The 107,991-nt window shown below is 67.1% G+C and carries 125 protein-coding genes, 1 tRNA gene and 2 pseudogenes (2 of these 128 running past the window's edge); 76 read left to right on the top strand and 52 right to left on the bottom strand.

From position 1 onward, the window contains the following. On the bottom strand, positions 1-485 hold the 5' portion of the coding sequence (gene dapA / locus MXB53_RS06610; protein ID WP_248896594.1) for a 4-hydroxy-tetrahydrodipicolinate synthase. It extends 418 nt beyond the left edge of the window; 485 of the gene's 903 nt are visible here — the first part of the coding sequence; its start codon is at positions 483-485; the stop codon falls past the left edge of the window. A 232-nt stretch (positions 486-717) separates the two neighbouring features. Continuing rightward, on the bottom strand, positions 718-1,227 hold the full coding sequence (locus tag MXB53_RS06605; RefSeq protein WP_248896593.1) for a DUF7549 family protein: 510 nt from the start codon (positions 1,225-1,227) through the stop codon (positions 718-720). 122 nt (positions 1,228-1,349) lie between these two features. Between MXB53_RS06605 and MXB53_RS06600 the strand changes: the two genes are divergently transcribed. The 3 genes from MXB53_RS06600 (at position 1,350) to MXB53_RS06590 (ending at position 3,210) form a co-directional block, all read left to right on the top strand. Continuing rightward, a complete protein-coding gene (locus tag MXB53_RS06600; RefSeq protein ID WP_248896592.1) occupies positions 1,350-1,823 on the top strand; it encodes a DUF5793 family protein in 474 nt (157 codons plus the stop codon). A gap of 30 nt (positions 1,824-1,853) precedes the next feature. Next, positions 1,854-2,480, top strand: a complete 627-nt coding sequence (locus tag MXB53_RS06595) for a uracil-DNA glycosylase family protein (protein ID WP_248896591.1) — start codon at positions 1,854-1,856, stop codon at positions 2,478-2,480. A gap of 442 nt (positions 2,481-2,922) precedes the next feature. Continuing rightward, a complete protein-coding gene (locus tag MXB53_RS06590; protein WP_248896590.1) occupies positions 2,923-3,210 on the top strand; it encodes a DNA-directed RNA polymerase subunit L in 288 nt (95 codons plus the stop codon). A 6-nt stretch (positions 3,211-3,216) separates the two neighbouring features. Here MXB53_RS06590 and hisF read toward each other — a convergent pair whose 3' ends face one another. After that, the gene (gene hisF, locus MXB53_RS06585; RefSeq protein ID WP_248896589.1) at positions 3,217-4,032 is read right to left on the bottom strand and encodes an imidazole glycerol phosphate synthase subunit HisF; all 816 of its coding nucleotides are present in this window, start codon (positions 4,030-4,032) and stop codon (positions 3,217-3,219) included. A gap of 104 nt (positions 4,033-4,136) precedes the next feature. Here hisF and MXB53_RS06580 point away from each other — a divergent pair, with 104 nt between their 5' ends. Next, a complete protein-coding gene (locus MXB53_RS06580; protein ID WP_248896588.1) occupies positions 4,137-4,289 on the top strand; it encodes a DUF7550 family protein in 153 nt (50 codons plus the stop codon). 4 nt (positions 4,290-4,293) lie between these two features. Here MXB53_RS06580 and purL read toward each other — a convergent pair whose 3' ends face one another. Then, entirely contained in the window at positions 4,294-6,447 is a 2,154-nt protein-coding gene (gene purL / locus MXB53_RS06575) for a phosphoribosylformylglycinamidine synthase subunit PurL (RefSeq protein WP_248896587.1), read from the bottom strand. A 108-nt stretch (positions 6,448-6,555) separates the two neighbouring features. Here purL and MXB53_RS06570 point away from each other — a divergent pair, with 108 nt between their 5' ends. Together MXB53_RS06570 and MXB53_RS06565 are read left to right on the top strand one after the other, a co-directional pair. Then, positions 6,556-7,239, top strand: coding sequence for a PHP domain-containing protein (locus tag MXB53_RS06570; RefSeq protein WP_248896586.1), 684 nt, complete (start codon positions 6,556-6,558; stop codon positions 7,237-7,239). Further along, positions 7,239-8,324, top strand: a complete 1,086-nt coding sequence (locus MXB53_RS06565) for an asparagine synthase C-terminal domain-containing protein (protein ID WP_248898081.1) — start codon at positions 7,239-7,241, stop codon at positions 8,322-8,324. The genes MXB53_RS06570 and MXB53_RS06565 overlap by 1 nt, the downstream gene beginning before the upstream one ends. Position 8,325: 1 nt before the next feature. Here the strand turns inward: MXB53_RS06565 and MXB53_RS06560 are convergent, their stop codons facing one another. After that, positions 8,326-8,796 carry an NUDIX hydrolase gene (locus MXB53_RS06560; protein WP_248896585.1) on the bottom strand — a complete coding sequence of 157 codons (471 nt, stop codon included), beginning with the start codon at positions 8,794-8,796 and terminating at the stop codon, positions 8,326-8,328. Between the two features lie 220 nt (positions 8,797-9,016). Continuing rightward, positions 9,017-10,006, bottom strand: coding sequence for a transcription initiation factor IIB (locus MXB53_RS06555; protein WP_248896584.1), 990 nt, complete (start codon positions 10,004-10,006; stop codon positions 9,017-9,019). 160 nt (positions 10,007-10,166) lie between these two features. Here MXB53_RS06555 and MXB53_RS06550 point away from each other — a divergent pair, with 160 nt between their 5' ends. Further along, the gene (locus tag MXB53_RS06550) at positions 10,167-11,279 is read left to right on the top strand and encodes a CobW family GTP-binding protein (protein ID WP_248896583.1); all 1,113 of its coding nucleotides are present in this window, start codon (positions 10,167-10,169) and stop codon (positions 11,277-11,279) included. Here the strand turns inward: MXB53_RS06550 and MXB53_RS06545 are convergent. The 3 genes from MXB53_RS06545 to MXB53_RS06535 all read right to left on the bottom strand — a co-directional run bounded on the left by MXB53_RS06545 (position 11,276) and on the right by MXB53_RS06535 (position 13,110). Then, positions 11,276-11,434 (bottom strand): hypothetical protein, encoded by a 159-nt coding sequence (locus MXB53_RS06545; protein ID WP_248896582.1) that lies wholly within the window; start codon positions 11,432-11,434, stop codon positions 11,276-11,278. The genes MXB53_RS06550 and MXB53_RS06545 overlap by 4 nt on opposite strands. 63 nt (positions 11,435-11,497) lie before the next feature. After that, entirely contained in the window at positions 11,498-12,655 is a 1,158-nt protein-coding gene (locus MXB53_RS06540; protein ID WP_248898080.1) for a glutathione-independent formaldehyde dehydrogenase, read from the bottom strand. Between the two features lie 5 nt (positions 12,656-12,660). Then, positions 12,661-13,110, bottom strand: a complete 450-nt coding sequence (locus tag MXB53_RS06535) for a GlcG/HbpS family heme-binding protein (RefSeq protein WP_248896581.1) — start codon at positions 13,108-13,110, stop codon at positions 12,661-12,663. 415 nt (positions 13,111-13,525) lie between these two features. Between MXB53_RS06535 and gatC the strand changes: the two genes are divergently transcribed. Together gatC and gatA are read left to right on the top strand one after the other, a co-directional pair. Then, a complete protein-coding gene (gatC, locus tag MXB53_RS06530; RefSeq protein ID WP_248896580.1) occupies positions 13,526-13,804 on the top strand; it encodes an Asp-tRNA(Asn)/Glu-tRNA(Gln) amidotransferase subunit GatC in 279 nt (92 codons plus the stop codon). Beyond that, positions 13,801-15,084, top strand: coding sequence for an Asp-tRNA(Asn)/Glu-tRNA(Gln) amidotransferase subunit GatA (gene gatA, locus MXB53_RS06525; protein WP_248896579.1), 1,284 nt, complete (start codon positions 13,801-13,803; stop codon positions 15,082-15,084). Before gatC ends, gatA begins: the two co-directional genes overlap by 4 nt. A 337-nt stretch (positions 15,085-15,421) precedes the next feature. Here the strand turns inward: gatA and MXB53_RS06520 are convergent, their stop codons facing one another. The 3 genes from MXB53_RS06520 to MXB53_RS06510 all read right to left on the bottom strand — a co-directional run bounded on the left by MXB53_RS06520 (position 15,422) and on the right by MXB53_RS06510 (position 19,044). Then, the gene (locus MXB53_RS06520) at positions 15,422-17,026 is read right to left on the bottom strand and encodes a TrkH family potassium uptake protein (protein ID WP_248896578.1); all 1,605 of its coding nucleotides are present in this window, start codon (positions 17,024-17,026) and stop codon (positions 15,422-15,424) included. Between the two features lie 68 nt (positions 17,027-17,094). Then, entirely contained in the window at positions 17,095-18,432 is a 1,338-nt protein-coding gene (gene trkA / locus MXB53_RS06515) for a Trk system potassium transporter TrkA (protein WP_248896577.1), read from the bottom strand. A 75-nt stretch (positions 18,433-18,507) separates the two neighbouring features. Continuing rightward, positions 18,508-19,044, bottom strand: coding sequence for an SRPBCC family protein (locus MXB53_RS06510; RefSeq protein WP_248898079.1), 537 nt, complete (start codon positions 19,042-19,044; stop codon positions 18,508-18,510). A gap of 84 nt (positions 19,045-19,128) precedes the next feature. Here MXB53_RS06510 and coaBC point away from each other — a divergent pair, with 84 nt between their 5' ends. The 16 genes and pseudogenes from coaBC to MXB53_RS06430 all read left to right on the top strand — a co-directional run. Then, positions 19,129-20,298, top strand: coding sequence for a bifunctional phosphopantothenoylcysteine decarboxylase/phosphopantothenate--cysteine ligase CoaBC (coaBC, locus tag MXB53_RS06505; protein WP_248896576.1), 1,170 nt, complete (start codon positions 19,129-19,131; stop codon positions 20,296-20,298). A gap of 228 nt (positions 20,299-20,526) precedes the next feature. After that, positions 20,527-21,600 carry a monovalent cation/H+ antiporter subunit E gene (locus MXB53_RS06500; protein WP_248896575.1) on the top strand — a complete coding sequence of 358 codons (1,074 nt, stop codon included), beginning with the start codon at positions 20,527-20,529 and terminating at the stop codon, positions 21,598-21,600. Positions 21,601-21,656: 56 nt separating this feature from the next. Further along, complete coding sequence (locus tag MXB53_RS06495) at positions 21,657-21,887, top strand: cation:proton antiporter (protein WP_248898078.1); 231 nt, start codon at positions 21,657-21,659, stop codon at positions 21,885-21,887. Then, positions 21,884-22,228, top strand: a complete 345-nt coding sequence (gene mnhG / locus MXB53_RS06490; RefSeq protein WP_248896574.1) for a monovalent cation/H(+) antiporter subunit G — start codon at positions 21,884-21,886, stop codon at positions 22,226-22,228. The genes MXB53_RS06495 and mnhG overlap by 4 nt, the downstream gene beginning before the upstream one ends. Further along, positions 22,225-22,761, top strand: coding sequence for a DUF4040 domain-containing protein (locus MXB53_RS06485; RefSeq protein WP_248896573.1), 537 nt, complete (start codon positions 22,225-22,227; stop codon positions 22,759-22,761). Before mnhG ends, MXB53_RS06485 begins: the two co-directional genes overlap by 4 nt. Continuing rightward, positions 22,758-23,291, top strand: a complete 534-nt coding sequence (locus tag MXB53_RS06480; protein WP_248896572.1) for an MnhB domain-containing protein — start codon at positions 22,758-22,760, stop codon at positions 23,289-23,291. The genes MXB53_RS06485 and MXB53_RS06480 overlap by 4 nt, the downstream gene beginning before the upstream one ends. Beyond that, complete coding sequence (locus MXB53_RS06475; RefSeq protein WP_248896571.1) at positions 23,292-23,657, top strand: sodium:proton antiporter; 366 nt, start codon at positions 23,292-23,294, stop codon at positions 23,655-23,657. Further along, positions 23,650-25,137: a proton-conducting transporter transmembrane domain-containing protein gene (locus MXB53_RS06470; protein ID WP_248896570.1), complete on the top strand. Its 1,488-nt coding sequence runs from the start codon at positions 23,650-23,652 to the stop codon at positions 25,135-25,137. The genes MXB53_RS06475 and MXB53_RS06470 overlap by 8 nt, the downstream gene beginning before the upstream one ends. Continuing rightward, a complete protein-coding gene (locus MXB53_RS06465) occupies positions 25,134-26,810 on the top strand; it encodes a proton-conducting transporter transmembrane domain-containing protein (protein WP_248896569.1) in 1,677 nt (558 codons plus the stop codon). The genes MXB53_RS06470 and MXB53_RS06465 overlap by 4 nt, the downstream gene beginning before the upstream one ends. Beyond that, positions 26,810-28,552, top strand: a complete 1,743-nt coding sequence (locus tag MXB53_RS06460) for a Na(+)/H(+) antiporter subunit D (RefSeq protein ID WP_248896568.1) — start codon at positions 26,810-26,812, stop codon at positions 28,550-28,552. Before MXB53_RS06465 ends, MXB53_RS06460 begins: the two co-directional genes overlap by 1 nt. Before the next feature lie 48 nt (positions 28,553-28,600). After that, positions 28,601-29,167 (top strand): hypoxanthine/guanine phosphoribosyltransferase, encoded by a 567-nt coding sequence (hpt, locus tag MXB53_RS06455; protein ID WP_248896567.1) that lies wholly within the window; start codon positions 28,601-28,603, stop codon positions 29,165-29,167. Between the two features lie 80 nt (positions 29,168-29,247). Further along, positions 29,248-31,077, top strand: a complete 1,830-nt coding sequence (locus tag MXB53_RS06450) for an ABC transporter substrate-binding protein (RefSeq protein WP_248896566.1) — start codon at positions 29,248-29,250, stop codon at positions 31,075-31,077. A gap of 31 nt (positions 31,078-31,108) precedes the next feature. Beyond that, positions 31,109-32,077: an ABC transporter permease gene (locus MXB53_RS06445; RefSeq protein ID WP_248898077.1), complete on the top strand. Its 969-nt coding sequence runs from the start codon at positions 31,109-31,111 to the stop codon at positions 32,075-32,077. Beyond that, complete coding sequence (locus tag MXB53_RS06440) at positions 32,077-33,261, top strand: ABC transporter permease (RefSeq protein WP_248896565.1); 1,185 nt, start codon at positions 32,077-32,079, stop codon at positions 33,259-33,261. Before MXB53_RS06445 ends, MXB53_RS06440 begins: the two co-directional genes overlap by 1 nt. Further along, entirely contained in the window at positions 33,261-34,322 is a 1,062-nt protein-coding gene (locus tag MXB53_RS06435) for an ABC transporter ATP-binding protein (protein ID WP_248896564.1), read from the top strand. The genes MXB53_RS06440 and MXB53_RS06435 overlap by 1 nt, the downstream gene beginning before the upstream one ends. Next, a pseudogene (locus MXB53_RS06430) lies at positions 34,319-35,527 on the top strand (ABC transporter ATP-binding protein); the annotation flags it as partial. The gene MXB53_RS06435 and the pseudogene MXB53_RS06430, both read left to right, overlap by 4 nt. Positions 35,528-35,856: 329 nt before the next feature. On the opposite strand, the gene MXB53_RS06425 reads toward MXB53_RS06430, so the two are convergent. Next, the gene (locus tag MXB53_RS06425; protein ID WP_248896563.1) at positions 35,857-36,138 is read right to left on the bottom strand and encodes a transcriptional regulator; all 282 of its coding nucleotides are present in this window, start codon (positions 36,136-36,138) and stop codon (positions 35,857-35,859) included. A gap of 100 nt (positions 36,139-36,238) precedes the next feature. Here MXB53_RS06425 and MXB53_RS06420 point away from each other — a divergent pair, with 100 nt between their 5' ends. Next, entirely contained in the window at positions 36,239-37,219 is a 981-nt protein-coding gene (locus MXB53_RS06420; protein WP_248896562.1) for a nucleotidyltransferase family protein, read from the top strand. Positions 37,220-37,270: 51 nt separating this feature from the next. Then, the gene (locus tag MXB53_RS06415) at positions 37,271-37,525 is read left to right on the top strand and encodes a hypothetical protein (RefSeq protein ID WP_248896561.1); all 255 of its coding nucleotides are present in this window, start codon (positions 37,271-37,273) and stop codon (positions 37,523-37,525) included. A gap of 15 nt (positions 37,526-37,540) precedes the next feature. On the opposite strand, the gene MXB53_RS06410 is transcribed toward MXB53_RS06415, so the two are convergent. From MXB53_RS06410 to MXB53_RS06400, 3 genes are all read right to left on the bottom strand, one after another. Next, complete coding sequence (locus MXB53_RS06410) at positions 37,541-38,215, bottom strand: ribonuclease H-like domain-containing protein (RefSeq protein WP_248896560.1); 675 nt, start codon at positions 38,213-38,215, stop codon at positions 37,541-37,543. A gap of 51 nt (positions 38,216-38,266) precedes the next feature. Beyond that, positions 38,267-38,983, bottom strand: coding sequence for a diphthine--ammonia ligase (locus MXB53_RS06405; protein ID WP_248896559.1), 717 nt, complete (start codon positions 38,981-38,983; stop codon positions 38,267-38,269). A gap of 69 nt (positions 38,984-39,052) precedes the next feature. Then, on the bottom strand, positions 39,053-40,021 hold the full coding sequence (locus tag MXB53_RS06400) for a phosphoadenosine phosphosulfate reductase family protein (RefSeq protein WP_248896558.1): 969 nt from the start codon (positions 40,019-40,021) through the stop codon (positions 39,053-39,055). A 154-nt stretch (positions 40,022-40,175) separates the two neighbouring features. Between MXB53_RS06400 and MXB53_RS06395 the strand changes: the two genes are divergently transcribed. Further along, entirely contained in the window at positions 40,176-40,808 is a 633-nt protein-coding gene (locus MXB53_RS06395; RefSeq protein WP_248896557.1) for a helix-turn-helix domain-containing protein, read from the top strand. On the opposite strand, the gene MXB53_RS06390 is transcribed toward MXB53_RS06395, so the two are convergent. Continuing rightward, positions 40,805-41,536, bottom strand: a complete 732-nt coding sequence (locus MXB53_RS06390; RefSeq protein WP_248896556.1) for a halocyanin domain-containing protein — start codon at positions 41,534-41,536, stop codon at positions 40,805-40,807. The genes MXB53_RS06395 and MXB53_RS06390 overlap by 4 nt on opposite strands. Before the next feature lie 133 nt (positions 41,537-41,669). After that, positions 41,670-41,741, bottom strand: a tRNA-Ala gene (locus tag MXB53_RS06385). Positions 41,742-41,971: 230 nt separating this feature from the next. Between MXB53_RS06385 and MXB53_RS06380 the strand changes: the two genes are divergently transcribed. From MXB53_RS06380 to MXB53_RS06365, 4 genes are read left to right on the top strand one after another with little or no spacing between them, the layout of a single operon-like run. After that, positions 41,972-42,439: a 30S ribosomal protein S15 gene (locus MXB53_RS06380; RefSeq protein WP_248896555.1), complete on the top strand. Its 468-nt coding sequence runs from the start codon at positions 41,972-41,974 to the stop codon at positions 42,437-42,439. Beyond that, complete coding sequence (locus tag MXB53_RS06375; RefSeq protein ID WP_248896554.1) at positions 42,440-43,603, top strand: exonuclease RecJ; 1,164 nt, start codon at positions 42,440-42,442, stop codon at positions 43,601-43,603. Then, on the top strand, positions 43,600-43,839 hold the full coding sequence (locus MXB53_RS06370) for a KEOPS complex subunit Pcc1 (protein WP_248896553.1): 240 nt from the start codon (positions 43,600-43,602) through the stop codon (positions 43,837-43,839). Before MXB53_RS06375 ends, MXB53_RS06370 begins: the two co-directional genes overlap by 4 nt. Continuing rightward, a complete protein-coding gene (locus MXB53_RS06365; protein ID WP_248896552.1) occupies positions 43,836-44,477 on the top strand; it encodes a 30S ribosomal protein S3ae in 642 nt (213 codons plus the stop codon). Before MXB53_RS06370 ends, MXB53_RS06365 begins: the two co-directional genes overlap by 4 nt. 94 nt (positions 44,478-44,571) lie before the next feature. Here the strand turns inward: MXB53_RS06365 and MXB53_RS06360 are convergent, their stop codons facing one another. Beyond that, positions 44,572-44,988 (bottom strand): cupredoxin domain-containing protein, encoded by a 417-nt coding sequence (locus MXB53_RS06360; RefSeq protein ID WP_248896551.1) that lies wholly within the window; start codon positions 44,986-44,988, stop codon positions 44,572-44,574. A gap of 91 nt (positions 44,989-45,079) precedes the next feature. On the opposite strand from MXB53_RS06360, the gene MXB53_RS06355 reads away from it, so the two are divergent. Beyond that, positions 45,080-45,760, top strand: coding sequence for a protein sorting system archaetidylserine synthase (locus tag MXB53_RS06355; protein WP_248896550.1), 681 nt, complete (start codon positions 45,080-45,082; stop codon positions 45,758-45,760). An 82-nt stretch (positions 45,761-45,842) separates the two neighbouring features. On the opposite strand, the gene MXB53_RS06350 is transcribed toward MXB53_RS06355, so the two are convergent. Next, positions 45,843-46,139, bottom strand: a complete 297-nt coding sequence (locus tag MXB53_RS06350; RefSeq protein WP_248896549.1) for a DUF7111 family protein — start codon at positions 46,137-46,139, stop codon at positions 45,843-45,845. A 98-nt stretch (positions 46,140-46,237) separates the two neighbouring features. On the opposite strand from MXB53_RS06350, the gene MXB53_RS06345 reads away from it, so the two are divergent. From MXB53_RS06345 to MXB53_RS06325, 5 genes are all read left to right on the top strand, one after another. Beyond that, the gene (locus MXB53_RS06345) at positions 46,238-46,417 is read left to right on the top strand and encodes a DUF7525 family protein (protein ID WP_248896548.1); all 180 of its coding nucleotides are present in this window, start codon (positions 46,238-46,240) and stop codon (positions 46,415-46,417) included. Between the two features lie 89 nt (positions 46,418-46,506). Beyond that, on the top strand, positions 46,507-46,731 hold the full coding sequence (locus tag MXB53_RS06340; protein WP_114586681.1) for a DUF7123 family protein: 225 nt from the start codon (positions 46,507-46,509) through the stop codon (positions 46,729-46,731). A gap of 37 nt (positions 46,732-46,768) precedes the next feature. Then, positions 46,769-47,194 (top strand): SRPBCC family protein, encoded by a 426-nt coding sequence (locus MXB53_RS06335; protein ID WP_248896547.1) that lies wholly within the window; start codon positions 46,769-46,771, stop codon positions 47,192-47,194. A 1-nt stretch (position 47,195) separates the two neighbouring features. Then, positions 47,196-48,008 carry a carbon-nitrogen family hydrolase gene (locus MXB53_RS06330; RefSeq protein ID WP_248896546.1) on the top strand — a complete coding sequence of 271 codons (813 nt, stop codon included), beginning with the start codon at positions 47,196-47,198 and terminating at the stop codon, positions 48,006-48,008. Between the two features lie 33 nt (positions 48,009-48,041). Further along, positions 48,042-48,203, top strand: coding sequence for a hypothetical protein (locus MXB53_RS06325; RefSeq protein ID WP_248896545.1), 162 nt, complete (start codon positions 48,042-48,044; stop codon positions 48,201-48,203). A gap of 8 nt (positions 48,204-48,211) precedes the next feature. Here MXB53_RS06325 and MXB53_RS06320 read toward each other — a convergent pair whose 3' ends face one another. Then, entirely contained in the window at positions 48,212-49,009 is a 798-nt protein-coding gene (locus tag MXB53_RS06320) for an RIO1 family regulatory kinase/ATPase domain-containing protein (protein WP_248896544.1), read from the bottom strand. A 146-nt stretch (positions 49,010-49,155) separates the two neighbouring features. On the opposite strand from MXB53_RS06320, the gene MXB53_RS06315 reads away from it, so the two are divergent. The 7 genes from MXB53_RS06315 (at position 49,156) to MXB53_RS06290 (ending at position 53,792) form a co-directional block, all read left to right on the top strand. Beyond that, positions 49,156-50,658, top strand: a complete 1,503-nt coding sequence (locus MXB53_RS06315; protein ID WP_248896543.1) for a uracil-xanthine permease family protein — start codon at positions 49,156-49,158, stop codon at positions 50,656-50,658. A 70-nt stretch (positions 50,659-50,728) separates the two neighbouring features. Further along, entirely contained in the window at positions 50,729-50,854 is a 126-nt protein-coding gene (locus MXB53_RS15620) for a hypothetical protein (RefSeq protein WP_283102238.1), read from the top strand. 137 nt (positions 50,855-50,991) lie between these two features. Next, positions 50,992-51,480 carry a metal-dependent hydrolase gene (locus MXB53_RS06310; RefSeq protein ID WP_248896542.1) on the top strand — a complete coding sequence of 163 codons (489 nt, stop codon included), beginning with the start codon at positions 50,992-50,994 and terminating at the stop codon, positions 51,478-51,480. A 137-nt stretch (positions 51,481-51,617) separates the two neighbouring features. Next, positions 51,618-51,812 (top strand): cold-shock protein, encoded by a 195-nt coding sequence (locus tag MXB53_RS06305; protein WP_248896541.1) that lies wholly within the window; start codon positions 51,618-51,620, stop codon positions 51,810-51,812. Between the two features lie 205 nt (positions 51,813-52,017). Continuing rightward, complete coding sequence (locus MXB53_RS06300; RefSeq protein WP_248896540.1) at positions 52,018-52,992, top strand: aldo/keto reductase; 975 nt, start codon at positions 52,018-52,020, stop codon at positions 52,990-52,992. Positions 52,993-53,144: 152 nt separating this feature from the next. Further along, positions 53,145-53,342, top strand: a complete 198-nt coding sequence (locus tag MXB53_RS06295; protein ID WP_248896539.1) for a DUF1918 domain-containing protein — start codon at positions 53,145-53,147, stop codon at positions 53,340-53,342. 18 nt (positions 53,343-53,360) lie between these two features. Next, the gene (locus tag MXB53_RS06290) at positions 53,361-53,792 is read left to right on the top strand and encodes an RNA-binding protein (RefSeq protein WP_248896538.1); all 432 of its coding nucleotides are present in this window, start codon (positions 53,361-53,363) and stop codon (positions 53,790-53,792) included. Here the strand turns inward: MXB53_RS06290 and MXB53_RS06285 are convergent. The 11 genes and pseudogenes from MXB53_RS06285 to MXB53_RS06235 all read right to left on the bottom strand — a co-directional run bounded on the left by MXB53_RS06285 (position 53,789) and on the right by MXB53_RS06235 (position 65,395). Beyond that, complete coding sequence (locus MXB53_RS06285) at positions 53,789-54,109, bottom strand: thioredoxin family protein (RefSeq protein ID WP_248896537.1); 321 nt, start codon at positions 54,107-54,109, stop codon at positions 53,789-53,791. The two genes, MXB53_RS06290 and MXB53_RS06285, sit on opposite strands and share 4 nt — an antisense overlap. A gap of 16 nt (positions 54,110-54,125) precedes the next feature. Continuing rightward, positions 54,126-54,677 (bottom strand): thioredoxin family protein, encoded by a 552-nt coding sequence (locus tag MXB53_RS06280; RefSeq protein ID WP_248896536.1) that lies wholly within the window; start codon positions 54,675-54,677, stop codon positions 54,126-54,128. Positions 54,678-54,800: 123 nt separating this feature from the next. After that, positions 54,801-56,056, bottom strand: a pseudogene (locus MXB53_RS06275) (RNA-guided endonuclease InsQ/TnpB family protein). A gap of 212 nt (positions 56,057-56,268) precedes the next feature. Further along, positions 56,269-56,694 (bottom strand): EamA family transporter, encoded by a 426-nt coding sequence (locus MXB53_RS06270; RefSeq protein WP_248896535.1) that lies wholly within the window; start codon positions 56,692-56,694, stop codon positions 56,269-56,271. 47 nt (positions 56,695-56,741) lie between these two features. Continuing rightward, positions 56,742-57,767, bottom strand: a complete 1,026-nt coding sequence (locus tag MXB53_RS06265; protein ID WP_248896534.1) for a PfkB family carbohydrate kinase — start codon at positions 57,765-57,767, stop codon at positions 56,742-56,744. Between the two features lie 125 nt (positions 57,768-57,892). Continuing rightward, positions 57,893-58,750 carry a DUF58 domain-containing protein gene (locus tag MXB53_RS06260; protein ID WP_248896533.1) on the bottom strand — a complete coding sequence of 286 codons (858 nt, stop codon included), beginning with the start codon at positions 58,748-58,750 and terminating at the stop codon, positions 57,893-57,895. Then, positions 58,747-59,688 (bottom strand): AAA family ATPase, encoded by a 942-nt coding sequence (locus tag MXB53_RS06255; RefSeq protein ID WP_248896532.1) that lies wholly within the window; start codon positions 59,686-59,688, stop codon positions 58,747-58,749. Before MXB53_RS06255 ends, MXB53_RS06260 begins: the two co-directional genes overlap by 4 nt. Then, positions 59,681-60,589: a DUF7502 family protein gene (locus MXB53_RS06250; RefSeq protein ID WP_248896531.1), complete on the bottom strand. Its 909-nt coding sequence runs from the start codon at positions 60,587-60,589 to the stop codon at positions 59,681-59,683. The genes MXB53_RS06255 and MXB53_RS06250 overlap by 8 nt, the downstream gene beginning before the upstream one ends. 2 nt (positions 60,590-60,591) lie before the next feature. Beyond that, on the bottom strand, positions 60,592-61,221 hold the full coding sequence (locus MXB53_RS06245; protein ID WP_248896530.1) for a coiled-coil domain-containing protein: 630 nt from the start codon (positions 61,219-61,221) through the stop codon (positions 60,592-60,594). Continuing rightward, positions 61,218-63,593 carry a VWA domain-containing protein gene (locus MXB53_RS06240; protein WP_248896529.1) on the bottom strand — a complete coding sequence of 792 codons (2,376 nt, stop codon included), beginning with the start codon at positions 63,591-63,593 and terminating at the stop codon, positions 61,218-61,220. The genes MXB53_RS06245 and MXB53_RS06240 overlap by 4 nt, the downstream gene beginning before the upstream one ends. Next, positions 63,593-65,395 (bottom strand): DUF7408 domain-containing protein, encoded by a 1,803-nt coding sequence (locus MXB53_RS06235; RefSeq protein WP_248896528.1) that lies wholly within the window; start codon positions 65,393-65,395, stop codon positions 63,593-63,595. The genes MXB53_RS06240 and MXB53_RS06235 overlap by 1 nt, the downstream gene beginning before the upstream one ends. 110 nt (positions 65,396-65,505) lie before the next feature. Here MXB53_RS06235 and MXB53_RS06230 point away from each other — a divergent pair, with 110 nt between their 5' ends. Genes MXB53_RS06230 through MXB53_RS06215 form a run of 4 tightly spaced genes read left to right on the top strand, consistent with a single transcriptional unit; the run spans position 65,506 to position 70,075 of the window. Continuing rightward, positions 65,506-65,994 carry an Lrp/AsnC family transcriptional regulator gene (locus MXB53_RS06230; protein ID WP_248896527.1) on the top strand — a complete coding sequence of 163 codons (489 nt, stop codon included), beginning with the start codon at positions 65,506-65,508 and terminating at the stop codon, positions 65,992-65,994. Beyond that, entirely contained in the window at positions 65,991-67,130 is a 1,140-nt protein-coding gene (locus tag MXB53_RS06225) for a pyridoxal phosphate-dependent aminotransferase (RefSeq protein ID WP_248896526.1), read from the top strand. Before MXB53_RS06230 ends, MXB53_RS06225 begins: the two co-directional genes overlap by 4 nt. A gap of 54 nt (positions 67,131-67,184) precedes the next feature. Then, entirely contained in the window at positions 67,185-67,904 is a 720-nt protein-coding gene (locus MXB53_RS06220) for a DUF7504 family protein (RefSeq protein WP_248896525.1), read from the top strand. A 50-nt stretch (positions 67,905-67,954) separates the two neighbouring features. Continuing rightward, positions 67,955-70,075 carry a CHAT domain-containing protein gene (locus MXB53_RS06215; RefSeq protein WP_248896524.1) on the top strand — a complete coding sequence of 707 codons (2,121 nt, stop codon included), beginning with the start codon at positions 67,955-67,957 and terminating at the stop codon, positions 70,073-70,075. Here the strand turns inward: MXB53_RS06215 and MXB53_RS06210 are convergent. From MXB53_RS06210 to guaB, 3 genes are all read right to left on the bottom strand, one after another. Next, positions 70,072-70,215, bottom strand: a complete 144-nt coding sequence (locus tag MXB53_RS06210) for a DUF7503 family protein (RefSeq protein ID WP_248896523.1) — start codon at positions 70,213-70,215, stop codon at positions 70,072-70,074. The two genes, MXB53_RS06215 and MXB53_RS06210, sit on opposite strands and share 4 nt — an antisense overlap. Positions 70,216-70,384: 169 nt before the next feature. Then, entirely contained in the window at positions 70,385-70,969 is a 585-nt protein-coding gene (locus MXB53_RS06205; RefSeq protein WP_248896522.1) for a HalX domain-containing protein, read from the bottom strand. A gap of 104 nt (positions 70,970-71,073) precedes the next feature. After that, positions 71,074-72,570, bottom strand: a complete 1,497-nt coding sequence (gene guaB / locus MXB53_RS06200) for an IMP dehydrogenase (RefSeq protein WP_248896521.1) — start codon at positions 72,568-72,570, stop codon at positions 71,074-71,076. A gap of 148 nt (positions 72,571-72,718) precedes the next feature. On the opposite strand from guaB, the gene MXB53_RS06195 reads away from it, so the two are divergent. The 9 genes from MXB53_RS06195 (at position 72,719) to MXB53_RS06155 (ending at position 77,784) form a co-directional block, all read left to right on the top strand. Further along, positions 72,719-72,901, top strand: coding sequence for a hypothetical protein (locus tag MXB53_RS06195; RefSeq protein ID WP_248896520.1), 183 nt, complete (start codon positions 72,719-72,721; stop codon positions 72,899-72,901). A gap of 6 nt (positions 72,902-72,907) precedes the next feature. Further along, on the top strand, positions 72,908-73,756 hold the full coding sequence (locus tag MXB53_RS06190) for a DUF5794 domain-containing protein (protein ID WP_248896519.1): 849 nt from the start codon (positions 72,908-72,910) through the stop codon (positions 73,754-73,756). Between the two features lie 59 nt (positions 73,757-73,815). Further along, entirely contained in the window at positions 73,816-74,094 is a 279-nt protein-coding gene (locus tag MXB53_RS06185; RefSeq protein WP_248896518.1) for an acylphosphatase, read from the top strand. A gap of 48 nt (positions 74,095-74,142) precedes the next feature. Next, a complete protein-coding gene (locus MXB53_RS06180) occupies positions 74,143-74,430 on the top strand; it encodes a DUF4242 domain-containing protein (RefSeq protein WP_248896517.1) in 288 nt (95 codons plus the stop codon). Positions 74,431-74,549: 119 nt separating this feature from the next. Continuing rightward, positions 74,550-74,714, top strand: coding sequence for a lysine biosynthesis protein LysW (gene lysW, locus MXB53_RS06175; RefSeq protein ID WP_248896516.1), 165 nt, complete (start codon positions 74,550-74,552; stop codon positions 74,712-74,714). Between the two features lie 57 nt (positions 74,715-74,771). Continuing rightward, positions 74,772-76,124, top strand: coding sequence for an MFS transporter (locus MXB53_RS06170; protein ID WP_248896515.1), 1,353 nt, complete (start codon positions 74,772-74,774; stop codon positions 76,122-76,124). 298 nt (positions 76,125-76,422) lie between these two features. Beyond that, entirely contained in the window at positions 76,423-76,746 is a 324-nt protein-coding gene (locus tag MXB53_RS06165) for a 2Fe-2S iron-sulfur cluster-binding protein (protein WP_248896514.1), read from the top strand. 7 nt (positions 76,747-76,753) lie between these two features. Beyond that, on the top strand, positions 76,754-77,362 hold the full coding sequence (locus MXB53_RS06160) for a rubrerythrin family protein (RefSeq protein ID WP_248896513.1): 609 nt from the start codon (positions 76,754-76,756) through the stop codon (positions 77,360-77,362). Positions 77,363-77,421: 59 nt separating this feature from the next. Next, positions 77,422-77,784, top strand: a complete 363-nt coding sequence (locus tag MXB53_RS06155) for a DUF555 domain-containing protein (RefSeq protein ID WP_248896512.1) — start codon at positions 77,422-77,424, stop codon at positions 77,782-77,784. 88 nt (positions 77,785-77,872) lie between these two features. Here the strand turns inward: MXB53_RS06155 and MXB53_RS06150 are convergent, their stop codons facing one another. Continuing rightward, entirely contained in the window at positions 77,873-78,034 is a 162-nt protein-coding gene (locus tag MXB53_RS06150) for a ribbon-helix-helix domain-containing protein (protein ID WP_248896511.1), read from the bottom strand. Positions 78,035-78,153: 119 nt separating this feature from the next. On the opposite strand from MXB53_RS06150, the gene MXB53_RS06145 reads away from it, so the two are divergent. The 3 genes from MXB53_RS06145 (at position 78,154) to MXB53_RS06135 (ending at position 82,395) form a co-directional block, all read left to right on the top strand. Then, a complete protein-coding gene (locus MXB53_RS06145) occupies positions 78,154-78,573 on the top strand; it encodes a VOC family protein (RefSeq protein WP_248896510.1) in 420 nt (139 codons plus the stop codon). Between the two features lie 219 nt (positions 78,574-78,792). After that, positions 78,793-80,091 carry a hypothetical protein gene (locus tag MXB53_RS06140; protein ID WP_248896509.1) on the top strand — a complete coding sequence of 433 codons (1,299 nt, stop codon included), beginning with the start codon at positions 78,793-78,795 and terminating at the stop codon, positions 80,089-80,091. Between the two features lie 42 nt (positions 80,092-80,133). After that, positions 80,134-82,395: an NADP-dependent malic enzyme gene (locus MXB53_RS06135; protein ID WP_248896508.1), complete on the top strand. Its 2,262-nt coding sequence runs from the start codon at positions 80,134-80,136 to the stop codon at positions 82,393-82,395. On the opposite strand, the gene MXB53_RS06130 is transcribed toward MXB53_RS06135, so the two are convergent. After that, entirely contained in the window at positions 82,392-83,048 is a 657-nt protein-coding gene (locus MXB53_RS06130; RefSeq protein WP_248896507.1) for a ribonuclease H family protein, read from the bottom strand. The genes MXB53_RS06135 and MXB53_RS06130 overlap by 4 nt on opposite strands. Before the next feature lie 88 nt (positions 83,049-83,136). Here MXB53_RS06130 and MXB53_RS06125 point away from each other — a divergent pair, with 88 nt between their 5' ends. Together MXB53_RS06125 and MXB53_RS06120 are read left to right on the top strand one after the other, a co-directional pair. Continuing rightward, positions 83,137-83,634, top strand: coding sequence for a CBS domain-containing protein (locus MXB53_RS06125; RefSeq protein ID WP_248896506.1), 498 nt, complete (start codon positions 83,137-83,139; stop codon positions 83,632-83,634). Between the two features lie 235 nt (positions 83,635-83,869). Then, on the top strand, positions 83,870-85,147 hold the full coding sequence (locus tag MXB53_RS06120) for an RNA-guided endonuclease InsQ/TnpB family protein (RefSeq protein ID WP_248896505.1): 1,278 nt from the start codon (positions 83,870-83,872) through the stop codon (positions 85,145-85,147). Between the two features lie 104 nt (positions 85,148-85,251). Here the strand turns inward: MXB53_RS06120 and cmk are convergent, their stop codons facing one another. Then, positions 85,252-85,866: a (d)CMP kinase gene (gene cmk, locus MXB53_RS06115; protein ID WP_248898076.1), complete on the bottom strand. Its 615-nt coding sequence runs from the start codon at positions 85,864-85,866 to the stop codon at positions 85,252-85,254. 268 nt (positions 85,867-86,134) lie between these two features. On the opposite strand from cmk, the gene MXB53_RS06110 reads away from it, so the two are divergent. Together MXB53_RS06110 and MXB53_RS06105 are read left to right on the top strand one after the other, a co-directional pair. Beyond that, positions 86,135-86,392, top strand: a complete 258-nt coding sequence (locus MXB53_RS06110) for a DUF8028 family protein (protein WP_248896504.1) — start codon at positions 86,135-86,137, stop codon at positions 86,390-86,392. A gap of 49 nt (positions 86,393-86,441) precedes the next feature. Then, entirely contained in the window at positions 86,442-86,627 is a 186-nt protein-coding gene (locus MXB53_RS06105; protein ID WP_248896503.1) for a DUF8178 family membrane protein, read from the top strand. 175 nt (positions 86,628-86,802) lie between these two features. On the opposite strand, the gene MXB53_RS06100 is transcribed toward MXB53_RS06105, so the two are convergent. Beyond that, positions 86,803-87,426 (bottom strand): metal-dependent hydrolase, encoded by a 624-nt coding sequence (locus tag MXB53_RS06100; RefSeq protein WP_248896502.1) that lies wholly within the window; start codon positions 87,424-87,426, stop codon positions 86,803-86,805. Between the two features lie 16 nt (positions 87,427-87,442). Continuing rightward, entirely contained in the window at positions 87,443-88,240 is a 798-nt protein-coding gene (locus MXB53_RS06095; RefSeq protein WP_248896501.1) for a 2-keto-4-pentenoate hydratase, read from the bottom strand. A 147-nt stretch (positions 88,241-88,387) separates the two neighbouring features. Here MXB53_RS06095 and MXB53_RS06090 point away from each other — a divergent pair, with 147 nt between their 5' ends. After that, complete coding sequence (locus tag MXB53_RS06090) at positions 88,388-89,095, top strand: helix-turn-helix domain-containing protein (protein ID WP_248896500.1); 708 nt, start codon at positions 88,388-88,390, stop codon at positions 89,093-89,095. 16 nt (positions 89,096-89,111) lie between these two features. On the opposite strand, the gene hmgB is transcribed toward MXB53_RS06090, so the two are convergent. Both hmgB and MXB53_RS06080 read right to left on the bottom strand, forming a co-directional pair. Continuing rightward, positions 89,112-90,449 (bottom strand): hydroxymethylglutaryl-CoA synthase, encoded by a 1,338-nt coding sequence (hmgB, locus tag MXB53_RS06085; RefSeq protein WP_248896499.1) that lies wholly within the window; start codon positions 90,447-90,449, stop codon positions 89,112-89,114. A gap of 91 nt (positions 90,450-90,540) precedes the next feature. Beyond that, positions 90,541-91,008 carry a type IV pilin N-terminal domain-containing protein gene (locus tag MXB53_RS06080; protein ID WP_248896498.1) on the bottom strand — a complete coding sequence of 156 codons (468 nt, stop codon included), beginning with the start codon at positions 91,006-91,008 and terminating at the stop codon, positions 90,541-90,543. Between the two features lie 78 nt (positions 91,009-91,086). Between MXB53_RS06080 and MXB53_RS06075 the strand changes: the two genes are divergently transcribed. Beyond that, positions 91,087-92,676, top strand: a complete 1,590-nt coding sequence (locus MXB53_RS06075; protein ID WP_248896497.1) for an Ig-like domain-containing protein — start codon at positions 91,087-91,089, stop codon at positions 92,674-92,676. Here the strand turns inward: MXB53_RS06075 and MXB53_RS06070 are convergent, their stop codons facing one another. The 3 genes from MXB53_RS06070 to MXB53_RS06060 form a co-directional block, all read right to left on the bottom strand. Then, a complete protein-coding gene (locus tag MXB53_RS06070; RefSeq protein WP_248896496.1) occupies positions 92,677-93,255 on the bottom strand; it encodes a DUF2150 family protein in 579 nt (192 codons plus the stop codon). 67 nt (positions 93,256-93,322) lie between these two features. After that, positions 93,323-94,183, bottom strand: a complete 861-nt coding sequence (locus tag MXB53_RS06065) for a TatD family hydrolase (protein ID WP_248896495.1) — start codon at positions 94,181-94,183, stop codon at positions 93,323-93,325. Between the two features lie 139 nt (positions 94,184-94,322). Beyond that, positions 94,323-94,778 carry an NYN domain-containing protein gene (locus tag MXB53_RS06060; RefSeq protein ID WP_248896494.1) on the bottom strand — a complete coding sequence of 152 codons (456 nt, stop codon included), beginning with the start codon at positions 94,776-94,778 and terminating at the stop codon, positions 94,323-94,325. On the opposite strand from MXB53_RS06060, the gene MXB53_RS06055 reads away from it, so the two are divergent. The 4 genes from MXB53_RS06055 (at position 94,777) to MXB53_RS06040 (ending at position 97,915) form a co-directional block, all read left to right on the top strand. Beyond that, entirely contained in the window at positions 94,777-95,847 is a 1,071-nt protein-coding gene (locus MXB53_RS06055; protein ID WP_248896493.1) for a hypothetical protein, read from the top strand. The genes MXB53_RS06060 and MXB53_RS06055 overlap by 2 nt on opposite strands. Beyond that, positions 95,841-96,650: a mechanosensitive ion channel family protein gene (locus MXB53_RS06050; protein ID WP_248896492.1), complete on the top strand. Its 810-nt coding sequence runs from the start codon at positions 95,841-95,843 to the stop codon at positions 96,648-96,650. Before MXB53_RS06055 ends, MXB53_RS06050 begins: the two co-directional genes overlap by 7 nt. Positions 96,651-96,857: 207 nt before the next feature. Beyond that, complete coding sequence (locus tag MXB53_RS06045; RefSeq protein WP_248896491.1) at positions 96,858-97,598, top strand: helix-turn-helix domain-containing protein; 741 nt, start codon at positions 96,858-96,860, stop codon at positions 97,596-97,598. Positions 97,599-97,708: 110 nt separating this feature from the next. Next, positions 97,709-97,915, top strand: coding sequence for a hypothetical protein (locus MXB53_RS06040; protein WP_248896490.1), 207 nt, complete (start codon positions 97,709-97,711; stop codon positions 97,913-97,915). 11 nt (positions 97,916-97,926) lie between these two features. Here MXB53_RS06040 and MXB53_RS06035 read toward each other — a convergent pair whose 3' ends face one another. Next, positions 97,927-99,609: a universal stress protein gene (locus MXB53_RS06035; protein ID WP_248896489.1), complete on the bottom strand. Its 1,683-nt coding sequence runs from the start codon at positions 99,607-99,609 to the stop codon at positions 97,927-97,929. 473 nt (positions 99,610-100,082) lie between these two features. Between MXB53_RS06035 and gcvT the strand changes: the two genes are divergently transcribed. Together gcvT and gcvH are read left to right on the top strand one after the other, a co-directional pair. Next, positions 100,083-101,177 carry a glycine cleavage system aminomethyltransferase GcvT gene (gcvT, locus tag MXB53_RS06030; protein ID WP_248896488.1) on the top strand — a complete coding sequence of 365 codons (1,095 nt, stop codon included), beginning with the start codon at positions 100,083-100,085 and terminating at the stop codon, positions 101,175-101,177. Then, positions 101,174-101,557 carry a glycine cleavage system protein GcvH gene (gene gcvH / locus MXB53_RS06025; protein WP_248896487.1) on the top strand — a complete coding sequence of 128 codons (384 nt, stop codon included), beginning with the start codon at positions 101,174-101,176 and terminating at the stop codon, positions 101,555-101,557. The genes gcvT and gcvH overlap by 4 nt, the downstream gene beginning before the upstream one ends. A gap of 88 nt (positions 101,558-101,645) precedes the next feature. Here gcvH and MXB53_RS06020 read toward each other — a convergent pair whose 3' ends face one another. Continuing rightward, on the bottom strand, positions 101,646-101,819 hold the full coding sequence (locus tag MXB53_RS06020; protein WP_248896486.1) for a DUF7838 family putative zinc beta-ribbon protein: 174 nt from the start codon (positions 101,817-101,819) through the stop codon (positions 101,646-101,648). A gap of 209 nt (positions 101,820-102,028) precedes the next feature. Here MXB53_RS06020 and MXB53_RS06015 point away from each other — a divergent pair, with 209 nt between their 5' ends. After that, entirely contained in the window at positions 102,029-102,568 is a 540-nt protein-coding gene (locus MXB53_RS06015) for a CBS domain-containing protein (protein ID WP_248896485.1), read from the top strand. A 135-nt stretch (positions 102,569-102,703) separates the two neighbouring features. Here the strand turns inward: MXB53_RS06015 and purM are convergent, their stop codons facing one another. Then, on the bottom strand, positions 102,704-103,681 hold the full coding sequence (gene purM / locus MXB53_RS06010) for a phosphoribosylformylglycinamidine cyclo-ligase (protein ID WP_248896484.1): 978 nt from the start codon (positions 103,679-103,681) through the stop codon (positions 102,704-102,706). 91 nt (positions 103,682-103,772) lie between these two features. Here purM and MXB53_RS06005 point away from each other — a divergent pair, with 91 nt between their 5' ends. Next, complete coding sequence (locus tag MXB53_RS06005; protein ID WP_248896483.1) at positions 103,773-103,937, top strand: hypothetical protein; 165 nt, start codon at positions 103,773-103,775, stop codon at positions 103,935-103,937. Further along, positions 103,934-104,926 carry a magnesium/cobalt transporter CorA gene (gene corA, locus MXB53_RS06000; RefSeq protein ID WP_248896481.1) on the top strand — a complete coding sequence of 331 codons (993 nt, stop codon included), beginning with the start codon at positions 103,934-103,936 and terminating at the stop codon, positions 104,924-104,926. The genes MXB53_RS06005 and corA overlap by 4 nt, the downstream gene beginning before the upstream one ends. Here the strand turns inward: corA and MXB53_RS05995 are convergent, their stop codons facing one another. From MXB53_RS05995 to MXB53_RS05980, 4 genes are all read right to left on the bottom strand, one after another. Then, a complete protein-coding gene (locus MXB53_RS05995; protein ID WP_248896479.1) occupies positions 104,927-105,670 on the bottom strand; it encodes a proteasome assembly chaperone family protein in 744 nt (247 codons plus the stop codon). It lies immediately after the preceding gene. An 83-nt stretch (positions 105,671-105,753) separates the two neighbouring features. After that, the gene (locus MXB53_RS05990) at positions 105,754-107,166 is read right to left on the bottom strand and encodes an MATE family efflux transporter (RefSeq protein WP_248896477.1); all 1,413 of its coding nucleotides are present in this window, start codon (positions 107,164-107,166) and stop codon (positions 105,754-105,756) included. Beyond that, positions 107,163-107,765, bottom strand: coding sequence for a TetR/AcrR family transcriptional regulator (locus MXB53_RS05985; RefSeq protein ID WP_248896476.1), 603 nt, complete (start codon positions 107,763-107,765; stop codon positions 107,163-107,165). Before MXB53_RS05985 ends, MXB53_RS05990 begins: the two co-directional genes overlap by 4 nt. An 85-nt stretch (positions 107,766-107,850) precedes the next feature. Next, positions 107,851-107,991 carry the final stretch of a metalloprotease gene (locus tag MXB53_RS05980; protein ID WP_248896474.1) on the bottom strand. Its footprint extends 489 nt past the window's final position, so 141 of the gene's 630 nt are visible here — the last part of the coding sequence; its start codon lies beyond the right edge, outside the window; it ends in the stop codon at positions 107,851-107,853.

Here is a 107,991-nt window from a genome sequence, read left to right as displayed (position 1 = left end):
AGGATGTTCGGATGGGACGCGAGGTCGACCGCCGTGTCGACGGAGATGTTCTGGCCCGTGCGCCCGGGGACGTTGTAGACGATCTGGGGGATGTCGATTTCGTCGGCGATGGTGCGGTAATGCTCGTACATCCCCTGGGGTTCGGGCTTGTTGTAGTAGGGCGAGATGAGGAGGAGCGCGTCGGCGCCAGCGTCGGCGGAGCGCCGGGAGAGCGAGAGCGCCTCGCGGGTGTTGTTCGACCCGGATCCGGCGATGACGGGCACGTCGTCGTCGACGGCGTCGATGACCGCCTCGACGACCTCGATGTGTTCGTCGTGGCTCAGCGTCGCGCTCTCGCCGGTGGAGCCGACGGGGACGAGGCCGTCGACGCCGGCGTCGGCGAGGCGTTGGGCGTCGGCCCGGAGCGTTTCGAAGTCGATACCGCCGTTCTCGTGGAACGGCGTCGTCATGGCGGGGTAGACCCCGCGGAACTCGGTGAGTGTCATTTCGTGTGGATGGGGTGGCTGCGCTGTTAGTCGTGTCGAAACGTCACAGTCCGGCGGCCGCCCGCGACGGGGGTGCTACGCCCGCCCCGAGCGCGATCACCGGCCGCGTTTCTTCAGAAGAGTCGTGAACGCACGCGTCGCTCCGGGGGAGCGAACGCCGAGGGCGACGCGTGCAACGGTCACGGCTGAAATGGGGTGTGGATCGTGTTTATAGCTTGTGCCTTCGACGGCGTCACGCCACGTCGGTCCGCTCGATGACGAGCAGGAGGCCGCCGAACAGGAGCAGGAAACCGACGCCGATCGGGATGGGGAGCGACGAGAAACCTCGCGTCGCGAGGTAATACGTCGCCGCGGCGAAGACGAGGCCCGTCACGAGCAGGAGCGCGCCGAGGAGACGCACGGGGTCGACGGGCCACGATTCGGCCCACGCCTCGCGCCGATAGTAGACGATGGAGACGAGCAACGCGGCGGCGTAGACGCCGGCGCCGACGGCCCAGACCTGATAGACGAGTTCGATGGGTTGGCCCTGCTGGAAGGCGATGGCCGAGAGCGGATCGGCGAGGGACACCCCCCGAGCGATGGGCACGCCGAACACGTATCGCACCTGGACGAGAGGGAACCGGACGAACAGGACCGCGCTCCCGCTCGTGCCCGCGGCGTAGGAGACGTTCCAGGGGATCAGCGCTGCCAGCCACGTCATCAAGACGGCCAGTTCACCGGCGTACTCCGACCGGACCCACATACTCGTGAAGAGACTCACATGGGATAAAATCCCATCGGCGCGAACGACGCGAAGTCCGCCGCCGGCCGGGAGACGGCGGGCGTTACGTTCATACCCTCTGAACTCAAAGGGTCGCGTACGGAATGAGGCGCGAGCACTTCGAGTTGGAAGCAGACAACATCGACTGGGTGGAGACTGGCGATCAGCCGGCCGAACCCCGTGTCGTCATCGACTTTCAGGGACCGAAAGAGGCGTTGACTGATCGCCTGACCGACGCCGAGGGGGAGCTGCTGGAGGACGCCGAAACGGACGTCACCTTCCGCCTGCAGGATCCCCTCGACGACCCGGACGCGACGGGCGTCGTCAGCGTCACCGACCGCATCACGGGGGATTTCCTCCTCGAACTCAACGAGGACGCCGACGATGTCCTCCGGTTCGTCCGAGCGGCCCGGAAATACGGTCAGTCGACCGACGACGACGGTGGCCGATACAGCGTCACCATCCAGATCGATGGCGAACCCGTCACCACCTACTCGAAGAGCACGTTCCTCGTCTACGACGCCAACGGGAGCCTTCTGCGGTCGAAGAGCCTCATCCCGTCGGGCGTCGAACTCTAGGTTTACCTTTCTCGACGCGTATGCGGTACCGTGCGAAACGTCACCGACCGCGTTAGCAATCCGTTTGGCATGCGACCGCCCTGCGATCGGTTCGTTCCGGGGTACGGCGACGCCAATGCGCATTTTCACGTCATCGGCGACCATCCCGGCGTCCACGGCGGCAGCGAGACGGGCGTCCCCTTCACGGGACATCCGGCCGGCCGGCGCCTCCAGCGCGCGCTTCGTGACGCCGGCCTCCTGCGGACGACCGGCGACGAACCCGAGGTAGCGAACACGTATCTCTCCTATCTCCACACCTGTGTCACCGCGGGCGAACCGACCGAGGACGACTACGGAGCGATGGAACCCTTCTTCGACGCGGAACTCCGCGCCATCGCGGCGCACGTCCTCCTCCCCGTCGGCGAGCGACCGATCCGACACGTCCTCGAAACCTGCACAGCCCACGAGACGACCGACCTCGACGTCGAGGCGCTCCACGCGACCGAACTCCTGGGAAGCGGGTGGCTCGTCCTCCCGATTCGCGACCCGAGCGCGTGGGCCGACGACGACGCCGACCGTCTGGTCGACGCCATCGAGACGCTCCGAGAGACCGACTACCGCCGCGAGAGCGACCTCGGGCGGTTCATCGCGGGCAACGACCCGTATCTGGTCCGATGAGCCTGCTGAAATGAGATACGGATTCTATCCGATCATCGAACAATAGAGAAACATACGACTAGATATAGGTGCGTTCGTACCCGATATTGATCTATTCGACAGGTTTTTCAACACAAGCGTCAAAATTGAAACTGGCGCGAGCGGCTTTCGGCCGGGCGCGCCACAGCATCGCACGGCACATTGCGAGTCAGGTGCTCCTCGCAGTGGCTTGGTCAGTCGAACGACCACATCGCGTGGTCCGTACGTTCTCCGTTCGGGGGACGCCACTCTCGGCGTCGCCCGTTCGTTGAGATCGAGTATAGTAGCCTTTGTAAGTCATCACACACCAGATCGCACGCAATCCGGCGAGCAGGTGTGCAAACAGTTCCAAACGCTACTATATCTCTCCACCCGACGGGGCGTATACGAAACCTTGAAACGCCAACCGCCGGTAGTTAGCGACATGGAACTGCGGGTCATCGAAATCACCGACGAGGAACTTCGCATGGAGATCGCGGGCGAGGATCACACGTTCATGAACGTCCTCAAGGGGGCGCTTCTGGAGACGGCGGGCGTCGAAGCGGCGACGTACGACATGAACCCCGAACAGTCGGGTGGCCAGACGGAGCCGATCCTCTCGGTCAAGACCGAATCCGGCACCGATCCGCTGGAGGCCGTCGCGGACGCCTCGCGCCAGGTGCAGGACGTCGCCGACGACTTCGTGGCCGCGTTCGACGACGCCGCCGCGTAATCCCTCTCAGAGCCGAACCGGAACGCCGCGCTCGTCGAGATACTCCTTGACCTCGCGGATCGAGTATTCGTCGTAGTGGAAGATCGACGCCGCGAGCGCGGCGTCGGCCCCCGCCTCGCTGAACACTTCGTACATGTCGTCGGGGCCGCCACAGCCCGACGAGGCGATGACGGGCGTCGAGACGTTCTCACAGACCGCGCGGGTCAGCGGGATGTCGTACCCCTCCTTGGTGCCGTCGGCGTCGATGGAGTTGACGAACAGTTCGCCGGCGCCGCGTGACTCCACCTCGCGCGCCCACTCCACGACATCGATGCCAGTTCCCTCGCGGCCGCCCTTGATCGTGCATTCGAACCAGCAGGACTCGCCGTCGACGCGTTCGTAATGCTCTCCTTTCTCGTCGTAGCGGCGGCGCGCGTCGACGCTGATGACGATACACTGACTGCCGAAGGCCGCCGCGCCCTCGTCGACGATCTCGGGGGTCTGGATGGCCGCGGTGTTGATCGACACTTTGTCCGCCCCCGCCCGGAGCGTCTCCTTGATGTCGTCTTTGGTGCGGATGCCACCGCCGACGGTCAGGGGGATGAACACCTCGTCGGCGATGGATTCGACGACGTGGAGCATCGTCTCCCGCCCCTCGGCGCTGGCCGTGATGTCGAGAAAGACGAACTCGTCGGCGCCCGCCTGGTTGTACTCGCGGGCCATCTCGACGGGGTCGCCGGTGTACTCCAGGTTCTCGAAGTTGACACCCGTATACACCGCCGCGTTGCCCTCGTCGTCGATGTCGACGTCGATACAGGGAATGATGCGCTTGGTTACGGCCATCCGTATGCGCTGCTACGCCACCGTCCGTCAAAAGCCGCCCGGTCGGGGTGGCGTCCGACCGCCTATCGGGAGTCTTTTTGTATCGCCACGCCGCACGCAGAGGCATGGACGATCACGCTCACGAGGACCAGGACGAGGATACCGACGGTCGCACCACGTCGCCGATGCAGGACTTCTCGACCGGCGAGGCCGGCGTCGGCTTCGTCGTCCTCCTCGTCGGTCTCGCGGTGACGTTCGGTCTGCCGCTACTGCTGTAACCGCTTACTCCAGTTCTCGCTCAATCACGGCCCGCAGGTCGCGGATCGCCGACGCCGTGCGGACGAGTCGTTCGTCGTCGACCGTCAGGTCGAGGTCGCCCTCGGTCGTCGCCTCGCCGAGTCGTCGGACGGGCACGTCGCCCGCCGCGTCTCGCACCGCCTGTGGGTCCGTCGTCTCGACGACGACCCGGCCCGGCGTCTCGTCGAACAGTTCCGCGACGCTCCCGAGGGCTGCGTCGACGCCGACGTCCGCCGACACCATCTCCGCGAGCGTCACCGCGAGGCCGCCGTGGCTCACGTCGTGGACCGCACGCGTCGACGCCAGATTCGCCACCTGGGCGACGCGCTCGACGGCCGTCGCGGGATCGGCGGGCAGGTCCGGGAAGGCGTCGCTACCGCCCAGCTGTGCCAGATACTCCGACCCGCCGAGCGCGTTCCCGAGCGTCCCGACCTCCAGCAAGACGCCGTCGCCCGTGACGCCCATCGGGGGCGCGTCGTAGCCCTCGCGGGTGCCGATCATCGCCACCGTCGGCGTCGGTGGAATGGGACCGGCGACGGAGTCGTTGTACAGGGAGACGTTGCCGCCGACGACGGGCACCGAGAGGTCGCGGCACATCTCGGCGAGGCCGTCGACGATAGCGGAAAAGCCGCCGTAAACGTCGGGGTTCTCCGGGTTGCCGCCGTTGAGACAGTCCACGGCGGCGTGGGGCGTCGCGCCCTTCGCGGCGAGGTTGGTCGCGTTCTCCAGCGCGACGGCCCGCGCGCCCTCGTAGGGAGCGGCGTCGGTCCAGGCGGGGACCGCGCCCGACGAGAGCGCGAGGCCCGTGCCCGCCTCGCGGATGGCCATGACTGCCGCGTCGTCGCCGGGGCGACGCGCCGTCCGCGTGCCCACCTCGTGATCGTACTGGCGGTAGACCCACTCCTTGCTCGCCGTGTTGGGACTGGCGACGACGGCCTCGAAGGCCTCGGTCAAATCGGCGTCGGGCAGATCACGGCTCGCTCCCGTCGGCGGTTCCATCGGCAGGTCGTTCATCGGCGCACCCTCCGCGAGGAAGTGTGCGGGCACGTCAACGACCGTCTCTCGGCCTCGTGACTCGTCGTCCTCGCCGCTCGGCTCGAACGTACAGACGTAGTTCCCCTCGGTTACCTCCCCGATGACCGAACAGCCGAGGTCGTAACGGTCGGCGATTTCCTGGACGCGCTCTACGTCCTCCGGCCGCACCTCGTAACACATCCGCTCCTGGGACTCCGCGAGCAGAATCTCCAGGGCGGACATGTTGGGTTCGCGCTGATGCACGTCTTCGAGACGGATTTCGGCGCCGAGACCGCCCTTGGCGACGAGTTCGCTGGAAGCACCGCCGAGGCCTGCGGCGCCCAGGTCGCGCGCGGCGCGAATCAGATCCTCGTCGACGAGCGCTTCGTTGGCCTCGATGAGGAGTTTCTCGGTGTATGGGTCGCCCACCTGGACGGCGGGGCGGTCCTCGGTCTCGGCGTCCTCGCTCAGGTCCTCGCTGGCGAAGGAGGCGCCGCCGAGGCCGTCGCGGCCGGTGGCGTTGCCCACGAGGACGAGTTTGTTCCCCGGCGTCTTCGCCTCGGCCGTGACGAGGCGGTCATCAGTCACCAGGCCGACGCAGGCGACGTTCACGAGCGGGTTGCCCTCGTAGCCGTCGTTGAAGTCGACGCTGCCGGCGACCGTCGGGACGCCGATGGCGTTGCCGTAGTCCGCGATGCCCTCCACCACTCCTTCGAAGAGATATCGGGAGTGTTCGCGGTCGAACCCGCCGAAGTAGAGGGAGTCGGTCAGCGCGATGGGGTAGGCCCCCATCGAGAGGATGTCGCGGACGATGCCGCCGACGCCGGTCGCCGCGCCGTCGTACGGATCGACGTAGGAGGGGTGGTTGTGGCTCTCGATGCCCATCGCGACGTACATCTCGTCGCCGTCGTCGTCGTGGACCGGGAGGGCGACGACCGCGGCGTCGTCGCCGGGGCCGACGACCACCTGCTCGGCGTCGGAGTCAAAGGCCGACAGCAGGGGTCGCGACGACCGGTAGGCGCAGTGCTCGCTCCAGAGGTTCTCGAACAGCGCGGCCTCGGCGGGCGTCGGGTCCCGCCCGAGTTCGGCGGTGACGAGGTCGTGGTCCGGATCGGACAGGCTCATTCACCTCCGTCTTTCACGCTCCCGAGGTAATGTCTTTCCATTGGGGGCAGAGGCGCGGACACCCGCCGAACCGGCGTGTTTTTCACCGCGCGTATCTAGAGGCTCACCGTGTTATCGGTCGAGTTGCACACGCACTCGTCGCTGTCACATGACGGCCGCGACCCGGTCGACCACCTGCTCGAACAGGCGTCGTCGGTCGGCCTCGACGCCCTCGCCGTCACCGACCACGACGAAATCGACGCCAGCCTCGACGCCGTCGAGCAGGCGCCCGACTACGGCCTCGTCGGCATCCCGGGCATGGAAATCACGACCGCCGCCGGACACGTCCTCGCGCTTGGCGTCCGCGAGGCCGTGCCCGCCGACCTGCCGTTCGACGAGACGCTCGACCGCATCCACGACCAGAACGGCATCGCCGTGATCCCGCACCCCTTCCAGTCGTCGCGCCACGGCGTCGCCGCCCACATCAGCACTGAAGCGCTCGCGAGCGCCGACGCCATCGAAGTGTACAACTCCCGCCTCCTGACCGGGCGCGCCAACCGCAAGGCCGAGCGGTTCGCCGTCGAACACGGCCTGCCGATGACCGCCGGCAGCGACGCCCACATCGCGGAGATGGTCGGCCAGGCGGTCACGCAAGTCGACGCCGACGGCCGCTCGGCCCGAAGCATCCTCGACGCCGTCGCCGCCGGCCGAACGAGCGTCGTCGGACGGCGCACCCCCTGGCACATCAGCTTCCGGCAGGCCGCGGGCGGCGCGAAACGGCGAATCCGCCGTGCCATCGGCGATCTACTGTGATCCGCGGGACCGATCCGGCGACCGTTCGCCGTGCCCTCGACGCGACCGACCCCCTCCCCGGCACGGCAGGCTTCGCCGGCCACCTCGACGGCCGCCTCGTTCGGGACGTTCTCGGCCGCCAACCGCTGTTCGGCACGCCAGAGGACTGGGACTTTCGACCCGGTGCCGTCGACGCGGCCGCCTCGCCGGTGCCCGCGGGTCACGTCCGCGAACGAGTGGATGGGCAGGTCCGTGACCGCCGCGTCTGGTCACTTCCTGCCCCAGCCGTCGCGGCCGACGACGGGACTGCCTGTGCCGCCGTTCGGCGCGCCGTCCGCGAGTCCGTGACGGCAGTCGATCCCGACGGCGTCGCGGTCGCGTTCTCCGGTGGCCTCGACTCCGCGCTCGTCGCCGCGGGCGTCCCCGACGCCCCCTGTTACGTCGCAGGCTTTCCCGACGCAGCCGATGTCGAGCGGGCGCGCGCGGCCGCCGATGAGATGGGCCGTGATCTGCGGGTGGTCGAACTCACCCACGACGACCTGGAGCGGGCGGTTCCCGAGGTGGTCGCCGCGACGGGACGCGCCGATCCCATGAGCGTGACCATCGCGCTGCCGCTGTATCTCGTCGCCGAGCGCGCCGCCACCGACGGCGTCGACCGCCTCGCGCTCGGGCAGGGCGCGGACGAACTGTTCGGCGGCTACGCGAAGGTCGTCGATCCGGCGAGCGACGGCCGCGTGGCGGCAACCACCGTCCGGGGCGCGACCCGCGAGGTGATCGAAACGCTACCGGACCAGCTCGAACGCGACACGCTCGCGCTCCGGACGGCGGGCGTCGAACCGGTAACCCCGCTGTTGACCGACGCCGTCGTCGACGCGGCGCTCCCGCTTCCCGACTACCTGCTCGCGACGAGCGACGAACGCAAGGTGGCGCTCCGACGGGCAGCGAGCGACTGGCTGCCGCCGTCGGTCGTCACCGCGGACAAGAAGGCAGTGCAGTACGGGAGCCTCGTCTCCCGCGAACTCGATCGACTGGCCCGACAGGCCGGCTTCAAGCGTCGCATGGACGATCACGTCGGGCAGTATATCGACTCGCTGGTCGAGTCATAGGTCACGACTCCGCCGCCGCGGCCTCGATGGCTTCCAGTCCCAACGCCTGCACGTCCGGATCGACATCGACCTCACGAAGCGCTGCGGCGTCGTACCAGGACCACGCCGCCGCCCCCGGTTCGCCCGGATCGGGATCGATCGTACGGCTCTCGGCGGTCGCGTAGAAGACGTGATCGACGTGCTGGTGGCCCACTTCGCCGTCGCAGACGTTCACGTCGGCGAGCATCAGGTGTCGGGGACGGGGAATCGCCCGCGCCGTCGTCGAGCGCACGTCGCGATGGTCGGTCAGCAGCGTCGGGTCGAGTCCCGTCTCCTCCCGGGCCTCGCGGAGCGCCGTTTCGTGGGGGAGTTCGCCGCGGTCGACGTGGCCGCCAGGCGGGAGGCGGAGATCAAGTCGAGGGTGGTCGTGGAGTGCGGTCGCACCGTCCGCGACGAGATACACCGTCGCGGTGAAATGTCGGGTCGTCTCCATGGGCGGCAGTGGCCCGCCGGACGTATCGACGTTGCGCTCGACCGTGGGCGGATTTTTTATCGGATGCCGGGAGCAGACGGCCCGTGAGCCATCTCCGTCTCAAAAACGACCGAATGAATCGCACGATACCCATTGACGCGGCGGTGGGGACGATAGAAATCGACCTTTCCGGCGAAACGCAGCGGATCGTCGTCCCGGCGGACGTGTCGGTCGAACGGCGTTAGGGAACCTGGATCTGCTCTTCGGCTTCGAGCAGTTCGTGATATCGGTTTCGGATGGTGACCTCGCTGATGTTGGCGACTTCGGACACCTCGCTCTGGGTCACCTTCTCGTTGGTGAGGAGCGCGGCGGCGTAGATGGCAGCGGCGGCGAGCCCGACCGGACTCTTGCCGCTGTGGACGCCCTGGTCCTTGGCGGTTTTCAACAGGTCGCGGGCGCGGCGTTCGGACTCGTCGGAGAGGTCGAGTTCGGAGGCGAATCGGGGGACGTACTGCTCGGGGTCGGCCGGCTGGATCTCGAGGCCGAGTTCGCGGACGACATAGCGGTACGTTCGAGCGATCTCGTCTTTCTCGACGCGGGAGACGGTGGCGATCTCGTCGAGCGAGCGGGGGGTGCCGGCCTGGCGGGCGGCGGCGTAGAGGGCACTGGTGGCGACGCCCTCGATGGAGCGCCCGGGGAGGAGGTCGTCGGCCAGGGCGCGGCGGTAGATGACGCTCGCGGTTTCACGGACGTTCTCGGGGAGGCCGAGCGCGGAGGCCATGCGGTCGATCTCGCCGAGGGCCTGCTTCAGGTTGCGCTCCTTGGAGTCGCGGGTGCGGAACCGCTCGTTCCACGTGCGCAGCCGCTGCATCTTCTCCCGCTGGCGGGCGCTCAGCGTCTTGCCGTAGGCGTCTTTGTCCTGCCACCCGATGTTGGTCGAGAGCCCCTTGTCGTGCATCATCTGGGTCGTCGGCGCGCCGACCCGGGACTTCTGGTCTTTCTCTTTGGAGTCGAAGGCGCGCCACTCGGGGCCGTGGTCGATCTCGTCTTCCTCGACCACGAGGCCGCAGTCGGCACACACCGTCTCGCCGTGTTCGGTGTCCGTGGCGAGCTGGCCTCCGCACTCCGGACAGCTCAGTTGCTCGCTGTCCGTCTCGGTACTTTCGCTCTCGTCCTCGCGCTCGCGCGCGCGAGAGCGTTCGGTCGTGTAACCGCGTGCGCTATCGGTCATTGGTTTGTATCGTGAGCAAAACGGCTCTGTACAGAAAGTAGTTCGACGAGAAGGTTTAAATCTGTCGGAGTCGTCTGGCGATCGTTCACGGGCGACGCACGACACGCCGACGCGGCTGTGAACACACATTCATACGGCTCGCTGCCATGATACGGGTATCATGGTTTCCTCCAACGACACGCCGATTCCGATCACACTCATCAGCGGTCCGCTCGGCGCCGGAAAAACGACGCTCGTGAATCGGCTCCTGAACGATCCGGGGGACCGACGCATCGCCGTGATCGTCAACGACATGGGGGAGGTGAACGTCGACGCCGAACTCCTGGACCGAGAGACCGACGACGGCGTCATCGACCTCTCGAACGGCTGTATCTGCTGTCGTCTGCAGGACGACCTGGTGAGCGAGGTGACCCGGCTGGCCGAGGAGCGCTCGTTCGACTATCTCGTCGTCGAAGCGTCGGGCATCAGCGAACCCATTCCCATCGCCCGAACGCTGACCGTCGGGACGGACGAGGGTCACCTCCCCGACCGATTCCGCCTCGATACGACCGTCTCGGTCGTCGACGCCTACGGCTTCTGGAAGGCGTTCGACCCGTCGGAATCGCTCCCCGACGAGGCGCCAGCCCCCGAGCGACCCCTGACCGAAGTGTTGGTCGACCAGATCGAGTTCTGTGACGTGCTCCTGTTGAACAAATGTGATATGGTGCCGGACGACGAACTCGACGCCGTCGAGGGCGCGATCCGGGAACTCCAGCCACGAGCAGCGATTCATCGAACCATAGACTCCGCGGTCGACCCGGGGACCGTGCTCGGAACGGGGCGATTCGACTTCGAGGCGGCGAAAGGGCAGCAAGGATGGAAGCAGGCGCTGGCGGCAGCGGAAGGGGGCGAGACGGACGGCCACGACCACGGTGACCAGCCGGCGGCCGCCGCCCACGGCGTCGAATCGTTCGTCTACCGCCGGGAACGGCCGTTCCATCCCGGGCGATTCGACGCTTGGCTCGACGAGTGGGAGGGTGACATCGTCCGGTTGAAAGGGTTCGCGTGGGTCGCGAGCCGGCCGGACGCGGTGCTCGGGGTGAGTCAAGCGGGGCCAGCCGTTCAGGCAGGCCCGATCGGTGAGTGGGGCGCGGACGACCCCGCGACGCGACTCGTGCTCATCGGTCGGCATCTCGACAGCGAGAAAGTGACGGCCGCCCTCGACGACTGTCTGGCCGACGAGTCGGAGCGCGCGGCGTCGTATCCGACTGATCCCTTCCCCCGGGAAGCCTAGACGCCGAGGCCGACATCGTCGCGGAGGTCGTCCCACGACTCGTGGAAGCCGTACGTCGACGACGACGCCGACTGCATCGCCGTCTGGTAGGTGTCGTCGTACGACAGCATCTGCGTCCAGCCGCTGTGGTAGCGGTAACTACAGTATTGGCACATGGGGTCTCGTTGTCATCGTAGTGTGAAACATATCGCGTGGAACTGGAGGCCGAGAAGCGGAGACTACGGCTCCAGCAGCACTTTCGTCACGCCCTCTTCGCGGTTGTCGAAGGCCTCGTACATCTCCGGCGCCTCCTCGAGACCGACGCGATGGGAGACGAGCCAACTGGGGTCGGCGCGACCCTCGATGATGAGGTCGCGGAGTTCGCGGTTGTACTCCTTGACGTTACACTGGCCGGTGCCGAGGGCCTGCCCCTTCTCGAACAGGAGGCCGAAGTCGATGCCGATGCGACCCTGGGCGGCCATGTCGTCGGGCGCACCGGGGTCTTCGGGCACGTAGAGGCCCGGAATGCCGAGTTCGCCCGTCGGCTTGACGGTCCGGATGAGGTTGTTGATGACGACCGCGGGGTTCTCACGGGCCGGGTCGTACGTAGAGGAGCCCTCCTTGTCGGGGTCGACGGCCTGGTAGCCGACCGCGTCGACGCCCTTGTCGACGCCGCCGCCGTGGATCTCCTTGATCTGTTCGACCGGATCGCTCTCCTCGAAGTTGATGGGCGTCGCGTCGCAGTGTTCCTCGGCGAGGTCGAGCCGACTCTCGACGCGGTCGACGACGTAGATTTCGGCGGCACCGCGGATCTTCGCGCTGTACGCGGCCATCAGACCGACCGGGCCGGCCCCGTAGATGGCCACGGAGTCGCCGGCCTCGAAGTTGGCGAGTTCGAGTCCGTGCCAGCCGGTGGGGAAGACGTCCGCGAGGAGCGAGAACGCGTCCTCGTGTTCGTCGCCCTCGGGGAGTTTGAGCGCGTTGAAGTCGGCGAAGGGGATGCGGAGCTTCTCCGCCTGACCGCCCTTGTACGGGCCCATGGCGACGTAGCCGTACGCGCCGCCGGCGAAGCCGGGGTTGACGGTGGTACAGAAGCCGGTCTTGCCGTTCTCGCAGTTCTCACAGAACCCGCAGGCGACGTTGAACGGGGCGACGACGCGGTCGCCGATTTCGAGGTCGGTCACGGCCTCGCCGGTTTCGGTGACGATGCCCACGTTCTCGTGACCGAAGACGATGCCCGGTTCCGCGGCCGTCCGCCCTTCGTACATGTGAAGGTCGGAGCCACAGATGCACGACGTCGTGATGTCGATCAGGACGTCGTTGGGATGTTCGATCTCCGGTTCCTCAACTTCTTCGACGGCGACCTCGTGTGGCCCCTTGTAGACGACGGCGTCCATCGACATTAGTTGGTCACCTCAGCCGGTGTCGCGCTGTCCCGAAGCGATTCCCAGTGGGCGACGCCCGCTTCCGCGACTTCCATGTCCTGTTCGACGGCGCCGCCGGAGACGCCGAACGCCCCGACGACATCGCCGTCCTCGTCGAACAGCGGATAGCCGCCGCCGAAGATGACGATGCGACCCTCGTCGGTCGTCTGAAGTCCGTACAGGGAGTTGCCGGGCTCGGAAGGCTCGGCGAGTTCGTGGGTCGGCATGTCGAGCGCCGCCGACGTGTAGGCCTTGTTCCGCGAAATCGAGACCGACGCGAGCCACGCGTCGTCCATCCGACGCTGGGCGATGAGGTTGCCCTCGCTGTTCGTAACCGCGATTACCATCGGATTATCGATTTCATCGGCCTTCTGCTCGGCCGCATCGATCAACTCTTTTGCAGTGTCAAGTGTGATAGATTGAACCATTCCGTATAGATACTCGGTCGCCAGAGGCATAAACATTTGTACTTACCTGCTGTCCCGTTGGAGTGTGAGGTGTCGGCCGTAGACAGTGAGACACAAACGCGGATGTATATCGACTCAGAACCCAAGCAAAGCACATTTTCGGATCTTGTATGTGTGTGTCTACCGTCGTTAATGGCAACTGAGAGGGTAAATAAAACTCATTACCCATTGTCGAATGATAGAACGGCGTCAACTACCGCCAACGTCCCTGTTTTCAGCGGGCCTAAACAAACACATACTGAGTTTGATCTGCGGCTGTATTCGGTGCGTGAACGCGAGGTGTGGACGATGGGAAGATGCGCGAGCGGCGATACGAACGACCGCGCATCACAGCTGGACCGAAACCCTTAGTGCCGGCCCAGAGTTCCCCTCACACATGAGCGAGACGCCCGTCGACCCCGACGAGGTCCGCCACGTCGCCGACCTCGCCCGGATCGACCTGGCCGAGGACGAGGTGGACCAGTTCGCCGTGCAGTTCGCGGACATCCTCTCCTACTTCGACGCCCTCGACGACGTGCCCGAGGTCGAGTCGGAACCTGACCTGGTGAACGTCATGCGAGCCGACGAGGTTCGCGAGGGACTCACCCAGGAGGAGGCCCTGCGGAACGCGCCGGCGACCGAAGACGGCCACTTCGAGGGGCCGAGCGTGTCATGAGCCACGACGCCTTCATCACCGAGACGGCCATCGAGGGCGACGACGACGGCCCGCTCGCGGGTCGCACCGTCGCCGTCAAGGACAACATCTCCACCGAGGGCGTCCGGACCACCTGCGGGTCTGCGATGCTCGAGGACTACGTGCCGCCCTACGACGCGACGGTCGTCGAACGCCTCGCTGACGCGGGCGCGACCATCGTCGGCAAGACCAACATGGACGAGTTCGGCATGGGGACGACGACGGAGACGTCGGCGTTCGGCCCGACGACGAACCCCGTCGACGAGTCGCGCGTGCCCGGTGGCTCCTCGGGTGGCAGCGCCGCCGCCGTCGCCGCCGGCGAGGCCGACCTCGCCCTCGGCAGCGACACCGGTGGCTCCGTCCGGTGTCCGGCCGCCTTCTGTGGCGTCGTCGGCATCAAGCCCACCTACGGCCTGGTCTCCCGGTACGGCCTCGTCGCCTACGCCAACTCGCTCGAACAGATCGGTCCCCTGGCGCCGACCGTCGAGGGCGCGGCCGAACTACTGGAGGTCATCGCCGGTCCCGACGACCGCGACGCGACGACCCGCGAGGAAGGCGCCGACGCCGACTACGCCAGCGCCGCCGACGGCGACGTCGACGGCCTCACCATCGGCGTCCCGACCGAGCTGGTCGAGGGGGCCGACGAACGCGTCGTCGAGACGTTCGAGGACGCCCTCGCGGACCTCGAAGCACAGGGTGCGGAGATTCACGACGTGAGTCTCCCCTCCGTCGAACGCGCCGTCCAGGCCTACTACGTCATCGCCATGTCCGAGGCCTCCTCGAACCTCGCGCGCTTCGACGGCGTTCGCTACGGCCCCGACACCGAGAGCGAGAGCGAGGACGACTGGAACGAGGCGTTCGCCCGCGTCCGCGAGGAGGGCTTCGGCGACGAGGTGAAACGCCGTATCCTGCTTGGCACCTACGCCCTCTCTGCGGGCTATCACGACAAGTACTACGCCAAGGCCCAGGACGCCCGCGCGTGGGTCAAACAGGACTTCGACGAGGCGCTTTCCGAGGCCGACGTGCTGGCATCGCCGACGATGCCCGTGCTCCCGTTCGAACTCGGCGAGAGCCTCGACGACCCGCTGCAGATGTATCTCGCCGACGCCAACACGGTCCCGGTCAACCTCGCCAACCTCCCGGCGATCTCCGTGCCAGCCGGGACCGCCGACGGACTCCCCGTCGGCCTCCAGTTCGTCGGGCCGGCGTTCGGTGAGCGGACCATCGTCCGGGCCGCCAGCGCGGTCGAACGCGAGCAGTAAGGGCTCTCCGTTTTCACGACGCTCACGGCCCGAGGTCCGAAAAGCGAGGGACTGCTCATCGTAACTGTCTACCGGTGGGTCGTCGAGACGGGTCGGCGATCCACCGGGCATGACTTCCAATAACCGTATCAAAGGGTGTTGGGGTCACACGCGAGAGGCGTCCGATCCGGCGGACGACGCGTTCCCCCCGGAGCCGCGTCGAAGCCGTAGCGAAAGGTCGCTCCGGTGCCGAATCCGGACACCCACCCGTACTGTGTCCGTACACCATATAATCTTACGCCCCGCGTTCTCAGCGGTGATACTTATTGGCCGCCGTAACGGCGGTTCTCCGTGCCGCCTACTGTCGCCAGTACTCCGGCATGAGCAGGATGAGCACTGGTAGAATCTCCAGTCGGCCGATCCACATCAGCGTCACCATGAACAGTTTCGATGCGCCCGAAAAGTCGAGATAGCTTCCCATCGGACCCACGACGCCGAACCCCGGACCGACGTTGCCGAGCGTCGCAGCGACGGCGCTCATCGCCTCCAGCACCGACAGCGAGAGCCCCGTCCGTTCGGCGTCGAGGAAGATCAGCCCCGTCGCAACCAGGAAGATCACCAGATAGAGGAGGGTGAACGCGTAGATGCCGCGGATCGCGCGTTCGTCGAGTGCGCGCCCGCCGAGACGCACCGGGCGCACCGCCTCGGGGTGGGCCGTCGTGAACAGTTCACGGCGGATCGATTTCAGGATGACGTACCAGCGGACCACCTTGATGCCCCCACCGGTCGATCCCGCGGACCCACCGATGAACATCGCAAAGAGCAGGCAGTACTTGGCCGACTGGCTCCACGCGTTGAAGTCGATGCTCGCGTATCCGGTGGTGGTGACGATGGAGACGACCTGGAACGCAGCGTGTCTGAGCGCGGGTTCGACGTGACCGACGAGCGTCGCCTGAACGCCGGCGAGATAGCCCGCGTCGTATGTGCCGCCCGCCGGCGCGGCCATCGCGAGGCCCTTCCCGGCGAACAGGAGGGCGGCGACCACCCCAGCGAGCACCGCCATGACGCCGACGTAGACGCGGAACTCGGAGTCGTCCGCGAGCCGTTTCGGGTCGCCGGTGAGCGCGTGCCAGAACAGCGCGAAGTTGGTCCCCGCCGCGACCATGAAGGGGATGACGAGCCACTGGACGGCCGCGGAGAACGCCTCGATGCTCCGGGCCTCGGGCGAGAACCCGCCGGTCGGCATCGTCGTCAGACCGTGAGCGACCGCGTTGTACGCGTCCATCGCGGGCGCCATGCCGCCGAGATGGAGCGCGTAAAGCAACAGCATCTCGAGGACGGTGAATCCGAGATAGGCACCCCACAGCGCCCGCGCCGTCTCCGCGATGCGGGGCGTGAGTTTCTCGATACCGGGCCCCGGCGCCTCTGCGTCCATCAACTGCGCCCCACCGACCGAGAGTTCGGGCAGGATCGCCACCGCGAGGACGACGATCCCCATCCCGCCGAGCCACTGGGTGAGCTGTCGCCACAGCATGATCCCGCGGGAGTGAGCGTCGAGCGAAATCTCGCCGAGCACGGTCGCCCCGGTGGTGGTGAACCCGCTCATGCTCTCGAAGAGGGCGTTCGCGGGGTTGGCGAGCGTCGAGTCGGGGGCCGTCGGCGCGACGACCGGCGGCACGCCGTGTGCTTCGATCAGGTACGGAACCGCGCCGACGACCGACACCGCGAGCCACGTCACGCCAACCATCAGGAACCCCTCGCGCGCGCCGAGATCCGGATCGGTCCGGAGCCGTTCGAGCCCGAACCCGAAGGAGACGGTCAGCAGGATGGTGACGAGAAACGGCGCGACCGGTTCGCCGTACCCGAAGCTAACGACCAGCGGAATCGACAGCGGGACGGCGAGATACTTGAGGATGCTGCCGACGAGACTGAGACTCGCCCGGTAGTCGACACGAATAGCCATCGGATCGTTCGTTGAGCGATGACCAGCGGAGCGGCTTGAAACTGCTGATGGACACGCGTGGTCGACGGCTACAGTTTCGGCGTCACGTCGTCGACGACATCGGCAGCCAGGAAGACGACGACGTGATCTCCGGGGTGGATCACCGTATCACCGCGCGGCGTGATGAACGTCGCGTCGCGGGTGATCGCCCCGATGACGACGCCGTCGGGCAGGTCCGCGATCGAGTCACGGATCTCCCGGTCCGCGAGGACGCTCTCCTCGCTGACTTCGATTTCGAGCACCTCCGCGCGGTCGCTCTCGATGATGGCGACGTTTTCGGCGCCGCCGTCGCGGGTGAATCGGGTGATTTCCTCGGCGACGACCTGGCGGGGATTGATCCCCACGTCGACGCCGACCGTCTCGAAGAGTTCGACGTACGCGGGCGAGTCGATGACCGCGACGGTGCGTTCGACGCCGAGGCGGCGGGCTAGTAGCGACACGAGCAGGTTCTTCTCGTCGGAGTCGAGCGCGGCGACGACGAAGTCGGCGTCGCCGACGTGTTCGCGCTCCAGAAACTCGGTGTCGGTGGCGTCGCTCTCCATCACGACCGTGTTCGGGAGTTCCTCCGCGAGTTCGCGGGCGCGGTCGGGGTCCTGCTCGACGAGTCGCGGCTTGAATCCGCGTTCGCCGAGCAGTCGAGCCACGTGGTAGCCGATTTCGCTCCCGCCGATGATGACCACCTCCTCAGCAGTCCCCGGTCGCTCCTCCGGAGCGATGGTGGTTGCGAACCCCCTAACGGCTTCCGGGTTCCCGATGACGACGATCCGATCTCCCTCGCCGAGGACGGAATCGCCGCGGGCGAGTTCGACCTCGTCGTCGCGGAGGATCGCCGCGAACGTGAGTTCCTCGAACCGGTCGGCCTCGGCGACGGTCTGGTTGGTCACCGGGCTGCCCGGCGGAATCTCGAACTCCGCCATCTGTATCTGCCCGTCGGCGAACGAGTCGACGTCGCGAGCGGCGGGAATGCCGACGACCCGGACGATGGACTGCGCCGCCAGCAGGTTGGTACAGACCATGAAGTCGATGCCGAAGGCGCGTTCCGACCGCTCCCAGGTCCGCAGATACTCGGTGTTCTTCACCCGGGCGACGGTGAAGGCGTCGCTCACCGCGCGCGCGGTCGAACAGATGACGATGTTCGTCTCGTCGTCGTCGGTGCTCGCGATCACCATGTCGGCGTCGTCGATGCCGGCCTCCTCCAGCGTCGACAGCGCGGTGCCGTCGCCCTGCACCGGCAGCATGTCCACCGAGTAGGTCAGCTCCTCCACTCGGTCGCCGTCCAGGTCGACCACCACGATGTCGTGGCTCTCCGCGAGGTCGGCCGCGATGCTCGATCCGACCTGCCCCGCGCCGACGATGATTATGCGCACGGTCGACCGCGCCCCCGACAGACTGTGACCATGCGTCCACGTGGCTGCGCCCGTAGTATCACGATTTCGCTTCCGTCAGACACCGTCGGGTGTGTCGTGGACGACGAGGTCGACATCGCGGCGCCGCCCTTCGAGGTCGGTGACGATGCGCTCGACGACCTGCTCGGCTTCGTCGAGCAGGATCGGCTTCACCTTCCCGATCACCCAGTCCAGCGAGACGAACCGCGGCAGGTCGACGACGCCGTCGCCGACGGAGTCGGGGTCGAACGCCACCTCCAGGTGGACGCGACAGGCCGGCCCCTCGTCAGGACACGCCGCCGGCACGCTGTCGAGTTCCTCGACCCGCCAGCACCCCCGCGCGTCGATGTCCTTCGTCACGCGCCAGTCGAGTCGAGTCGGGGGATCGACATCGGTGACCTCGGTCCGGGCGATGTAGGCGAGTTTCCACCAGGCAAAGCGTAGGCGATACTGCGTCCCCGGTGAGCCGTCGCCGTCGGCGGTCACGTCCGTCAGATACGCCGAATACTTGGCGTATCTCGGGAAGTCGACGAGGAAGTCGTACACCGCCGCGGCGGGCATACAGACGACCGTACTGACGTGGATGCGGTCCACGTCGGTGGATGGGTGTCCCACCGGGTAAGCGTTCCGCGCCGTCGACGCTCGGGCTTAAGACCCTCGCGGCGGAAGGGGACGGCAATGCTCGACGGAACCCGCGTCGCCCTGGGCGTCACCGGGAGCATCGCGGCGGTGAAAGCGGTGGAACTCGCCCACGAACTCCGGCGCCACGGCGCGACCGTGCGCGGCGTGATGACCGACAGCGCGCAGGGGATCATCCACCCCTGGGCGGTCGAGTTCGCCACCGACCACCCGCCCGTGACGGAGCTCACCGGCGCGGTCGAACACGTCGACCTCTGTGGGCGCACGGGGTGGGCCGACGTGCTCCTCATCGCGCCCGCGACCGCGAACACCGTCGGAAAGATCGCGGCGGCAGTCGACGACACCCCCGTCACGACCTGCGCGACGACGGCGCTCGGGGCGGACGTGCCGGTCGTCATCGCGCCCGCGATGCACGAACCAATGTACGACCACCCCGGGGTGCTGGAGGCCATCGACCGCGTGGAGTCATGGGGCGTCGACTTCGTCGACCCGCGGATCGAGGAGGGCAAGGCGAAACTCGCCAGCGAGGCGGCCATCGTCACCGGCGTCGCCCGCGCGACGACGCCGGCGACGCTCGACGGTCGGCACGTCGTCGTCACCAGCGGTGCGACCACCGAATCGATCGATCCCGTTCGGACGCTCTCGAACCGCGCCTCGGGCCGGACCGGGCGAGCAGTCGCCCGCGCCTGTTACGTCCGCGGGGCGTCCGTGACGCTCGTCCACGACGGTCCGGACGTGCCCTACGCGGACGTTCGCTCGGTCGAGAGCGCCAGCGAGATGCTCGAGGCAGTGCAGGAGGCGGTCGCGGGCGACGACGGCACGGCGGCGGACGCCCTCGTCTCCGCGGCCGCCATCGGCGACTTCACCGTCGAGACCGCCGCCGAGAAGATTCGGTCGGGCGAGCATCTGACGCTCGACCTGAAACCGACGCCGAAAGTGCTGGATTCGGTCCGAGCGGAACACCCCGACCTGCCGATGGTCGGGTTCAAGGCCGAAACCGGCGGCGACGGCGAGGCGATGGCGCAACGCGCCCGGTCGCTCCGCAACCGAGTCGACCTCGCCTTCGTCGTCGCCAACGACGCGTCGGTGATGGGCGACGACGAGACGCGGGCGCTGCTGATCCGCGCGGACGCGGTGGAGACGTACACGGGGTCGAAAGCCGGGCTGGGCGCGCGCGTCGCCGACGAGCTCGCCGCGGCGCTCGACTGACACGGGTTATTGTACGTCAGTACCAGTGGTTCGCCGGACCGTCACGGCGAACCACCAGTGAACAGGTACATAATCCGGATGACCGGACCGCCGGACGGCGCTGTCAGTGGGGCGCACGGCGGCCCCGTCCCACAAACGGGATAGCAATAGTTATGAAACCGGAAGCGAAGGCTACGATACGAATGAACGGGGGAGCCATCGCTCGTTTCGCCGGGGGTCGGTGACCGGATGGCGGCTAATCACGAGCGAGACGTGCTCGTTCCCGTCGGTGACTCGGACACGCTCCGCCGGACCGTCGGGTACGCCGTCGAGGCGGCCTACGAGACGGCAGTCGAGACGGATGAGTCGGCGACGGTCCATTTCGTCTACCCCGCCCGCTGGCGAGTCTTCGAGACGAGCCATCGGAACGTCGAGGAGGCGGAAGCGCTGCTCGAACGCACCGTCGCCTGGGCGAACGAGGAACTCGACGACCTGATCGAAGAGGGCGCGCCACGGCCCGTCGAGTTCGCGTCGACCATCGTCGGCACCGACGAGTACGTCTTCAGTCCTAGCGACTTCGCCGACGTGATCCAGCGCTACGCCGAGGCGAACGACGTCACCCGGGTCGTCGTCGATCCCTCCTTTCGCCCCGGCGGCACCGTTCCGATCCTGCGCTCGTTCGAGGAGGAACTCGCGCGCAGAGGGTTCGACGTGGTGGAAGCCCCCGTCACGCGACGGACCCGTCGCAGTCTCCCCTTCACCGAAGTCGGTCCGTCAGCGTTCCTGCTGACCTTCTCCGTCTCCCTGCTCTTCTATCTCGCCCTCGGTGGCTTCCACGTCACCGACGCCTACGAACTGCTCACCGGCGCCTTCACCGCGGGCGTCGTGAGCCTCACGCTCGCCCGCGTCTCGATGAAAGGCGACGTGCCCGCCTTCACGAGCGTCGGGCGCACCCTGGTCCGGATAGCGATCTACACCCCGATCCTGCTCTGGGAGATCACGAAGGCGAACGTCACGCTCGCGTACGTGGTGCTCCACCCGAGCCTGCCGATCGATCCCCGCGTCGTCGAGTTCGACGCCGCCGTCTGGGGCGACATGCCCGTGACCACGCTCGCCAACTCGATCACGCTGACCCCGGGAACCCTGACGGTCGACGTCAGCCGGCAGCATTTCCTCGTCCACGCGCTCATCCCGGGCGCCGAGGCCGACCTGTTCGAGGGGAAACTCGAGCGCCTCGTCCGGTTCGTGTTCTACGGCCGGTCGGCGTCGCGCATCCCCACGCCGCTGGAACGCCGCGACGACGGCGAGGAGGGGGGTGACTGATCGTGGCGCTCGAACCGCCGCTGTCGACCGTCTTCCTCGGCGCAGCCGGCGCGTTCATGCTGTTCGCGGTCGTTCTGCTCTACCGGGTCGTCCGCGGCCCGACCACGCAGGACCGCATCGTCGCGATCAACGTCATCGGCACGAACACCGTCATCGTCATCGCGCTCGTGAGCGTCGCGTTCGGTGAGTACGGCTATCTCGACGTGGCGCTGGTGTACGCCCTGCTCAACTTCGTCATGAGCATCGCCGTCTCGAAGTTCACCGTCGAGTGGGGTGGCGTCATATGACGCCGCTGGAACTCCTCGCGGCGGCGCTCGTCGTCGGAGGCACCTTCTTCGGCTTCGTCGCCACGGTCGGACTGCTCCGGCTGCCCGACCTCTACTCGCGCCTGCACGCCGCGTCGAAAAGCGACACCCTCGGCTCCGTGCTCGCCGCGGCCGGCACCATCGTCGTCCTCGGCGTCGGCACGGAGTCGCTGAAGATGCTCTTTCTCCTCCTCTTCCTCTTCGTGACGAGTCCGACCGCCGCCCACGCCATCGCGCGGGCGGGGAAAGAGCAGGCGGTCGAACCCGCCGGCGAAGAGGACGTCCCGTGGGCCGACGACGACGCCGAGGGGGGTGAGGCATGACGCTCTCGCTGCCCGTCGCCGCCGTCCTCCTGTTCATGATCGGGAGCGCCCTCGCGGCGGCGGTCCTGCGCGACGTGGTCGGGAGCATCGTCGCCTTCGCCGGCTACAGTTTCGGCGTGGCCGTCCTCTGGGCGTTCCTCCGCGCGCCCGACGTCGCCCTCACCGAGGCCGCCGTCGGCGCCGGCATCACGACCGTCCTCTTCTTGCTCACCATCGCCCGCACCAGCGTGTCGCGCTCGGCGCGGTTCGAGGGCGTCAGCGTCCGCTCGGTCGTCGCCGTCGTCGCCATCGCCGTTACCGTCGGGGCGACGATTCCGGCGCTTCCGGTGGTGGGCGACCCCACGACGCCCGTGATCCAGGGCGAGGTGAGCCAGTACTATCTCGAGAACGCGTACAAGCAGACCGGCGTGACGAACGTCGTGACCGCGGTCCTCGTCGGCTACCGCGGGTTCGACACGCTGGGCGAGGCCGCGGTGGTCTTCGCCGCCGGTATCGCCATGTTGCTCGTGCTGCGACGGGAGGCGTTCGTATGAGCGACCGCGACGACGCGAGCGAGACCGAAGACGCGGGCGAGGTGGTCCGTCCTGCCGAGGAACGCCCCGCCTACGTCGAGAGCACGATCATCATGACGACGGTCCGCGTCATCGCCCCATTCGTCCTGACGCTCGGCGTGTTCGTGATGTTCCACGGCGCGAGTTCGGCCGGCGGCGGGTTCCAGGGCGGCGTCATCGCGGCGACGACCGTCGTCATGCTCGGGTTCGCGTTCGGTATCGAGCCGATCGCGTCCAGCCTTCGCGACGAGCACCTGTCCCTCCTCGTCCTCGGCGGCCTCGGGACCTTCCTCCTCATCGGTCTCGGCGGCTACGCCGTGGGCGACGACTTCCTCCAGGTCTCCGCGTACGAGACGGTCATGCACCACGGGAGCAAGTACAGCATCGAACTCGTCGAAGTCGGCATCGGCCTCGTCGTCTCCGGCGTCATCACCGGGCTCTTCTTCCTGCTCGGTACCGGCGTCGACACCGCACACGAGGCGACCGAACCCGGAACGGAGGAAGAGCAATAGATGATCGAGTTACTCACGACGAAGTACACGTATCTCACGGTGGTCGTCCTGCTCGCACTGGGCGTCTACGTCATGATCGAGAGCGACAACCTCGTGAAGAAGATCATCGGCCTGAACGTGTTCCAGACGGGCATCTTCGTGTTTTTCATCACGAGCGCCTACCGCATGGACGGGCGCTCGCCCGTCGTCGAAAGCGGCGGCGGAGGCGGCCCCTTCGTCAGCCCGCTCCCGCACGTGCTCATCCTGACCGCCATCGTCGTCGGGGTGAGCCTGACCGCCGTCGCGCTCGCGCTCGTCATCCGCATCTACGAGAACTACGGCACCGTGAACGAGGCGACCCTCGAGGAGGTGCGGGCGAATGACTGAGGCGTTCGTCCCCCTGCTGGTCGCCCTGCCGCTGCTCGGCGCCCTCCTCGTCCTCGCGGCCGGGCTAGTGCGAGAGGACGCGTCGCCCGCCGTCGCCGGCCTCACCCTCCTCGGACAGGCCGGGCTCGCGGGCTGGATCGGCTGGCGGGCCATCGACGCCGGCCCCCTGTCGACCGAAGTCGGCGGCTTCGTCGCCCCCTACGGCATCGAACTCGTCGTCGACGGGCTGTCCGCGGTCGTAGTCGTCCTCGTCGCCGTCGTCTCGCTGGTGATCCTGGCGTTCGCCGCCGAGGACGACCCCGATAGCACCGCGTTCTACACCGAGTATCTGCTGCTCGTGGCTGGCCTCTCGGGGATGACCGTCACCGGCGACGTGTTCAACCTCTACGTCTTCCTCGAGATTTCGGGGCTGGCGACCTACGCCTTGGTCGCGAGCGCGGGCACCGGTGAGTCCGCGGTGTCGGCGCTGAAATACCTCCTCTTCGGGACCGTCGCCGCCTCGGTGTACCTGCTCGGCGTCGGCTACGCGCTCGTCGCCACGGGGACGCTCAACATGGCCGACCTCTCGGTCAAACTGGCCGAGGTGGGCTACACCTCGCCGCTCGTGCTCGCCTCCTTCGGGTTCATCGTCGTCGGCCTCGCGACCAAGGCGGCGCTGTTCCCGCTGCATACGTGGCAGCCAGGCGCGTATCAGGACGCGCCCAACAGCGTGAGCGCGCTCATCTCCGCGCTGGTCTCGACGGTCGCGGCCTACGTCCTCGCGCGCCTGGTGTACACCGTCTACACGCCCGCCTTCTTCGACGCCGTACCCGTCGCCCGCGACGCGCTCGTCGTCTTCGCGACGGCGAGCATCGTCATCGGGAGCGTCCTCGCCGTCGTCCAGTCCGACATCAAGCGGATGCTCGCGTACTCGTCGGTGTCCCAGTACGGCCTCGTGGTCGCGGCGGTCGCCATCGGGACGCCGGCGGCCGTCTTCGGCGGGGTCGTCCACCTGCTCGGCCACGCGGTCATGAAAGGGGGGCTGTTCGTCGCCGCGGGCGCCGTCGACGACGCGACCGGCGCCCGGACCGTCGACGAGTACGCGGGTCTCGCCGACCGGTTCCCGATCCTCGGCGGGGCGAGCGCCGTCCTCATGCTCGCGATGGTGGGCGTCCCGCCGGCGGTCGGCTTCGCGGGCAAGTGGTATATCGCACTCGGCGCCGTGCGGGCCGGTACCTGGCCCCTGGCGGTCGTCATCTTCGCGTCGACGCTCCTGACGCTCGCCTACTTCGCACGGCTGATCGAACGGATGTACGTCGCCCCGATGTCGGAGCCGGTGGGGGCCGCGGCCGACGGCGGCACTGACGCCGTCACCGCACCGTCGCGGCGGTCGGTGGCGCTCGTCGTCGGCGCCGCCGTCGTCGCCGTCGCGCTCGGCCTCCTCGTCACCGACCTGCAAGCACTGCTCGAACCGACCATCGACACCCTTCTCGCCTCATGACTGAGATCACCTCACTCCGACCGGCTCTGGCCGTCGCGCTCGCGGCGGTCGCCGTCGTACCGATCCTCGCCTCCGGCCGCCGGCCGAACCTCCGTGAAAGCTGGACGATCCTCGCGGCGGGCGGGGCCTTCGCCATCGTCGCCAGCATGCTCCCCGCTGCCCTCAACGGGACGATCCTCGTCTCCGAACTGGGGACGTTCGTCGCGGGCGTCGACCTCTCGCTCCGGGCCGACCCGCTCGGCCTCCTCTTCGCCACCGTCGCCAGCCTCCTCTGGCTGATCACGAGTTTCTACAGCATCGGCTACGTGCGCGGCCTCGACGAACACGCCCAGACCCGCTACTTCGCGGCCTTCGCCGCGAGCGTCGCCGCCGCCCTCGGCGTCGCCTTCGCTGCCAACCTCGTCACGCTGTTCGTCTTCTACGAACTGCTGACGGTCGCGACCTACCCCCTCGTCACCCACGACGAGACGCCGGAGGCGCGGGCCGCCGGGCGGAAGTATCTCGCGTACACCTTCGGCGGCGGCGTCGCCGTCCTCGCGGGGACGGTGCTCGTCGCCACCATGACGGGGACGACGGCCTTCACCCCGGGCGGCATCGCGGGCCTCGCGGAATCCGATCCCCTCCTCGCGCGGGCCGCGTTCGTCCTGCTCGTCGTCGGCTTCGGCGTCAAGGCGGCGCTAATGCCCCTGCATTCGTGGCTCCCCGACGCGATGGTCGCGCCGACGCCCGTCTCCGGCCTGCTCCACGCCGTCGCCGTCGTCAAAAGCGGCGTGTTCGGCGTCGCGCGCGTCCTCCTCGACGTCTTCGGCGTCGACCTCACCGCCTCGCTCGGCCTCGGGCTTCCGCTCGCCATCGTCGCCGCCGCGACGCTCCTCATCGCGAGCATCATCGCGCTCCGCCAGGACAACCTCAAGCGCCGGCTGGCGTACTCGACGGTGAGCCAACTCTCTTACATCGTCCTCGGCCTCGCCGTCCTCGACCCGCAGTCCATCACCGGCGGCCTGCTCCACATCCCCGCTCACGCATTCATGAAACTTACCCTCTTTTTCACCGCGGGCGCCATCCACGTCGAAACCCACACCGACGACATCAGCGAGATGGCCGGCATCGGCAAGCGGATGCCACTGACGATGCTCGCCTTCGGCGTCGCGGCCGCGGGCATGGCCGGCATCCCCCTCGTCGCCGGCTTCGTCAGCAAGTGGTATCTCCTACTCGGGAGCGTCAGCGCCGGGCAGACGCTCTTCGCCGTCGTCCTCCTGCTCTCGGGCGTCCTCAACATCGCCTACTTCTGGCCCGTGTTCTACCAGGCCTTCTTCGAGAGCGAGGACGACCACGACGCCAAACCGCTCGTCGAGTTCTCCCTCGGCGGCGAGTCGCGGTCGATCCTTCCCGAGGCATCCCGGCCGGAATCCGACCCCATCACCGACGGCGGGCACGGGGATGACGACGGGCTCGAAAGCCCGCACGGCGGGGAAGAGAGCCACCACGGCGGTCCGCCCGCCGGCGGCTGGGAGCGTCGTGGGTGGCGCGGCGCCGAGAGCACGTGGTTCATGCTCGGTCCCATCCTCGCGGCGATGACGGGGGCCGTCGTCCTCGGCGTCATCCCGCGGACCGCCGTCTTCCTCCGCCTCGTCGAGGTCATCGTCGCGGCGGCGACGGGGGGGGCCGTCTGATGGCTGGCCCGCTCACCATGATCCCGCCGGGCATCGTCGTCCTCGCGGCCGCGCTCGTCGCGGGACTGGCCGGTCGCCGGCTCGGCCATCTCGTCGGCGGTGCCACCGCTGCCCTCGTCACGGTGTGGGTGTGGGTCGTCCCCGCGGGGACCCACCTGCCCGGACAGCTGTTCGGCTTCGACGCCGTCTTCTTCGCGGTCGACCCCTTCTCGCGGATCGTCGGCCTCGTCTTCGCGTTCATCGCCACCGTCGCCGTCGGCTACTCGTGGGCGACAGGCGCGAGCAGTCGGCAGACGGCGTACGCGCTCACCTACGTCGGATCGAGTCTGGGCGCCGTCTTCGCCGGCGACTGGCTGACGATGGTCGTCTGGTGGGAGCTGATGGCCGTCACGAGCACCATCCTCGTCTGGGACTACGGCGGGAAGGCGGTGCGGGCGGGCTTCCGCTACGCCATCCTGCACGGCATCGGCGGCAGTCTCGTCCTCGCGGCCGTCGCGTGGCACTACGTCGAAGTCGGCTCCTTCCTCTTCACCGCCGCGAGCGGGATGGTCGGCACGGTGCCACAGTTGCTCGCCGCCATCGGCATCGGCGTCAACGTCGGCTTCATCGGCCTGCACGCGTGGCTGCCGGACACCTATCCGCGCCCGCATATCGCCGCGAGCGTCTTCCTCTGTGTGTACACGACCAAGACGGGCGTCTACGCCATGTACCGCGCCTTCCCCGAGGGGCACCTCTGGATCGCCTACATGGGCGGGGCGATGGCCGTCTTCGGCGCCGCCGCCGCCCTCCTCCAGAACGACATGCGCCGCCTGCTCTCCTACCACATCCAGTCCCAGGTCGGCTACATGGTCGCGGGCGTCGGCATCGGCAGCGCGCTGGCGCAGGCGGGCGCGTTCGGCCACGTCTTCAACCACATCCTCTACAAGAGCCTCCTGTTCATGACGGCGGGAGCGATCATCTACCAGACGGACGAGGAGAACCTGAAGTATCTCGGCGGTCTGGCCCGCGAGATGCCGGTCACGGCCATCGCCTTCACCATCGCCGCGCTCTCCATCGCCGGCTTCCCCGGCTTCAACGGTTTCGTCAGCAAGGGCATCGTGATCTCCGCCAGCCACTACACGTTCGTGAAAGGACCGCTCGTCGTCGGCGACTTCTACACGCTGGAGTTGCTGCTCCTCGTCGGCGGCGTCGGCACGTTCCTGTCGTTCATCAAGTTCGGCTACTACGCCTTCCTCCACGGACCGTACGAGGGCGCCCCCGTGACATCGGCACCGCGGACACAGCAGGTTGCGATGCTGCTCGTCGCGGCACTGTGTGTGTTCTACGGCGTCTTCGACGGCGCGCTGTTCAGTCTGCTCCCGTTCGACGTGACCGACGGAACCGTCGTCGCCCACGTCTACCACACCTACACCGTGGGCCACGTGGTCGAGGGAATCGCGCTCGCCGCGGCGGGCGTGCTCGGCTTCGTCATCCTCAAACGCCCGCTGTCGAAGGTGGGGCGCGTCCCCGACGTCGACGCGGGGTACAATCCGCTCGCCTTCTACGGGACGCGCGCGCTCGTCCACGGCGTGACCGAGACGTACGCGGCCGTCGACCGCGCCGCCGTCGCGCTGGTCGAGCGCGCGACGGCCCTGCGTGCCGACTCGGCCGCCTTCGCCCGCCTCCGCGCCAACATCGGGGAGAGCATCTTCGTGCTGATCGTGGTGCTCGCTGGCGTGCTGACGTGGCTCGGAATCGTATAGCCACCCGGGAATCGCCAGACTTTATTCTAAACGGTCGGTACGGACGACATGGACCAGTTGCGGCAGTCGCTTCTCGACGCCCCGATCATCGAGAAAGACGAGTACGAGTACTTCGTCCACCCCGTCAGCGACGGCGTACCGATGCTCCGACCCGAACTCCTCCGCGAGATCGTCATCAAGATCATCCGCAAGGCGGATCTGGAGGACATCGACAAGATCGTCACGCCGGCGGCGATGGGCATCCACATCTCCACCGCCGTCTCGCTGATGACCGACATCCCGCTGGTCGTCATCCGGAAACGCCAGTACGGTCTCGAAGGCGAGGTGTCGCTCTCGGCCCAGACCGGCTACTCCGAGAGCGAGATGTACATCAACGACGTGGAGGCGGGCGACCGCGTGCTCGTCCTGGACGACGTGCTCTCGACCGGCGGCACGATGAACGCGATCATCGACGCCCTCGAACATATCGGTGCGGACGTCAGCGACGTGGTCGCTGTCATCAAGAAGGCGGGACCGAACGAACTCGACGAGACGGGCTACAGCGTCAAGACGCTCATCAACGTCACCGTCGAGGACGGCGAAGTCATCATTACGGATCCACACGGCGACGGATAGCCGTCGACCGCGCCGGTGTCCGGTGGTTCGTGGTTTTGCCGACCGATGGGTATTAGTGCGCACCACCGTTTGCAAAGCGTATGCCGTCTGGTAACGACCGTCGCGGATCGGGGGTCACGGAACGCCGCGACGTACTGAAGCTGTTTGGGGCAGCGGGGGTCGCCGGCCTCGCGGGCTGTTCGTCCGGCGGGAGCGAGGAGAGCGGCGGGCGGAGCGTCCAGGGAACCTACGTCTCCGCCACCAGCGTCGACGCGCAGTCGCTCAACTGGCTCACCATCGCCGACTCCACCTCGGGCGCGTACGTCACCGACACGCTCGACGGGGCGTGGGCGATCAAACCCGAGCGGGAGATCTTCCCGCTGTGGGCCGACTACTCGACCGACGACGGACGCGTCTACGAGATCGAGCTCCGAGAGAATCTGGAGTGGGGCGCCGGGTACGGCCAGATGACCGCCGAGGACTGGGTGTACATGATACGGAACGTCTTCCAGGCCGAGGAAAACTGGAGCGGCTACCCCGACGCCGGCGCCTGGTTCCGGACGAACCCCGACACCGGGGAACAGGAGCCGATCCCGATCGAACGGACCGGGACGCGGACCTTCGAGATTCGCCTGTTCGAGGTCGATCCGTCGTTCCCGTTCAAGCCCGTCCTGTGGCGCCAGCAGTGCGTGCCGAAAGGAATTTTGGAGAAGTACGTCCCGGACCAGGACGGCGAGGGACTACAACAGGACGAGGAACTGAACACGCTCGCCTACACGGGGAACCTCGGCCCGTACACCTACGAGCAGTGGGATCGCTCGGCCCAGTACGTCGTCACGCGAAACGAGGACTACTACCTCAGAGACGTCGACGGCGTGCCAGAGCGGTTCCGTGAGGCGCCGTATTTCGACCAGCAGACGACCCGCGTGATTTCGGAGGAGAGCACCCGGCTCGGCGCGCTCGAATCCGGCGAGGTGGACTCCGTGGGCGTCCCGCCCGACAAGGCCGAACGCTTCGAGAACCTGCAGACCGTCACCCTCAACGTCACGCCACAGCCCTATCTCCGTCTCCTCGTCTACAACATGCGGGCGAACGGCTGGCAGCCGTTTCGCTCGAAAGCGGTCCGGCGCGCGCTGGCCTTTGCCGTCGACAAGGAGACGATCACGGAGAACATCTACCGCGGCTACGCGAACGTGGCCCAGACCATGCAACCGGAGTGGTCCGACTGGTACGACGACAGCCGCGTCGAGGAGTTCGGCGTCGGCGACCGGTACGGACCGGAGCCGACGCGCTCCCGACTCGCCGACGCGCTCTCGGACACGGCGTACGCGTACGAGGGTGACCGCCTCGTCGACGGCGACGGCGAACAGGTGACGCTGTCGCTCTACTACGACTCCGGCCAACCGACCGAAGGGACCATCGCGGAGTTCGTCGCCCAGGAGTTCGGCGAGAACGCCGGCATCGCCGTCCAACCCGAAGCCGTCTCGACATCGACGTTCCAGAGCAACTACGTCGAGACATCGGCACCGGCGGGGACCGACCCCGAGTGGACCGCGGGCATGTTCAACGGCGGCCCGCGGGACGTGGCCACGAGCGCCGAGCCGTGGGACATGTCGCTCAACCTGCAGTTCAACACCTATCCGTTCACGCCGGCGTCGAGCAAGGGCTTCTTCGAGGAGCGGGGCGGGATCAACTTCTACGGCTACTATCCGGAGGCGGACATCGCCGGCCTGTACGAGCAGGCGTCATCGACGACGGACGAAGGGCGGCGTCGGGAACTGTTCGGCGAGGCGTTCGGCCTCATCAGCGAGGAACAGCCCTTCGGCTTCCTCGCGATGCCGTCGAGCGTGACCGGCTTCGCCGACGACGTACGGGGGTACGACGAGGAGTTCAACACGGTATGGGACGCCCAGACATGGTACTTCGCGTGACCGGTTCGGGGAGGCGACCGGACCGGTGAGCATGCGCTGGTACGTGGTCCGGCGGGTCGCGTGGGCGGTGATCGCGACGTATCTCATCCTCTCGATCACCTGGGGGCTGCTCGCGATCACGCCGAATCCGGCGGCCGAGCAGATGCAGTTCCAGGCCGCGGCCAGCGGCGGATCGGCGGAGGCCGCCGAGGAAGCGTTCGAGGCGCGACGCGGCCTCGACCGGTCGCCGTGGACTCGCTACCGGGAGTATATGCACAACATGCTGACGCTCAACTGGGGGTGGTCCGAGAGCCGGTCACAGCCCGTGATGGACGCGATCACGAGCGCGCTTCCCTACACCGCCGTCTACTCCATCCCGACGACGATCCTCTCGATCCTCCTCGGCCTCTCGATCGGGCTCTACTCCGCGACCAACCAGTACACCAAGACGGACTACGCCGCCACCTTCTTCGCGTTCTTCGGCTACGCCATCCCCAACTTCTGGTTCGCCATCATCCTCCTGCTGGTGTTCGGGGTGCAACTCGGCTGGTTCCCGGTCGTGTTCGACGCCGACCTACCCTTCCTCAGCCTCGGGATGGCCCGACAACTCGTCTTGCCCGTCATCGTGCTGGTGACGGGAACCATCGCGGGCATCATGCGCTACTCCCGGGCCGAGGCGCTGGAGTACGTCGAAGCGGAGTTCGTCAAGACGGCGAAAGCCAAGGGCGCGGGCGGCTACCGCATCCTCACGCGCCACGTTCTGCGCCCGGCGGCGGTGCCGCTGATGACCATCCTCGTCGGCGACATCCTCGGTATCTTCCTCGCGGCGTCGTATCTCGTCGAGGTGGTGTTCGGCATTCCCGGGCTGGGACAACTGTCCTACAACGCCATCATCGCCCAGGACACGTCGCTCGTGCTCGGGACGACGCTCATCTTCACGTTCGTCTCCGTCATCGGCAACTTGCTCCAGGACGTGGCGTACACGGTGCTCGACCCGCGCATCGACTACGGTGATCGCTGATGGCGGGGACAAGCGACACCGACGACGCGACAGACACCTTCGAATCCGTCGACTGGGAGGAGACGGGCAGTCGGTTCTCGACGCTCTCGCGGCGCGACTGGGGGGCGCTCCTCGCCGGAGTGACGCTCATCGCCGCCTTCGTCTACGACTACGCCGTCGTCCCCGCGGACCAGCCAACGATCACGACGCCCGTCGAGTGGAACGTCACGCAACTGGACTGGCTGTTCGTGGCGACGCTGCTCGCGCTCCTGTTCTACGTCGTCGTCCCGCTCTACGGCAACCGGCGGCTGACCGTCTACTACTGGCGGGAGTTCCGGAAGAACCGGATGGCCGTGCTCAGCATCGGCTACCTACTCGTCGTCTTCCTGATCGGCACCATCGGGCCGATACTGCTCGATCAGCCAGCGCTCGCGCTCGACCAGGCGTACCAGCCCCCCGCCTACTTCTCGGTCGACTCGTCGGTGCCGGTAAACTGCGTCGGCCCCGTCGTCGAGGGGCGATGTCAGGGGACGATGGCCCACCCACTCGGCACGACCGGCGACGGGAAAGACCTCCTCGTGCTCGTCATCTACGGGATGCAGGTCAGCATGAAGGTGGGCCTCATCTCGACGCTGCTCGTGGTCACCATCGGGACGACGGTCGGCACCGTCGCGGCCTACGGCGGCGGCCTGATCGACGAGGCGCTGATGCGCTACGTCGACATCCAACTCGTCTTCCCGGCTTTCTTCCTCTATCTCCTCTTGACGTATCTCTTCGGCGGGAGCCTGTTCATGTTCATCCTCATCTTCGGGCTGACGGGGTGGGGAAGTATCGCCCGACTGGTGCGCTCCGAGGCGCTCCAGCGGGCCGAAGAGGCCTACGTCACCGCCGCGCGGGGCGCGGGCGCCGGCACGCTCTACGTCATCCGGCGCCATCTCGTCCCGAACGTCTCGAACAGCGTCATCACGGCCGCGACGCTACTGATTCCGGGGTTCATCCTCTTCGAGGCGTCGCTCTCCTTCCTCTCGCTCGGCGATCCGACCGTGCCCTCGTGGGGGCAGGTCATCGCCACCGGGCGGAGCGACCTCTCGACGGCCTGGTGGGTGTCGACCGTGCCCGGCGTGTTCCTCTTTACGACCATCCTCGCGTTCAACTTCATGGGCGATGCCCTCCGTGACGCGCTCGACCCGCGACAGGAGACATAATGTCCGAACCACTGCTCTCGATCCGTGACCTGCACACCGTCTTCCACACCGACGAAGGCGTCGTCCGCGCCGTCGACGGCGTGAGCTTCGACATCGGCCGCGGCGAAACCGTCTGCATCGTCGGCGAGTCCGGCAGCGGCAAGACCGTCACCGGCGAGTCGATCACGCACCTGATTCGGACGCCGCCCGGCGAAATAGCGGGCGGCGAAATCGTCTTCGACGGCCAGGACCTCACGGCACTCTCGGACGACGACCTGCGCGACCTGCGCGGCGACCGCATCGCCCACGTCTTCCAGAACCCGCAGGGCGCGCTCAACCCCGTCTACACCGTCGGATGGCAGATCGTCGAGGCGATCCAACTCCACGACGACGTGGGCAAGGAGGCCGCCCGGGCGCGGGCGGTCGACCTCCTGGATCGGGTCGGCATCCCCGAGGCGACACGTCGGTTCGACGACTACCCCCACGAGTTCTCCGGCGGGATGAAACAGCGCGTCTCGCTCGCGATGGCGCTGGCGACCAACCCCGACCTGCTCATCGCGGACGAACCCACCACCGCCCTCGACGTGACGATCCAGAACCAGATCCTCGACCTCCTCGACGACGTGCAGTCGGAGTTCGACATGAGCATCCTGCTCATCACCCACGACCTGGGCGTCGTCGCCGAGGTGGCCGACCGCGTGGTCGTGATGTACGCGGGCAAGGTGATGGAACGCGGCGGCGTCTTCGACGTGTTCGAGCGCCCCTCGCATCCATATACGCGGGCGCTGCTCGACTGTCTCCCCGGCCGGGGCACCGGCGGCGCGTCCTCCATCGGCGGTCAACTGCCCTCGCCGACGGATCCACCCGACGGCTGCCGGTTCCACCCGCGGTGTGCCTACGCCATCGACGCCTGTCGTGAGGGCGACCAGCCACCCATGACGCCGGTCGACGAGGGCGAGGGCCACGTCGTCTCCTGCGTGCATTACGAGCCCGGCGGCGACCCCTCGGTGGTCCGTGGCGAGGACACGCAGACAGCCGATGGCGGGCGACTCACTGACGCTGACGAGGTGACCGACGCGTGACTCGCCCGTTGCTCGACGTCGAGGGACTGAAGAAACACTATCCGGTCACCGAGGGCGTCCTCCGATCGGAGGTGGGTCGGGTCCGCGCCGTCGACGGCGTCAGTTTCACGGTCGACCGCGGGGAGACGCTGGGACTGGTCGGCGAATCCGGCTGTGGGAAGTCGACGGCCGCAACGACGACGCTCCGCCTAGAAGAACCGACCGACGGTCACGTCGTCTTCGACGGAGCGGATGTGACGACGTTCGACGACGCCGAACTGAAACGGTTCCGGCGGCGGGCGCAGATGGTGTTTCAGGACCCCACGTCGAGTTTCGATCCCCGGATGAGCATCGGCGAGTCGGTGGCCGAACCGCTCCGGGTCCATGGAATGCGCGACCGGGAGCGTCGCCGGCGCATCGTCGGTGATCTGCTGGAGCGCGTCGGCCTCGACGCCAGCGACATGGACCGCTACCCACACGAGTTCTCCGGCGGGCAGAAACAGCGGATCGGCCTGGCGCGAGCGCTCGTCATCAATCCCGACCTCGTCGTCGCCGACGAACCCGTGAGCGCGCTCGACGTGAGCGTCCAGGCCGAGATTCTGGACCTCATCGACCGCCTCCAGTCCGCGTTCGGCCTGGCCGTCGTCGTCATCAGTCACGACCTGGGCGTCGTGCGGGAGATCTGTGACCGGGTGGCGGTGATGTATCTCGGCGAAATCGTGGAGACGGCGCCGACGGCGGCCCTGTTCGAGGATCCACAGCACCCCTACACCCGCGCACTACTCGGATCGACGCCGGTGGCCGACCCTCGACAACGGGGACAGGGGACGAGCCTCACCGGCGACGTGCCGAGTCCCGCCGATCCGCCGTCGGGCTGCCGATTCCACACGCGTTGTCCGGAGGTGATCCCGGACGAGGACTACGACCTCTCGCAGTCCACCTGGCGGGCGGTACTCGACCTCCGGCTACGGGTACTGTCGACGGGAATCGATCTCGACGCCGTGCGGGCGTACGCGGGTGAGGGTGATCCCGAGACTGCCGATTCGGGGGCGATCCGGGCCGCCATCCGCGAGGAGTTCGATATTCCAGCCGAACTGCCGGATCCGCGAGCGGAGTCGGCGCTCGGCGACGCGCTGGACCGCATCGTCGCCGGCGACGCCGACGGCGCGGCCGAGCGACTGGCCGAGGCCTTCCCGACGGTCTGTCGGCGAGAACGCCCGGAGCTCGTGCCCGAAGACACCGACCTCTCAGCCGACGAGTGGGCGGCCCTGAAGACGTTCCGCGCGTGGGTGGCGACGCTCGTCGACGATCCCGACGACGTGGTGACGGAGCGACTCCGGGAGCGGTGTGGCGAGGAGACCGACCGCGCGGGCGATATCGACCATCTGGCCGTCCGGGCGGCGTTCCGGCTCCCGGAACCGCTCTCGGACGCGACGGTCGAACGAGCGGTCGGCACGGCGGTCGACGCCCTCCTCGCAGGGCGGGCCGCCGACGCCGCCGACGAGTTGTACGGCGCGTTCGGCCCGCTGCGGGAGCGGGCGTGTCACCTCCACGACTAGTCGATGCGAAAGACCGGTTCCGAGACGTTCTCACTCCGACAGTCGGGGCAGTTCGACGGGTGGTTCACGGGATCGTCGAAGGCGTCGAAGCCGCAGTCCTGACAGGTGGGCGGCGCGACGAGCAACTCCTCGTCCGCGTCCGAGAGGGACCGGGCGACGTGTTCGAGGTGGTCGTAGACGGCCGATCGGGCGGTGCCGACGCGCGTCGAGAGTGCACTCGGCGTTGCGGAGTCGTCACGGAGCGCTGCAACGATGCGTTCCCGGGTCGTCGATTCCATACCCCGTGTAGGGACGCGACCCGTATATTCCTATCTGGAAGTGATCGTTCACCAGTGGGGATACAAAAAGAACTTAGCGCTGTAGTCGGTCGGAACGGGTATGAAGGCCATCGTCCTGGCGGGTGGGTACGCGACGCGTCTGTGGCCCATCACCAAACATCGACCGAAGATGTTCCTCCCGATCGGCGAGTCGACGGTCATCGACACCGTCTTCGAAGATCTGGAGGCCGATGACCGCATCTCGGAGGTGTTCGTCAGCACGAACGAACGCTTCGCCGACGAGTTCGCGTCGTATCTCGCCGACAGCGAGTTCGAGAAGCCCACCCTCTCCGTCGAGGAGACGACGGCCGAGGACGAGAAGTTCGGCGTCGTCGGCGCGCTCGCCCAGCTCATCGACCGCGAGGGCGTCGAGGAGGAGCTCGTCGTCGTCGCCGGCGACAACCTCATCAGCTTCGACATCGCGGAGTTCGTCGACTTCTTCGAGGACAAGGAGACGCCCACGCTCGCCGCCTATGATGTCGGGTCGAAGGAGCGCGCGCGCTCGTATGGCCTGGTCGATCTCGAGGGCGACCGCGTCGTCGACTTCCAGGAGAAGCCCGACGACCCAAAGAGCACGCTCGTCTCCATCGCCTGCTACGCCTTCCCCGCCGACACCCTCCCACTGTTCGACGAGTATCTGGACGCCGGCGAGAACCCGGACGAACCGGGCTGGTTCATCCAGTGGATGCAGTCGCGCCGTCCGGTCCACGCCTTCACCTTCGACGGCGCGTGGTTCGACATCGGGACGCCCGAGAGCTATCTCGACGCCGTCGCCTGGCAGCTCGACGGCGACGACCACGTCGACGCGTCGGCCACCGTCGAGAACGCCACCCTCCGCGGCAACGTCCACGTCATGGCGGGCGCGGAGGTCGTCGACTCCACGCTCGAACGCACCGTAGTCTTTCCCAACGCGACCATCCGCGACGCCGACGTGCGCCGGTCCATCATCGACGAGGAGACGCGCGTCGAGAATCTCGACCTCGCGGACGCGCTCATCGGCGCCCACTCGACGATGCTGAACGGCGCCTCGGGCGACGACTAAGCCGGACTGGTTGTTGGCGGAACGCTAACGTGGCCGCGGCCGAATGGACGTATGGACGTGACACGAACCGTCTCCCAGCGGCTTCCGAACGGCGCACTGCTTCGCGTTCTCGGGGGCGTACTGCTTGGTATCGGTATCGGCCCGCTCGTTCTCATCGTACTCACCGCACCGATACGGGTCGTCTTCGGCGAGATAATCGCGGGGCTCGCCGGGCCGACGATCCACTTTTTCGCCGTCGTGTTCGGACTGGTCACTCTGCATCTCGTGCGACTGTTCCACGCCGGTGACTGGAAGTCCCTGGAGTAGTCGCCGACGCGACGGCTACACGTCGAACTGCGCGCGGGTGCCGAGATAGGAGGGGTCAGGGGAGTCCCCGATATCGGCGTAAAACAGGGCGAAGTTGGCCTCCAGGTCGGTGCGCAGGTAGTGGTCGATGGCCTCGACGAGGGCGTCCCGGAGACGAGCCCCGGTCGCGGTGTCGAGCGTCCGGAGATACGCCGGACCGAGTTCCTCGCCGAAGCGCGTGTTGTCGACGGGGGCGCCCTGCCAGACGGTGGTCGCGGGCGTCAGTCCGTACGCGCGCAGACAGTCCTCGAGGGCGGGCCACGGGTCGCCATCGCGCTCGGCCCGCCGCCGGCGGTCACGAAAGAGGTCTAGGTGGGTGTCGGCGTCGGCCACGGCGGGTCGGGAGATATCGACGCCGTGGCGGTCCAGTCGGGCATCGATAAAGTCCAGATCGAAGCCGACCCCGTTGTACGACACGAGGGCGTCCGCGCCAGCGTCGTCGAGCCACGCGACGGCGTCGCGCACGAGCGCCACCTCGTCGTCGCCCCGCCGGTGGAAGGACTCGTAGGTCGCCTTCGACAGCGGATCGGACCGGTCGTGGTGACCCACGCCGATAGAGACGAGTTCGCCCTCCGCCGGGTCGGCGGCCGTCGTCTCGATGTCGAGCGTCGCGAGGCGGGCGTACCCCGGGTCGTCACGCGGATAGCGCATCGGAGGTACGAACGCGGAGCGGTAGTATGAAAGCGGGGGTTCCCGCGCGGGCTACCCCAAGTGGGCGTCCGTGATGCGGAGATGGCCGCGCGAGCCTTCCCACACCCGCTCCCAGTCGAGTTCGATGGGGCGGTGCATGTGTGGACCGTCGGTGACGAGCGTCTCGAACTCGCCGCCTTCGCCGAGCGGGTGGACGCCGTACTGCTCGTTGAGCGTCTGGAGGTCGGCCAGCGCGTCGGCGTCGAGGCGCCGGCCGAGCCAGGATTCGTCGAGACCGGCGGCCGCAACCTGGACGATCAGGATGTCGACCCCCGCGTCGAGCATGTCCTCGGCCAGCGCGACGGGGTCGCGCTGCCAGAGGGGGGCAAAGAGGTCGATGTCCAGCCGGTCACACATCGCCTCGATGCGACTGGTCTGGTACTCGCTTTCGATGGCGCCGGCGGTGACGCCGGTGAGGCCGTCTTCGGCCTGCAACTCGCGGAGCGCCGCTTCCAGCGGTTCGAGTTCGGCGTCGCCCTGGGCGGCGGAATCGGTCGCGTCCTCGGCGCCGAGGTCGTCGGGGCGGATCTCCACGAGGTCGATGCCGATGCTCTCCGCGGCGAGGCTGGCGAGGTCCGTCGCCGGCACGTGGTACATGTAGGAGTCGTCGCTCGGGTGGACGGTGACCAGATGGCGGACGTCAAGCCCCGTTTCGAGCGCGCGATACAGCGCCCACGAGGAGTCCTTGCCGCCGGAAAAGAGGCTCGCCCAGGCTCCGTTGTCGGTCATCGGCGTCGATAGGAGAAGCGCGGGGTTAGGAACTGCGGTTCGCGCCGTGAGAGTGACCGTCGCCTCGGCTTACATGTAGCCCAGGTCGCGGAGGCGCTCCATGAGGTCCTCCTTGTCCTGGGCGCGGCCGGCGCGTTCGGTCGTGTTCTCGATGTCCTGGAGCCACGCGGGCTCGGTGTCGGATTTCTCGGTGCTGACCTCGCTCCCCAGCGACCGGAAGCCCGCGAAGTATTTCGGGCTGACCGGGATGTCCTCTTGCGTGAGGCCGTTCGGCAGGTCGTCGGCACCCTGGGGGACGTAGCCCTCGTCCGGGAAGCCCTCGACCGTGTCGGGGACGACGTAGTTCCAGAAGGCGTCCCACACGTCGCGTTCCGCGAACTGGAGAATCGGCTGAATGCGGTCGTGGGGCGGGTAGATGTCGGGGTCGTGGCGCGGGCTGAAGAACGTCTCGTCGGCGCGGGCTTCCTGTTCGTCCCAGCGGACGCCGGAGATGACGCCGTCGATGTCGTACTCCTCGAGGGCGTCGTTGAGCGCGACGGTCTTCAGCAGGTGGTTGCCGACGTAGGTGTCGAGCAGGAACGGGAAGGTGTCCTCCTCGTATTCGAGGATGTCCCGAACGTGGTGCTGGTTGTGCTCGGAGAGCGCAGAGACGGGGATGTCGTCACCGGGTTCCAGGTCGTGTTCGTCGACGTACTCGCCCACGTCCTCGTTGCGGGCGTAGATGACGTCGAGGTCCCACTCGTCGGCCCAGCGGTCGACGAAGTCGTGGATAGCGTCAAAATGCTGGTAGTGGTCGATGAACACCGCGGGTGGCACGTCGTAGCCGTGTTTCTCGGCGACTTCCTTGATGAAATACAGGGTGAGCGTCGAGTCCTTGCCGCCGGTCCACATCACGGCGGGATTCTCGTACTGTTCGAGGCCCTTACGGGTGACCTCGATGGCCTTCTCGAGTTTGTCTTCGAGCGTGGGGTAGTCGTCGGGCGTCTGTCCCTCGCCGTCCGTGTAGTCGACGTCGAGGTAGTCGGGGAACTCGCTCATCGTGTAATGAGATATAATTATCGACGATAAAATGCCTTATGACTCGCCGCGTAGCCACGGGAATTCCGCGCGTGCGAGACGGTGACACGCAAGTTCGGCGGCGGCCGTGGTCCCGGACCGTTGGTATATATGCTGTCGACCATCTACCGGGGATATGCCCACGGCGCAACTCGCGGTCACGCTCCCCGAGGAAACCTGGATCGCCGATCTCTCTACTCGTTTTCCGGCGGCGACCTTTCGCGTTCTCGCGGCGCTTCCGGCCGAGGAGACGGGCGTCGGCCTGGTCGAGATCACGGCGCCCGACCTCAACGATGTCCTCTCGCGACTGACCGAGGCCACGGGCGTCCGAGTGTTCGAGGTGCTCCACCGCGGCGAGGACCGGGCGCTGGTGCAGTTCGAGACCGACGACCCGCTCTTGCTTCTCTCGATTCGCAACTCCCGTGCCCCGTTCGAACCGCCGATCACGATCGTCGACGGCGTCGCCGACCTCGAAATCACCGCCTCGCACGACCGGCTCTCGTCGCTGTCGGAGCAACTGCGGACCTTTGGTCTGGAGTTCGACGTTCGGGCGGTGCGCACGTCGATGGATCCTGACTCGGTGGTGAGCGACAACCAGCGAGAACTGATCGAGACGGCCGTCGAGCGGGGGTACTACGACACGCCGCGACGGTGTACCCTGACGGAACTCGCCGACTACCTCGGGATCGCAAAATCGACAGCTAGCGAGCGGCTCCACCGCGCCGAAGGCGCCATCATCCGCGCGTTCGTCTCGGGGGACGACGGTTAGTCGTCGTGACTCGCTTCGCCGTGGCCCGCGTCGCCGTGTTCGGCGCCCGCATCCCCGGGTTTGCCGCCCACGTCTTTGAGCATCATGACGATACCGAAGACGACGGGTGAGAGGAACGCCGCGACGAGCGAGCCGGCGATGAGCAGCGACATCACGATGCCGCCGTCGCCGAGGCCGCCACTGTCGCCGCTACCGCCCTCGCCGCCTCCGCTGCCACCGCTGCCACCGACATCGCCCTCGATGACCTCGGCGCCGGTGTCGATGTCGCCGACGACGACGACGCCTTTCATGCCCATCGCTCGGTGCGGGAGGCAGTAGTATTTGATCACGCCCTCTTCCTCGAAGGTCTGTTCGAACGTGAAGCCTTCCTCGGCGGAGAGGTCGCTCTCGAAGCTCGCCCCCTCCTCGGCGACGACGTTGTGCTGACCGCCCTGACCCGTCCACTCCCAGACGACGGTCGTCCCGGGGTCGACCTGAACGGCCGGCGGGCCGAAGCCGAAGGAGCCCTGATTCGCCTCGGCGCCGACATCGACGGTGATCTGATCGGCGCCAGTTCCGTCGACGAGCCCCTCGTAGTTGCCCACGTCGCTCATCCAGCCGCCGAACGGTTCCGACTGCGCCAGTGCCGTTCCGGTCGCGCCCGCGCCGACCAGACCGGCGCCGACGGCTCCGGCGCCGGCCCGCAGCAGCCGTCGCCGTCCCAGCCGCGCATCGCGTTCCTCGCTCATGGTCGCTTCTCCGTACACACGACCCTACAAAAATATTGCCGGTTTCGTGTCGGTTGCCGTCGACGACGATTGAGGGAATGAACACTCGAGAGTGGACTTGCGGGGTCCTCACGAGCGAACGAAGTGAGCCGAATGGACTTGCGGGGATTTGAACCCCGGGCCTTCCCCGTGCCAGGGGGATGATCTACCGCTGATCTACAAGCCCGCGCTCGCATCGATTCGTACCGCAGTCCGAATAATAAGGGCTTCGACTCGGGCGTCGGACGCCGACCGAGTGCCGGATTCGAAACGGTTTAGTGCGCGAGCGAAGAGGTTTCGGTGGGAACGGCGCGACCGCAAATCCGACTCGCCCTCTGGGCTTGGGATTGCGGTAGTGCGTGACCGACAGCCGTCGGTCACATACACTTCTGCGGTCTGTGCGGTTCCAATCAATCTATGGCACGAATGCACACCCGCCGTCGTGGCTCGTCCGGTTCGGACAAGCCCACGGCAGACGAACCCCCGGAGTGGAGCGACGTGGACGAAGACGACATCGAAGCGCGCGTGGTCGAGCTCGCAGAGCAGGGCCACGACCCGAGCGTCATCGGGATGAAACTGCGCGACGAGGGCGTGAAGGGCACGCCGATCCCTGACGTGAAACTGGCGACGGGCCAGAAGATCACCGAGATCCTCGAGGCCAACGACGCCCGCCCCGAACTGCCCGAGGACCTGCGCAACCTGATGGAGCGGGCGATCGGCCTCCGCGAACATATGGAGGAGAACCCGCAGGACCACCAGAACAAGCGCGCGCTCCAGAACACCGAGGCGAAGATCCGTCGCCTGGTCGACTACTACCGCGGCGACGAACTCGACGAGGACTTCAAATACAGCTACGACGTCGCCGTCGAACTGCTGGAGGAGTAGATGTCCACCGCGCCCGCCACCGAAACGACCGCCGACGCGGCCGACATCGCCACCGCGCTCCGTAACGCCCCGTTCGTTCGGGTCGTCGCGGCCGCGGACGGCGATTCCCTGGCCGCCAGCGGCGTCCTCGCGCGGGCGCTTTCGGACTGCGGAGTCCCCTTCCAGATCCGCGCCGATCCGCTCTCCGACCCCGTTCCCGGCGACGACAACCTCGTCGTCGCGTGTGGAACGACGGGCGGAGATGTCGCCCTCGCCGGGCAGTCGACACCCGCGAGTCTCGTGGCGGCGGACGCGTCACGGGCGCTCGGCGTCGATCCCGATCCCATCGTCGCCCTCGCCGGCGTCGCTGCGAGCGGACGACCGATCGATGCGGGCGCAGCGTCGACGCTGCTCGACGCCGCCCGCGAGCGGACGGCCGTCGAACGCCGGCCTGGCGTGGCGGTGCCGACGGCCGACGTCGCCGACGGACTCGCACATTCGACGCTCGTCCACGCGCCGCTCTCGGGGGACCCCGAAGCGGCACGGGACGCGCTCGATGCAGTCGCGTTCCCCGACGCTCCGTCCACCGAGGACCACCGCCGTCTCGCCTCGTGGCTCGCCATCGAGGCGACGGCGTCGTCGGCACGAGCCGCGACGGCCGTCGAACGGGCGCTCCGCCCGCACGCGACGCCCGACGGCCAGTTCGCGACGATCGAAGGCTTCGGCGACGCGCTCGACGCGGCCGCCAGCGAGCGCCCGGGAGCGGGCGTCGCCCTCGCGCTCCGCGGCGACGACGCGACCCGAGACGCCGTGCTCGACGCCTGGCGCACCCACGCCCGCGCGGTGCATTCCGCGCTGACTACGGCGACGACCGGGCGCTACGACGGCGTCTTCGTCGTGCGCACCGACGACGGCCACCCCGGCCGACTCGGAACGGTCGCGCGCCTCAGTCTGGCGTACCGCTCACCCGAACCCGTGGTAGTGGCCGTCGCCGGCGACGACGCCGTGAGCGCGGCCGCCGCGGCGAGCGCCGACGACGACGCGCTCGACGAGGCGATGCGCGTCGCGGTTCGAAATGTCGACGCCGACGGCACGAGCGCGGGCGATACACGGCGAGCGACGGCGCGGTTCGACGACGAGGTTCCAGTATCGCGGTTGATCACGGCGTTCAGGGAGGCGCTATGAGCGAGAAACGCGCCTGCATCGAGACGACCCACGAGGACGCGCCGACCATTGCGGCCGCACTCCGGCCGGACAACACGCCGTCGATGACGACGCGCGTGGACGACGGCGCGATCCGGACGACGGTCGAACGCGAGACTGCAGGCGGACTGCAGTCGACCGTGGACGACTACGTGGTCAACCTGACGGTCGCGGAGACCGTCGCACGAACGGCACGCGAACACAGTACACAACCATGAGTGAACGCTCAGTATCCAAGCAGAAACGAGGCAAGCGCTGGTATACGGTTTTCGCCCCCGAGGAGTACGACCGGGCGGAACTGGGGAAGACGGTTGCCGACGAACCGGAGAAGATCATCGGCCGAACGATCGAAACCACCCTCGGTGATGTCACGGACGACGCCGGGGCGAACAACACCAAACTCACGTTCAAGATCACGGACGTGGGGTCGGACTCCGCCTACACGGAGTTCGTCAAGCACGAACTCACGCGGGACTACCTGCGGAGTCTCGTGCGCCGCGGCGCGTCGAAGATCGACGCGACCATCACGGTGCTGACGACGGACGACCACCGCGTCCGCGTCCAGCCGGTCGCGTTCACGACGAAGAAGGCCGACCGCAGTCAGGAACAGGCCATCCGTCGGATCATGATCGATCTGATCGAGGAAGCGGCCGCCGAACGCGACTTCGACTCCTTCGTCGAGAGCGCGGTCGAAGGACGGCTCTCCTCCGCCATCTACGGCGAGGCCAAGACCGTCTACCCGCTCCGTCGCGTCGAGATCCAGAAACTCACGCTCGAAGCGCGACCCGAAGAGGTCGCCGCCGAGGAAGAGGCCTCGGTCGACGTCGACGAAGAGGACGTCGCGGTCGAAGAGTAACGCTGTCGGCCGTCGACAGCACGAGCGGCGATCCGCTATTTTTGTCGACGACGCGTCGTGAGAGGTGTCACCGCTGTGGAGCGAGAACAGACCGTCACTCCTCGACGACGACCTGCCCGACCATCCCCGCGCGTTCGTGCGGGATGCAGAAGTACGTGTAGCGGCCGGGCACCTCGAACCGCCGGCTGTAGGTCTGCCCGGTCGTGAGCGCGCCGTTCATCCCGTCCCACGCCTCGCGCGCGGCGCGCTCGCTGTCGTAGCCGCCGGTCGCGAAGTAGTCGGCGCCGTCCGGAATCTGCTCCGCGTAGGCGGTCACGGAGTGGGCGCGAGCACTGTTGTTGTACCAGACCACTTCGTCGCCGGGCGCGACAGTGATGGTGGCCGGTTCGAACGCCGTCGCGGTCATGCCGACGTCGCCGTCGACGCCACCGGACATCCCAACAGCGGCACAGCCGGCACCTCCAGCGGCGCACGCCGATCCGAGCATCGCGAGCATCCGGCGTCTGTGCATATCTGATTCTCATCGCCCGACCGATAAATGCGCCGCGGTTCGTCAGCCGAAGGTATAAAGACGTAAATCCGCGGTCGCTGAGAGTGGGGATATGCAACCGCGGTTCGTCGGACGCCTGGGCCTCGCCGATGCCGTCACAGTCGGCAACGCGATGCTCGGGTTCGTGGCGGCGTTCGTCGCGGTTCAAGACGCGGGGCTGGCCGCACGCATCGTCCTGCTGGCGGCCGTCCTCGACGGTCTCGACGGGGTCATCGCGCGCAAGCGTGGCGGGAGCGCCGCGGGGCCGTATCTCGACTCGCTCGCCGACGTCGCCTCGTTCGGCGTCGCGCCCGCCCTGCTCATCGCCTCGCGGGCGGCCGAAGCGTGGACGTTCGGCGGGGAACCGCTCCGGTACGCGCTCGGTCTCCTCCTCCCTGCGATCTACGTCGGGATGGCGGTCACGCGCCTGGGGCTCTACACCGCGTACGACAGCGGATCGTCGGAGACGAAGGGCGTGCCGACGACGCTCGCGGCGACCATCCTCTCGGCGGGCGTCCTCGCCGGATTCGTCGGGCCAGGCCTCCTGGTCGCGCTGTCCGGGCTGCTCGCGGCGCTCATGGTGACCCAGATCACGTACCCCGACCTCCACCCGCAGGACGCCATCGTGATGGGCATCGTGCAGGTACTCGCCATCGTCCTTCGGGGGCGACCCGGCGAGGTGTTCGCCTTCGCCCTGCTCTTTCTGGCGCTCGCGTACCTCACGCTCGGCCCGCGGTACTACTGGACCGGTTGATACGGGGTCTTGGAAGTCGGTACCGGTGGATCGCCGACCCGTCCTGGGGACCCACGGAAGCAGTTACAAGAAACCGTACGAGTCACATCCCCATGTCGCTCGCTCCCGCCGGCACCGGCAGGTCGCCGACACGAACGCCGAGCAGTTCGGCGGCGTGGTCGAGCGCCATGTCGAAGCCGTAGTACCGCTCCAGTTCGTCGCCGTCGACGGTTCGACGGACCGTCACCATGGCGTACCCCTCCTGGTTCTGGGCGATCACGGCCGTCTGGCCGTCGCGCTCGAACGAAAGCACGCGCTCCGCCCTCGTCTCGTCGTAGTGAGCGGTGATCCCGTCGTCGGCGACCGTCTCGCCGTCTCGCTCCGCGTCGTGGTCGGGCATAGCCGTCCATCGGCGCCCTCCCTGTCGAATCTTCCGATCCGGCGTCTCGGTGCCACCCAGCCGAATGAGCTAAGTGGCCGCCGGCGGACGCTCCGTGTATGGCCCTCGATGCCGCCGAGACGGACAAGGGAGTGGGGTTCGGCGTGCTGTTTTCCATCGTCGCGGTCGGCGGCGCGGTCGCGATGCTCGCCGCACCGGGACAGTTGGCGAAAGCCGGCGGGTTCGCCCTCGCCGTGACGGCCGCGTTGCTCGCCGTCGTGGCGATTCAGGCGTACTGAGCCGCGGGCGAGCGCTCTGCCCTCGCGCCGTGATCGCCCGCCCCGGCTTGAAAGAGTTAAGACTGTGAATAACGTACCATGGGTGAACGATGACCTCTCTGACCGAAGAGGAGCGGCGAATCCTCGCGTACCTCCACGATAGCGTCTCCCGGGGGGAACGCTACTTCCGCGCGAAGAACATCGCCGACGCCATCGGCTTGACCGCCAAACAGGTCGGCTCCAGGCTCCCGCGTCTGGCGGAGAAATCCGAAGACGTGGAGATCGAAAAGTGGGGGCGCGCGCGGTCGACGACCTGGCGCGTCACGCAGGGGTGACCCCCGTCTTTTTCACCATCCGACGGGACTACTGCCTATGACTGTGCGTGTCCAGCGGGTGTTCGAATTCGAGGCACCACCCGAGCGCGTCTGGGCGTTCATCGCCGATCCGGGCAAGCGAGCCGGGGCCATCAGCGTCGTCCGCGATTACGAGGTCGACGGCAGACACGCCACCTGGCATATCGACCTCGACCTGCCGATGATCGACCGCACGGCGACGGTCGAAACGGAAGACGTCGAACGCGACGAACCCCGGTTCGTGAAGTTCGTCGGCCGGTCGAGCGTCCTGCGTGTCACCGGCGAACACCGCATCGAAGAGACCGACACGGGCTGTAAACTCCACAACGAGTTCGTCGTGGACGGCCGTCTCCCTGGCGTGGAGCGGTTCTTCAAGAAGCGCCTCGACGCCGAACTCGACAACCTCGAGGCGGCGCTCCGGCGCGACCTGGGGCGTCCGGCGTAACATGAAACTCGCACTCGCTCAACTCGACGTGACCGCCGGGGATGTCTCGGCCAACTTGGAACGGGCCGAGGCCGCCGTCGCCGACGCCGCCGCCCGCGGCGTCGACCTCGTCGTCCTCCCGGAACTGTTCACCGTCGGTTACTTCGCGTTCGATTCCTACGCACGCGAAAGCGAGGGCCTCGACGGCCCGACCTTCGGCCGCCTCGCCGACCTAGCCGCCGACCACGGCGTCGGTCTGCTCGCGGGCAGCCACGTCGAGGATCTCGAAGCGAGCGCGGCGACCGGCGTCGACGTGCCCGCAACCGAGGGCCTCGCCAACACCTGCGTCTTCTACGATCGCGACGGGACGCGCCGCGGCGTCTACCGCAAACACCACCTCTTCGGCTACGAATCCGCGGAGACGCGCCTGCTGACGCCGGGCGAGTCGCTCGCGACCGTCGACTTCGAGGGGTTCACTGTCGGGATGACGACGTGTTACGACCTGCGGTTTCCGGAACTGTACCGGCGGCTCACCGACCGCGGCGCAACGCTCGTCTGCGTGCCGAGCGCGTGGCCCTACCCCCGCGTCGAACACTGGCGGACGCTGGCGCGGGCGCGGGCCATCGAGAACCTCACCTACGTCGCCGCCGCCAACGGCGCCGCCACGTTCGAGGACGCAACGCTACTCGGTCGGTCCACCGTCTACGATCCCTGGGGGACGGCCCTCGCGAGCGCCGGTGACGACCCGACGCTCGTCGTCGCGGAGGCGGAGCCCGAGCGGATCGAGGCGGTGCGCGAGGAGTTTCCCGCCCTGCGGGACCGACGCGACCGGTAGGACGACCCTGCCGGTCACGGGGTCGGTGGATTTATGAGCGAGAGGAAGCTATCGACGGGTGCCGACGCATCGACGCTTTTCTCGTCGAGACTCGGCAATCAAACCCACCACCTCGTCGCTCGCCTCGACTTCGGGTCGAACGCCTCTCGCCCGGCAGAGGCGGTTCGACCCGCGCTCCCGCCCGCTTCTCGATGATCTCTCGATCACGTCGCTCGCTTCTCGATCTCGCCTTTGAGCGCCGCGGCGTCGCAGTCGTGATCAGGGCGGATGTTGACGAAGTCCAGAAACTCCCGGGCTGCGAGCAGTTCCGACGGGTCGTACGCCGTCGCGGCCGCGTCGACGGCGGGGCCGGCGCCGATGAGCGGTTCGAGCGCCGCGAGACCGCAGGCTACGTCGTACGACCGGGCGTCTTCGCGACCGCTGGTGCCGACGTTCGTCGCGTCGATGAAATAGAGGTCACCGTCGAGAATGAGGACGTTCTCCGCCCGGAGGTCGCCGTGAGCGAGGCCATCGTCGTGGAGTCGGCGGAGGGCGGCGAACAGTTTCGGGGCGAGTTCGCGCTCCGTCTCGCGGTCGAGTTCGTCGAGCGGGCGGAACTCGGGTAAGTATTCGAGGACGACGACGCCCAACCCGTCGATTTCCAGGGCTTCGAGGGGCTCCGGCGCGTTGAGACCGATTTCGCGCATCCGATCGGTCGCTTCGAGTTCGTGTTTCGCCATGCCGTACGGCGTCCCGAAATGTTCGAAAAAGCCCTCGGTCCCCGCGGAGAAGACGCCGATGTTCCGGCCGGTGGTGATGATCGCGTGCACGAGGGAGTTCTGGCGCGAAATAACCTTCACGAAGAGGTCCTCGTCGAGGACGAGCGGCGTCGAGAGCCAGTTGTCGGCGTCGAGATGGCGAACCGACGGGTCGTCGCGCCCGTACCGCGTGGCGATTTCCGACACCACGGTTGCGAGGCGCTCGTCGTCGATCCGCCCGCGGAGGAGCCGCCTGACTTCCATCGGTCACGCCTACGCTGCCGGCCGGGATATATTATTGGTCCGCCACCGCGACGACGATCACGGGCGCTGGCTGCAGCCCCTGAATCCGGTCGATTTTAAGCATTCGGGGAGTCACGTCGCGGTATGGCCTTTGGTGAGACAGTCGTATGAGCGGGGACGAATCGTCCGGGTTCGTGGAGTACGGCATCGACGACAAACCACCGTTTCTGACATCGGCACTGCTCGGCGTCCAGCATTACCTGACGATGGTCGGGGCGAACGTCGCGGTGCCGCTGATTCTGGCGGGGGCGCTCGGGATGCCCGACGCGGTGGTGCCGCGGTTCGTCGGCACCTTCTTCGTCGTCTCGGGTATCGCCACCCTCGCACAGACCACGTTCGGCAACCGGTATCCGATCGTCCAGGGAGCGCCCTTCTCGATGCTCGCCCCAGCGCTCGCGGTCATCGGCGTCGTCCAGGCGAGCGATCCGGCGGGACCGGCCTGGGAGGCGGCGCTCCTCCAGTTGCAGGGCGCCATCATCGTCGCCGCCGTCGTCGAAGTCGCGGTCGGTTATCTGGGTCTTCTGGGCCGTCTGCGGGCGTATATCTCGCCAGTAATCATCGCGCCGACCATCGCGCTCATCGGCCTGGCGCTGTTCAACACGCCGCAGGTGACGGCCGCGACGGGGAACTGGTGGCTGCTCGGCCTGACGCTCGGCCTGATCGTCCTGTTCTCGCAGTATCTTGGCGACAGCGCGCGGGCGTTCCAGCTCTTTCCGGTCCTCCTCGGCGTCGTCGTCGCGTGGGTCGCCGCCGCCGCCCTCTCCGTGACCGGCGTGTACACGGCCGAGACATCCGGGTTCGTCGATCTCGCGTCAGTGGCGTCGGCGCCGGCGCTGATGTCTATCTACCCCCTGCAGTGGGGGATGCCCCAGATCGAAACGGCGTTCGTCATCGGCATGCTCGCCGGCGTGGCCGCATCGATGCTCGAGTCCTTCGGTGATTACCACGCCGTGGCCCGTCTCTCGGGCATGGGTGCGCCGAGCGAGAGTCGGATCAACCACGGCATCGGAATGGAGGGGCTGATGAACGTCTTCGCCGGCCTCATGGGCACCGGCGGATCGACCTCCTACTCCGAGAACATCGGCGCCATCGGCCTGACCGGCGTCGCCTCCCGATACGTCGTCCAGATCGGCGCCGCGGTGATGCTCGTGGTCGGCTTCGTCGGCTACTTCGGCCAACTCATCGCCACCATCCCCGATCCCATCGTCGGGGGCCTCTACGTCGCCATGTTCGGCCAGATCGTCGCGGTCGGCCTCTCGAACCTGGAGTACGTCGACCTCGACTCCTCGCGGAACGTCTTCATCGTCGGCATCGCGCTCTTTACCGGCCTTGCGATCCCCGCCTACATGGGGAACGTGGGCAGCGCCGCGGCGTTCCGCGAGGGGATGCGAAGCGTCGCCGTTCTCGGCCCCGTCCTCGGCGCCCGGGCGATCGCAGACACCATCTACGTCATCGGTTCGACGGGGATGGCCGTCGGCGGCCTCGTGGCCTTCTTCCTCGACAACACCATCGAGGGCACGCGCGAAGAGCGCGGTCTCGTCGAATGGGAGCAGGCGACCGAAGACGAGACCGCCTTCGCCTCCGCATTCGACCGGTTCCTCCGGGACTGACCGGACGCCATCGTATTTAGGGGAGCCTAAAAACCGCCGGGTTTTTGTGTCTTTAGGCTAGCCTAAAACCATGCGGCGAACGGAACGACAGGCGTTCGAACCGACCGCCCAGGCGGCTCCAACGGGGACCGGCGGGCACGGGGGGTCTCGTCGTGACGGGGCCGCCCGGACGGAGGGCCGACTCACCGAGGCGTAACCGACGGGGACTGCCCTGTTCCCCACTAGACGACCCCCCGCTACCGTGGGCACCCATACCTCCCTCCACTCCTGTACACCTCGTCGGTTCGTCCCGCAGCCGAAAGGTTCTGGTTCCTCTCGCTCGCACGTACGCCTGTGTACCGACGGGGCCACTGGGGCGTCTCCATGCTCGTGTTCGCACCGATCGGGTTCGCGCTCGTCGCCGTCGGACGGCCGACGTTCGCCGTCGCCGGCGGCGCCGTGATGCTCTGGTTCGCGATGCTCCCCGACTACGATCACCGGATCCCCTTCCTCTCGCACCGCGGTGTCACCCACACCCTCGCCTTCGCCCTCCTCGTGGGCGCCGCCGGCGCGGGCGTCGGCTACGGCCTCACGGCCGCCGCTGGCGGGGGCCGCACGACGCTCGTCGCCTTCGGCTTCGCCATCGGGACGCTCACGGTGCTCGCACACCTCCTCGCGGACGCGCTGACGCCCGCGGGCGTCCCTCTCCTGTGGCCGCTGTCCGGCCGCGACTTCTCGGTGTATCTCACACAGGCCGACAACACCGTCGCCAACCTCGCGCTGTTCGCCATCGGCGCCGGCGCTATCGCGGCCGCCGCCCTCCTCGCCGTGCAGGTTGCCTGAACGTTCGCGCGATAAGATAGCGATGTTTCGCCCAGAAGACGCGTATCGGCCAGTTTCCGCGCGCATTATCGCGCTATCTACACTTTTCGGGCGCGCCCAGAAACCTTATCTGTCTGCTTTTCGTCGTATGCAACGCAATGGCGACAGGTACGGTTGCGTTCTTTAACGACACAGGCGGTTACGGGTTCATCGAGAGTGAAGATGCGGACGAAGACGTCTTCTTCCACATGGAAGACATCGGCGGCCCGGACCTAGAAGAGGGACAGGAAGTGGAATTCGACATCGAACAGGCCGATAAAGGCCCCCGCGCCACCAACCTCCAGCGACTGTAGGTCCGGGTCACCCCCGACCGCCGACGCTGGACGAGTTGTCTTTTTTCACACTCGTGAGCGCCGGCTACAGCGATCCGTCCGCCGTCGGGCGTGGCGCTGGTCGCCGAGCAGCCAGAGCGTCACGTCGGCCCTGCGCGTACGCGATGGAACGCTCAAAACGCGGGGGGCGCCGGGGTTTTTGTGCCGGCGTGGCGAGTGCGAGCGTATGGAGTACACTACCCTCGGCGACACCGGGATGGAGGTGTCACGCCTCTGTCTCGGCTGTATGAGCATCGGATCGAGCGACTGGCGCGACTGGGTGCTCGACGAGGAGGACGGCGCCGAACTCGTCGACCGCGCCATCGAACTCGGGATCAACTTCTTCGACACCGCCAACATGTACTCCAACGGGGAGTCGGAGCGCGTCCTCGGCAACGCGCTCGACGGCCGGCGCGAGGAACAGGTCGTCGCCACCAAGGGCTACTTCCAGATGGACGAGGGCGACCCCAACTCGGGCGGCCTGTCGCGAAAGGCCATCGAACAGGAACTCGAACACAGCCTCGACCGCCTCGGGATGGACACCGTCGACCTCTATCAGATCCATCGCTGGGATTACGACACGCCCATCGAGCAGACGCTTCGCGCCCTCGACGACGCAGTGCGGCGGGGACGGGTCCGCTATCTCGGCGCGAGTTCGATGTGGACCCACCAGTTCGCCGACGCGCTCCACACCAGCGACCGACTCGGGCTGGATCGCTTCGTCACCATGCAGAACCACTACAACCTCGTCTACCGGGAGGAGGAACGCGAGATGTTGCCGTTCTGTGAACGGGAGGGCATCGGCGTCATCCCGTGGTCGCCGATGGCGAGGGGGTATCTCACCCGTCCCGACGAGGCCATCGACGCCACGACGCGCGGCGAGACCGAGGAGCGGATGTACGAGCACCCGTACCGCGAGGGCGGCGGTCGCGAGAGCAACGCCCGCGCCGAGCAGTTGGCGGAAGAGCGCGGCGTGAAGATGGCCCAGATCGCGCTCGCCTGGGTGCTGGACAAGGACTGGGTAGACGCCCCCATCGTCGGCACCACGTCAATCGAGCACTTGGAGGACGCCGTCGAAGCGCTCGAAATCGATCTCAGCGAGAGCGACGTCGAGTTCCTAGAAGAGCCGTACGAACCCGTCCCCGTCTCGGGGCACTCCTGACTATAGTAGCCTTCGTAAGTCATCGCACACCTGATCGCCAGACTGCGTGCGATCAGGTGTGTAAACAGTTCCAAACGCTACTATATATGGTGACCGTCGGCGCCGGACGGTGAATCAGCGACCTTTTATGCGCCCCGGCGGAACTACCGGCCATGAGCTTCGAGAAAGAAGATTCGGTCGTGCTCCACGACAAACACAGTGAGTACGACGGCGAAGTCGGAACGATCACGCAGGTGATGGAGACGATGTTCGGCGACGCCACGTACACGGTCAGCTTCGAGGATGGGCAGGAGACCGGCGTCCCCGAGGACGCCCTCGAACCCGCCGACGGCGACGAAGACGACGAGTAATTCGGACGCTACTTCTGTATGTCGGGTGTCCCCTTTCATTACGTCGACCTGCGAACCTTCTGTTACACGACCGAAGACGAGAAGCGCGTCGAGTCCGCCCTCCGCACCTATCTCCCCGAGGAGTACGACATCGAGCAGCAGGTGACGACCGGTCACCACGGCGACCGCATCGTCGTCCTCTCGGCGCGACTCGAAAACGCCGACGACGTGCGCCACGTGCTGGACAAACTCGTCGACCTGCCTGACTACGACGCCTTCCTCGACGAACTCGACGACCGAGTGTCCGAGGACTGCTCGCTGTATCTCACGCTGGACAAACAGGCCGCCTTCCGCGGCGAAATCCGACAGGGCGACGGCATCACCCTCCGGGCGAAGGTCGAAGCCTACCCCGCGAAACGCGAGGCGGCCGTCGAGAACGCCCGCGAGGCGTTCGAAGCGGCGCGCGACTAGTCCAGAAACTCGATCACTCGCTCGGCGCCGACGAACCCCTCGTCCAGTCGGGCTACCTGTTCTCCCTCCTCGAACAGCACCAGCGTCGGCACGCGCCGGATGTCGTACGCCTCGATGAGCACCGGATCGTCGCGGGGGTTGACGAGGGCGACCGTAATCCCCGTCTCGCGGGCGACGTTGCTCAGAACCGGTTCCATCGCCGCACAGGCGCCACAGCCCTCGGTGTAGCACTCGACGAGCAAGCGGTCGTGATCGCCGACGACATCGTCGAGGGCGGTCGCGTCGATTCGGCCGAGGACCGTCCCGTCGTCAGTCATCGACTCACGTCGCGTCTCACGGCCACTTGATCCCGCAGCCGCGGGACGGACCGGGGTCGATGTCGACCGGTTCGTCGGCGCGGACGGCGTCGATAGCCTGGCGGATGTAGTACTCGCTCGCCTCCTCGTCGGGACCGAGGGCGTCGTCGAGGCGGCCGTGATACGCCAGCCGGTAGGTCCCCTCGTCACGCCGGAAGAGGAAGGGATCGGGGGTGCAGACGGCGCCGTAGGTGCGGGCTACGTCGGCCGACTCGTCGCGGAGGTACGCGTCGTACGCGATCTCGCCGTCGGCGACGTACTCCTGCATCTTCTGGAAGGAGTCCTCGGGATAGGCGTCGGCGTCGTTGGCGTTGATGCCGACGACGGCCACGTCGTCCTCGCGCGCCAGGTCGTTCAGGAGGTCGAACTTCGCCTGCGCGTACGGGCAGTGGTTACAGGTGAACACGACGAGCAAGGCGTCGGCGTCGAAGTCGTCGAGCGTGTACGTCTCGCCGTTGACGCCGGGCAGTTCGAAGCCGGGCGCCTCGTCACCGTATTCGAGTTCCGAGTCGGATTCTTGCAGGGCCATACCTGAAATACGTCCCGGTGGGGGAAATACTGTGGGCCAGCGGCATTGACCTCCTCCTCCTCCGCGTGAACACGGAGGAATCCCACCACGGGATTTCAGGCCCAGCGGTGCAGCCTGTTGGTTTCAAGACGCATACGTTCCACACGTCTCTTGCTGGGTCTCAGCATCGGTGTGGCTGTCTTGTGGCCCGGTCAAAGAGGCCCCATCCGTAGCCGAGTCATCGTCACCGGCCTTCTGCCGGGAACTCCGGTCGCTTCGGTGGTGACTCTCTCCACTACGGTAGCGGTCTGCAATGTTTATCGCGCCGTTCACGTCCGCTTGGTACTCATCAATCCAGCAGTCGTCGTTCGAGCATCTGAACGTCGCCTGTCGTGGTCGGGAGCCGATCTCACCGCAGGCGTGGCACGCCTTCGACGTGTTCCGGGGATTCACCGTCTCGACGGGAATCCCCTTCTCGGCGGCCTTATAGCGAATCTGTGCGTGGAGCTTCGCAAATCCCCAGCCGTGCAGACGGCGGTTCATGTACTCGCCGTAGTCCATGTTCTCGCGGATGTCCGTCAGGTCTTCCAGCACCAGCACTGGATTCTCGACAGACTCGGCGTACTCCACGACTTCGCGGGTCACACGGTGGAACACGTCGTCAATCTGGGTCCATAGTGCGTCACCGAACGAGTCTGCGATTCGCTCACTGCCACGCTTCTGCAGGCGTCTTGTGGCGGTGAAGTAGGTTTTGCGGAGCCGACGAACTGTCTTGCCGTCGTCGGCCCACAATTTGGGGCGAACAGGAGAACCGCTCTCGTCGCGGTGACACACCGTGACGAGACTCGCTTCTCCGATGTCTACGCCGATGGGCGTCCGCTTGTCGGCGGACGCCCCAGATTGGTCCGCCACGTTTCGGGTGGCGGTGACGTGGAGATACCACGTTCCGTCCCGCTCAAACAGCCGACTTTCGCCCATCTTAGCGTCGTCTGCGTACAACGCTTCGAGCCACTCCCGCTGTTCGGGATTGGCGCGTGCCGGTATCCAGAGGTGTAGTCCTCGTGGTGCGGGATTTTGACGTACCACCCGATAGCGTTCTGTGGCTGATGGTCAAGTTGTAGTCCCTCGTTGGTGAACCGCACTGGGTGGTCGTCGTGAAGCTCGTCGGTATCGTAGCTGGTGTGGAGTTGTGGGACGTACTGCTTGAGGGCGTTTTTTGCGTATCCGCTTAGGTCGTATTCGACCACCGCGTCGTTCACCGCTGACTGTGTGTCACAGCCAGCGGTGAACGCTTCCTGAAGCGCCCGCTGGTAGGCGTCCCGCGTCTCACGAAGCTTCTGTCGCTTGTGAACGTTTGGGTCCACAAGCTTCAGTTCGAGTGTTTTTGTGACCGCACCCATCGTCGCCGGTATTCAACGTTTCAGTTGTGAGGGATATATAACTCAGCTATCCAGAGTGGAAGTGGAACTGTGGGAAATCCGGTACTGCAATAGAACGGTGGACCGTCACACTATGATGTCCGCTCGACCCCCGCCTGTTCGCTCCTCGGTTCCGACAGCCTGTCGGAGCACTCGTCACTCACGGGAAGGCGGGGTATGCGCTCATCTCTCTGTCACTCGACCGAGACGAGGTAGATGCCGAGCACCGCACACGCGATGCCAGCGACTTTCCGGGCGGTGATGGATTCGTTCAGGAAGACGACGCCGATGGCCGAACTCACCACGAGGAAGGTGCCGAAGATGGGGACGACGGCGCTGACCGGGCCGAGCGAGAGCGCGTGGTAGTACGCGAGGATGCCCACCGCCAGGAAGACGCCGGCGACGTAGAGATACGGCGCCTTAGGATGGACGAGATACGGCGTCACCGGCCGCCCGACGTAGAGGACGACCGCGACGGTAGCCACGATGAGCATCCCGTTCGGGATGAGCGCGGCGACGAAACTCGGGATTTTCGGGTCGCCGGTCGTCGCGTAGCCGACGAGCGGCGCGACCATCGAGTACGACAGGAGCGCGACCACCGCCCACTGCAGATAACCCATGGGGAGGCGTCCGGCGGGCGGGCAGTATAGGGTTTCGATTCAACTGCTCACGACTGGCGATTGTCCGTCACGTACGCCCGGAGGTCGTCGCAGTCGGCCGTCTCGCCGACCGTGACGTAGTGTGAGGCACAGGCGTTGCCCATCGCCAGCGACAGCTCCCAGTCCCACCCGGCCGCGAGCGACCGGGCGAAGGCGGCACTGAACCGATCGCCCGCCCCCGTCGTCGTCACGATTCCCTCGACGTCGAGGTTCGGGACGGACACCGTTCCGGAAGCGGTCGCCGCGACGGCGACCGCCTCGGCGTGGACGACGACGCCCGTGACGCCCGCGTCCGTTCGGATCGATTCGAGGACGGCACCCGAGTCGTGGGGATCGTCGATCCGTGCGTCCAGACCGGCGGCGGCCGCCAGCCGGTTCGCTTCGTCCGTATTCACGCTGAGCACCACGTCGTACGCGCGCTGGAGCCGTGCCGCCGACCGGAGCAGGTCGCCGGCCTGTCGCGCCGTGACCGTGCCGGGATCGATACAGAAGACGCCCCCGTCGGGGTTGCGGGCGGCGATGCGCTCGGTCGCGGCGGGGAGTCCGGGCACCGACGCCCAGTTGGTACAGCAGAGCGCGTCGCGTTCGAGGAAGGCGTCGACGCGTCCCGCGAGGGCGTCCCGCAGGTCGGCGAACGTCCACGCCGTGAGGTCGCTCGACCGCTCGACGAGCAACAGGTCGTCGTCGCCGAGGAGGAGGACGTTGACGCGCGCCGGTGCCCCCATCGATACCGTCTCGAAGGGGAACGCGAGGTCGTCGTGATCGAGATGCCCGGCCAACAGGACACCGTCACCGAGCGCGTCGAGTTGTTGCGCGACGTTGACCGCCTGCCCGCCGGGCGTGGTGACGACGTGTTCGAGGCGGAGCGAGTCCCGACCCTCGACGACGGTCGTCGCGAACGCCTCCCGCGAGGTGAGCACCGTCTCGCCGTCACGAAGCCGGAAGTAGTCGTCGAGGCTGCCGTCGGGAAACGCGCCGACGCTGACGGGGTCGAGCCCACGCTGCAGTTCGCCGACCAGGTCGTCGTACGGCATTTCAGGGACGTTTCATACGGATTATTGTAACTGTTTACCGGTGGTTCGCTGAGCCGGACCAGCGAACCACCGGTAATGACTTCCAATAGACCGTATCACGGCCGGGCGCAAAACTCCTCCGCCCGCTAGTCGACCCATATCGTGGCGAAGGCGTCGAAGAAGGGCTCGTCGGTCGTCACCAGTTCGTGCGTGAGCCGCAGGTCTCGCGCCCGCGTGGCCACGTCGTCGACGAACGCATCGACGCGGTCGCGGTACTGCTCGGCGAGACGACCGCCGAAATACGTCCGACGGGTGAGGTCCGACTCCGCGTCCTCGAAGATGGTGTCGCCGCCGACATCGGGGTCGAGCTCCGTCGGCGAGAGCACCTGCACGAGCACCACTTCGTTGCGCGACAGCGACGCTAGCCCCGTCTCCAACCCATCGAGGTCGCCGATGCCGTCGGTGATGACAACCACCAGCGACCGGGAGCGGATGGACGCCGCGTACGCCTCCAGAGCGGTCTGGAAGTCCGTCTCGCCGTCGGGAACGGTCTCGTTGAGGCGGTCGACCAGCGCCAGCACTTCGCCACGCGTCGATTTCCCGGTGTCGAGACGGTCCGTACGGTCCCGGAACACGGAGAACCGGAAGTCGTCGTGTTCCTCGGCGGTGAGGTAGGCGTAGCCGAGGCCGAGTTTCGCGCCGAACTCGAATTTGGTCTCCCCGTCGCCGAACCCCATCGATCCGCTGGCGTCGAGCAGGACGTGGACCGTGAGGTTGCGCTCCTCCTCGAACTGCTTGATGAAAAACTCCTCCGTGCGGGCGTAGAGTCGCCAGTCGATGAGGCGGGTGTCGTCGCCGGGAGCGTAGCGCCGGTAGTCGCTGAACGTGAGTCCTTCGCCGACGCTCGGTGACTCGCGTTCGCCCTGTTTGTTCGCGGTGGTTTCCTGCTCCAGCGACGCCTCGAAGCGATCGAGTTCGTCCAGAAACTCGGGATCGATCGTCATGCCTGCTCCAGCAGGTCGGCGATCACGTCGTCGGTCGTCAGCCCCTCGCGTTCCGCGCGGAAATCGAGTAGAATGCGGTGGCGGAGGACCGGCGGCGCCATCGACTCGACATCCTCCCACGAGACGTGGTTGCGGCCGTGGAGGAAGGCCCGCGCCTTCGCGGTGCGGACGAGACCCATGCTGGCCCGCGGGCTCGCACCGAACTCGACCGTCTCCACCTCTCGGGTCGCCCGAACGAGTTCGATCGCTCGATCCCGGATGTCGTCGGCGATGGGCACCTCGCTGACGAGCGACTGGATCCGCTGTAGCTGGTCGCGCGTGAGCACCTTCTCGACGGGGGGCGTCTCGCCGCCCTCGGTGTAGAGCGAGACGATGTCGCGTTCCTCCTCGACGGACGGGTAGTCGAGGACGAGTTTCAGGAGGAAGCGGTCGGTCTGGGCCTCGGGCAACGGGTACGTCCCCTCCTGATCGATGGGGTTCTGCGTCGCGAGGACGAAGAAGGGGCGCGGCAGGGCGTAGGTCTCGCCGGCGGCCGTCACCTGTTTCTCCTGCATCGCCTCCAGCAGGGCGGCCTGCGTTTTCGGCGTCGCTCGGTTGATCTCGTCCGCGAGGACGACGTTCGCGAAGATGGGACCTTTCTCGAAGACGAACTCGCGCTCCCCGCCCGACTCGCGGATGATCTCGGTACCCGTGATGTCGGAAGGCATCAGGTCCGGCGTGTTCTGCACCCGCGAAAAGTCCAGATCCGTCACGTCCGCGACGGTGCGGACCATCGTGGTCTTGCCGAGACCGGGATTGCTCTCGAGGAGGGCGTTGCCGTCCGCGAGGATGCAGACAAGCAGGTGTTCGAGCACGTCGCGTTGCCCGATGATGCGCTTGCCAACCTCCTCGCGGACGCGTTCGAGTCGCTGCTGTAGCGCGTCGATGTTCTCACTCATTCTCTGAATCCTCTCTGATACGGAGGTTGTACTCGCGGATCAGTTCCGCGTCCTCCAGTTGCTCGGGGTCGGTGAAGCCCGCCCGCTGGCTCTCGACGGTCGCCGCGTCGTCGAACCCGCTGTTGTCGTAGGCTGCCGCCGAGCCGGCGTCCGCACCGTCGCCACTCCCCGCTCCGCTGGTGTCGATGGTGGTGTCGAGGTCGTCCTCGCCCGCGGTGGCGTCTCCCGGATCGCCGAGGATCGACGACCCGTTCCGCAGCCCCGTGTACTCGGACGTCGTGCCGCCACCGGGGGCGGTGTCCGTCGGTTCCGCGGTCCCGCCGATGGAGATGTCGACGACGGCGACCTGGATCGTCGCGACGCTGACGAGCGAGACGAGCACGACCGTCACGGCGATCCGACGCAGATCGAGGAGACCGACACTCGACGCCGCCCGGAGGTCGTCGAGGACGTCCTCGTAGAGGCGGAGCGCGATGGTGGAGCGGCGGCCGGCGTCGATCGCGTCGCGCGCGGTCCGGAGCGACTCTCGCAGCGCGGGGTTGGCGGCTTCGAACTGCTCGACCAGCGGTCGGCGCACGCGCCAAGTCACTTCGGCGACGAGGACGACGAGACCGGCGGCGACACCGAGGACGACGCCGACCGCGACGGTCGGCTCGGCGACGGTCACCCCCGCACCGCGAAGCACATCGAGGACGAATCCCGGGAGCGACAGTCGAGCCGGGAGTCCGGGCACGCCGAGCAGGGTCGTGAGGAGGTTCACCACCAAGACGGCGAGCGTGGCGTCCGCGACGGCGTAGATGAGGGCGACCTTCCAGCCCTCGCGGCGGATCTCGGTGAGCGCGCGCGCCATGTCACGCGTCGGTGTGGCGTCCGGCTCGTCCGGCGATGGTGACTCGGGCATGATCAGACCAGCTGACACCCCGATGGTCGGGTACCGTTGATCGCGGTACAGGCCTCCCGCAAGGCGTCTCTGAGCCGTCGGTTCTCGGCCTCGACCCCCTCCAGGCGGGTCACCTCCGCTTCCAGACTGGAGACCTCGCTGTTCAGCTCCTCGACCTCGTTCTGGAGGTCGTTTCGCTCCTCGCGCAGGTTCTCGTTCGTGGACTCCAGGTCGCCGACGCGAGACTGGAGGTCGTCGTTTCTGGCTTCGAGCCGCTGCGTGCGGGTCTGCAGATCCGAGACGCGGTCCTGTGCGGTCTGGAGTTCCTGCCGGGTCGCCGCGAGTTCCTGTTGCGTCGACTCCAGTTGCCCCTCGGTCTCTTCGAGGTTCTCCGAGACCTGGCTGACGTCGCTCCGGGTGGTGCTCAGGCTCTCGTTGAGTTCGCGGAGCCGTTCGCGAGTGGACTGGAGGTCCTGCTCGGTCGACTGGAGGTCTTCCCGCAGCTGTTCGTTCCGGTCGCGGAGCTGGCTGTTCTCGGCGTCGAGTTCCTCGACCGACTCTTGGTAGTAGAGCGTCGCGCCGGCGGTCCCGGCGACGGACAGGCAGACGAGGAGGGCGAGCGCGAGGTTAATCGAGTGACCAATACGACTCATGGGAGACCACTCTCCGTCCGGGTACGCCCCTGATACACTTGAAGTCGCCGGACGACGACCTCGGTCAGGAATAACAGCAGGGCGAGCGCCAGCAACGCCCAGTCCCAGGAGCGTCGCACGTCGCGAACGCGCGTCGCCTGCTGGCGGGCGAACGCGGCAATCTCGGCCGCGTCACCGCGGTCGAACTGCTGGCCGCCGGTGGCTCGCACGGCGTCAGTTAGCGCGGGAGACGTACCGAACCCCGCGTACTCGGCCGGATAGTTCGCGGCGTAGGTGGCGCCCGCGACGGTGTGAAAGCCGGCCGTCGGCGGCGTCGTCTCGGCGCGGTAGACGCCGTCACCGACGGCGCGGAACTGGAGGTCGGTGTCGCTTGGCGGCGTGTCGCCACGGTAGATGACCGTCGTCGGCTCCCCGACCCGCGTGTCAGGCACGTCGGTCACGCCGGTCGCCTTGCGCTCGGGATCGCCGATGGCGTAGTTGACGGATTTGGTCACGAGCAGGGAGTCCGGTTGCTGGAGCAGTCCGTCGAGCCCCCCGCTCTCGTCGTAGGTCGTGATCGTCGCCACTCGGCCGAGGCCGTAGCGCCACGAGGCGACCGCAGGCGTGCCGTCCGGCCCGGCGACGAGGAAGTCCGCGCCCGGTCGCATCGACACGTCGTTTCGCCGCCCGGGGTTCGACTCCAGCGTGACGCCGCTGGTGATGAAATGTCCGGGGTCGACGACGGTGAGGCCCTCGCCCTCGAACTGCCGACTGCCGCCGCCGAAAAGCAGGCGCAGACGGTCGGTCTCGTCGGCAGCGAAGTAGTTGCCACCGGACTCCCGAGCGATCGATCGCAACACGTCCTCGTTGATCGCCCGTCCGGCGCCGACGGTGATCACACGCACTCCCTGTCGGCCGAGAGCGTTCGCCACGACGGCCGACGGACTCTCGGTGTCGCCCCCGTCGCTGATGAGGATGATCGTCCCGCGCTCGCCGTCGAGCATCTCCTCGGCGCCGCGAAGCCCGGTGGCGATGTCGGTCGCCCCGCTGGTCTGTAAGCGCCGGATGCGGTCCTCGACGGTCGCCCGGTTCTCCGACAGCGGTGCCGGTTGCACCACGCTGTAGGCCTCGTGGTTGAAGCCGACGACCCCGACGGTGTTGTCGTCGGAGAGCTGTGAGACGGCGTCGAGGGCGATGCCTTTCTGGACGCGCATGCCGTTGACCGCGCTCCCGGAGACGTCGATCAGCATGACGATCCGTGCGCTGCCCGGCGTCGATTCTCCGAGCGTGACGGGGAGCATCGACGCGACCGAGGAGTTGGCGTAGCCGCCGTTTTCGAAGGCGTTCGGCCCGCCGGCCATCAGCAGGCCGTTCCCGTCGATGACGAACTGCTGGAGTTCGTCGACGTTGCCCAGGTCGTCCGCCGCCACGTTCTGGACGACGACGGCGTAGTAGGGGTCGAGATCCGCGGGCACCGAATCGGTCGTCTCCACGTCGTACAACTGGTCGAGATACGATCGGAGCGGGTAGTCGCCACGGGAAACGTAGAGCACGCGTGGCTGCTCGACGGCGCGGACGGTCCCGCGAACGACGTCGTTGGCCGCATACACGTCGTCGCCGTCGATTTCGGCGGTGATCCGGTGCGTGCCGGTGTCGGAGAACGTGTGGGTCACGGGGACGCTCCCGGTGCCCTCGTCGAGTCGCTCGGTGGCTACAGGGGTACCGTCGATGGCGATCCGAACGGTCACCGGGGCGTCGGCCTGGACGCCCGCCACCCGAACTAGAAACCGACTCTCCACGCCGACGCTGGTCTTCTCGGGACCGGCGAGCGTGACGTACCGCTCGGTTCGGGTCGGGGCGGGGCTGACGGCACTGATCGTGGCGTTGAGCGAGCGCGCGAACTCCGCCGTCTCGGAGAGCGGTTGGCCGCCGGTGACCTGGCCGTCCGAGACGACCACGATGGAGCCGTTCTCGCGGAGGTTGGCCGCGATGCCGTCGCCGATCCGCGAGTTCGTCCCCTGGCCGACGGTCGACACCGTCGTCGGCACGCCCTCGCTCTCGATGTCGCTCGCGAGGTCTTCCGCGACGGCCGGCGACACGCCCGTACTGTTCGATCGGTCGGCCAGCAGCGACACGCTGGGGTCGCCTCGCGTCTCCGTCGTGACGACCGTGAAGGGACCGGCGGCCGCGACGACGAGCAAGGTTGCGAGGGTGATCCGCGAGGCGAGCAACAGGCGTCGACTCCGCGGGGCGGCCGTCCCCGAGGCGCGGTAGCGAACGAGCAGGACGAACAGCCCGATGGCGACGGGCAACGCCACGAGCGCCAGCGGCCGTTCGAGGCCGACGACGGTGCCGTCGGCGAGCGCCGTGCGGACGGCGAGGGCGCCCCACATCAGAGATCACCCCGTCGACGGAGATAGGCCACTTCGACCACCGCGGCGAGCAGTCCCACGAGCGCGACAACCCACGTCAGCGGGCGAGGGACCTGCCGCTCCTCTTCGCGCACGGGAACGCCGGTGTCGTCCGTCCGGTCGGTGAGCGGCGTGGCGTCGACGGCCGATTCGGCGTCGCTGTAGAGGGAGACGCCGATCCGGCGGTCACCGACGACGTAGAAGCCGGCGCGATCGAGCGGGATGCGTTGAGTCGAGACGGTGTCGCCGTCGGGCGTCTCGACGGTCGTGGCGTTCGCAACTTGGAGGCGACTCCCCGTCTCGCGGTTCAGCGCCGACAGCGACTCGCGGCCGGCGAGATGGAACACCGCGCGCTTCCAGAAGACGGGATACTGGTAGTTGAACCGGAACGGGTCCTGGTCGACTACGGACCCGTAGTAGAGCAGGCGGCCGGGACCGCGGGTCGCCGTCGCGACGAGCGGCGTGCCGTCGGCGGTGCGGACCAGCGCGGTGCCGTCCCGCAGCGACCCCTCGAGATACGCGTCCGGCGGCGGGAAGTCGATGCCGCGTGTCAGTTCGTCCGCCGTCACCTGCCCGATCGAAGGGGTCGTTCCGACGCCCGTCGGCGAGACGAGGAGGAGGTCGCCGTAGGTGTCCGGCGGGTTCTCCTGAGCGAGGACGCCGACGCCGCCGCCGTTGGCGACCACATCGCGGCCCGCCTCGACGTTGCCCTGGAGGAGGCGCTCGGCTTCCAGATTACTGTAGAGGATCACGTCGTAGCCGTCGTCGACGGTCGTCGGCGGTTGGTCGATGGTGAGCCGCACCTCGTCGATCACCGAGAGCGCGGTCACGAGATGTCGGTTCCGGTCGTTGGTCAGCAACAAGACGTCGACCGCGGGATCGGCGGGCGCCGCGACGTACGCGACATCGTCGGTCGGGAAGGAGTCACCGGGTGTCAGTCGGGCCTCGCCGCCGCCGGCAGGTACGGGAAGCGTCACCCGCGACACGTCGCCGGAACCGAGCGCCAGCGAGCGACTGCGGCCACCGAGGGTCACGGAACGGGTGACGGATTCGCTACCGAAGTTCTGCACCGTGAGCGTGACGTTCGCGCCCGCGAACGAGCGGTCGACGATCCCCACGTTGGCCGCGCCACCCCCCGCGAACTGGCGGAGGTCGACCTGCAGGCCGCGGGCGCGCGCCGACCGCACGGCGTCGGTCCAGGCGCTGTCGGCGAAGTCGCTGAGGACGACGATCCGCGCGTTCTCGCCCGCGATGGCGGCCGCCTGCGAGACGGCGTCGGCGAGATCCGTCGGCGCGTCGGTGAGCGAGAGTCCGTCGAGCGCCGTGGAGGCGGCCGTGGTGCCGCCGGAGCGGAGTGCGATCCGAGTGTCGGCCCCCGCGAAGACGACGGCGTTGGTGCCGGTCGTCGCCTCGCGAGCGGCGGCCCGGGCGGCGTCGAACCGCGTCCCGCCATCGTCGGTTTCGACGCCCATGCTCGCGCTGCCGTCGAGGACGATCACCGTCTCCTCGACGGTCTGGCTCTCCGAGACGGAGACGTAGGGGCCGGCGAGCGCGAGCGCGAGGGCGACGATCACGAGCAGCTGCAAGAGGAGGAGGAGGCTGCGGCGGAGCCGTTCGAGGAAGGGGTTCGAGGCGTCGCGCTGGTCGTCTTCGAACAGGAGACGGAGGGTCGGGAGTTCGACGCGACGCGGATCGGGCTGGACGAGATAGAGATAGACGACGGGGACGACCGCAAGGAGGGCGAGAAGCCCGAGCGGCGTCAGAAACGCGTCGGAGAGGGCCATGCACGACGGCACGCCGTCGCCGCGTATCGGTCTTTCGCCGACAGGCCCACGTTCGAGACGGATACTGACGCATAAGCAAGTCCTTTCATGCAGGGAACCAAGGAGACGGTATGGCCGATAAGTTAGCGCTACTCGACTTACTCCTTGAGAACGCCCGCGAGAGCCCCGAGACGATATCGCGACAGCTCGGCTGCTCGGAAGCGGAAGTCGAGGAGATGATCGACGAACTGGAGGCCGAGGGCGCGGTCCTCGGCTATCAGCCGGTCGTCGACTGGAGTCGCGTCGACCGCGACCACGTCGAGGCCGAAGTCGAACTCAACCTCGAACTCGACCGCGAGACGAAATACGCCGATGTCGCCGGACGCATCACGAAGTTCGACGAGGTGACGGCGCTCCGTCTCGTCTCCGGCGACTACGACTTCGACGTGACCGTCGAGGGCGACTCGATGCGTGACGTCTCCATGTTCGTCTCCGAGCAGATCGCACCGATCCCCGAGGTGACCCAGACCGTGACGCACTTCGTCATGAACACCTACAAGAACAGCGGCCTGGAGTTCATCGACAGCGACGAGGACGACCGCCTCTCGATTTCGCCATGAAGCTGTCAGCACGCGCCCGAAACACCCCGCCGTCCGGTATCCGGCGCTTCTTCGAACTCGCCGAAGAGATGGACGACGTCATCTCGCTCGGCGTGGGTGAACCCGACTTCAGTGCCCCGTGGAAGGCGCGGGCGTCCGCCATCCACTCCCTGGAACGGGGGCGGACCTCCTACACGACTAACCGCGGAATGTACGAGCTCCGCGAGGCGATTTCGAGCCACGTCACGCAGTACGGGCTGGAGTACGGCCCCGACGAGGAGATTCTGGTGACGACCGGAGCGAGCGAGGCCGTCGACCTGGCGCTGCGGGCGCTGGTCGACCCCGGCGATACGGTCGCCATCCAGTCGCCGGCGTACATCTCCTACGGTCCAGGCGTGCGCTTCTCCGGCGGCGATCCGCTGCCCGTGTCGACGCGAGCCGAGAACGACTTCGTGTTGACCTACGACGACCTGGAGCGCGCCGGCGCCGCCGACGCCGAGGTGTTGATGATCTGCTACCCGAACAACCCGACGGGGGCGACGGCGACGGCGGACGAACTCGCCGAAATCGCGGAGTTCGCCCGCGAACACGACCTGACGGTGCTCTCCGACGAGATCTACGCGGGGCTGACCTACGAGGGCGACCACGCGTCGATCGCGACCTTACCGGGCATGCGCGAGCGGACCATCGTCTTCAACGGCTTCTCGAAGGCGTACGCCATGACGGGACTCCGCCTCGGCTACGCGCTCGGCCCGAGCGAGGTGATCGACGCGATGAACCGCATCCACCAGTACACGATGCTGTCGGCGCCGACGACGGCCCAGTACGCCGCGCTCGAAGCCCTCCAGTCGTGTGACGACGACGTGGCCGAGATGCGCACGCAGTACGACCGCCGCCGTCGGTTCGTCATCTCGCGGTTCCGCGATATCGGCCTCGACTGCTTCGAGGCGAAAGGCGCCTTCTACGTCTTCCCCGAAGCGCCGTACGACGACGAGCAGTTCGCGGAGGACCTGCTCCAGGAGGAGGGCGTCGCGCTCGTTCCCGGACGGGTCTTCGGCGAAGAGGGCTACGGCCACCTGCGGGCCTCCTACGCGACCGGGATGCCGGAGCTGAAGGAGGCGATGAACCGCATCGAATCGTTCCTCGACGACCGGTAACGCTGGTGTCGGGGATACGAAGTATTATTTGTGGGGGTTCCCTTCGATCAGTTGATGGTTGCGGGTGGTGGGATGGGCCCAGACGACGAGGGGGTTAGCTTCGCACACGCGCTAGCAACACTGAAAGAGCAGGGAAGTGCCCTCCTCGTCGTAGGATCGGTCCCCGAAGAGATGTTCGCAACGGCGTCGGCAACGATGCTCGGCGACCCGGACGCCGATCCGCCGCGACGGCGACTCGTCGTCGCGCCGGAACCGAGTCGGCAGAGTGCCATCGAACGACTGCGAGAGACGGGGCCGCTCTCCTCGGAGTACGCACGCCTCGTCACGCGCGGCGAGAGCGCACGGAGCGCGGCCACGACGGCCGAATCGTTCGAACAGGTGACGCCACGAACGCACGTCATCGACGGGACGCTCCAAGACCTCGGTGAGACGGTGGCGACGGTCATCGAGGAGTTCGACCTGTTCGCCGGCGGACTCGATCCCGCCGAGTTTCGGATGGCGTTCGACTGCCTCCCGACGGTGCTCGCGGCCCACGGCCGGGAGACGGCCTTCCGACTCGTGCACGTCCTGGTCGCCCAGGCCCGGTCGGTCGGCGGACTCGTTCACTTCCGCCTGCCACGAGACCTGAGCGCCGAGGTAGTCAGGCTCTTCCAACCCCTGTTCGACGCGACGGTCGAACTCCGCATCGACGGGGAGCGGTTGGATCAACGGTGGCATTTCCGCGACCGTGACCTTACGTCGGACTGGCTTCCCCTCGAAACCCCGGAAACGTGATCCATAGGTGACAATATACTTTTGTGTCCGACGACTGACTTGAGAATACGATGAGTCGCTCCGGGCAAGCGCGTGGGGGGCGCGCTGACACGACGGACGAGCCCCTCGAAGTGTCGTTTTCCTCACTCGACGACGAGTCGGGGCTGGTCGTCACGGACCTGATCGAGCGCGATCAGTTCCGACTGTACACTGACACGCCAGTCTCGCCGAGTCCGGCGGATCCCTCGGCGCACCGATTCCCCGTCGACGCCGCGGTGACCATCGGTGCCGCGGAAATCGAACTCCCGACGGTCGTCTCGGTCTGTGTCCGCGACGACGCGGGCGAGATGCTGGCCGAGACCGAACATTTCGCCTACGAGGAGTTTCCTGCGGGCACCTACAGCCTCGAGCTCTGTGGGCCGATCAAGATCTACCTGCGCGTCGACGCCCCCGTCACGGTGGCGTCGGACGTCAACCGGACGCGCATCGAGTTCGACGACCATCGACAGGTCCACGTCGGCGCGCGCTCCCACCACGAAGGGCCGGCGGCGACGATCACCACGACCGACGACCCGACGGACGTGATGGCGGCCGTATCGGAGTTCTCGTCGGCACTGAAGACCACGTCTCCCGAACGGTCGTATCCGACGCTCCGGGGTCACCCGCCGCTCGTCGAACTCGGCGACGCGGTCGACGTGCCCGACGCCCTGTCGTCGCCGGAGACGGGCGTCAGACTCGAACTCCCGCCAGACTACGAGTCCATCTACGTGGCCGCGCCGCTGGCGTACTACGTCGCCGCCGATGTCGTGCCGGGGGGAGCTCCCCGTCTGGTGACCGACGACGGCTTCGAACACGACCTCGATACGGTGCGGGGCTTCGAGACGGAGGTCGAACGCGTCCTCAAGCAGACGTTCTTCCTCGACTGTGTGACCCGCACCGAGGGGTACTACAACGTCGACCTGCACGAGCGCGCGGCCGTCGAAACCGATCTGGATCTGGACTTCGAGTGGCTGTACGAGCAGTCGCTGTCGACGCAACTCGAGGAGTATCTCTCCGTGCCGTTCGGCGCCGTCGAGGACGAACTGCCGGAGTGGCGGCTCACCTCTCACGTCGCGCCGACGCCCGAGAACGTGGAACTGCTCCCCTTCGTCACCAACGACCTCGCCGTCGTGCGAACGCCACAGGACCAGCCGGAGCCGAGTTCGGCAGTTCAGACTACCGCCGCGAACGAGTTCTTCCGGGACGAAGCGTTCACGCGGAGCGCCGCGGCCGACGAAGCGTCGCGGTCGTACGTCCAGCCGGAGACGACGGACTCGCTCGAACAGTCCTGGGTGGGCGAGGGCGCCCCCATCGGCGCCAGCAAGGCGACCACCGCCGCGTTCTACAACCGCCTCGACCGAACGCCGACCGACGGCGACATCGGCATCACCGTCGTCTGTAACGACCCCCGGATGGCCGACGAACGCGACGTCGTCGACGCGGTGTACGGCTCCCGGGAGGAGCTCCCGTTCGACGTGCAGGTCCACCACGACCTGACCCAGCGCGAGCTACGACGGGTGCTCTCGGCCGAGGCGGATCTCCTCCACTACATCGGCCACATCGACGCCGAGGGGTTCGAATGCGCCGACGGCAAACTCGACGCGACGACGCTGACGGACGCCGGCGCGGACGCCTTCCTGCTCAACGCGTGCCAGTCGTACGAACAGGGATCGGCCCTCATCGAGGCGGGCGCCATCGCCGGCATCGTCACGCTCTCGGACGTCATCAACAGCGGCGCCGTCAGAATCGGACGGATGCTGGCGCGCCTGCTCAACCGCGGGTTCACCATCGGGAGCGCACTGGAGGTAGCTCGCGACGATTCGGTCATCGGCGACCAGTACACCGTCATCGGCGACAGTAGCCTGTCGCTGGCGCGGACCGACGGCGGCCCGCCGAACGTCTGTGTGGTCAACCGAACCGCCGATGGCTACGAACTCGGATGGAAACCGTACCCGGCGACGGGAATCGGTATGGGGAGCCTCGTCATGCCGTGGATCAACGACGAGGATCAGTACTACCTCTGGTCGGGCGACTCGCGCTCGTTCGATATGACGGCCGACGAACTCCAGCAGTTCCTCTCGCTCGAGACGGTGCCGGTGAAAATCGACGGGTCGCTCGTCTGGAGTGACGAACTCGACTTCTCGACGCTTTAGGGGCCGGAGATCGCACCGCTGTTTCCGGCTGCCACGGTGCCCGCCTGCGAGAGCAGGAGGAGCATCGTGAACAGGACGCCCATCATCCGCGGGTTGTTTTTGAGGTACGTTGCCACCGTGCCGCTGTCACTTTCGGACATTGCACCCGAATAGATCGGCGGCAGTGAATTATAATTTTTCGAGAATATCTGATAGTTAATATAATCAATTAAATCGATTGAACTATGACATAAACTGCAAATCTATAGAAAATCCGGGGATGGCGAGAAGATCAGCGAGAAACGGCAGGCGGTCGCGTCGGTAGCGGCGTCAGTCGCGACGGTCGTCGGCTTCGAGATCGCGATAGACGGCGGTGAGATCGTCGGCAGCGTCGATCCGCGCGAGCTTGTCGTCGAGTTCCGCGCGAAGTTGATCGATGTCGTCGAGGAGATCCTGATACTTCTCGGACTGTTCGAGCGTCGACGGCTCTTTCTCCGCTTCGAGGAGTGCTTTCTTCGAGGCGAGCGAGAAGAGCCGCTGGATCCCCTCGTCGTACTCGTCGCGAACGAGCAGGTTCGAAACCGTCCGCTCGAGTTCGTCTCGGGTGACGGGTTTGACGAGGTAGGTGTCGAATCGCATGTCGATGATGTCCTCCTCGGGCTCGACCGCCGTCACCATCGCGACCCGACAGTCGAGGTCACGGTCCTGAATGGCGTCGAGGATGTCGTCGCCCGAGATGTCGGGCATCCGTCGGTCGAGGAGGACAACCGACACGTCCGAATCCAGTTTCTCCAGCGCCTCGTGGCCGTCTCTCGCCGTCCGAACGTGATAGGTGTCGCTGAGCCAGGTGGCATAGAGGTCGGCCAGGTCACGTTCGTCCTCGACGACGAGGACGCGAGGGGTGTCGGCGCTCATATCTTCTCCCGGGACGGAGTGCGACCACTCACGGTACGCAGTGGTGTCCCGGAGTATATCAAAATACCCTTTGTGGAACGGTCACACGGCGGCGGACCGCGGCGTCACTCCTGGGGACTGTAGTTCGGCGCCTCGTCCGTGATCATCACGTCGTGGGGGTGACCCTCGGTCTGGCCGGCCGCCGAGACACGGACGAAGCGGGATCGCTCCTTGAACTCGGGGATGGTCGCCGCACCGACGTAGCCCATGCCCGACTTCATCCCGCCGACGAGCTGGTGGAGTTCGGAGGCGAGCGTCCCCTTGTACGGGGTGGCCGCCTCGACGCCCTCGGGGACGAACCCCTCGTCGTCGTCCTCCTCCTTGAGGTAGCGGTCGCCGCCGCCGGAACGCATGGCACCGACCGACCCCATGCCGCGGTACTGCTTGTACTTCTTGCCGTTCATCGTGATGACCCGGCCGGGGGCCTCCTTGGTGCCGGCGAAGTACGAACCGAGCATGACCGCGTCGGCGCCCGCGGCGATGGCCTTGATGGCGTCGCCGGAGTACCGGATGCCGCCGTCGGCGATGACGGGCACGTCGTGTTTGCTGGCCACGTCGGCCACCTCCGAGACGGCGGTGATCTGGGGCATCCCCGCGCCGGTGACGACGCGCGTGGTACAGATGGATCCCGGCCCGATGCCGACCTTCACGCCGTCGGCGAAGTCGACGACGGCCTCGGCCGCCTCGCGCGTACCGATGTTGCCGACGACGACATCCGCCTCGACGCCCCCGCTGATCTCGCGGGCGCTGTCGATGACGTTGCGGTTGTGGGCGTGCGCACAGTCGATGAAGAGCACGTCAGCCCCCGCCTCGTCGGCGGTGCGGGCGCGGTCGTCCTCGAAGGGACCGACGGCGACGCCGATGCGGAGCGCGCCGTCCTCGTCGCGCGCGGCGTTCTCGTGTTCGCGGCGCTGGAGGATCCCCTGCATCGTGACGAGACCCACGAGGTGGTCGTCCTCGTCGACGATGGGAACGCGTTCGATCTTGTGATCGTACATGAGTTCGAGGGCGGTGCGCGCGGTGACGCCCTCGCTGGCGGTGATGACCTCGTCGGTCATCGCCTTGCGCACCTCGTCGGACTCGCCGACCTCCAGATAGGGCCGGATGTCCGTCGCGGAGATGATCCCGAGGACGACATCGTCCTCGTCGACCACGGGAGCGCCGCTGACGCCCTCGCGCTCCATCATCTCGTCTACCTCGCGGACGGTCTGGTCCGGGCGCGCCGTCACCACGTCGTCGCGCCGGATGACGAGTTCGTCGGCGCGCTTGACGCGCTCGATTTCGACGACCATCTCGTCGGCGGTCATGTTGCGGTGGAGCACGCCGAGACCGCCGTTGCGCGCCATCGCGATGGCCAGTTCGCCCTCGGTCACCGTGTCCATCGCCGCCGAGAGGATCGGAATGTTGAGCGAGACGTTCGTCGACACCTGTGTCGAGACGTCGGCCTCGTCGGGTTCGACGTGGCTCTCCATCGGGCGCAACAACACGTCGTCGAACGTGAGCGCCTCCGGTACTCGTAGCTTCTCCGAGAAGGGTCCAGAATCGGGAACGTCGTTCGCCATGTAAGCCGTCGTCCCGCCGCCCGGAAAAACGTTCCGAGACGCCGAATCCCCGTGTTCCGGAGGGACACGCCGCACGCCCGGCGTCTCGTTCCGGGACGTGACCTCCTCCCACGCAACGTTTAACTCCGCAGTCACCTAACACGAAGGTATGGCTTCGAAGCGTTCCACCGCCACGCGCACTGCCGCCCGGACGAGTTCCGTCGAGAACTCCGGCATCTCCTTTACAGCGCTGGCACCGTCCGGACGCTTCGGGACCGACGCCGACGCCACCGGCCGCGCGGGCAGGTCGCGGGCGTTACACCACCGGTCGGCCGATGGTCACGGCCGTTAGCGTGGTATGAGCGTCTCTCAGCATCCGATCGCACTCCGCCTCGAGCGACGCGTCGGTGGCGCGACGAAGCTCCTCGCCACCGTGATGATGCTGCCGCTCGTCGACGGCATCTTCCCGGCGCTCGTCCTAGCGGGGGCGCTCACCTACCCCTTCGGCATCCTCGAAACCGGCCTGCTCATCTTCGGCGGATCGGCCACCGTCGCCGTCGTCCTCGCGGAGATGGAGGGCACCCCCCGCGAGCGGGTGCGCGCCATCGCGCTCGTCGGGGGCCTCCTGCTCCCGGCCGCAGCCGTCGAAGCGGCGCTCGCGCCGACCGTCCAGAGCCTCGTCGACATGGGCGTCTTCCAGCGGTTCGCGGGCCTGGTCATCCTGACCGTCGCCGCGAAGACGGCGAGCGCGCGCGTCGGCGAGTATCTCCCGCGCCCCGCGGTCATCATCGGACTCGGCCTCGTGGCCAGCCTCCAGCCCGCCGGCGCGTCGGTGACGTTCGTCGCCGAACCGGGACTCGTCGTTCGGGGTGTCGCCGCCGCCGCCACCGGCGTCGGCTTCGCGATGCTGGTCGCGGCGCTCGGCCCGCAACTCCAGGAATCTGTCGATCTCGACCGGTTCCGATTCGGAAGCGCCGTCGCCCTCGGGATGCTCGCACTCTCCGTCCTCGGCGTGATGCCCACCGAAGCGCCCGTCGCGCTCGGCGTCCTCTGTGTGACGGCAGTGTTCTCCTTCGATCCGAGCGGGGGAGACACCGAGTCCGCTCCGGCGGCGTCGGCGTCGAACGACGACACCGAGGACGATGCCGACGAAGACGGCCGCTCGCCGTTCCCCGTCGAGGAGGAGTCCCGGGCGCCCTGGCTGTGACGCTCCCGGTCTCGCGGCGTCGCTCCGGTTTTTTACCTGTGGCCGTCTAACGACGGTCCATGACCGACCGAATCCGGGCCCACGTCCACGTCTCCGGCCGGGTCCAGGGCGTTTACTACCGCGCGAACACGCGCGACGCGGCCCGCGCCCGCGGCGTCGACGGCTGGGTGCGCAACCTTTCGGACGGCCGCGTCGAAGCCGTCTTCGAAGGCGACGAGGACGCCGTCGAAGCGATGGTCGAGTGGTGTCACACCGGGAGCCCCGCCGCCGACGTTCGCGATGTCGACGTGACCTACGAGGAGCCAGCGGGCGAGTCGGGGTTCAGCATCCGTCGGTGACTCCTCCCGGGGATGGTTTTATATACATCCCACGAACCAGGTGTGAGTGTGAACGACTATCTCATCCTCCGCGAACTGGACGCTCCGATCAGCCGTGACGACCTCGACGCCGCCGCAGAAAAATCGGGCGAGACGCTCGAAGAACTCCGCTCCGAAGGGGTGGACATACGCTGGGTCGACTCCGAAGTGTTGACCAACGACGCGGGCGAGGTGACGGGCACGTTCTGCCACTATCAGGCCGAAAGCGAGGACGCGGTGCGGGAACACGCCGAGCGCGCGGGGCTGCCGGCGACGCGCATCGACCGGAAAGGCGAACCCCTCGCCGGCGAGGACTGAGACGGACCGGTGGAAGTCCTGACCGCCGATCGCCGGGGAACAGTTACGACGATCCGTACGACGTCCGCACGCCGAAAGGCATGGTTCAAGTCCCCCCACACCCAACGTGTGGCCGAATCATGCCCGAGTGCGTCGAATGCGGGGCGGACGTGGCCCTGCACGAGGAGCTGGAAGTCGGAGAGATCGTCGACTGTGGCACCTGTGGTGCCGAACTCGAGGTCGTCGGCCTCGACCCCGTCGAACTGGACGCCGCCCCGGAACTCGAAGAGGACTGGGGCGAGTAACACCCACTCTCTCTGCGATCACCTCGCCGTGACCAGTCATCCCACCACCCCCGACGCGTGATCGGGCGACCCCTCCGCCGGTTCGTCGCCCGCGCGAGTCGGCAGACATCGGACCGGTGGCTGTACGCCTGGGCGCTCGGCTACGCCGCCGTCGGCGCCGCCTCCCTGCTCGTCCCCCTCTATGCGATCGCGCTCGGTGCCGACCCGTTCGTCGTCGGCCTCGTCGAGGCGACGGCCGGCCTCGCGGGCGTCCCCGGCGCGCTGATCTGGGGTCGGCTCGCCGACGAAACCGGCGGCCGTCGGGGGTTCGTTCTCGGCAGTCTGTTCGGTGCGGGGGCGGTTCTGATCGGCTTTCCGCTGCTCTCGGCGCCGGTGGCCGTCGTCCTCCTGAACGGGGTGCTGTGGTTCGTGGTGAGCGCCGCCTCGCCCGTCGTGACGCTGTTCATGATCGAGGGCGCACCCGAATCGGAGTGGGAGACGCGGATCGGCCTGCTGAACGCCTTCCAGCGGTACGGATGGGTCGGCGGCCTCCTCGTCGGCGTCGGCTGGCTTGGCGCCGTCGCGACCGGCCTCGACCTGCCGGCCATCGCCGCACAGCGGGGACTCTTCTACCTCTGTGCCGCGGCGACCGTCGCCGCCACGCCGCTCGCTTTCTACTGGCTCCCACCCCGAACGACGACCACGCCCGGCCGACTCGCCCGATCGGGAGCGCTCGGCCGGCTCGTCGCCGGCGGCCGGTACGTGAAGCTCGTCGCGTTCGTCCCGCTCCGGTCACTGTTCACCCGCCGGATACGCAGACCGACGCGGCTACTGACACGGTTTTCGCCCGGTCTGCGCCGCTACTTCGTCGTCGTGTTCCTGTTCAGTGCGGCCTTCTCGGTGTTCTTCGGTCCTGCACCCGCGTATCTCGCCGACCTGCGCTACGATTCGACGGCCATCTTCGGCTTTTTCATCGTCTCCAACTTCGTCAGCGCCGTCGTGTTCGTCCCCATCGGGCGACTCACGGCACGCCTCGCGCCGGCGACGCTGCAGTTGCGCGCACTCGCCGTCCGGACGGCGCTGTTTCCCGCACTCGGTCTCGTCGGGATCCTTTCGGCCTGGTGGCTCCGGACCGGATCGATTACTCTCGGCTTCGCTTTGATCGGTCTCACCTGGGCCGTCGTCGCGGTGACCGCCGCGGGGTTGGTGTCACGGGCGGCGCCGACCCACCTCCGGGGCGAAGCGCTCGGCATCTACACCGCGCTCTCGGGGATCGGAGCGGGACTCGGCGGCGCCGTCGGCGGTGCAATCGCGAACGCCGCCGGCTACACCGTCGCCTTCGGCGTGGCCGGCCTCCTCGTGGGCGTCAGCGCACTCGTCCTGCTGACGATGACTCCTGCGCTTCCGACGGGCGTGGACACCGGCGGCTAGTCGTGGATGGAGCGTCGATAAAAGCCACTCGCAGGCATCCGGGGACTGAAAGTACCCCTACCAACCGCCCCCGTTTCCCTGCGTCTCATTACTATGAGGCGACCGGATGGATATATATCTTGTGTCAGACACAGGTCGGACACGGCGCCTTCCGGGGTGAGAGCGCCCATCGCGGGCGAACTACCCCTGTCGGAATCACGACCAGTAGCGCATCACCCCTCGAATATATGTCAGCCAAGGGAGCGGTCCCCCGACGGCGTCGTAAAGAGTTTTGCCGGGGTCGCGCGTACGCCGGCGTATGACCGATTACACCGTCGAGTTCGTTGGCACCGAGGAGACGATCCAGGTGTCCGAGAAGCGGACCATCCTGCAGGCGTGTCTGGACGCGGGCATCGCCCAGGAGTACTCCTGCCGGGTCGGCATGTGTCTCGCCTGCTCGGCCGAGATCATCGAGGGCGAAGTGACCCAGCCGGCCGCTCACGCCCTCACCGAATCGGAGGCCGAATCCTATGCGCTGACCTGCATGGCCCGCCCGCAGAGCGACCTCAAACTCCACCGGGGGAGGTATCCCCCGAGCGTCGAGGACGCGGCCCCGGCGGGCGCGACTGCCGCCGACGACTGACCGACCGATGGACGCCGACGAACTCCGGCGGACGCTCGAAGCCGACTACGCGGAGGCGCTCGATCTGCTCGGCTCCCGTGATCTTCTGGTCGCTCTCTCGGACGGCGATCCAGACCCCGACGCGCTCCTGCGCGCCGCCGCCGATAGCGAGTACGCTGCCCGGGAGACGTTCCGCGAGTGGGCTGACACCGCGGCCGACTCCTCGCGCCGGGACGCCTTCGCGGCCGTCGCGGCCCAGGAGGACGAACACCTCAACCGAATACGGGCGGCAATGCCTACGGCCGCCGACGCCCACGACGCCGAGCGATCCGGGCCGATGCACGCCTATCTCCGCGGGCGGGAGGACCCGCTCCACCGAGTCGCCGGCGGCATGGTCGGACGCACGCTCGTCAGCCGTCGGACCCACGAGCGCCTGGTCGGCTTCTTCGACGGCGAACGCGCAGCTATGTTTCGCGACCTGTACGCGGAGACCACGGCCTGTCTCGACGACGGCCTCGCGCTACTCGACGAGGGCGCGACGGGTGACGACTGGACTGAAGCCGAGGCCGTCGCCGGCTACACCATCCGTCTCGCCGCCGACGACCTGCGGGACGCCCTCTACGACCGGGAGCGTTGAATCGTCGGCTGGCACCGACGAACCACAAGACACGAGGCACTCGGCGGCGTTTCGATGGTATGAGCAACTATCTCGTCGCCATGGAGGCGGCCTGGCTCGTACGTGATGTCGACAACGTCGACGACGCCATCGGCGTCGCCGTCAGCGAAGCGGGAAAACGCCTCAACGAACAGGACAAGGAGTTCGTCGAGGTCGAAGTCGGCGTCACTCCCTGTCCCGCCTGCGGAGAACCGTTCGATTCGGCCTTCATCGCCGCCGACACCGCGCTCGTCGGCCTCCTGCTCGAAATCGAAGTGTTCGACGCCGACGGAGAGAACCACGCCACCCGCATCGCCAAAAGCGAAGTCGGCGGTGCCCTCCGTGACGTGCCGCTCTCGGTGATCGAAGTCCTCGAAACCGGGCCGGAAGCCGACGAAGACTGATACTGCCAGCTGTAACTGTTTCAAGAGATCGGTCACCGCGGGATGGCGGATCTCTTGATCGACTTACAGCTGACAGTATAACCGCGACTCACTCGCGGCCTTTCAGCCACTCGTCGAGCAGCGTCCGTATCGCCGCCGACCGGTTGTCCCGGTGGTCGGCGAACGCCAGCGCGTCGACCTCGTCGATCGTCTCCTCGTCCAGTTCGACGGTGACCGTTTCCATCTCCGCGAGACCCTCTCCCTCGTCCATGTGATAGGTGTCTCGCGCGAGTCCTACAAATAGCTCCGTCAGACGGCCGTCCGGCGTGCGTGTGACTGCACCGCGACCGGATCGAAGCGGCTTTGGCGTCGCCCGCGTGCCTGCGTGACATGTCTCGACCCACTGCCCACCACTTCGGCGTGACCGTGACCGACCTCGACCGGATGGTCGAATTCTACCGGGACAGCCTCGGCCTCGGCCCCTGTAACCGATTTACCGTCTCCGGGACGGCCTTCGCCGAGGCCGTCGACGTGGCCGGCGCGACCGGCCGGTTCGCACACGTCGACGCCGGCGGTGCCCGGATCGAACTCGTCGAATACGATCCCGAGGGAGCGGATGCGGCCGCCGAGCGGGTGAATCAGCCCGGCGCGAAACATCTGGGCCTCGCGGTCGACGATCTCGATACCTTCTACGCGGATCTCGATCCGTCGGTCGCGACGCTGAGCGAACCGCAAACGACGGAGAGCGGAACGCGCATCCTCTTCGTCCGCGACCCGGAGGGGAACCTCGTCGAGTTCCTCGAGGCGTAACGTCACCGGTGAACGGCCTCGACTACCCGCCGAAGTAGAGGACGGCGAACGCCAGGACGGCGGCGAGGAGGAGGAACACCATCAGGTAGTCGAACAGACCCTCGGGTGTCGTCGGTGACGGGAGATACATGGAGTGGTGTACGATACCACGACTCATGAGTGTGACGCTTTTTTCGCGGCCGACAGAGATAATGGGTAGACGGCCCTCGGTTCCACCGAATGTCTACGACGAGACGGCGGATCCTCGCGGTAGCGGCGGTCGCCCAGTCGAGTTTGCTCGGCGGCTGCTTCGGCCTGTTCGGCGGCGGGGAGTCGAACAACACCCCCGCTGGCGAGTCCTCGCAGAACACGGCCACACCGACCTCGCAGCCAACGACGACCGAACCGACGGAGACGGCGGCGCCGACCGCGACGCCCGCACACGCCACCCTCGATACGACGACGACGAACATCGTCGAGGAGTTCGGCTGGTTCCGCACCGACTACGACGCTGCAATCAGCGGGTTCCAGGGAGAAGTCAACGGAGTGTTCGGTGCCCTCAAAGAGCTCGAATCCGCGGACCAACTGACCCAGGAGGACGTCGCGACGCTCCGCGAACAGACCACGTCCGTCGCCGAGTACATGCAGGCGAACCTGGTCGACCATTTCGCGGTGGCGCCGGCGCTCCGGATCGGGAACAACGTCTTCGTGCGCGACCTCGAACGAGCCGTCGAACGCGGGGACCGAGAGTTACAGCGGTCCGTGCTGGCCACGACCCGGAATTTCTATCAGCGCGTGATCTCACAGCCGTACATCACCAACGAGTTCTCGCAACGCCCCGTCTACGGCCCGCTGTACGAGATGCTGATCCCCACCGATGCCGACAACCGCATCGTCGCGCTCGCGAGCGACGACGGCGAGTTCATCACCTGGGCACACCCCGACCGCACCGACTCGACAGCCGACGACGGCGTGCCACAACACACCCACGAGTTCCCGAGCGGTCACCAGGTGTTCACGCACGCACACGAACATTCGACGGGCCACCAGCTCCGCGACCACACGAACGAACCCGAACTGAACGAACTCTACGCCTACGGCGACGACGGCGTGGCGCTGCTCCGGGACGCCGAGTCGTGGCGCGAACGGCTGGACGACTACGACCCCGTCTACACCGGGCTCTTCGGCCCGGTCAAATCCGACGCCCGAGAAGAGGGCATCACGCTCTTTGTCGGCACGACCGACGCCAACTTCACCGCGTCGCCGCTCTACGTCGAACGCTTCGCGTCCGTCACGGCGGCCGAGGAGGCGGTCGCCGCAGCCGAAGAAGGCGCCGTCTCGATCCAGGGGACCGCCACCTTCGCGGGTCGCGAGTGGGACCGCATCATCTACGATCTGGAGGGCACGACCATCTACGCCTACCGCCTCCACGCCGGGGAGACGGTCATTTCGGCCCTGCCGTCCGATGTCCCGTGGGAGCGTCGCCGTGACTGGACGGGTGGTCTCGAGGCGACCTGGCTCGGCGCCGAGTCGGCGTAGCAGGGTGACATCCTTTATACGGCGACGTACCGAGTCGCGGATATGGGACTCGACGAAGACGCACTCGACTACCACCGGCGCGATCCGCCGGGGAAAATCGCCATCGAGACGACGAAGCCGACCAGTACACAGCGGGATCTGAGCCTGGCGTACTCGCCCGGCGTGGCCGCCCCCTGCCGCGAAATAGCCGACGACGCCACGAAGGCCTACACCTACACGTCCAAGGGCAACCTCGTGGGGATGGTGTCGAACGGATCGGCCGTGCTCGGCCTCGGCGACATCGGCGCCCGGGCGTCGAAACCGGTCATCGAGGGCAAAGGCGTCCTGCTCAAGCGCTTCGCCGACATCGACGTCTTCGACTTCGAACTCGACACGGACGACCCCGACGCCATCGTCGAGGCCGTCTCGCTGACCGAACCCTCCTTCGGCGGCATCCACGTCGAGGACATCAAGGCGCCCGAATGCTTCGAAATCGAGGCACGCCTGCGCGAACGGATGGACATCCCCGTCTATCACGACGACCAGCACGGCACCGCCATCGTCTCCGGCGCCGCCCTGCTCAACGCCGTCGACATTCTCGATAAGGACCTCGAAACCCTCGATGTCGCCTTCGCTGGCGCGGGGGCGAGCGCCATCGCCACCGCGGAGTTCTACGTCTCGCTTGGCGTCCCTCGTGAGAACATCACGATGTGTGATTCGTCGGGGATTATCACCACCGAACGCGCGGACGCGGGCGCGGTCAACGAGTACAAGACCCGATTTGCCAGGGATCGGCCCGCGGGCGACCTGGCCGACGCGATGGCCGGCGCGGACGTCTTCGTCGGCCTCGCCGTCGGTGACATCGTCACCCGAGCGATGGTGCGGTCGATGGCCGACAACCCCGTCGTCTTCGCGATGGCCAACCCCGAACCCGAAATCGGGTATTACGAGGCCAAGGAGGCCCGCGACGACACCGTCATCGCGGCGACCGGGCGCTCCGACTTCCCCAACCAGGTCAACAACGTCCTCTGTTTCCCCTTCATGTTCCGCGGCGCGCTCGACGTGCGGGCAACGGAGATCAACGAGGAGATGAAAGTCGCCGCCGCCCGCGCGCTCGCGGAACTCGCGCGCGAGGACGTTCCGGACGCGGTGGCGAAAGCCTACGGCGACGAACCGCTCCAGTTCGGCCCCGACTACCTCATCCCGAAGGCGCTCGACCCGCGGGTGCTGTTCGAGGTGGCGCCCGCCGTCGCGCGGGCGGCCGTCGAGAGCGGCGTCTCGCGGATCGACCTCGACCTCGACACCTACGTCGAGGACCTCGAGGCCCGCCTCGGCAAGGATCGCGAGATGATGCGCATCGTCCTCAACAAGGCGAAAACGGACCCCAAGCGCGTCGCCCTCGCGGAGGGGACGAACCCCACGACCATCCGGGCGGCCGCCCAGATGGAAGAGGAGGGCATCGCCCGCCCGCTCCTTCTCGGCGACCGCGACGCCATCTGGGAGACGATGGACGACCTCGGCCTCGACTACGATCCGGATATCGTCGATCCGGCCGACATCGACCTCGATCCGTACGTCGAGGAACTCTACGCGGCCCGCCAGCGCAAGGGCGTCACCCGCGTCGAAGCCGAAGAACTCGTCCGCAACGACACGAACTACTTCGGAAGCGTGATGGTGGAGATGGGCGACGCGGACGCCCTGTTGACGGGGCTAACCCATCATTACCCCTCGGCGCTCCGGCCGCCGCTACAGGTCATCGGCACGGCCGAGGACGCCGAGTACGCGGCCGGCGTCTACATGCTCGCCTTCCGCAACCGGATCGTCTTCGTCGCCGACACGACGGTCAATCAGGACCCGGGCGCGGCCGAACTGGCCGAGATCGGTCGGCACACGGGCGAGTTGGCCCGGCGGTTCAACGTCGAACCGCGCGCAGCGATGCTGTCCTATTCGAACTTCGGGAGCGTCGACAACGAGGGTACGCGCAAACCCCGTGAGGCCGCGCGAATGCTCCGTGAGGATCCCAGCGTCGACTTCCCCGTCGACGGCGAGATGCAAGCCGACACCGCCGTCGTCGAGGACATCCTCCAGGGCACGTACGACTTCGCGGAGTTGGAGAGTCCGGCGAACGTGCTCGTCTTCCCGAATCTCGAGGCCGGAAACATCGGCTACAAACTCCTCCAGCGTCTCGGCGGTGCCGACGCCATCGGGCCCATGCTCGTCGGGATGGACAAACCCGTCCACGTCCTCCAGCGCGGCGACGAAGTCAAGGATATCGTCAACCTCGCCGGCGTCGCCGTCGTCGACGCGCAGGAGCGCGACGACTAGTCGCTGGCGCGCCGTTCGGCGCGCGACGGGGGCGGGATCTGTGGCTCGGCGTCGACGCCCGCGTCGGGGCTTCCGCCGGTCGACGACCGGTCGTCAGCGGGGATCACACACCGGTCGTGGCGGTCGTTGACGTGGCCGTACTGCTCCGGCGCGTTCGCCAGGGGGTGAGCGGGGTTGACGCGACTGTCGATCCGGGCCGCTCGGAGCGCGTCGAAGTTGGCGATCCGGGCACGGATCCCGCGCCAGTGGTGCTCGCTCCGCATCGGCACCGTCACGGGGTGTGTCGGCTCCCAGCTCGGATCGGCGGCGGCGAGGACGGCCTGATTGACGTTGGCCGCGAGGTCGTCGTGATCGACGAGGACGCCGATCCGCGACCCGGGCGGCGCTCGCGCGGCGAGCATGTCGAGTCCGAGATGGAGGGCTCGATACTCCGCGACGTTGTTGTCCGGCGGCGCGTCCGTGAGCGCGAACCGGGCGACGCGCGTGCCGTCACGCGTCTCGATAACCGCCCCGAGACCGCCGCCGTCGGCTCGGTAGGAGCCGTCGGTGGCGACGTAGAAGTGGCGATGGTGGGTGCGCGGCGGATGCGCGATGTGGGGGGTTGGCGAATCGTCGAACAGATCACGGAGCGTCGACCGGCCGTGAACGGCCATATCCTGCCTTCGCGGTCGGGTTACTTAAACGTACGGCGAGAGGGTCGTCACCCAAACACCTACCCGGACGACGGCCGTCCCTCCGCGCATGACGCTGACTGCCTGCGAGCTGATGGAGACGGACGTCGAGACGGTCGCCCCCGACGACGAGGTGAGCGAGGTGCTCGGCCGCCTCGCGCGCGCCGACTTCAACGGCTTTCCCGTCGTCGACAACGACCGCGTCGTCGGCATCGTCACCCAACACGACCTCGTCCACCTGTTCCAGACCGAGGACCGCGTGCTCTGGCTGCCGATCGGTCTTCCCCCGTTCACCGAGACGCTCACCTACGCCATCGACGTGTCGTGGGACGACCTCGACCTCGGCATCGACCTGGCGAAACACGCCGGCCGTCCGATTCGAGAGGTGATGACCGCCGACGTGGTGACGGTGCCATCCGAGGCGGACCTCGACGAGATTCTCGACCTCCTGGCGGACGACGAACGCGACATCAACCGCCTACCGGTCATCGACGACGAGGGGAAACTCGTCGGCATCGTCGCCCGGCAGGACGTGCTGCGGGCGATCCGCGACCAGCGCGCCGAATAGAACCGTCGGTCCGGGTCCGGCATCGGAACCTCGCCCTCGTTCTGGAAACGACTCTCGCCGGCTTCGACCATCTCGCCCTGATATGCAGCGTATTCGAGGCGGAGCCTCCGGCCTCAAGGAGCGAGCGAAGCGAGCGAGTAGGTCGGAGAGGAAGCCGACAACCCCACCACGTTCCACGAACTGTTGCCGCCCTTTCTCCTCAACGTTAATAAATCACCAACCATACATCTGACGTATGGAGGTGCGGCGCACTGTCCCGGTCAAACTCGACGTGGACAGCGACGACGCCGCACTTCTCCGCGAAACAGTTGATGAGTTTCTGTGGGCCGCCAACTACGTCGTGGACCACGCTTGGCAGGGCGAATACAAGACGACCAGCAAGGCACAGTTGCAGGCAGAAACCTACGACGGGGTACGCGAACAGACGCGGTTGCACGCAAATCTCGTCCAGAACGCCCGCAACAAGGCCGCAGACGCCGTACAGAGTGTCGTCGCTCGCTGGAAACAGGGCGAGTACGCTGGCAAACCACACTTCTCGCAACCGACCGTCGTGTACGACAAACGGTGCGCCACGTTCCACGACGAGTACGTGTCGCTGGCAACCGTAGATGGGCGTATCGAAGTCGCGTACGTCCTGCCCGACGCAGACCGCGACACACCTCACAGCCGGTATCTCGACAACGACGACTACGAGGTGACGGGCGCAGAACTCCACAACAAGGGCGGCGAGTGGTTCCTCCATCTTCGCACAAAGGCGGAGATGGAGTCTGGCACGCCGGAGCAGGCAACGACCGGGCACAGCACAGTCCTCGGCGTTGACCTCGGCGTGAACCAACTCGCTGTCACGTCGACGGGCACGTTTTGGAGCGGTCACGAGTTCGGCCACTGGCAGCGCGAGTACGAGAAACGCAGGGCGTCACTCCAGCGGTGTGGGTCGCGCCACGCCCACCAGAACATCCAGTCGGTCGGTCGGAAGGAAACGGGCCGGTTCAAGATGATGCTCCACCGGATTGCCAACGGCATCATCGAGGGAGCCGTCGAGAACGGCTGTACGGTTATCGCGTTCGAGGCGTTGACCGGCATCCTCGACCGCCTCCCGGGTGCCTCGTGGGGGCACAAGTGGGCGTTTGAGCGGTTATACGAGTACGTCGAATACAAAGCCGAGATGCACGGCATCGACGTGGAGCAGGTGGACCCGGAGAACACGTCACGCCGTTGCTCACACTGCGGGTTCACCCACCCGGACAACCGCGACGGCGAGGGCTTCGAGTGTCTGAAATGCGGCTACGAGAACCACGCCGACTACAACGCCGCGAAAAACATCGGACTACGGTATCTCCGCCGGAACCAAACTGGGGACGGCGGAGGCGCACCCGTAGGCGTGCGCTTGAATCGCGGGATGTTGAACGCGAACGGAGCGTATGACCCTCCTGCCGGCGAGTCCGGCCAGAGCGGGAGTCCACGCGAAAGCCCCACCCTCAACGAAGCGAACGGCGAAGCCGTGAGCGAGTAGGGTGGGGTAGTTTACTGGCTTCCTGCTGATCGATCGGGGGCGATCCGCGAGGCACTGCCGCGGCGACGCTAGCGGAAGCAGTGCGACGGCGGTCGGCGATCCCGTCAGATGTCGACGTCGCGGGTCGTGAAGGCGCCCTCGTCGGATTCGGGGTCGTATCCCTCGACAGCGGTGAGCACCATGTCGAGCACGGTGTCGGCGTCCCACCGCGCGGTGTTGATCGACAGGTCGTAGAAGGACTGATCCTCGAGGTCGATCCCGTAGTAACTCTCGTAGCGGCCCGCCTCGCTCACCTCGCGGACGCGCATCACGGCCGCGATCTCCTCTTGATCGCTGAGGCGCTCGATCCGGACCTCCTCGGGCGCGTCGAGCCAGATGCGGAGATCGGCGCGGTTGCCGGCCAGCCAGCCCGCGAGCCGCGATTCGAGGATGAACGCCTTGTTCGCGGCCCCCCACTGCTCGGCGATGCGGCGGAGTCGCTGGTCGAGCGCCCGATCGATCTCGTCGTCCTCTTCGGCCTTGGCGATGAGTTGCTGGAGCGACATATCGTGCTCGTCGGCGAGGTCGCGGAAGATGTCGCCGCCGATGACGTAGCCACAGTCCAGCGCCTCGGCGAGTCCCTCCGTGAGCGTCGACGCACCACACCCCGGCGGTCCGGAGACGGTGATGAACAGATTGCTGTCGACTTGCCGCTCCGTGGTGGCGCTCGAATTCGACATGAACGTTCGCTTCCACGTACGCAGGACGTCCATTAAGAGAACACCGGTTCGTCGCCGTCCGTGACACGCCGTGGCGGCAGTCCACGTTTCTGCAACGTAGCTGAAGAATAAAAGAGTGAGAGCGGTTCGTGAACGGTTAGGCCGGGGGAGAGCCGGTCATCGTCGGAAGCACAATCACGTGCGTACGCGATAAAATGCCCCGAAACGACGCCAACGCTCGGCGGGGTATATGGTGTCGGCGGCCGACGAGTCAAACGAGGTGTCCCCGATGTCGAACTCCCCAACCCTCCCAACCGATCGCCTGCCCCGCCTCGACGAACTCGCCGACGCCTGGCCTCTGGAGCGCGGACTGGACGCCGTCGCCACCCCCCTCCGGTTCGTCGCCTTCTGGGCCGCCGTCGCGTTGCCCTTCCTCTATCTCCCCTTACTCATCGGCGGTCTGCAGGGCGAACAGGCGACGGCGTTCGTCGCCCTCCTGTCGGTGAACGTCGCCGCCCTCGTGATCGGTCACGAACACGGACGGTAGCGGACGAAAAGCGTAATCAATTATGTGACTGGAACACGAGCGGTGTGATATGTTCGGCCTCTCGCAACGTGGCTTGATCGGTATCGGACTGATGATCGTCGGAACGGTAGCGTTTTTCCCGGCGGCGTTCCCCGACGCGACGTTCCAACTCAGCCTCCTGGCCGTGGTGGCGACGGCCCTGTTGACTATCGGTACCTATCTTGTCGGCACCGATGTCGACGGCTATCCGGCCTGATACGGTTTGTTGTAAGTCAGTACCGGTGAGTCACCAGGACGGTTCGGCGACCCACCGGTAGACAGTTACAACAATCCGAATGAGCGGCCGGCTCATAGTAGCATTTGTGAGTCATCGCACACCTGATGGCACGCCATCCGGCGACCAGGTGTGCAAACAGTTCCAACCGCCACTATCACCCGTCTCGTTCCTCCCAGAACCGCGCCGCGAGCGTGACCGCCGCGAGCAACACCACGAGCAACTGGAACCCCGACCGGACGACCGGGAAGATGCGTTCGGCGTTCCGGGGATCGTTCCCCGGCGACGGATCGACGCCCGTCCAGTAGTGGGTGTTTTCCGTGGTCCGCTCCGGGGCGGCGGACAGGTCGACGAACGTCTGGACAACCCCCCGCTGATTCGAGAGCAGGAGTTCCCCGTTGACGGTGTAAAACCGGTCGTAGAACGGATAGAAAGCGTTCACACCGTTGGTCATCAGATCCGGGAGCACGCCGCCGAACGTCAGCGCGACGACCGCAACCCAGGCCACCCGGATCCCGCGCGGTCCGAAGCGATCACGGATCCGGAGTAGTGGCCGATAGCGGGTGTCGTACGCCAGGATCGTGGCGGCGGCGGCGGGCAGCACCAGCGTGTGCAACAGCGCCCGGTGGGCCCCCTGGAGGTAGAGGCCGGCGAACGTGTCCAGATCCGGCACTGCCGTGACCGCAAGAACGACTGCGACCGACCGGCGGTCGAACTCGTCGCCGAGGAGCGCGGCCGCGACGACGCCACCGATGGCGAGGTGGACGACCGTCGAAGGCATGGGTAGCCCTTGGTCGTCAGCGGTTTGAATCTCTCGGCGGCCGCGCGACCGTGACGGAGCCGAGCGAGGCGAACCGCGCCTCCACGACATCGCCGGGGTCGAGAGACACCAGCGGGGTGAGCGACCCCGTCGAAACGAGGTCGCCCGCCGTCAGCCGCTCGCCGTGCTCGTCGAGCGCGTCGGCCAACCACGCCACCACCCGCGCGGGCGAGTCGAGCACGTCCGCGCCGACGCCCGTCGCGACCTGGTCCCCGTTGCGCCACATGGTGACGCCTTCGAGCGCGAGATCCATCGCGGCCGGATCGCCGATTCGCCCGCCCTGGACGAGGCGGGAAGCGAGGGCGTTGTCGGCGACGGCGCTGCCGGCGTCGAACTCCCAGTCGCGGATGCGGGAGTCGACCACCTCGATGACGGGGACGACGGCCGCCGTCGCGGCGAGAACGTCGGTCGGCGTCACCGGCGGATCGAGCGGGTCGGCCAGCCGCATGGCGAGTTCCGCCTCCACGCTCGGGTCGATCAGGCCGTCGGCGTCGAGCCGACCCTCCGACTGCACCGTGTCGGCCAGCACGCGCCCGTAGGCCGGTTCGTCGACGCCGAGTTCGGTTCGGATCGCGTCAGCGGTGAACCCCACCTTGTAGCCGACGAGTGGTCCCTCCTCGACCTGCCGCCGGTCGATCATCTCGCGCTGGACCGCGTAGCCGTCGGCGACGGTCAGCGGCAGGTCCGGTGGCGCGATCGGCTCGCCGCGCCGGTACGCGTCGGCCAGTCGCGCTCCCAGACGCTCGGCCGTCGCCGCGTCGATAGTCCGTGTCACGAGTGGGTCTCCGGAGCGGAGGGTATGAAGCGTTGCGGCTCAGTTTCGCGGGCCACGTCGACCGTCAGATCCCCGGAGTCGGTAACCTTTTGCGCTCACCACGCCGTGTGACGGTATGGTGTGGTCCTACGACCGGTGGGGTGATCGATGAGCGACGACCCCCGAGACGACCTCGCCAGACGCATCGCCGGCGAGATCACGCTCAGTTCGAATCCGGGCGCGACGCTGCGGAAGTGGCGCACCGACTTCGATGTCTCACAGACGGAGCTCGCCGAGCGTCTCGACGTCTCCTCGTCGGTCATCTCCGATTACGAAAGCGGTCGGCGAGAGAGCCCCGGCATCGGCGTCGTCAGCCGGATCGTCCGGGCGCTGCTCGACATCGACGAGTCGCGCGGCGGCGGCCGCATCCGCCAGTACGCCCGCGTCATCTCCGCGGGGTTCGAGAGCGACATCGTCCACGACCTCCGGGAGTACTCCACGTCCATCCCGCTCGAACGCTTCTACGAGGCGATGGACGCGACCGAAATCGTCGGCGGCGACAGCGATCACGTCAGCGGCCACACCGTCATCAACAGCATCGAAGCGATCACGCGCCTCCCCAGCGAGGAGTTCTACCGGCTCTACGGCCAGAGCACGAACCGGGCGCTCGTGTTCACCGACGTCACGCGCGGGGAGTCGCCGCTCGTTGCCCTCCGGGTCGTGAATCCGACGCCCTCCGCCGTCGTGTTACACGGAATCGACGAAGAAGACCTCTGGGAGCACGCGACGGAACTCGCGAAAGTCGACGGGTTCGCGCTCGCCATCTCGAACTGTGATCTCGACGCGGCGCTCGCGAAACTGCGGGAACTGCCGTAGACGGCGCGCCGGACCGTTACTCGACGTATTCGTAGGTTCGCTCGTTCATCCGACCCCAGCCGGAGAAGACGAACTCCCCGCTCGGCACGGTGAACTCCTCGAGTTCGCGGTCTTTGGCGTGATTGTGGGTGTCGTGAACACGGCCGTACTCCTCGAAGCTCAGATCGTAGCGGCGGGCGAGTTGCTCGTCGATGTCGAGCGCCTCGATTTCCTCGCGCCAGCCGTCGGCAACGGTTTCGGAGTGAATCTCCGCCTGCGCACCGGAGCCGTACGAGCCGACGAGTAGTCGCTCGCCGGAGAGCGACCGCCCGGTTTCGGCGGCGGTCTTGAGCGCGCTCACTCGGGCGACGTGAACCGAGCCGGTGTACCAGTTACCGACCTGTCGCGAGAGGGTGAGCGTCGGATCGATGGCCCGCGCGTACCAGGTGTCGTACCGGTCCGTCCCTTTCAGCGAGTCCATGTAGTCGCGGATGGCGCCCTCGTAGGCGTCCCAGTCCTCGTAGTCGACCTCGCGGGGCTGGCGACCGATTTCGTCGGCGAGAGCGTCTTCGATCTCCGTGCCGCGAGTCATATGCCGGAATCCGAGGAGCGCGGCCTTTCGAACCATGCCCGGGAAGGGGGTGTGGAAGGGGATGTACGCGAAGTCGTCGGGGTGGGTGCGGCCGGCGACGCTCTCGAAGTCCTCCAGCGCCTCGCGCATCCGCGCGAGATACACTTTCACCGATCGCTTGCCGTCGACGCTCGGGAACTGCTGGTTGGGCTTCAGGAAGTCCGTCTCGTCCGCGCTGCCGTACCCCTGCTCGGTCGAGAGTTCGACCAGGTCGGGGTCCTCGTCGACGAGCATCGCCACGGCGCCCGCGCCCTGTGTGGCCTCGCCGGGGTCGCCCCGGGCGTAGAGCGCGGTGTCCGTCGCGATGACCAGCGCCGCGCGGCCCCGGTTGCGCCCCGCCTTGATCCAGTTGTACGCGTCGTCGATGCTCTGGGTGCCGGCGACACAGGCGAACTTCCGTTCGCCCTTGTTGGCGTGGTGGAAGTCGCCGTCGAAGACGTCTTCCAGACAGCCAGCGATGTACGTCGAGACCGGCTTGGAGTTGTCGAAGGCGCTCTCGGTCCCCACGTCGATCCGCCCGATGTCGTCGGGGACGAGTCCTTTGCGGTCCAGCAGCCGCTTTGCCGCGTTGGCACCCATCGTGACGATGTCCTCGTGGGTGTCCGGGAACGACGACGCCTCCAGCCCCAGCCCCTTGGTGTATTTCTCCGGGGACTCGTCCTTGGCCGGCGCGAACGTCTCGGCCAGGTCGAGTTTGAGCTTGCCCGTCCAGATTTCGATCGCGTCGATGCCGACGGCAGTCATACCCTGACGTTCAGGCAGACGCTATATGGGTTTGTCGATACGAGGAACGACGAACGTCGAACCCTGATTCGTCGCCGACGGACCCGGCTGGTCACGCACGTGAGACGGTCGCACGCACCGAGGCCGGCGCGGGTGTCGGCGTCGGCGTCGGGGTGACGGCCGTCCCGCGTCCCCGAACGAGCGTCGTCCCGGAAGGCTCGTGGACCAATCGCAGTTCGACCTGGTCGCCGGTGTCGTACGGCACCGACCCATCGAGGGTCCACGTCTCGCCGGGGTCGAAGACACTATCGTTGCCGTAACTGCCGGCGGTCGCGAAGTCGTATCGCTGCCCCGTCCCATCGTATCGGAGGATCACCGTGAGTTCGTCGCCGGGGATGGGATCGCCGCCGCGGTGGGTGAACGTCACCGACTCGGCGCGCACGTCGCCCGTGATGTCGGCCGTCGGGCCATCGTCGACGGCGATGTCACTGAGCGCGTAGTAGCCGACGACGCTCACCAGGAACACGACGGTGACGAGGACCAGCAGCGAACCGACGACCTCCGACTGCGCGCGAGACACACCCTGAGACGTGGCCGGTGGGCATTAACGATTCCCGTGGCGACAAGGGTTTTCACCCCGCGCGCGCTTCTCCGAACAATGAGGTTCCGCGACGCCGACCGCGCACAGGCCGTTCAGGTCGGAGCCATCCTGCTCTTTGGTATCCTCATCATCGGCCTGTCGCTCTACCAGGCGACGGTCGTTCCTCAGCAGAACGAACGCGTCGAGTTCGACGCGTACCAGGAGACGAGTTCGGATCTCCTCTCCGTTCGAGACGGCGTCACGACCGCGGCGACGCGCGATACGGCGTCGAGCACGACGGTGCTGACGGGCGCGACCTACCCCGCGCGGGCGATATTCGTCAATCCCGGAACGCCGACCGGCACGCTCTCGACAGGGCCCACCGAACCGGTTACGCTCGACGGCGTCCGAGCCATCGGCAGCGAGCCACAGAACGTCCAGCGGTTCTGGGACGGGGCAGCCAGGGCGTATCCAACCAGTCGGCTGACGTTCACGCCGTCCTACAACGAGTTCGACGCCCCGCCGATGGTGCTCACCGGCGAGGGACTCTATCGCACGACCGGTTCACAGGTCGTTCCCCTCTCTACTGGCTCGTTCGTCAACGGGAACCGGATCACGCTGGTGACGCTCCGCGGCGACCTGAGCGCGTCCGGCCTCTCGACGCCGGTGACCGCCGAACCCGTAAGCGCCGCGACCCGAACGGTCGTGGTCACGGGCGACGGAGCGACGTTCAACATCACCGTGCCGACGCCGGGCGACGCGACGGCCTGGAACGACTCCGTCGGGTCGCGCATCGTCGCCAACCCCAACGTGCTCTCGACGACGCCCCACGCCAACGGGACCGTCACCGTCACCTTCGAGGGCAACCGACGGTACGAACTCCGCCTGGCCGCCGTCGAACTCCGGCAGAGCGCCGACGCGAGCGTCGTCGCCCAACCCGACCCGTCCTATATCGTCCCCGTGACGCCGAACGGCACGGCGGCGTCGGAACAACCGACGCCCGTGACCGTCGAGGTGCGCGACCGGTACGACAACCCCGTCAGCGGGACGGACGTGACGCTCTCCATCGTCGAGGGCCAGGGCGAGTTCGTTCAGGGCGGCACCAGTCGCACCGTCGCCACCGACGGCGAGGGGCGGGCCACGGCGGCGATCCGTCCCGTCGAGAACTACGCGGGCAACCTCACGGTTCGCGCACAGGGCGATTTCGACGGGAGCGGGGCCGTCGAACCGATTGAGCGAACGGACGTCGGCGTCACGGTCCCCTCCGACCTCGACAGTATCAACGCGCCGGGTGGCAACGTCGCGCTCGGCGCCTCGGCGACCGTCGGCGGAAACCAGCGAGATCAGGCCGTGATCACGTTCAACAACACGGCCGACGAACCGCGGACGCTCGTGGGCGCCCGCATCGCGTTCTACTACCAGTCGGACTCGAACTCCGCGGCGCCGACGGAGTGGCGCTTCGCGGATCCCTCTCGGTCGACGACGTACGATATCGGTGACGTGATCACCCCGGTCTCCCCGGCGATCACGCTCCCGGCAAATCAGGAAACGACGATCACGTTCGACTTCGACAGTCCCGACCCCGACAGCAGGAACGACTTCATCGTGCTCGGCTTCGAGTATGAGAACGCTGGCAGCGGGACTTACTTCGTGTTCATCGAGGCCTAGTCACTCCTCTTCTTCGACGACTTCGGGATCGCTCATCGCGCTCTGGAGGCTGTCCAGTCCGTTGACCCACTCCGAGACGAGGCCGTACTCGAGGTCCTCGACCAGTTCGATGTCGAGTTCGTCGCCGTCGATGATACGCGTCCCGGCCTGAACCAGGTAGCCGAGGGCGGCGTCTAAGTCCTCGCTCGCTTCGGCGTCCGCGGCCGCGTTGACGTACTCCTCGATGGTGCCTTCCTCGGCGGGACCGGCGGCGATGTACTCCTCGGCGGCGTAGAAGACACAGACCAGACTCGTCTGGACGCCGTCGACCAGCATCCGCTTTTCTTCGTCCGCCAGGTCCACGTCGTCGAGGACGATGTCGCGCACGAACGCGAGTTCGTCGATGGCCTCGTCCTCGTCGAGGCGGCCGTCCTCGTAGGCGTTGATGATCTTCGCGACGGCGATGGCGGCGTCGTCCTGCAGGTTGAGGAGGAGGCGGGCGGCCTCCTCGTTTTCGGGGTCGAGGTCCTCCTCGGCCACCCGATCGATCCAGTTCTGCCAGCGTTCTTCGGTGTAGAACGTATCCTCCGCGTCGGTCATAGCTTGACCGAACGCTCGCGCACTCAAAGACCTTTCCTATAGCGCGTCGCTCGCAGGCCGGCGCGGGCTACTCCGTCGACGCCGAGAGCGTCGCCTCGGTGTCGATGTCGTAGACGCGAGCGGGCGTCTCGACGTGTGCCCGGTAGACGGCGTCGTCGTACCCCTCCTCCAAGAGCCACCGGACGCGACGAGGAACGGTCTTCGGTCCCATCACCGCGCCCGGCCGGTCGGGGTCGTCGACGAAGTCCGTCTCCATCAGGAACGGGTCGCCCGACTCCGCCACCTCGCGGAGCCACTCCTTGCGGCACATCACGCTCGGCATCGGCCCCGCGAGCGTCGGCCCCGCGTAATGTTTCACGACGCGATGGGCGGGCAAGCCCCGCTCTTCCGCCCACCCTGCGATGTCGGTCAGGTCCTCGCTCGCTTCGGTGTGGAGTTGGACCGCGCAGTCGCAGTCGGCGCCGCGGTCGAGCGCGTGTCTGAGCACCGCGTTCGAGGCGTCCCACACCGCGTCGTCGACCTCGTAATGCGGGCGCCCCGACTTGAGCGCGAGCGCGCGCCCGTCGCGGACGAACTCCGCGGCGACATCGAGACCGGCCCGCATCAGGTCGCGGGCCTCGTCGGGGGCGAATCCCCGGTCGACCAGCCGCGAGACGAGACCGGGATGGACGCCGAGGACGGGCCACGCGCGGCCAGGCAGCAGGTCGTCGGCGTCGGCGACCGTGTCGACGGTTCGCTCGAAGACGGTGCGGAAGTCGTCGCCGGTTTCGACCTCGACGCCGAGATGCCAGGAGGGTTTGTTCACCACCAGCAGGTGGGTCCCGCCGAGGCGACGGAAGTCCCGGACGGCGTCCAGCCCCCTCCCGTGTTCCGGATCGAGATGGAGATGGTCGTCGAGCACCGGCGTCTCCAGGTCGGTGTCGGTCACGGGAGGTCGTCGGGGCGCCGAGGAAAAAGGTCGGTCGGTTCGCGCCACCGCCCGTGTCATACGGTTTATTGTAAGTCATTACCGGTGGTTCGCCGAACCAGCTCGGCGAACCACCGGTAAACAGTTACACTAATCCGTATCAGGCCTCGTCGAGCGTGACGCTCTCGGCGGCGGCGTTGCGCAGCGCGTCGGAGCGGCCGTGTTCGCCGGGTGCGATGGCGAGCGTGCGGAGGCCGCTGGCGTTCGCGGCCTCGATGGCGGGCTTGAAATCCGTGTCCCGCGAGGCGATGGCGATGACATCCGCCCGCCCGTTCACCGCGAACCGGGTGAGGTCGACGGCGAGTTTCACGTCGACATCGCCGCTCGTCACGATCACCTCGAACCCGCGGGCCTCGGCGGCCTGGATGAGTTTCGGCGGGGCGTGTTCGTTGAGATAGAGGCGGGTCGTAGCCGGAGCGCCCACCGTCGCGGCGGCCTCGCGCACGTCGTCCAGGTCGACGTCGAACTCGTCGCGGAGCACGTTCGGACCGTCGACAAAGAGCGCGACCCGTGGCTCGTCGTCGCTATCGCCCGCAAGCCGCCCGAACAGATCCATGGAAACGGTAGCCCGCTCGCGGCCATATACGTCCCGGTTCACCGGCGGTCGGCGAGAGACCACCGGCAACATCTTCATGCCGCTCGCCCGACAGAGGCGAACGATGGTGTCGACACCCCCGCTCGAATCCGTGACGGGCGCCGACAGCCTCAACGACGCCCTCGCCGACCCCGGAGCGAGCGTCGCCGTCATCGCCGACCCGTTCGCGGGCCGCGAGGCGGCCCTCGACCGCGCCGAACGAGCACTGGACGGCGGGGATCGGACCCGAGTCGAACCGGAGGGCGGCCCACCGTCGGTCGGCGAAGAGCCGCTCGTCGTCGACGACTGTCATCACCTCTACGCCCGGCGCGTCGGCGGGTTCGATCGGATCGACGCGTTCCTCGATCGGGTGGCCGCGTCGTCCACGCAGGTCGTCACCTCGTGGAACCGGTACAGTTGGCAGTATCTCGACGCCACCCGTGACGTCGCCGACCCCTTCCACCACGTGCTCTCGGTACCGGCGATGGCGAGCGACCGGATCGCCGACGCGATCCGGGCCCGAAACGAGCCGCTGCCGACGTTCGAATCGCCGCCCAGCGGCCACGATTCGATGTTCACCGCCGTCACCTACGAGATACCGCTGCCGCGCCGCGGCCCGCTCTCGGTCGAGATACCCGTCGTCGACATCGACTACGTCTCGGCGTGGCTGGGAGCCAGAGACGTTCCCGAGCCGGACGCGATCGTCTTCGAGCGCCTCGAACGCCTCTCCGGCGGGAACCTCGGCGTTGCGTCGGCCATCTGGGAGCAGTGTGTGAGTGGGGAGGCGGTCGTCCCCGACGACCTCTATCGGCCGGTCGACCGGTCGTTCGACCCGGGTGACGGCGCGACCGAAGTGCTCGGCGTTGCCGTCGCGAAAGAGGCCGTCACTCGCGACGAACTGGCCGCGGTCGTGCCGGACGTTCGGCTCGACCGGACGCTGCACAGCCTCGCCGATCACGGCTTTCTCACGGTCGACGACGTGGTTCGGTTGCGCCCCGGCGGGCTTCCGAGCGCGCTCGAATCCCTCAAGCGGAGGCGGTGGCAGTGGTAGCCACCGAAGCACTCGGTGGCATCCGGGTCGACACCGCGACCATCGTCGGTGCGGTCGTGATCCTCGTGGTCGCAGCCCTGCTGGCGCGAGCGGTGCGGGTCATCTTCTCGGCCGCCGCCGACCGGTTCGTCGAACGGGGCGCCCGACTCCGACTGGCGATCCCGCTGATGAAGTTCTTGATCTACGGCGCCGCCATCTACACGATCGTCGGCCCGCTCTTTCAGGTGTCACAGACGCAGGCGCTCGCCTTCGCGGGCGTGTTCGGTGCTGCCCTCGGGTTCGGGCTGAAGGACTTCTTCGCGAACGTCCTCGGCGGCATCGTCGTCTCGCTCGAAATGCCGTACCAGATGGGCGACCGGGTCGAAATCGACGATCACTACGGCGAGGTCATCGACGTCGGCGTGCGCGCGACGCGACTACAGACGCCCGACGACAACGTGGTGGCGGTGCCGAACTACCTCGCGCTCACGGGACCGGTCTCCAACGCCAACACGGGCGCGCCGGAGATGATGGTGGTGACGGAGCTGCACGTCGCGCCCGAGGCCGACCTCGACCGGGCGCGAGCAATCGTCGAAGAGGCAGTGTCCACCTCGCGGCATCTCGCCGCCGACCGCTCGATCACGGTGCTGGTCGAGGACCATCCGCGGTATCGGACGGTCCGCGCGAAGGCCTACGTCACGAACCTCGACGCGGAGTTCGCGTTCAAATCGGACGTTACCCGGCGGGCGCTCCGAGCGTTCGACGCCGAGGGGATTCCGACCCCCTCGCCGATGCCGTGGGATGACGACGGTCCGGGCGCGTAAGCCGATCACGCCTGCCGTAGTCGGACAGTGAGTCGGGATCCGTCACCGTCTCGCCCGCGTGTTCCGCCCCGTCGAGAGCGAGTTCGAACCACGCCAGCCCTCGCGTCCCGTCGGCGGGCGGTCGCTCACGAGGAGTAGCGACGCCCCGTCCACCTCGTACTGCTGGGGTGGACGACAACCTTTGGTGCTCCACTGCGTGGTGAGTATATGCAGGAGCTCGTGTTCGCGCTGGAATACGAACCCGGCCACAATCCGATCGCGGACGTGCTCGCGTCGGCACCGAGCGCGGAGATCCATTCGCGATCGTGTCACGTGACCGATAAGAGTCTCTGGCGTGTCGACCACGCCACCGGGCCGTCCGAGACGCTGTCCGATCTGGAGTCGGTCGTTCTGTCGTCCGAATTCTACTCCGACTGTCTCGCGCGGGAGGCGTGCGGGGCGCCGTCACAGCGCGAAGTGCTGTACCGGAGCGACGACGAACTCGTCTTCTACGTCTACTGGGGACGGACGGATATCTGCGCCTCGATTCCGCACATGGCGCTCGAACGGTTCGGCGAGGGGTTTCTCTTCGAGACGCGCCGCGCCGAGAGACGGTACGTCTGGCGGCTGATCGTCCCGGACGACGCGTCCGCGAGCGCGTTTTTCGAACGGCTTCGAGACGAGGTGGACGTGTTCGCAGACATCGACCTGGTCCGCATCTCGCCGCTGACGGATGCGGCGGGACAGCCGACCTTCGGAAACGCGCTCCCAGCGGAACAGCGGGAGGCGATGCGTGCCGCCGTCGCCGAGGGCTACTACGAAACGCCGCGCGAAATCAGCCTGGACGACCTGGCCGACGAACTCGATATCCCCCGGTCGACCCTGTCCTACCGGCTGCGCAGCGCCGAGTCGAAACTCGCCAAATCCGCCGTGCAACCGGTGACGCGACCACCGCCCTCTCGGCTGTAGGGCAGTTGGCGCACGACAACTGAACCTCTTTTTCACCCCATCGCATACCGCTTCGCGAACGCAGGGCGTGTGTCGGTCACGGGGATGTGCCCAGCGCTCGGACACCGACCATGAACAGAGGAACGTGGCTACTCGTCGGCTTCGTCGGATCGCTCAGCGTCGCCTTCGCCGCTTTCGGACTGCTCTGGCTGCTCGACTTTCGGGAGCCGGCAGGCGTGGTGTTGTCCGCCGGCGTCGCCGCGACGCTGCTCGGGTTCGGCTACGTCGGCTACCAACATCTCACGCCGGGGCTCGACGATGACGGCCCGGAGCCCTGACGCGCCGAGCGTCAGAACGCGAGCCGTTCGAGCAGTCGGCGCGCGAACGGGGAGCGACTCGGTTCGTCCGGATAGACGGTGATCGTCGTACAGCCGGGCCGCGGGAACGTCGGCCGGTCGTCGAACAGCGCATCCCGCAGCCGGTCGTCGGCGCCGCGGCGCACCAGCACGTCCGGCTGTGACGGCTGCCCGCCGTCCGTTCGGACGGATTCGGCCTGGACCGGAACGGAGAGCAGTGCCGATAGCTCGGACTGGTAGTCGTCGATCATCCGCCGCTGCTGTTCGGTACTCCCGCGGTCGGCGTGATACCAGAGCGAGAGCGCCGCGTCGTTCGTGGCCGCGATGGCCTCGGCGACGTTCACGGCCAGCGGCGAGTACGGGCCGTTGTTCTCGGAGAGCGCGACGCGTTCGGGGCGGTCGTAGCCGAGGTTGTCGACGAGGAGGACGTCACAGGGTGCGTGCCGCACGATCCAGTCGATGGGGTCCCCGACCAGCCGGGACCGAAGCCGGAGCGGTTCGTGTTCGGCGACGATCGAATCCACGCCACGGCGGGACGCGAAGTTGACGACCGCGTGTTTCGTGTCGTGGCTGACGATTTCGTCGGCCTCGATGTCGACGCCGAACTCCGTCGGGAGCGACTCGATCCGAGCCTCGAAGGAGCGATCGGCCGACGACTGTCGCGCCGCGTCCTTGGTGAGCGGGGCCTGATCCGGGATTTCGTCGAAGCGAACGACAACGACGCGGCCGTCCTGGCGTCGAACGAGATCAGCGGCCAGGGCGACGAGCGACCGTTCCCGCGCCTCGTCGACGTCTTTCGTGAGCGCGACGAGGACCTCCCGCGTGTGTTCCGACATCGCGGACTCGACATCCGTGAGCGCGTTGCGACCGACCTGTCGGCGGATCGCGTCCGTGGCGGCCCCTTCGCGCTGGACGCGTGGCCGGACGTAAAGGAGATACCAGACGATGCTGCCGAGCGTGATGACGACGGCGCCGGCGAGGGCGATGCCCCCCATCTGCGTGAGGAGCAGAGCGCCCGTGCTGGCGCCGAATATCTGCATCCAGGGGTAGAGCGGCGACGTGAACTCGGGGTCGTACTCCACGCTCCCCTCGCGGAACGCGACGACGGCGAGGTTGATGAGCGCAAAGACCATGATCTGGAAGGCGCTCGCGAGTTTCGCGATTTCGAGGATCGGCACGAACGCGATGAGCAGTAGCAACACGGCCCCCGTGAGCGTGATCGAAGCGACCGGCGTTCCGAACCGCTCGTTGACGGCCGAAAAGGACGGCGGCGCCAGACTGTCGCGACTCATCGCGAAGGGGTAGCGCGACGACGAGAGGATGCCCGCGTTGGCCGTCGAGACCAGCGCGAGGATGGCAGCGAGGATGACCGCGATCACGCCGGGACGGCCCAGGGTCGCCTCGGCGGCGACGGCCACCGGCGTCATCGAACCCGCGACCGTCCCGGGATCCGTCACCCCGACGAGGACGCCGACCACGGCGACAGGAAGCATCACCCAAACGGGGACCGCGTAGGCGACGCCCATCGGAAGAGTGAGCAGCGCCCACAGGAGCGCGGACGGAACGAAGAGATAGAGGAGGTGATGGACCGTCCAGTCGGCGAACGCGACGGCCAAATAGACGTGTATGCGGTCGCGTCGGCGCCAGTCCGGGGTGGCACGCTGGGCGGACGGCACCGGACGCGGCGACGAGCGTGAGGGCCGTGTAGGTCCCCGGAACCGCAAACGTGAGCAGATACGCCGCCGGGAGAACGCGCCCGGCCGGAACGGCACCGAGTGCCGCATCCAACACGGACGGGACGACGGCACCTGCTGCAACCACCACGTATCCCGCTAGCAGGCACGCACTGACCAGTGGCCGACCGACTGGGCGATTCGCCCGTGAACGCGATACGCCACGCCGGCTATCCCGTCTACCACGGTGAATCACCACCCGGAGACACGCGGGACGGGGGCGTTCGGTGCCGAGCGCACGGACGGGTGTCTTCCACTGCCTACGGCGTTACTCTACACCGCCTTGACGGTTCTGCCCGCCCCTCACAGGACGGGCTGGGCTCTTCCGAGGGCGCTTCGAATTATATATCGCTAGATGCGGTTTATTCGCTCGCCCCGGCAAAAACGTTAGGTCACGAGCCACCGATGGGACGACCATGGGCCTACGGAAGCCACCGTTGCGGTCGGCACACACCGCACGCGGGGCGTCATTCACCGAATTCGGCGGCTGGGAGATGCCGGTGGAGTTCGACTCCATCCGAAGCGAACACGCGGCCGTCCGCGAGACGGCGGGTATCTTTGACGTCTCCCACATGGGCGAAATCGAGGTGTTCGGCCCCGACGCCACGAGGCTGATGGGACGTCTGACCACCAACGACGTGACCGAGCTCGACCCCGGCGACACGCAGTACGCGTGTATCACCGATAGCGAGGGGATCATCCTCGACGATACGATGGTGTTTCGGCTACCGGACGCCGAGACGGGTCCGCGCTACCTGTTCGTCCCGAACGCCGGCCACGACGCCGAGATGCACGCCCGCTGGATCGAGTTCCGCGACGAGTGGGGCCTCGACGCGACGGTGCGCAACGCCACCGAGGAGTGGGCGATGCTGGCCGTCCAGGGCCCCGACGCGCCGGACCTCGCGGCCGACGCGAGCGGCGGCACGACCCGCGACATCGACCGGTTCGAGGCCGCGTTTCTGGAGGTGAACGGCGTCCGGTCGTTCGCCTCCCGAACGGGCTACACCGGCGAGGACGGGTTCGAGTTCCTCTGTCCGTGGGACGACGCCGAAACGGTGTGGTCGGCGTTCGACTGCCAGCCCTGCGGGCTCGGCGCGCGCGACACCCTGCGCCTGGAGATGGGCTTTCTGCTCTCCGGGCAGGACTTCGACCCGGAGGACGAGCCGCGGAATCCCTACGAGGCCGGCGTCGGGTGGACGGTCAACCTCGACACCGAGTTCGTGGGACGGGACGCCCTCGAACGCGCCGAGCGCGAGGGCGTCGAGGAGCGCTTCCGCGGCGTCGAGTTGCTCGAACGGGGCGTGCCGCGCCACGGCTACGAGGTGGTCGACGCCGACGGCGACCACCTCGGCCACCTCACGAGCGGGACGATGAGCCCCACGCTCGACGAACCGATCGGACTCGGCTACCTCTCGGCGGAGCAGGCGCCCCCGGGGACCCGCGTTCGCGTGGTCGTCCGGGGCGAACCGAAGCAGGCGAACGTAGTGACACCCCCCTTCATCGACACATGAGCTTCGACGTACCCGCGGATCGACGGTATCTGGAATCGCACGAGTGGACGACGACAGACGAGGACACCGCCCGGATCGGCATCACGGACTTCGCGCAGGACGAACTGGGTGACGTGGTGTTCGTCGAACTCCCATCGGTCGGCGACGAGGTGCGTCAGGACGAGGAGTTCGGCGTCGTCGAGAGCATCAAGGCCGTCTCGGACCTCGTCTCGCCCCTCTCGGGCACGGTGACGGCCGTCAACGAGGACCTGTTCGACGCGCCCGAACTGGTCAACGAGGATCCGTACGGCGACGGCTGGATGCTCGAAGTCGAACCCAGCGACCCCGACGAGTTCGACGACCTGCTCGCAGCCGAAGAGTATCGCGAACGCGTCGAGTGACTCGCGTCATACGGATTATTGTAACCGTGTACTGGGGTTCGCCGGACCGTCCCGACGAACCACCAGTACTGACGGACAGTAAACCGTATCAGAAGTAGTCGTCGTGGTCCGAACTGTCGATACCGTTGATGCGGACCAGCCCGTAGTCGCAGTCGGTACACGTCCATTTCGTCTTCTCGCCCAGGTGTAGCGCCGTGCTGGCGGTCCGCCAGAACGTGTCGTTCGAACACTCGGGGCAGTCGTGGGCCATCTCCAGACTCATACCGTGTGCTCTACCGCCGGTCGTGTTGAATATACTGGTTCCCGAAACCGCTGACGGGAGCGCGAAGCGCCGTCAACGGATACCGCCGCCCTGGTAAATCGCATGTCGCGATAGGAAATCCGCATCCAGTCCACAACGGACGGCGGTCTGAATCCACGACGGACCGCCCGGTCGAAAGTAATTTTAATAACCGTTGGTTATCTGTAGCCATGGAACTACCGACGCCGCAGGATCTGCGCGAGCGGCGGACCTCACTCGAGCTGACTCAGAGTTCGCTGGCGGAGATGGCCGGCGTCTCCCAGCCGCTGATCGCGCGAATCGAAGGCGGCGACGTCGACCCCCGGCTGTCGACGCTCCGTCGCATCGTCGACGCCCTCGACGAGGCCGAGGGGAGCGTCGTGCGAGCCGAGAATCTGATGAACGAGGACCTCGTCAGCGTCGCCCCGGACGACTCCGTCGCCGACGCCGAAGACCGCATGGAAGACGCTGCCTTCTCGCAGTTGCCCGTGTTGCAGAACGGACTGCCGGTCGGCTCGATCAGTTACAGCGACATCCGGCGCGCGGGCGAGAACGTCGGACAGAACGCGGTGGCAGAGATCATGAGCGAACAGTTCCCGACCGTCTCGCGCGAAGATTCGGTCGATAAGATCAGCAACCTGCTGGACTACTACAAGGCCGTCATCGTCACCGAGAGCGGCGAAGCGGTCGGCATCATCACCGAGGCGGACATCGCCGCGGAACTCTCCTGATCGGCGTGGCGTCGGTCGTCCCGGAGCTTCTTATCGGAAAGCGCGGCCAGGCCGATACATGTCCTGACCGCTCACCCGGAACCGGACAGCCGTCGTGTGTCGACCCCGTTCCGGTGGCCGCCAGACACCTGTTCGCTATAGCTCCAGTCCGCGGATAGCGACGCCTTCACCTTCCTCGACGCGGCCGATGATCCGACCGTCGACGGCGGCCGCGAGCGATTCGGCGTCCACCTCGTCCACCGCGGCGACGAACCCGGTGCCCATGTTGAACGTGCGGTGCATCTCCTCGTCGGAGACGTTGCCGGCCGACTGCACGAAGTCGAACACCGGCTGGGGCTCGAACGCGTCGTCGACCACGTAGCGGTGATCGCCGAGGCGGTCGAGGTTGGTCCAGCCACCGCCGGTGACGTGGGCCGCGGCGTGGACATCGTGTTCCCGCATCGGGTCAAGGAGATCCGTGTAGATGCGCGTCGGTTCGAGGAGCGCGTCACCGAGCGTGTCGTAGTCGCCGAACGGACAGGGGTCCGTGTAGTCGTGTTCTTTCGTGACGGCCGTGCGCGCGAGCGTTAGGCCGTTGGAGTGGATCCCCGAGGACGGAACGCCGACGAGGGCGTCGTCCACTTCGGCCCGGCCTGGGAAGATGGCATCCTTGGCCGCGAGTCCCGCGCACGTCCCTGCGAGGTCCAGTCCGGTGACGACCTCGGGCATCACCGCCGTCTCGCCGCCGACGAGTTCGATACCCGCCCGCTCCGCGCCCGCCGCGAGACCCTCACCGATCTGTTCGGCGAACGTCTCGTCCGGGTCGTCGATGGCGAGATAGTCGACAAAGGCCACGGGTCGGACGCCGGCGGCGACGAGGTCGTTCGCGTTCATCGCGATACAGTCGATGCCGACGGTGGAGTAGTCGCCGAGCGCGTCGGCCACGAGGAGTTTCGTCCCGACGCCGTCCGTGGCGAGCCCCAGATACCGGTCCCCGATGTCTAGGAGGCCGGCGTAGTCGCCCGCGCTCTCGCCGACGGCGCCCACGAGCGCGGCCGTCGCGGCCTCGCTCGCCTCGATGTCGACGCCGGCGTCCGCGTAGGTGAGTTCCTCCCCGTCGTTGTCTTCGCTCATGCGCCACACCCCGTCGGCCGGACGCAAAAGCACACCGTTTGTCGCGACGCGGCCGCCGGTGTATTTGGTGCTCCGCGACGGAAGGCCGTGTATGGACCGGACGTTCCTCGCCGGCGCCGGCCTCGCTATCGTCGGCATCTGTGGCTACGTCGCGGGCGTGCTCGTCGCCTATCCAGGGCGGTCGTTCTCGCTGACCGCGCTCATGGTCGGTATCACGCTTGCAGCCATCGGCGGGCGCACGGAGGATGACGGATGATCCAGACCCTCGTCTACGACGGCGACCGGGTCGAAACACGGGACGCTGTCGACGCCGACGCCCTGCGCGACGCCCGGACGGCGACGGGCACCACCTGGATTCGCGCCGCGGACGTGACGGAGGACGAACTCGACCGGTTGAGCGCGGCGTTCGACCTTCACGCGCTGGAAATCGAGGACGTCCGCAACAACGTCAGCCCGAAAGTCGAACTCTTCGCGGAGCACACGTTCGCGCTCCTCAAGACCGCGTCGCTGCGCGGCGGCGAAACGACGTTCGAAGAGGAGATCCGCGACCTGCCGGTCGGCCTGTTTTTCGGCCACGACTGGGTCGTCACCATCGCCATCGAGGAGACGGCCGCGGTCGGATCGATATGGGACCGCGTGCGCCGCGAGGAGCCACGCCTGCTCGAACGCGACGCAGACTTCACCGCCTACCGCGTCATCGACGCCGTCGTCGACGAGTACTTCACCGTCCTCGACGAGATCGGCCGCGACATCGAGTCCGTGGAAGACCAGATCATCGACAGCCCCGACACCGAGACGCTGGAGATCCTCAACAGCCTCCGTCGGGAACTGCTCTCGATCCGGCGCATCGTCTGGCCGACGCGTGACGCCATGAGCGTCCTCTCGCGGGGCGAGACGGACCACGTCCAGGCGTCGACCGAGCGGTACTACCGCGACGTCTACGACCAGCTCGTCCAGCAAGTCGAACTCGTCGAGACGTACCGCGACCTGGCGAGCGGCGCCCGCGACATCTATCTCAACACGCTGTCGCAGTCGACCAACGAGGTGATGAAACGGCTCACCGTCGTCGCGACCATCATCCTCCCGCTCACGTTCGTCGTCGGCGTCTACGGCATGAACTTCGCCGGCGGACCCTACAACATGCCCGAACTGGGGTGGCGCTTTGGCTACCCTGCCGTCCTCCTCGGCATGGCGCTCACGGCCGGCGTGATGCTCCGGTATTTCCGATCCGAGGGCTGGCTGTGATCACATATACATCCGATCTTCCGGCACCTGTGCCTCCTCGACGGCGGCGTGGCGAGCAGCCAGCTCCTGATAATACTGCTCGACGGTGTGGGCGAACTCCGTCAGCGGCCCGGCGTCGACGCCGAGGTCGTAGACGCGCTCGAACGCCTCGACGAGGCGGACGGCAGCCGCCACGTCCGGCACCTGGGCGTGGACGGGCGTCACGAAGACGCCGGTTCGGAGCGCGGATTCGATCCCGCGGTACATGAGCGCACCGTTGACACCGTCGAGAAACCCTTTCGCCATGGGCTGGATGTCGGCATCGGCGAGGCGGTGGGTCCGGTAGTCGTCGGAGGCGACGTAGAACGTGGCGTGTTCGTCCGGACCGTGAGCGTAGGGGACGCCCGAGAGGACCAGCATCTCCGTAACGTCGTGTTCGTCGGTCCAGTCGAGCAGGGCATCGGCGAAGGGGTCCGTTGCCCAGGTGGGCAGAAACAGTTCGTTGACGAGGACGGTCAGGTCCAGGTCAGGTCGCGAGAAGAACCGCGAATGGTGTCGCGGGCGGCCGTCCTCGAACGGCGTGATGGAGGGCAGCGATGCGGCGGTGACGTGGCCCGTCTCCACCAAGTCGAGGTGGTCGACGAGGTAGTCGGCGGCGGTCAACCCGGCGAGACCGTACGCCGAGAACCCGGCGACCACCGTCGTCGATGGGGACATCTGATCGGAGATACGAAAGGATGGATCGCGGGTTGAGTCCGTCGACATGAGCGGCCGTACGCGAGGGGGTCACTTATACTATCATCCCGTCGGAGGGCGTGAGCGGGGGTGTCCCGCCTCGGTGGGCAGCGTCAGTCGTCGGCGGGTTCGTCGGCGACGGGCGAGACGTTCTGCCCGCCGGGCTCACCGGAGCGCCAGGTCCCGCGGCGGAACCAGAGATACGCCATGACAGCGCCGACGACGTTGGATATCAGGAAGGACATCCAGATGCCCGGCGGCCCCATAATGCGGGAGGCAAACCAGGCGATAGGGAGGCGAATCCCGCCGAGCATCGTCACGGCGACGGCGGCGGCGGTGAGCGTTCGACCAGCCCCACGAAAGGCCCCATTATACGAGCGCATGATGCCGATGAACCCGAAGGAGGGCGCGACGTAGCGGAGGAAGGTCGAGCCGACCTCGATGACCTGCGTGTCGTTCGTAAACAGGCCAACGAGGGGATCGGCGAAGAGCCACGTGACGACACCTGCGGCCGTGAGAACGACGAATGTCGTCCGGGCGGCGACGCCGGCAGCCAGTGCCGCCCGGTCCGGCTTACCGGCACCGATGTTCTGGCCGGCCATCGTCTCGACACCGCGGGCGACGGCGATGGCGGGCAGGAAGACCACCGAAAAGACGCGGACGCCGATCCCGAACGCCGCCACCACCGGCGTCGCGAACGTGCCGACGATGAACATGAGGAGGTTGATCGCGACGGCCTGGCCGGTGCCCTCGACGGACGCGGGCACGCCGATACGGACGAGTTTTCGGCCGTAGGCCAGGTCGGGGACGACATCCTTCGGGCGGATGCGGACGCCACGGCGCCCGGAGAGCATGATCCAGAGACCAACCACGAGCGCCAATCCGCGCGAGAAGACGGTGGCGATGGCCGCACCTTCGATGCCCCACTGCGGGAAGGGGCCCCAGCCGAAGATGAGCAGGGGATCGAGGACGATGTTGAGGACGACGGATCCGAGCATCACGAGCATCGGGGTGATGGTGTCGCCGTAGCCTCGCATGAGCGAGACGAAGACCAGAAACCCGAACATGAAGAAGATGCCAAGCGAGATGATCTCCATGTACGCCGTTGCGAGGGTCAACACGTCAGGAGAGGCACCAAGCAGATCAAGCACATCGCCGACGAAGACGTAGGCGACGGCGCCGACGAGCACCGACGCGATGGCCGCGTAGCCGACCGTCTGTGAGGCAGCGTATTCCGCTTCTTCCGTCTCATCTGCACCCGTGAACTGCGCGACGAGAATGCTGCCCGCGACGGCCAGTCCCATCCCCAACGAGATGATGAGAAAGACCATCGGGAAGGCGAAACTGATGGCCGCGAGGGCCTCCGTGCTGTACTGCCCGATCCAGAAGGTGTCGGCGAGATTGTACGCCGTTTGGAGCAGATTGGTGATGACGATGGGAAGGGAGAGATAGAACAGTGGTAGCCCTATGTCACCGGAGGTTAAGTCGAACTCCCCGCGGGATTTGAAGACATCGCTGAGTTTCATTGCTCTCCCTCCGTGCCCGCGTCGACGAGTCGTTCATCGATATGTGTGCGAATCGCCTCACGGACGCCAGCGTCGTCACCGAGGGTGATGCGCCGGGAGTGAGCGCCGTTGACGAGGGTGACGAGGAGCGTCGCCGTCGACTCCGGGTCGACATCGTCGCGGAACGCGCCCGTCTCCACGCCGTCGCCGACGACGTTCCGAACCCGGTCGTGGAGATAGCGGTCGAACCGCTGCAGTCGCTCGCGGAACGCCTCGTCGTAGGGCGCCTGCGCTTTCACCTCGAACAGCGCGGTCCGCAGTTCGCGCGTCGAATCCGTCCGCGGCGGGTTGAGCGCGGCGTCGAGCAACGCCAACAGGCGGTCGCGGGGCGCCTCGTTCTCCGGGGCAACCACGCGGTCGGTGTAGTTCTCGTAGAGATGGTCGAGAAAGGCGAGGAGGAGGCCACGCTTGGTGTCGTAGTGGTAGTGAAGGGCAGCCTTGCTCTTCGACCACTCGTCGGCGATGTCCTGCATCGTCAGCTCGGCGTAGCCGTGCCGACAGAGGGCGCGATACGTCGCGCACATGATGTCGTCGGTGGTGGAGGGGACCGAATCGGCCATGTCATAACTGACCGGTCAGTCAGCAAAAGGGTTCGGAACAAGGACGCAGCGTGGGAATGGAAGACAGTCACGTGATCTTGACGGGTCAGAACCCGACGCCGAGGACGAACACGACGTACAACGTGATGGCGGCCGCAGGGAGGAACGCAAGCGCGAAGACGACGTTGCTCCAGTTCAGTACGGTCCGGCCGTCGAGGCCGCCGAACGGGATGAGGTTGAACGCCGC

The sequence above is a fragment of the Haloplanus sp. XH21 genome (assembly GCF_023276355.1).
GTDB lineage: Archaea > Halobacteriota > Halobacteria > Halobacteriales > Haloferacaceae > Haloplanus > Haloplanus halobius.
The sequence above is the reverse complement of the archived record's forward strand: the minus strand, read 5'-3'. Positions and strand labels throughout refer to the sequence as shown.

Excerpts from the sequence above, each read along its gene's own strand:
- MXB53_RS06605 (WP_248896593.1), bottom strand. The coding sequence starts at position 1,227 with ATGTGGGTCCGGTCGGAGTACGCCGGTGAACTGGCCGTCTTGATGACG.
- MXB53_RS06600 (WP_248896592.1), top strand. The coding sequence starts at position 1,350 with ATGAGGCGCGAGCACTTCGAGTTGGAAGCAGACAACATCGACTGGGTG.
- MXB53_RS06590 (WP_248896590.1), top strand. The coding sequence starts at position 2,923 with ATGGAACTGCGGGTCATCGAAATCACCGACGAGGAACTTCGCATGGAG.
- hisF (WP_248896589.1), bottom strand. The coding sequence starts at position 4,032 with ATGGCCGTAACCAAGCGCATCATTCCCTGTATCGACGTCGACATCGAC.
- MXB53_RS06580 (WP_248896588.1), top strand. The coding sequence starts at position 4,137 with ATGGACGATCACGCTCACGAGGACCAGGACGAGGATACCGACGGTCGC.
- purL (WP_248896587.1), bottom strand. The coding sequence starts at position 6,447 with ATGAGCCTGTCCGATCCGGACCACGACCTCGTCACCGCCGAACTCGGG.
- MXB53_RS06560 (WP_248896585.1), bottom strand. The coding sequence starts at position 8,796 with ATGGAGACGACCCGACATTTCACCGCGACGGTGTATCTCGTCGCGGAC.
- MXB53_RS06555 (WP_248896584.1), bottom strand. The coding sequence starts at position 10,006 with ATGACCGATAGCGCACGCGGTTACACGACCGAACGCTCTCGCGCGCGC.
- MXB53_RS06550 (WP_248896583.1), top strand. The coding sequence starts at position 10,167 with ATGGTTTCCTCCAACGACACGCCGATTCCGATCACACTCATCAGCGGT.
- MXB53_RS06545 (WP_248896582.1), bottom strand. The coding sequence starts at position 11,434 with ATGTGCCAATACTGTAGTTACCGCTACCACAGCGGCTGGACGCAGATG.
- MXB53_RS06540 (WP_248898080.1), bottom strand. The coding sequence starts at position 12,655 with ATGGACGCCGTCGTCTACAAGGGGCCACACGAGGTCGCCGTCGAAGAA.
- MXB53_RS06535 (WP_248896581.1), bottom strand. The coding sequence starts at position 13,110 with ATGGTTCAATCTATCACACTTGACACTGCAAAAGAGTTGATCGATGCG.
- gatC (WP_248896580.1), top strand. The coding sequence starts at position 13,526 with ATGAGCGAGACGCCCGTCGACCCCGACGAGGTCCGCCACGTCGCCGAC.
- gatA (WP_248896579.1), top strand. The coding sequence starts at position 13,801 with ATGAGCCACGACGCCTTCATCACCGAGACGGCCATCGAGGGCGACGAC.
- MXB53_RS06520 (WP_248896578.1), bottom strand. The coding sequence starts at position 17,026 with ATGGCTATTCGTGTCGACTACCGGGCGAGTCTCAGTCTCGTCGGCAGC.
- coaBC (WP_248896576.1), top strand. The coding sequence starts at position 19,129 with ATGCTCGACGGAACCCGCGTCGCCCTGGGCGTCACCGGGAGCATCGCG.
- MXB53_RS06500 (WP_248896575.1), top strand. The coding sequence starts at position 20,527 with ATGGCGGCTAATCACGAGCGAGACGTGCTCGTTCCCGTCGGTGACTCG.
- MXB53_RS06495 (WP_248898078.1), top strand. The coding sequence starts at position 21,657 with ATGCTGTTCGCGGTCGTTCTGCTCTACCGGGTCGTCCGCGGCCCGACC.
- mnhG (WP_248896574.1), top strand. The coding sequence starts at position 21,884 with ATGACGCCGCTGGAACTCCTCGCGGCGGCGCTCGTCGTCGGAGGCACC.
- MXB53_RS06485 (WP_248896573.1), top strand. The coding sequence starts at position 22,225 with ATGACGCTCTCGCTGCCCGTCGCCGCCGTCCTCCTGTTCATGATCGGG.
- MXB53_RS06480 (WP_248896572.1), top strand. The coding sequence starts at position 22,758 with ATGAGCGACCGCGACGACGCGAGCGAGACCGAAGACGCGGGCGAGGTG.
- MXB53_RS06475 (WP_248896571.1), top strand. The coding sequence starts at position 23,292 with ATGATCGAGTTACTCACGACGAAGTACACGTATCTCACGGTGGTCGTC.
- MXB53_RS06470 (WP_248896570.1), top strand. The coding sequence starts at position 23,650 with ATGACTGAGGCGTTCGTCCCCCTGCTGGTCGCCCTGCCGCTGCTCGGC.
- MXB53_RS06465 (WP_248896569.1), top strand. The coding sequence starts at position 25,134 with ATGACTGAGATCACCTCACTCCGACCGGCTCTGGCCGTCGCGCTCGCG.
- MXB53_RS06460 (WP_248896568.1), top strand. The coding sequence starts at position 26,810 with ATGGCTGGCCCGCTCACCATGATCCCGCCGGGCATCGTCGTCCTCGCG.
- hpt (WP_248896567.1), top strand. The coding sequence starts at position 28,601 with ATGGACCAGTTGCGGCAGTCGCTTCTCGACGCCCCGATCATCGAGAAA.
- MXB53_RS06450 (WP_248896566.1), top strand. The coding sequence starts at position 29,248 with ATGCCGTCTGGTAACGACCGTCGCGGATCGGGGGTCACGGAACGCCGC.
- MXB53_RS06445 (WP_248898077.1), top strand. The coding sequence starts at position 31,109 with ATGCGCTGGTACGTGGTCCGGCGGGTCGCGTGGGCGGTGATCGCGACG.
- MXB53_RS06440 (WP_248896565.1), top strand. The coding sequence starts at position 32,077 with ATGGCGGGGACAAGCGACACCGACGACGCGACAGACACCTTCGAATCC.
- MXB53_RS06435 (WP_248896564.1), top strand. The coding sequence starts at position 33,261 with ATGTCCGAACCACTGCTCTCGATCCGTGACCTGCACACCGTCTTCCAC.
- MXB53_RS06425 (WP_248896563.1), bottom strand. The coding sequence starts at position 36,138 with ATGGAATCGACGACCCGGGAACGCATCGTTGCAGCGCTCCGTGACGAC.
- MXB53_RS06420 (WP_248896562.1), top strand. The coding sequence starts at position 36,239 with ATGAAGGCCATCGTCCTGGCGGGTGGGTACGCGACGCGTCTGTGGCCC.
- MXB53_RS06415 (WP_248896561.1), top strand. The coding sequence starts at position 37,271 with ATGGACGTGACACGAACCGTCTCCCAGCGGCTTCCGAACGGCGCACTG.
- MXB53_RS06410 (WP_248896560.1), bottom strand. The coding sequence starts at position 38,215 with ATGCGCTATCCGCGTGACGACCCGGGGTACGCCCGCCTCGCGACGCTC.
- MXB53_RS06405 (WP_248896559.1), bottom strand. The coding sequence starts at position 38,983 with ATGACCGACAACGGAGCCTGGGCGAGCCTCTTTTCCGGCGGCAAGGAC.
- MXB53_RS06400 (WP_248896558.1), bottom strand. The coding sequence starts at position 40,021 with ATGAGCGAGTTCCCCGACTACCTCGACGTCGACTACACGGACGGCGAG.
- MXB53_RS06395 (WP_248896557.1), top strand. The coding sequence starts at position 40,176 with ATGCCCACGGCGCAACTCGCGGTCACGCTCCCCGAGGAAACCTGGATC.
- MXB53_RS06390 (WP_248896556.1), bottom strand. The coding sequence starts at position 41,536 with ATGAGCGAGGAACGCGATGCGCGGCTGGGACGGCGACGGCTGCTGCGG.
- MXB53_RS06380 (WP_248896555.1), top strand. The coding sequence starts at position 41,972 with ATGGCACGAATGCACACCCGCCGTCGTGGCTCGTCCGGTTCGGACAAG.
- MXB53_RS06375 (WP_248896554.1), top strand. The coding sequence starts at position 42,440 with ATGTCCACCGCGCCCGCCACCGAAACGACCGCCGACGCGGCCGACATC.
- MXB53_RS06370 (WP_248896553.1), top strand. The coding sequence starts at position 43,600 with ATGAGCGAGAAACGCGCCTGCATCGAGACGACCCACGAGGACGCGCCG.
- MXB53_RS06365 (WP_248896552.1), top strand. The coding sequence starts at position 43,836 with ATGAGTGAACGCTCAGTATCCAAGCAGAAACGAGGCAAGCGCTGGTAT.
- MXB53_RS06360 (WP_248896551.1), bottom strand. The coding sequence starts at position 44,988 with ATGCACAGACGCCGGATGCTCGCGATGCTCGGATCGGCGTGCGCCGCT.
- MXB53_RS06355 (WP_248896550.1), top strand. The coding sequence starts at position 45,080 with ATGCAACCGCGGTTCGTCGGACGCCTGGGCCTCGCCGATGCCGTCACA.
- MXB53_RS06350 (WP_248896549.1), bottom strand. The coding sequence starts at position 46,139 with ATGCCCGACCACGACGCGGAGCGAGACGGCGAGACGGTCGCCGACGAC.
- MXB53_RS06345 (WP_248896548.1), top strand. The coding sequence starts at position 46,238 with ATGGCCCTCGATGCCGCCGAGACGGACAAGGGAGTGGGGTTCGGCGTG.
- MXB53_RS06340 (WP_114586681.1), top strand. The coding sequence starts at position 46,507 with ATGACCTCTCTGACCGAAGAGGAGCGGCGAATCCTCGCGTACCTCCAC.
- MXB53_RS06335 (WP_248896547.1), top strand. The coding sequence starts at position 46,769 with ATGACTGTGCGTGTCCAGCGGGTGTTCGAATTCGAGGCACCACCCGAG.
- MXB53_RS06330 (WP_248896546.1), top strand. The coding sequence starts at position 47,196 with ATGAAACTCGCACTCGCTCAACTCGACGTGACCGCCGGGGATGTCTCG.
- MXB53_RS06325 (WP_248896545.1), top strand. The coding sequence starts at position 48,042 with ATGAGCGAGAGGAAGCTATCGACGGGTGCCGACGCATCGACGCTTTTC.
- MXB53_RS06320 (WP_248896544.1), bottom strand. The coding sequence starts at position 49,009 with ATGGAAGTCAGGCGGCTCCTCCGCGGGCGGATCGACGACGAGCGCCTC.
- MXB53_RS06315 (WP_248896543.1), top strand. The coding sequence starts at position 49,156 with ATGAGCGGGGACGAATCGTCCGGGTTCGTGGAGTACGGCATCGACGAC.
- MXB53_RS15620 (WP_283102238.1), top strand. The coding sequence starts at position 50,729 with ATGCGGCGAACGGAACGACAGGCGTTCGAACCGACCGCCCAGGCGGCT.
- MXB53_RS06305 (WP_248896541.1), top strand. The coding sequence starts at position 51,618 with ATGGCGACAGGTACGGTTGCGTTCTTTAACGACACAGGCGGTTACGGG.
- MXB53_RS06300 (WP_248896540.1), top strand. The coding sequence starts at position 52,018 with ATGGAGTACACTACCCTCGGCGACACCGGGATGGAGGTGTCACGCCTC.
- MXB53_RS06295 (WP_248896539.1), top strand. The coding sequence starts at position 53,145 with ATGAGCTTCGAGAAAGAAGATTCGGTCGTGCTCCACGACAAACACAGT.
- MXB53_RS06290 (WP_248896538.1), top strand. The coding sequence starts at position 53,361 with ATGTCGGGTGTCCCCTTTCATTACGTCGACCTGCGAACCTTCTGTTAC.
- MXB53_RS06285 (WP_248896537.1), bottom strand. The coding sequence starts at position 54,109 with ATGACTGACGACGGGACGGTCCTCGGCCGAATCGACGCGACCGCCCTC.
- MXB53_RS06280 (WP_248896536.1), bottom strand. The coding sequence starts at position 54,677 with ATGGCCCTGCAAGAATCCGACTCGGAACTCGAATACGGTGACGAGGCG.
- MXB53_RS06270 (WP_248896535.1), bottom strand. The coding sequence starts at position 56,694 with ATGGGTTATCTGCAGTGGGCGGTGGTCGCGCTCCTGTCGTACTCGATG.
- MXB53_RS06265 (WP_248896534.1), bottom strand. The coding sequence starts at position 57,767 with ATGCCGTACGACGACCTGGTCGGCGAACTGCAGCGTGGGCTCGACCCC.
- MXB53_RS06260 (WP_248896533.1), bottom strand. The coding sequence starts at position 58,750 with ATGACGATCGATCCCGAGTTTCTGGACGAACTCGATCGCTTCGAGGCG.
- MXB53_RS06255 (WP_248896532.1), bottom strand. The coding sequence starts at position 59,688 with ATGAGTGAGAACATCGACGCGCTACAGCAGCGACTCGAACGCGTCCGC.
- MXB53_RS06250 (WP_248896531.1), bottom strand. The coding sequence starts at position 60,589 with ATGCCCGAGTCACCATCGCCGGACGAGCCGGACGCCACACCGACGCGT.
- MXB53_RS06245 (WP_248896530.1), bottom strand. The coding sequence starts at position 61,221 with ATGAGTCGTATTGGTCACTCGATTAACCTCGCGCTCGCCCTCCTCGTC.
- MXB53_RS06240 (WP_248896529.1), bottom strand. The coding sequence starts at position 63,593 with ATGTGGGGCGCCCTCGCCGTCCGCACGGCGCTCGCCGACGGCACCGTC.
- MXB53_RS06235 (WP_248896528.1), bottom strand. The coding sequence starts at position 65,395 with ATGGCCCTCTCCGACGCGTTTCTGACGCCGCTCGGGCTTCTCGCCCTC.
- MXB53_RS06230 (WP_248896527.1), top strand. The coding sequence starts at position 65,506 with ATGGCCGATAAGTTAGCGCTACTCGACTTACTCCTTGAGAACGCCCGC.
- MXB53_RS06225 (WP_248896526.1), top strand. The coding sequence starts at position 65,991 with ATGAAGCTGTCAGCACGCGCCCGAAACACCCCGCCGTCCGGTATCCGG.
- MXB53_RS06220 (WP_248896525.1), top strand. The coding sequence starts at position 67,185 with ATGGTTGCGGGTGGTGGGATGGGCCCAGACGACGAGGGGGTTAGCTTC.
- MXB53_RS06215 (WP_248896524.1), top strand. The coding sequence starts at position 67,955 with ATGAGTCGCTCCGGGCAAGCGCGTGGGGGGCGCGCTGACACGACGGAC.
- MXB53_RS06210 (WP_248896523.1), bottom strand. The coding sequence starts at position 70,215 with ATGTCCGAAAGTGACAGCGGCACGGTGGCAACGTACCTCAAAAACAAC.
- MXB53_RS06205 (WP_248896522.1), bottom strand. The coding sequence starts at position 70,969 with ATGAGCGCCGACACCCCTCGCGTCCTCGTCGTCGAGGACGAACGTGAC.
- guaB (WP_248896521.1), bottom strand. The coding sequence starts at position 72,570 with ATGGCGAACGACGTTCCCGATTCTGGACCCTTCTCGGAGAAGCTACGA.
- MXB53_RS06195 (WP_248896520.1), top strand. The coding sequence starts at position 72,719 with ATGGCTTCGAAGCGTTCCACCGCCACGCGCACTGCCGCCCGGACGAGT.
- MXB53_RS06190 (WP_248896519.1), top strand. The coding sequence starts at position 72,908 with ATGAGCGTCTCTCAGCATCCGATCGCACTCCGCCTCGAGCGACGCGTC.
- MXB53_RS06185 (WP_248896518.1), top strand. The coding sequence starts at position 73,816 with ATGACCGACCGAATCCGGGCCCACGTCCACGTCTCCGGCCGGGTCCAG.
- lysW (WP_248896516.1), top strand. The coding sequence starts at position 74,550 with ATGCCCGAGTGCGTCGAATGCGGGGCGGACGTGGCCCTGCACGAGGAG.
- MXB53_RS06165 (WP_248896514.1), top strand. The coding sequence starts at position 76,423 with ATGACCGATTACACCGTCGAGTTCGTTGGCACCGAGGAGACGATCCAG.
- MXB53_RS06160 (WP_248896513.1), top strand. The coding sequence starts at position 76,754 with ATGGACGCCGACGAACTCCGGCGGACGCTCGAAGCCGACTACGCGGAG.
- MXB53_RS06155 (WP_248896512.1), top strand. The coding sequence starts at position 77,422 with ATGAGCAACTATCTCGTCGCCATGGAGGCGGCCTGGCTCGTACGTGAT.
- MXB53_RS06150 (WP_248896511.1), bottom strand. The coding sequence starts at position 78,034 with ATGGACGAGGGAGAGGGTCTCGCGGAGATGGAAACGGTCACCGTCGAA.
- MXB53_RS06145 (WP_248896510.1), top strand. The coding sequence starts at position 78,154 with ATGTCTCGACCCACTGCCCACCACTTCGGCGTGACCGTGACCGACCTC.
- MXB53_RS06140 (WP_248896509.1), top strand. The coding sequence starts at position 78,793 with ATGTCTACGACGAGACGGCGGATCCTCGCGGTAGCGGCGGTCGCCCAG.
- MXB53_RS06135 (WP_248896508.1), top strand. The coding sequence starts at position 80,134 with ATGGGACTCGACGAAGACGCACTCGACTACCACCGGCGCGATCCGCCG.
- MXB53_RS06130 (WP_248896507.1), bottom strand. The coding sequence starts at position 83,048 with ATGGCCGTTCACGGCCGGTCGACGCTCCGTGATCTGTTCGACGATTCG.
- MXB53_RS06125 (WP_248896506.1), top strand. The coding sequence starts at position 83,137 with ATGACGCTGACTGCCTGCGAGCTGATGGAGACGGACGTCGAGACGGTC.
- MXB53_RS06120 (WP_248896505.1), top strand. The coding sequence starts at position 83,870 with ATGGAGGTGCGGCGCACTGTCCCGGTCAAACTCGACGTGGACAGCGAC.
- cmk (WP_248898076.1), bottom strand. The coding sequence starts at position 85,866 with ATGTCGAATTCGAGCGCCACCACGGAGCGGCAAGTCGACAGCAATCTG.
- MXB53_RS06110 (WP_248896504.1), top strand. The coding sequence starts at position 86,135 with ATGTCGAACTCCCCAACCCTCCCAACCGATCGCCTGCCCCGCCTCGAC.
- MXB53_RS06105 (WP_248896503.1), top strand. The coding sequence starts at position 86,442 with ATGTTCGGCCTCTCGCAACGTGGCTTGATCGGTATCGGACTGATGATC.
- MXB53_RS06100 (WP_248896502.1), bottom strand. The coding sequence starts at position 87,426 with ATGCCTTCGACGGTCGTCCACCTCGCCATCGGTGGCGTCGTCGCGGCC.
- MXB53_RS06090 (WP_248896500.1), top strand. The coding sequence starts at position 88,388 with ATGAGCGACGACCCCCGAGACGACCTCGCCAGACGCATCGCCGGCGAG.
- hmgB (WP_248896499.1), bottom strand. The coding sequence starts at position 90,449 with ATGACTGCCGTCGGCATCGACGCGATCGAAATCTGGACGGGCAAGCTC.
- MXB53_RS06075 (WP_248896497.1), top strand. The coding sequence starts at position 91,087 with ATGAGGTTCCGCGACGCCGACCGCGCACAGGCCGTTCAGGTCGGAGCC.
- MXB53_RS06070 (WP_248896496.1), bottom strand. The coding sequence starts at position 93,255 with ATGACCGACGCGGAGGATACGTTCTACACCGAAGAACGCTGGCAGAAC.
- MXB53_RS06055 (WP_248896493.1), top strand. The coding sequence starts at position 94,777 with ATGGAAACGGTAGCCCGCTCGCGGCCATATACGTCCCGGTTCACCGGC.
- MXB53_RS06060 (WP_248896494.1), bottom strand. The coding sequence starts at position 94,778 with ATGGATCTGTTCGGGCGGCTTGCGGGCGATAGCGACGACGAGCCACGG.
- MXB53_RS06045 (WP_248896491.1), top strand. The coding sequence starts at position 96,858 with ATGCAGGAGCTCGTGTTCGCGCTGGAATACGAACCCGGCCACAATCCG.
- MXB53_RS06040 (WP_248896490.1), top strand. The coding sequence starts at position 97,709 with ATGAACAGAGGAACGTGGCTACTCGTCGGCTTCGTCGGATCGCTCAGC.
- gcvT (WP_248896488.1), top strand. The coding sequence starts at position 100,083 with ATGGGCCTACGGAAGCCACCGTTGCGGTCGGCACACACCGCACGCGGG.
- gcvH (WP_248896487.1), top strand. The coding sequence starts at position 101,174 with ATGAGCTTCGACGTACCCGCGGATCGACGGTATCTGGAATCGCACGAG.
- MXB53_RS06020 (WP_248896486.1), bottom strand. The coding sequence starts at position 101,819 with ATGAGTCTGGAGATGGCCCACGACTGCCCCGAGTGTTCGAACGACACG.
- MXB53_RS06015 (WP_248896485.1), top strand. The coding sequence starts at position 102,029 with ATGGAACTACCGACGCCGCAGGATCTGCGCGAGCGGCGGACCTCACTC.
- purM (WP_248896484.1), bottom strand. The coding sequence starts at position 103,681 with ATGAGCGAAGACAACGACGGGGAGGAACTCACCTACGCGGACGCCGGC.
- MXB53_RS06005 (WP_248896483.1), top strand. The coding sequence starts at position 103,773 with ATGGACCGGACGTTCCTCGCCGGCGCCGGCCTCGCTATCGTCGGCATC.
- corA (WP_248896481.1), top strand. The coding sequence starts at position 103,934 with ATGATCCAGACCCTCGTCTACGACGGCGACCGGGTCGAAACACGGGAC.
- MXB53_RS05995 (WP_248896479.1), bottom strand. The coding sequence starts at position 105,670 with ATGTCGACGGACTCAACCCGCGATCCATCCTTTCGTATCTCCGATCAG.
- MXB53_RS05990 (WP_248896477.1), bottom strand. The coding sequence starts at position 107,166 with ATGAAACTCAGCGATGTCTTCAAATCCCGCGGGGAGTTCGACTTAACC.
- MXB53_RS05985 (WP_248896476.1), bottom strand. The coding sequence starts at position 107,765 with ATGGCCGATTCGGTCCCCTCCACCACCGACGACATCATGTGCGCGACG.